The sequence below is a fragment of the Aeromicrobium sp. CF3.5 genome (genome assembly GCF_051262695.1).
Taxonomy (GTDB): Bacteria; Actinomycetota; Actinomycetes; order Propionibacteriales; family Nocardioidaceae; genus Aeromicrobium.
Window position 1 is genome coordinate 1 of sequence record NZ_JBIMEZ010000008.1, and the last position, 110949, is coordinate 110949.

The 110949-nt window shown below is 68.2% G+C and carries 114 protein-coding genes, 1 other RNA gene and 1 pseudogene (1 of these 116 only partly in view); 63 read left to right on the forward strand and 53 right to left on the reverse strand.

Annotated features, from left to right (window positions below; all coding sequences use genetic code 11):
* The first annotated feature begins 19 nt into the window (after positions 1–19).
* The gene (locus tag ACHAA3_RS13895) at positions 20–205 is read left to right on the forward strand and encodes a sigma factor-like helix-turn-helix DNA-binding protein (RefSeq protein ID WP_435709771.1); all 186 of its coding nucleotides are present in this window, start codon (positions 20–22) and stop codon (positions 203–205) included.
* Positions 206–268: 63 nt separating this feature from the next.
* Here ACHAA3_RS13895 and ACHAA3_RS13900 read toward each other — a convergent pair whose 3' ends face one another.
* Positions 269–898, reverse strand: coding sequence for a TetR/AcrR family transcriptional regulator (locus ACHAA3_RS13900; RefSeq protein ID WP_435709631.1), 630 nt, complete (start codon positions 896–898; stop codon positions 269–271).
* 266 nt (positions 899–1164) lie between these two features.
* On the opposite strand from ACHAA3_RS13900, the gene ACHAA3_RS13905 reads away from it, so the two are divergent.
* The 5 genes from ACHAA3_RS13905 (at position 1165) to ACHAA3_RS13925 (ending at position 5574) form a co-directional block, all read left to right on the forward strand.
* Positions 1165–1959: a DUF1003 domain-containing protein gene (locus ACHAA3_RS13905; RefSeq protein WP_435709632.1), complete on the forward strand. Its 795-nt coding sequence runs from the start codon at positions 1165–1167 to the stop codon at positions 1957–1959.
* Positions 1960–2166: 207 nt separating this feature from the next.
* Positions 2167–2766: a molybdopterin-dependent oxidoreductase gene (locus ACHAA3_RS13910; protein ID WP_435709633.1), complete on the forward strand. Its 600-nt coding sequence runs from the start codon at positions 2167–2169 to the stop codon at positions 2764–2766.
* Positions 2767–2859: 93 nt separating this feature from the next.
* Positions 2860–3648 (forward strand): ferredoxin reductase, encoded by a 789-nt coding sequence (locus ACHAA3_RS13915; RefSeq protein ID WP_435709772.1) that lies wholly within the window; start codon positions 2860–2862, stop codon positions 3646–3648.
* Positions 3649–3650: 2 nt separating this feature from the next.
* The gene (locus ACHAA3_RS13920; RefSeq protein ID WP_435709634.1) at positions 3651–3932 is read left to right on the forward strand and encodes a DUF6510 family protein; all 282 of its coding nucleotides are present in this window, start codon (positions 3651–3653) and stop codon (positions 3930–3932) included.
* Between the two features lie 223 nt (positions 3933–4155).
* On the forward strand, positions 4156–5574 hold the full coding sequence (locus tag ACHAA3_RS13925) for a dihydrolipoyl dehydrogenase family protein (protein ID WP_435709635.1): 1419 nt from the start codon (positions 4156–4158) through the stop codon (positions 5572–5574).
* 1064 nt (positions 5575–6638) lie between these two features.
* Here the strand turns inward: ACHAA3_RS13925 and ACHAA3_RS13930 are convergent.
* Together ACHAA3_RS13930 and ACHAA3_RS13935 are read right to left on the reverse strand one after the other, a co-directional pair.
* Positions 6639–7673, reverse strand: coding sequence for a CNNM domain-containing protein (locus tag ACHAA3_RS13930; RefSeq protein ID WP_435709636.1), 1035 nt, complete (start codon positions 7671–7673; stop codon positions 6639–6641).
* A complete protein-coding gene (locus ACHAA3_RS13935; protein ID WP_435709637.1) occupies positions 7670–9067 on the reverse strand; it encodes a hemolysin family protein in 1398 nt (465 codons plus the stop codon). Before ACHAA3_RS13935 ends, ACHAA3_RS13930 begins: the two co-directional genes overlap by 4 nt.
* A 175-nt stretch (positions 9068–9242) precedes the next feature.
* On the opposite strand from ACHAA3_RS13935, the gene ACHAA3_RS13940 reads away from it, so the two are divergent.
* The 5 genes from ACHAA3_RS13940 to ACHAA3_RS13960 all read left to right on the forward strand — a co-directional run bounded on the left by ACHAA3_RS13940 (position 9243) and on the right by ACHAA3_RS13960 (position 14083).
* On the forward strand, positions 9243–11378 hold the full coding sequence (locus tag ACHAA3_RS13940; RefSeq protein ID WP_435709638.1) for a RecQ family ATP-dependent DNA helicase: 2136 nt from the start codon (positions 9243–9245) through the stop codon (positions 11376–11378).
* Between the two features lie 73 nt (positions 11379–11451).
* A complete protein-coding gene (locus ACHAA3_RS13945) occupies positions 11452–11652 on the forward strand; it encodes a DUF6458 family protein (protein ID WP_435709639.1) in 201 nt (66 codons plus the stop codon).
* Positions 11653–11682: 30 nt separating this feature from the next.
* On the forward strand, positions 11683–12171 hold the full coding sequence (locus tag ACHAA3_RS13950; protein ID WP_435709640.1) for a hypothetical protein: 489 nt from the start codon (positions 11683–11685) through the stop codon (positions 12169–12171).
* A 35-nt stretch (positions 12172–12206) separates the two neighbouring features.
* Positions 12207–13343 (forward strand): Nif3-like dinuclear metal center hexameric protein, encoded by a 1137-nt coding sequence (locus tag ACHAA3_RS13955; RefSeq protein ID WP_435709641.1) that lies wholly within the window; start codon positions 12207–12209, stop codon positions 13341–13343.
* Positions 13340–14083, forward strand: a complete 744-nt coding sequence (locus ACHAA3_RS13960) for a zinc ribbon domain-containing protein (RefSeq protein WP_435709642.1) — start codon at positions 13340–13342, stop codon at positions 14081–14083. Before ACHAA3_RS13955 ends, ACHAA3_RS13960 begins: the two co-directional genes overlap by 4 nt.
* Before the next feature lie 26 nt (positions 14084–14109).
* Here ACHAA3_RS13960 and ACHAA3_RS13965 read toward each other — a convergent pair whose 3' ends face one another.
* Together ACHAA3_RS13965 and ACHAA3_RS13970 are read right to left on the reverse strand one after the other, a co-directional pair.
* Positions 14110–14874 (reverse strand): YaaA family protein, encoded by a 765-nt coding sequence (locus ACHAA3_RS13965; RefSeq protein WP_435709643.1) that lies wholly within the window; start codon positions 14872–14874, stop codon positions 14110–14112.
* Between the two features lie 62 nt (positions 14875–14936).
* Complete coding sequence (locus tag ACHAA3_RS13970; RefSeq protein WP_435709644.1) at positions 14937–15995, reverse strand: SLC13 family permease; 1059 nt, start codon at positions 15993–15995, stop codon at positions 14937–14939.
* Between the two features lie 72 nt (positions 15996–16067).
* Here ACHAA3_RS13970 and rnpB point away from each other — a divergent pair.
* An RNA gene (rnpB, locus tag ACHAA3_RS13975) (RNase P RNA component class A) lies at positions 16068–16464 on the forward strand.
* A 41-nt stretch (positions 16465–16505) separates the two neighbouring features.
* On the forward strand, positions 16506–17342 hold the full coding sequence (locus tag ACHAA3_RS13980) for an aldo/keto reductase (RefSeq protein WP_435709645.1): 837 nt from the start codon (positions 16506–16508) through the stop codon (positions 17340–17342).
* A gap of 29 nt (positions 17343–17371) precedes the next feature.
* Here ACHAA3_RS13980 and map read toward each other — a convergent pair whose 3' ends face one another.
* Positions 17372–18238: a type I methionyl aminopeptidase gene (gene map / locus ACHAA3_RS13985; RefSeq protein WP_435709646.1), complete on the reverse strand. Its 867-nt coding sequence runs from the start codon at positions 18236–18238 to the stop codon at positions 17372–17374.
* A 60-nt stretch (positions 18239–18298) separates the two neighbouring features.
* Between map and ACHAA3_RS13990 the strand changes: the two genes are divergently transcribed.
* Positions 18299–18499 carry a hypothetical protein gene (locus ACHAA3_RS13990; RefSeq protein WP_435709647.1) on the forward strand — a complete coding sequence of 67 codons (201 nt, stop codon included), beginning with the start codon at positions 18299–18301 and terminating at the stop codon, positions 18497–18499.
* Positions 18496–18810, forward strand: a complete 315-nt coding sequence (locus ACHAA3_RS13995) for a hypothetical protein (RefSeq protein ID WP_435709648.1) — start codon at positions 18496–18498, stop codon at positions 18808–18810. The genes ACHAA3_RS13990 and ACHAA3_RS13995 overlap by 4 nt, the downstream gene beginning before the upstream one ends.
* 23 nt (positions 18811–18833) lie before the next feature.
* Here ACHAA3_RS13995 and panB read toward each other — a convergent pair whose 3' ends face one another.
* Positions 18834–19700 carry a 3-methyl-2-oxobutanoate hydroxymethyltransferase gene (gene panB, locus ACHAA3_RS14000; RefSeq protein ID WP_435709649.1) on the reverse strand — a complete coding sequence of 289 codons (867 nt, stop codon included), beginning with the start codon at positions 19698–19700 and terminating at the stop codon, positions 18834–18836.
* A gap of 106 nt (positions 19701–19806) precedes the next feature.
* Positions 19807–20664, reverse strand: a complete 858-nt coding sequence (locus ACHAA3_RS14005) for a class I SAM-dependent methyltransferase (RefSeq protein ID WP_435709650.1) — start codon at positions 20662–20664, stop codon at positions 19807–19809.
* Between the two features lie 46 nt (positions 20665–20710).
* Here ACHAA3_RS14005 and ACHAA3_RS14010 point away from each other — a divergent pair, with 46 nt between their 5' ends.
* Together ACHAA3_RS14010 and ACHAA3_RS14015 are read left to right on the forward strand one after the other, a co-directional pair.
* Entirely contained in the window at positions 20711–21283 is a 573-nt protein-coding gene (locus ACHAA3_RS14010) for a helix-turn-helix domain-containing protein (RefSeq protein ID WP_435709651.1), read from the forward strand.
* 28 nt (positions 21284–21311) lie between these two features.
* The gene (locus ACHAA3_RS14015; RefSeq protein WP_435709652.1) at positions 21312–21791 is read left to right on the forward strand and encodes a GNAT family N-acetyltransferase; all 480 of its coding nucleotides are present in this window, start codon (positions 21312–21314) and stop codon (positions 21789–21791) included.
* A gap of 81 nt (positions 21792–21872) precedes the next feature.
* Here the strand turns inward: ACHAA3_RS14015 and ACHAA3_RS14020 are convergent, their stop codons facing one another.
* The gene (locus ACHAA3_RS14020) at positions 21873–23129 is read right to left on the reverse strand and encodes a DUF222 domain-containing protein (protein ID WP_435709653.1); all 1257 of its coding nucleotides are present in this window, start codon (positions 23127–23129) and stop codon (positions 21873–21875) included.
* A 119-nt stretch (positions 23130–23248) separates the two neighbouring features.
* Positions 23249–25000: an NAD+ synthase gene (locus tag ACHAA3_RS14025; protein ID WP_435709654.1), complete on the reverse strand. Its 1752-nt coding sequence runs from the start codon at positions 24998–25000 to the stop codon at positions 23249–23251.
* Between the two features lie 141 nt (positions 25001–25141).
* Between ACHAA3_RS14025 and ACHAA3_RS14030 the strand changes: the two genes are divergently transcribed.
* Genes ACHAA3_RS14030 through ACHAA3_RS14040 form a run of 3 tightly spaced genes read left to right on the forward strand, consistent with a single transcriptional unit; the run spans position 25142 to position 30416 of the window.
* Positions 25142–26479 carry a glutamine synthetase family protein gene (locus ACHAA3_RS14030; protein ID WP_435709655.1) on the forward strand — a complete coding sequence of 446 codons (1338 nt, stop codon included), beginning with the start codon at positions 25142–25144 and terminating at the stop codon, positions 26477–26479.
* A 45-nt stretch (positions 26480–26524) separates the two neighbouring features.
* Positions 26525–29440: a bifunctional [glutamine synthetase] adenylyltransferase/[glutamine synthetase]-adenylyl-L-tyrosine phosphorylase gene (locus tag ACHAA3_RS14035; protein ID WP_435709656.1), complete on the forward strand. Its 2916-nt coding sequence runs from the start codon at positions 26525–26527 to the stop codon at positions 29438–29440.
* Between the two features lie 46 nt (positions 29441–29486).
* Positions 29487–30416 carry a DUF3152 domain-containing protein gene (locus ACHAA3_RS14040; protein ID WP_435709657.1) on the forward strand — a complete coding sequence of 310 codons (930 nt, stop codon included), beginning with the start codon at positions 29487–29489 and terminating at the stop codon, positions 30414–30416.
* A gap of 18 nt (positions 30417–30434) precedes the next feature.
* Here the strand turns inward: ACHAA3_RS14040 and ACHAA3_RS14045 are convergent, their stop codons facing one another.
* From ACHAA3_RS14045 to ACHAA3_RS14075, 7 genes are all read right to left on the reverse strand, one after another.
* On the reverse strand, positions 30435–30722 hold the full coding sequence (locus ACHAA3_RS14045; protein ID WP_435709658.1) for a WhiB family transcriptional regulator: 288 nt from the start codon (positions 30720–30722) through the stop codon (positions 30435–30437).
* A 76-nt stretch (positions 30723–30798) separates the two neighbouring features.
* Positions 30799–32043, reverse strand: a complete 1245-nt coding sequence (locus ACHAA3_RS14050) for a class I SAM-dependent methyltransferase (protein WP_435709659.1) — start codon at positions 32041–32043, stop codon at positions 30799–30801.
* Positions 32040–32795 (reverse strand): DUF1365 domain-containing protein, encoded by a 756-nt coding sequence (locus tag ACHAA3_RS14055; protein ID WP_435709660.1) that lies wholly within the window; start codon positions 32793–32795, stop codon positions 32040–32042. Before ACHAA3_RS14055 ends, ACHAA3_RS14050 begins: the two co-directional genes overlap by 4 nt.
* A complete protein-coding gene (locus ACHAA3_RS14060; protein ID WP_435709661.1) occupies positions 32792–34084 on the reverse strand; it encodes an NAD(P)/FAD-dependent oxidoreductase in 1293 nt (430 codons plus the stop codon). The genes ACHAA3_RS14055 and ACHAA3_RS14060 overlap by 4 nt, the downstream gene beginning before the upstream one ends.
* A 15-nt stretch (positions 34085–34099) precedes the next feature.
* The gene (locus tag ACHAA3_RS14065; RefSeq protein ID WP_435709662.1) at positions 34100–34324 is read right to left on the reverse strand and encodes a hypothetical protein; all 225 of its coding nucleotides are present in this window, start codon (positions 34322–34324) and stop codon (positions 34100–34102) included.
* A complete protein-coding gene (locus ACHAA3_RS14070) occupies positions 34321–35613 on the reverse strand; it encodes a fatty acid desaturase family protein (RefSeq protein WP_435709663.1) in 1293 nt (430 codons plus the stop codon). Before ACHAA3_RS14070 ends, ACHAA3_RS14065 begins: the two co-directional genes overlap by 4 nt.
* Positions 35614–35639: 26 nt before the next feature.
* Positions 35640–36752, reverse strand: a complete 1113-nt coding sequence (locus ACHAA3_RS14075) for a ferredoxin reductase (protein ID WP_435709664.1) — start codon at positions 36750–36752, stop codon at positions 35640–35642.
* 149 nt (positions 36753–36901) lie between these two features.
* Here ACHAA3_RS14075 and ACHAA3_RS14080 point away from each other — a divergent pair, with 149 nt between their 5' ends.
* Positions 36902–37531 (forward strand): TetR family transcriptional regulator, encoded by a 630-nt coding sequence (locus ACHAA3_RS14080; RefSeq protein WP_435709665.1) that lies wholly within the window; start codon positions 36902–36904, stop codon positions 37529–37531.
* A 90-nt stretch (positions 37532–37621) separates the two neighbouring features.
* Here the strand turns inward: ACHAA3_RS14080 and ACHAA3_RS14085 are convergent, their stop codons facing one another.
* Positions 37622–38317, reverse strand: a complete 696-nt coding sequence (locus ACHAA3_RS14085; RefSeq protein ID WP_435709666.1) for a TetR/AcrR family transcriptional regulator — start codon at positions 38315–38317, stop codon at positions 37622–37624.
* 124 nt (positions 38318–38441) lie between these two features.
* On the opposite strand from ACHAA3_RS14085, the gene ACHAA3_RS14090 reads away from it, so the two are divergent.
* On the forward strand, positions 38442–39362 hold the full coding sequence (locus ACHAA3_RS14090) for an NAD-dependent epimerase/dehydratase family protein (protein ID WP_435709667.1): 921 nt from the start codon (positions 38442–38444) through the stop codon (positions 39360–39362).
* Positions 39363–39729: 367 nt separating this feature from the next.
* Positions 39730–40602: a universal stress protein gene (locus ACHAA3_RS14095; RefSeq protein ID WP_435709668.1), complete on the forward strand. Its 873-nt coding sequence runs from the start codon at positions 39730–39732 to the stop codon at positions 40600–40602.
* Positions 40603–40634: 32 nt separating this feature from the next.
* On the opposite strand, the gene ACHAA3_RS14100 is transcribed toward ACHAA3_RS14095, so the two are convergent.
* The 4 genes from ACHAA3_RS14100 to ACHAA3_RS14115 form a co-directional block, all read right to left on the reverse strand.
* Positions 40635–41303: a GNAT family N-acetyltransferase gene (locus tag ACHAA3_RS14100; RefSeq protein ID WP_435709669.1), complete on the reverse strand. Its 669-nt coding sequence runs from the start codon at positions 41301–41303 to the stop codon at positions 40635–40637.
* Between the two features lie 17 nt (positions 41304–41320).
* Positions 41321–42037, reverse strand: a complete 717-nt coding sequence (locus tag ACHAA3_RS14105; protein WP_435709670.1) for a flavodoxin family protein — start codon at positions 42035–42037, stop codon at positions 41321–41323.
* A 24-nt stretch (positions 42038–42061) separates the two neighbouring features.
* A complete protein-coding gene (locus ACHAA3_RS14110) occupies positions 42062–42484 on the reverse strand; it encodes an SRPBCC family protein (protein WP_435709671.1) in 423 nt (140 codons plus the stop codon).
* Positions 42485–42573: 89 nt separating this feature from the next.
* Positions 42574–44079, reverse strand: coding sequence for a fused MFS/spermidine synthase (locus ACHAA3_RS14115; RefSeq protein ID WP_435709672.1), 1506 nt, complete (start codon positions 44077–44079; stop codon positions 42574–42576).
* A gap of 72 nt (positions 44080–44151) precedes the next feature.
* Here ACHAA3_RS14115 and ACHAA3_RS14120 point away from each other — a divergent pair, with 72 nt between their 5' ends.
* Positions 44152–44784: a trimeric intracellular cation channel family protein gene (locus ACHAA3_RS14120; RefSeq protein ID WP_435709673.1), complete on the forward strand. Its 633-nt coding sequence runs from the start codon at positions 44152–44154 to the stop codon at positions 44782–44784.
* Positions 44785–44800: 16 nt separating this feature from the next.
* Here the strand turns inward: ACHAA3_RS14120 and ACHAA3_RS14125 are convergent, their stop codons facing one another.
* Both ACHAA3_RS14125 and ACHAA3_RS14130 read right to left on the reverse strand, forming a co-directional pair.
* A complete protein-coding gene (locus tag ACHAA3_RS14125; protein WP_435709674.1) occupies positions 44801–45709 on the reverse strand; it encodes a haloalkane dehalogenase in 909 nt (302 codons plus the stop codon).
* A 52-nt stretch (positions 45710–45761) separates the two neighbouring features.
* Positions 45762–46112 (reverse strand): non-heme iron oxygenase ferredoxin subunit, encoded by a 351-nt coding sequence (locus ACHAA3_RS14130; protein WP_435709675.1) that lies wholly within the window; start codon positions 46110–46112, stop codon positions 45762–45764.
* A 198-nt stretch (positions 46113–46310) separates the two neighbouring features.
* Between ACHAA3_RS14130 and ACHAA3_RS14135 the strand changes: the two genes are divergently transcribed.
* The 3 genes from ACHAA3_RS14135 (at position 46311) to ACHAA3_RS14145 (ending at position 47982) form a co-directional block, all read left to right on the forward strand.
* A complete protein-coding gene (locus tag ACHAA3_RS14135; RefSeq protein ID WP_435709676.1) occupies positions 46311–47177 on the forward strand; it encodes a universal stress protein in 867 nt (288 codons plus the stop codon).
* On the forward strand, positions 47174–47350 hold the full coding sequence (locus ACHAA3_RS14140) for a hypothetical protein (protein WP_435709677.1): 177 nt from the start codon (positions 47174–47176) through the stop codon (positions 47348–47350). The genes ACHAA3_RS14135 and ACHAA3_RS14140 overlap by 4 nt, the downstream gene beginning before the upstream one ends.
* A 212-nt stretch (positions 47351–47562) precedes the next feature.
* Positions 47563–47982: a CBS domain-containing protein gene (locus ACHAA3_RS14145; RefSeq protein WP_435709678.1), complete on the forward strand. Its 420-nt coding sequence runs from the start codon at positions 47563–47565 to the stop codon at positions 47980–47982.
* Positions 47983–47993: 11 nt separating this feature from the next.
* Here the strand turns inward: ACHAA3_RS14145 and ACHAA3_RS14150 are convergent, their stop codons facing one another.
* Positions 47994–48443: a pyridoxamine 5'-phosphate oxidase family protein gene (locus ACHAA3_RS14150; RefSeq protein WP_435709679.1), complete on the reverse strand. Its 450-nt coding sequence runs from the start codon at positions 48441–48443 to the stop codon at positions 47994–47996.
* A gap of 157 nt (positions 48444–48600) precedes the next feature.
* The gene (locus ACHAA3_RS14155; RefSeq protein ID WP_435709680.1) at positions 48601–48810 is read right to left on the reverse strand and encodes a hypothetical protein; all 210 of its coding nucleotides are present in this window, start codon (positions 48808–48810) and stop codon (positions 48601–48603) included.
* 226 nt (positions 48811–49036) lie between these two features.
* Between ACHAA3_RS14155 and ACHAA3_RS14160 the strand changes: the two genes are divergently transcribed.
* Positions 49037–49675, forward strand: a complete 639-nt coding sequence (locus ACHAA3_RS14160; protein WP_435709681.1) for a response regulator — start codon at positions 49037–49039, stop codon at positions 49673–49675.
* A 105-nt stretch (positions 49676–49780) separates the two neighbouring features.
* On the opposite strand, the gene ACHAA3_RS14165 is transcribed toward ACHAA3_RS14160, so the two are convergent.
* Complete coding sequence (locus tag ACHAA3_RS14165; protein ID WP_435709682.1) at positions 49781–51478, reverse strand: sensor histidine kinase; 1698 nt, start codon at positions 51476–51478, stop codon at positions 49781–49783.
* A 473-nt stretch (positions 51479–51951) separates the two neighbouring features.
* Here ACHAA3_RS14165 and ACHAA3_RS14170 point away from each other — a divergent pair, with 473 nt between their 5' ends.
* Both ACHAA3_RS14170 and ACHAA3_RS14175 read left to right on the forward strand, forming a co-directional pair.
* Positions 51952–52152, forward strand: a complete 201-nt coding sequence (locus ACHAA3_RS14170) for a hypothetical protein (RefSeq protein WP_435709683.1) — start codon at positions 51952–51954, stop codon at positions 52150–52152.
* The gene (locus tag ACHAA3_RS14175; protein WP_435709684.1) at positions 52149–52421 is read left to right on the forward strand and encodes a hypothetical protein; all 273 of its coding nucleotides are present in this window, start codon (positions 52149–52151) and stop codon (positions 52419–52421) included. Before ACHAA3_RS14170 ends, ACHAA3_RS14175 begins: the two co-directional genes overlap by 4 nt.
* Positions 52422–52425: 4 nt before the next feature.
* Here the strand turns inward: ACHAA3_RS14175 and ACHAA3_RS14180 are convergent, their stop codons facing one another.
* Complete coding sequence (locus tag ACHAA3_RS14180; protein ID WP_435709685.1) at positions 52426–52593, reverse strand: hypothetical protein; 168 nt, start codon at positions 52591–52593, stop codon at positions 52426–52428.
* Between the two features lie 250 nt (positions 52594–52843).
* Between ACHAA3_RS14180 and ACHAA3_RS14185 the strand changes: the two genes are divergently transcribed.
* Positions 52844–54220, forward strand: coding sequence for an NAD-dependent succinate-semialdehyde dehydrogenase (locus tag ACHAA3_RS14185; RefSeq protein WP_435709686.1), 1377 nt, complete (start codon positions 52844–52846; stop codon positions 54218–54220).
* An 80-nt stretch (positions 54221–54300) separates the two neighbouring features.
* Positions 54301–54984, forward strand: coding sequence for a haloacid dehalogenase type II (locus tag ACHAA3_RS14190; RefSeq protein WP_435709687.1), 684 nt, complete (start codon positions 54301–54303; stop codon positions 54982–54984).
* A 10-nt stretch (positions 54985–54994) separates the two neighbouring features.
* Here ACHAA3_RS14190 and ACHAA3_RS14195 read toward each other — a convergent pair whose 3' ends face one another.
* The 3 genes and pseudogenes from ACHAA3_RS14195 to ACHAA3_RS14205 form a co-directional block, all read right to left on the reverse strand.
* On the reverse strand, positions 54995–56398 hold the full coding sequence (locus ACHAA3_RS14195; RefSeq protein ID WP_435709688.1) for an LLM class flavin-dependent oxidoreductase: 1404 nt from the start codon (positions 56396–56398) through the stop codon (positions 54995–54997).
* 122 nt (positions 56399–56520) lie between these two features.
* Positions 56521–57261, reverse strand: coding sequence for a thermonuclease family protein (locus ACHAA3_RS14200; RefSeq protein ID WP_435709689.1), 741 nt, complete (start codon positions 57259–57261; stop codon positions 56521–56523).
* A 48-nt stretch (positions 57262–57309) separates the two neighbouring features.
* Positions 57310–57621, reverse strand: a pseudogene (locus tag ACHAA3_RS14205) (TetR family transcriptional regulator C-terminal domain-containing protein); the annotation flags it as partial.
* A gap of 338 nt (positions 57622–57959) precedes the next feature.
* On the opposite strand from ACHAA3_RS14205, the gene ACHAA3_RS14210 reads away from it, so the two are divergent.
* From ACHAA3_RS14210 to ACHAA3_RS14220, 3 genes are all read left to right on the forward strand, one after another.
* Positions 57960–58598 (forward strand): hypothetical protein, encoded by a 639-nt coding sequence (locus ACHAA3_RS14210; RefSeq protein ID WP_435709690.1) that lies wholly within the window; start codon positions 57960–57962, stop codon positions 58596–58598.
* Between the two features lie 224 nt (positions 58599–58822).
* Positions 58823–59518, forward strand: a complete 696-nt coding sequence (gene trhA, locus ACHAA3_RS14215) for a PAQR family membrane homeostasis protein TrhA (protein WP_435709691.1) — start codon at positions 58823–58825, stop codon at positions 59516–59518.
* Positions 59519–59633: 115 nt separating this feature from the next.
* Complete coding sequence (locus ACHAA3_RS14220; RefSeq protein ID WP_435709692.1) at positions 59634–61124, forward strand: FAD-dependent oxidoreductase; 1491 nt, start codon at positions 59634–59636, stop codon at positions 61122–61124.
* Between the two features lie 65 nt (positions 61125–61189).
* On the opposite strand, the gene ACHAA3_RS14225 is transcribed toward ACHAA3_RS14220, so the two are convergent.
* Both ACHAA3_RS14225 and ACHAA3_RS14230 read right to left on the reverse strand, forming a co-directional pair.
* Complete coding sequence (locus ACHAA3_RS14225; protein ID WP_435709693.1) at positions 61190–61843, reverse strand: hypothetical protein; 654 nt, start codon at positions 61841–61843, stop codon at positions 61190–61192.
* On the reverse strand, positions 61840–62400 hold the full coding sequence (locus tag ACHAA3_RS14230) for a hypothetical protein (protein ID WP_435709694.1): 561 nt from the start codon (positions 62398–62400) through the stop codon (positions 61840–61842). Before ACHAA3_RS14230 ends, ACHAA3_RS14225 begins: the two co-directional genes overlap by 4 nt.
* Positions 62401–62541: 141 nt before the next feature.
* Between ACHAA3_RS14230 and ACHAA3_RS14235 the strand changes: the two genes are divergently transcribed.
* Positions 62542–63663, forward strand: a complete 1122-nt coding sequence (locus ACHAA3_RS14235; RefSeq protein WP_435709695.1) for a PQQ-dependent sugar dehydrogenase — start codon at positions 62542–62544, stop codon at positions 63661–63663.
* Between the two features lie 26 nt (positions 63664–63689).
* On the opposite strand, the gene ACHAA3_RS14240 is transcribed toward ACHAA3_RS14235, so the two are convergent.
* The 3 genes from ACHAA3_RS14240 to ACHAA3_RS14250 form a co-directional block, all read right to left on the reverse strand.
* Entirely contained in the window at positions 63690–64055 is a 366-nt protein-coding gene (locus tag ACHAA3_RS14240; protein ID WP_435709696.1) for a hypothetical protein, read from the reverse strand.
* Between the two features lie 122 nt (positions 64056–64177).
* Entirely contained in the window at positions 64178–64507 is a 330-nt protein-coding gene (locus ACHAA3_RS14245; protein WP_435709697.1) for a nucleotidyltransferase family protein, read from the reverse strand.
* 122 nt (positions 64508–64629) lie between these two features.
* Complete coding sequence (locus ACHAA3_RS14250; protein WP_435709698.1) at positions 64630–66117, reverse strand: S8 family peptidase; 1488 nt, start codon at positions 66115–66117, stop codon at positions 64630–64632.
* A gap of 347 nt (positions 66118–66464) precedes the next feature.
* Here ACHAA3_RS14250 and ACHAA3_RS14255 point away from each other — a divergent pair, with 347 nt between their 5' ends.
* The 4 genes from ACHAA3_RS14255 to ACHAA3_RS14270 are packed head-to-tail and all read left to right on the forward strand — an operon-like array spanning position 66465 to position 70829.
* Complete coding sequence (locus ACHAA3_RS14255; RefSeq protein WP_435709699.1) at positions 66465–66839, forward strand: response regulator transcription factor; 375 nt, start codon at positions 66465–66467, stop codon at positions 66837–66839.
* Entirely contained in the window at positions 66836–67885 is a 1050-nt protein-coding gene (locus ACHAA3_RS14260; RefSeq protein ID WP_435709700.1) for a HEAT repeat domain-containing protein, read from the forward strand. Before ACHAA3_RS14255 ends, ACHAA3_RS14260 begins: the two co-directional genes overlap by 4 nt.
* The gene (locus tag ACHAA3_RS14265) at positions 67882–69324 is read left to right on the forward strand and encodes a glycosyltransferase family 2 protein (RefSeq protein ID WP_435709701.1); all 1443 of its coding nucleotides are present in this window, start codon (positions 67882–67884) and stop codon (positions 69322–69324) included. Before ACHAA3_RS14260 ends, ACHAA3_RS14265 begins: the two co-directional genes overlap by 4 nt.
* On the forward strand, positions 69321–70829 hold the full coding sequence (locus ACHAA3_RS14270; protein ID WP_435709702.1) for a sensor histidine kinase: 1509 nt from the start codon (positions 69321–69323) through the stop codon (positions 70827–70829). The genes ACHAA3_RS14265 and ACHAA3_RS14270 overlap by 4 nt, the downstream gene beginning before the upstream one ends.
* Before the next feature lie 251 nt (positions 70830–71080).
* Here the strand turns inward: ACHAA3_RS14270 and glnA are convergent, their stop codons facing one another.
* Entirely contained in the window at positions 71081–72502 is a 1422-nt protein-coding gene (gene glnA / locus ACHAA3_RS14275; protein ID WP_435709703.1) for a type I glutamate--ammonia ligase, read from the reverse strand.
* Between the two features lie 204 nt (positions 72503–72706).
* Here glnA and ACHAA3_RS14280 point away from each other — a divergent pair, with 204 nt between their 5' ends.
* Positions 72707–73066, forward strand: coding sequence for an RDD family protein (locus ACHAA3_RS14280; RefSeq protein ID WP_435709704.1), 360 nt, complete (start codon positions 72707–72709; stop codon positions 73064–73066).
* A gap of 25 nt (positions 73067–73091) precedes the next feature.
* On the opposite strand, the gene ACHAA3_RS14285 is transcribed toward ACHAA3_RS14280, so the two are convergent.
* Positions 73092–74771: a PHA/PHB synthase family protein gene (locus tag ACHAA3_RS14285; protein WP_435709705.1), complete on the reverse strand. Its 1680-nt coding sequence runs from the start codon at positions 74769–74771 to the stop codon at positions 73092–73094.
* A 134-nt stretch (positions 74772–74905) separates the two neighbouring features.
* Here ACHAA3_RS14285 and phaZ point away from each other — a divergent pair, with 134 nt between their 5' ends.
* Positions 74906–75709: a poly(3-hydroxyalkanoate) depolymerase gene (gene phaZ / locus ACHAA3_RS14290; RefSeq protein ID WP_435709706.1), complete on the forward strand. Its 804-nt coding sequence runs from the start codon at positions 74906–74908 to the stop codon at positions 75707–75709.
* Here the strand turns inward: phaZ and ACHAA3_RS14295 are convergent.
* Together ACHAA3_RS14295 and lipA are read right to left on the reverse strand one after the other, a co-directional pair.
* Positions 75706–76410, reverse strand: a complete 705-nt coding sequence (locus tag ACHAA3_RS14295; RefSeq protein WP_435709707.1) for a DUF4191 domain-containing protein — start codon at positions 76408–76410, stop codon at positions 75706–75708. The two genes, phaZ and ACHAA3_RS14295, sit on opposite strands and share 4 nt — an antisense overlap.
* Before the next feature lie 10 nt (positions 76411–76420).
* A complete protein-coding gene (gene lipA / locus ACHAA3_RS14300) occupies positions 76421–77356 on the reverse strand; it encodes a lipoyl synthase (protein ID WP_435709773.1) in 936 nt (311 codons plus the stop codon).
* 120 nt (positions 77357–77476) lie between these two features.
* Between lipA and ACHAA3_RS14305 the strand changes: the two genes are divergently transcribed.
* The 4 genes from ACHAA3_RS14305 to ACHAA3_RS14320 all read left to right on the forward strand — a co-directional run bounded on the left by ACHAA3_RS14305 (position 77477) and on the right by ACHAA3_RS14320 (position 81556).
* On the forward strand, positions 77477–78751 hold the full coding sequence (locus ACHAA3_RS14305; protein ID WP_435709708.1) for a sensor histidine kinase: 1275 nt from the start codon (positions 77477–77479) through the stop codon (positions 78749–78751).
* Positions 78748–79404, forward strand: coding sequence for a response regulator (locus ACHAA3_RS14310; protein ID WP_435709709.1), 657 nt, complete (start codon positions 78748–78750; stop codon positions 79402–79404). The genes ACHAA3_RS14305 and ACHAA3_RS14310 overlap by 4 nt, the downstream gene beginning before the upstream one ends.
* Before the next feature lie 77 nt (positions 79405–79481).
* Positions 79482–80360 carry an ABC transporter ATP-binding protein gene (locus ACHAA3_RS14315; RefSeq protein WP_435709710.1) on the forward strand — a complete coding sequence of 293 codons (879 nt, stop codon included), beginning with the start codon at positions 79482–79484 and terminating at the stop codon, positions 80358–80360.
* Complete coding sequence (locus ACHAA3_RS14320; RefSeq protein WP_435709711.1) at positions 80357–81556, forward strand: ABC transporter permease; 1200 nt, start codon at positions 80357–80359, stop codon at positions 81554–81556. The genes ACHAA3_RS14315 and ACHAA3_RS14320 overlap by 4 nt, the downstream gene beginning before the upstream one ends.
* On the opposite strand, the gene lipB is transcribed toward ACHAA3_RS14320, so the two are convergent.
* The gene (gene lipB, locus ACHAA3_RS14325; protein WP_435709712.1) at positions 81526–82230 is read right to left on the reverse strand and encodes a lipoyl(octanoyl) transferase LipB; all 705 of its coding nucleotides are present in this window, start codon (positions 82228–82230) and stop codon (positions 81526–81528) included. The two genes, ACHAA3_RS14320 and lipB, sit on opposite strands and share 31 nt — an antisense overlap.
* A gap of 85 nt (positions 82231–82315) precedes the next feature.
* On the opposite strand from lipB, the gene ACHAA3_RS14330 reads away from it, so the two are divergent.
* Positions 82316–82747 carry a hypothetical protein gene (locus tag ACHAA3_RS14330; RefSeq protein ID WP_435709713.1) on the forward strand — a complete coding sequence of 144 codons (432 nt, stop codon included), beginning with the start codon at positions 82316–82318 and terminating at the stop codon, positions 82745–82747.
* Here the strand turns inward: ACHAA3_RS14330 and ACHAA3_RS14335 are convergent.
* From ACHAA3_RS14335 to lpdA, 3 genes are read right to left on the reverse strand one after another with little or no spacing between them, the layout of a single operon-like run.
* Positions 82716–83603, reverse strand: coding sequence for a TIGR01777 family oxidoreductase (locus ACHAA3_RS14335; protein WP_435709714.1), 888 nt, complete (start codon positions 83601–83603; stop codon positions 82716–82718). The two genes, ACHAA3_RS14330 and ACHAA3_RS14335, sit on opposite strands and share 32 nt — an antisense overlap.
* Before the next feature lie 3 nt (positions 83604–83606).
* Positions 83607–85538: a 2-oxoglutarate dehydrogenase, E2 component, dihydrolipoamide succinyltransferase gene (gene sucB / locus ACHAA3_RS14340; RefSeq protein WP_435709715.1), complete on the reverse strand. Its 1932-nt coding sequence runs from the start codon at positions 85536–85538 to the stop codon at positions 83607–83609.
* A 28-nt stretch (positions 85539–85566) separates the two neighbouring features.
* Positions 85567–86964, reverse strand: coding sequence for a dihydrolipoyl dehydrogenase (gene lpdA / locus ACHAA3_RS14345; protein ID WP_435709716.1), 1398 nt, complete (start codon positions 86962–86964; stop codon positions 85567–85569).
* Between the two features lie 149 nt (positions 86965–87113).
* Between lpdA and ACHAA3_RS14350 the strand changes: the two genes are divergently transcribed.
* A complete protein-coding gene (locus tag ACHAA3_RS14350) occupies positions 87114–87749 on the forward strand; it encodes a hypothetical protein (protein WP_435709717.1) in 636 nt (211 codons plus the stop codon).
* A gap of 235 nt (positions 87750–87984) precedes the next feature.
* On the opposite strand, the gene ACHAA3_RS14355 is transcribed toward ACHAA3_RS14350, so the two are convergent.
* Complete coding sequence (locus ACHAA3_RS14355; protein ID WP_435709718.1) at positions 87985–89367, reverse strand: serine hydrolase domain-containing protein; 1383 nt, start codon at positions 89365–89367, stop codon at positions 87985–87987.
* Positions 89368–89378: 11 nt separating this feature from the next.
* Positions 89379–90839 (reverse strand): leucyl aminopeptidase, encoded by a 1461-nt coding sequence (locus ACHAA3_RS14360; RefSeq protein ID WP_435709719.1) that lies wholly within the window; start codon positions 90837–90839, stop codon positions 89379–89381.
* 114 nt (positions 90840–90953) lie between these two features.
* On the opposite strand from ACHAA3_RS14360, the gene gcvT reads away from it, so the two are divergent.
* Positions 90954–92054 carry a glycine cleavage system aminomethyltransferase GcvT gene (gene gcvT, locus ACHAA3_RS14365; protein WP_435709720.1) on the forward strand — a complete coding sequence of 367 codons (1101 nt, stop codon included), beginning with the start codon at positions 90954–90956 and terminating at the stop codon, positions 92052–92054.
* A gap of 1 nt (position 92055) precedes the next feature.
* Positions 92056–92250 carry a hypothetical protein gene (locus ACHAA3_RS14370; RefSeq protein ID WP_435709721.1) on the forward strand — a complete coding sequence of 65 codons (195 nt, stop codon included), beginning with the start codon at positions 92056–92058 and terminating at the stop codon, positions 92248–92250.
* A 10-nt stretch (positions 92251–92260) separates the two neighbouring features.
* Here ACHAA3_RS14370 and ACHAA3_RS14375 read toward each other — a convergent pair whose 3' ends face one another.
* The gene (locus tag ACHAA3_RS14375; RefSeq protein ID WP_435709722.1) at positions 92261–92827 is read right to left on the reverse strand and encodes a DUF3043 domain-containing protein; all 567 of its coding nucleotides are present in this window, start codon (positions 92825–92827) and stop codon (positions 92261–92263) included.
* A gap of 68 nt (positions 92828–92895) precedes the next feature.
* Here ACHAA3_RS14375 and ACHAA3_RS14380 point away from each other — a divergent pair, with 68 nt between their 5' ends.
* The 11 genes from ACHAA3_RS14380 to ACHAA3_RS14430 all read left to right on the forward strand — a co-directional run bounded on the left by ACHAA3_RS14380 (position 92896) and on the right by ACHAA3_RS14430 (position 103507).
* Positions 92896–93642: a PspA/IM30 family protein gene (locus ACHAA3_RS14380; RefSeq protein WP_435709723.1), complete on the forward strand. Its 747-nt coding sequence runs from the start codon at positions 92896–92898 to the stop codon at positions 93640–93642.
* Positions 93617–94510 (forward strand): zinc metalloprotease HtpX, encoded by an 894-nt coding sequence (gene htpX / locus ACHAA3_RS14385; protein ID WP_435709724.1) that lies wholly within the window; start codon positions 93617–93619, stop codon positions 94508–94510. Before ACHAA3_RS14380 ends, htpX begins: the two co-directional genes overlap by 26 nt.
* Before the next feature lie 20 nt (positions 94511–94530).
* A complete protein-coding gene (gene pspAB, locus ACHAA3_RS14390; protein WP_435709725.1) occupies positions 94531–95106 on the forward strand; it encodes a PspA-associated protein PspAB in 576 nt (191 codons plus the stop codon).
* A 34-nt stretch (positions 95107–95140) separates the two neighbouring features.
* Positions 95141–96412 carry an aminotransferase gene (locus ACHAA3_RS14395; RefSeq protein WP_435709726.1) on the forward strand — a complete coding sequence of 424 codons (1272 nt, stop codon included), beginning with the start codon at positions 95141–95143 and terminating at the stop codon, positions 96410–96412.
* Between the two features lie 23 nt (positions 96413–96435).
* The gene (locus ACHAA3_RS14400; RefSeq protein ID WP_435709727.1) at positions 96436–97548 is read left to right on the forward strand and encodes a glycerate kinase family protein; all 1113 of its coding nucleotides are present in this window, start codon (positions 96436–96438) and stop codon (positions 97546–97548) included.
* A gap of 117 nt (positions 97549–97665) precedes the next feature.
* Complete coding sequence (locus ACHAA3_RS14405; RefSeq protein ID WP_435709728.1) at positions 97666–98025, forward strand: HesB/IscA family protein; 360 nt, start codon at positions 97666–97668, stop codon at positions 98023–98025.
* Positions 98026–98139: 114 nt separating this feature from the next.
* Positions 98140–99123, forward strand: coding sequence for a carbohydrate kinase family protein (locus tag ACHAA3_RS14410; RefSeq protein WP_435709729.1), 984 nt, complete (start codon positions 98140–98142; stop codon positions 99121–99123).
* A 104-nt stretch (positions 99124–99227) separates the two neighbouring features.
* Positions 99228–100070 carry an aa3-type cytochrome oxidase subunit II gene (gene ctaC / locus ACHAA3_RS14415; RefSeq protein ID WP_435709730.1) on the forward strand — a complete coding sequence of 281 codons (843 nt, stop codon included), beginning with the start codon at positions 99228–99230 and terminating at the stop codon, positions 100068–100070.
* Positions 100071–100138: 68 nt separating this feature from the next.
* Positions 100139–101842: an aa3-type cytochrome oxidase subunit I gene (ctaD, locus tag ACHAA3_RS14420; protein WP_435709774.1), complete on the forward strand. Its 1704-nt coding sequence runs from the start codon at positions 100139–100141 to the stop codon at positions 101840–101842.
* A 3-nt stretch (positions 101843–101845) separates the two neighbouring features.
* The gene (locus ACHAA3_RS14425) at positions 101846–102241 is read left to right on the forward strand and encodes a cytochrome c oxidase subunit 4 (RefSeq protein WP_435709731.1); all 396 of its coding nucleotides are present in this window, start codon (positions 101846–101848) and stop codon (positions 102239–102241) included.
* A 102-nt stretch (positions 102242–102343) separates the two neighbouring features.
* Positions 102344–103507 carry an Ig-like domain-containing protein gene (locus tag ACHAA3_RS14430; RefSeq protein ID WP_435709732.1) on the forward strand — a complete coding sequence of 388 codons (1164 nt, stop codon included), beginning with the start codon at positions 102344–102346 and terminating at the stop codon, positions 103505–103507.
* A gap of 200 nt (positions 103508–103707) precedes the next feature.
* On the opposite strand, the gene qcrB is transcribed toward ACHAA3_RS14430, so the two are convergent.
* From qcrB to ctaE, 4 genes are all read right to left on the reverse strand, one after another.
* A complete protein-coding gene (gene qcrB / locus ACHAA3_RS14435; RefSeq protein WP_435709733.1) occupies positions 103708–105414 on the reverse strand; it encodes a cytochrome bc1 complex cytochrome b subunit in 1707 nt (568 codons plus the stop codon).
* Positions 105411–106463 (reverse strand): cytochrome bc1 complex Rieske iron-sulfur subunit, encoded by a 1053-nt coding sequence (gene qcrA / locus ACHAA3_RS14440; RefSeq protein WP_435709734.1) that lies wholly within the window; start codon positions 106461–106463, stop codon positions 105411–105413. The genes qcrB and qcrA overlap by 4 nt, the downstream gene beginning before the upstream one ends.
* Entirely contained in the window at positions 106460–107284 is an 825-nt protein-coding gene (qcrC, locus tag ACHAA3_RS14445) for a cytochrome bc1 complex diheme cytochrome c subunit (RefSeq protein WP_435709735.1), read from the reverse strand. Before qcrC ends, qcrA begins: the two co-directional genes overlap by 4 nt.
* Before the next feature lie 120 nt (positions 107285–107404).
* Positions 107405–108043, reverse strand: coding sequence for an aa3-type cytochrome oxidase subunit III (ctaE, locus tag ACHAA3_RS14450; RefSeq protein WP_435709736.1), 639 nt, complete (start codon positions 108041–108043; stop codon positions 107405–107407).
* A 24-nt stretch (positions 108044–108067) separates the two neighbouring features.
* Between ctaE and ACHAA3_RS14455 the strand changes: the two genes are divergently transcribed.
* Positions 108068–108484 (forward strand): hypothetical protein, encoded by a 417-nt coding sequence (locus ACHAA3_RS14455; protein ID WP_435709737.1) that lies wholly within the window; start codon positions 108068–108070, stop codon positions 108482–108484.
* Between the two features lie 20 nt (positions 108485–108504).
* Entirely contained in the window at positions 108505–109548 is a 1044-nt protein-coding gene (gene trpD / locus ACHAA3_RS14460) for an anthranilate phosphoribosyltransferase (protein ID WP_435709775.1), read from the forward strand.
* Between the two features lie 3 nt (positions 109549–109551).
* Here the strand turns inward: trpD and ACHAA3_RS14465 are convergent, their stop codons facing one another.
* A complete protein-coding gene (locus tag ACHAA3_RS14465) occupies positions 109552–109827 on the reverse strand; it encodes an Lrp/AsnC family transcriptional regulator (protein WP_435709738.1) in 276 nt (91 codons plus the stop codon).
* Between the two features lie 4 nt (positions 109828–109831).
* Positions 109832–110949: the 3' portion of a DEDD exonuclease domain-containing protein gene (locus tag ACHAA3_RS14470; protein WP_435709739.1), read on the reverse strand. Its footprint extends 646 nt past the window's final position; 1118 of the gene's 1764 nt are visible here — the last part of the coding sequence; the start codon falls outside the window, past its right edge; it ends in the stop codon at positions 109832–109834.

Consider the following 110949-nt stretch of genomic DNA (forward strand, 5'->3'; position numbering starts at 1 on the left):
GGCTGCTGTGCGCAGGATAGTGCGTGAGGAACTTACCGAAAGACAGCGGAGAGCATTCGAGGGTATAGCCCTACTGGGCCTGTCCGTCAGCCAAGTGGCGCGCGACCTTGATTCGAATCCGAACGCGATCTACAAAACCATGTTCGACGCCAGAAGGAAGGTGCGAAGTTCCCTACTTTCAGCCGGGTACCTACATTCCGCGTGAGTGATGGTCGCCGCGGCGAGATCACTGGATGGTCGTGGACACGCCATCGACACCCAGCCAGCGTCACACCTCGGCGTACGTCCGAACGTATGCGATCGCCATTTCCAGGGAAACCTTCATGGGCTCGATGCTGCGGGCAGTTTGCGCCAACAGGTACCCGCCCTGCACGGCTGCCATGAGCCCTGTAGCCAACAGGACAGGATCCGCGTCCTCTCGCAAGGTCCCGTTCGCACGCATCTGAGTGAGACCCCGGGCTAGCAGTTGTTCCCATTCAGCGAACGCACTGGCCAGCTGCCGGCGGGCGTCCTCGTTCGTGTCAGAAAGCTCCGCAGCCAAGGAGCCCAGAGGGCAACCGAACGCTCCTTGGTGCAGACCATGACAAGCAACCAGCCCCTCGGCCCACAGCTCAAGGCCTCGCATCGAATCCATTGTCTGGAGTCGTGGCAACTGTTGCTCCACAACGTAGGCTCTCCGACGCTCGATGACGTCGGATACGAGGGAGTCTTTGCTGGTGAAATGTTGGTAGAATTGCGACTTGCTCGTGCCGCTCGCAGTGATGACGTCAGCAACGCTGGTTTGCGTAACCCCTCGCTCAAACATGAGTTGATCGGCGGCAGCGATCAGGCGTGCCCTGGTCGCGGCGCCGCGCGCGGTCAGGCGCGAACGAGCCGGCCGGTCACGCGATTCAGTCACGCAGCGCAGACTACGCCGAGCTCAAGTGGCCCACCAATGAACGGCCGACTCCCCACCCGTGGGGCTCAGCGGAGCCTGGCCCGAGTCCGGGCGCCCAGCTCCGGCGCAAAGATTGGGCGAGTCGCATGCTCAACCCGCCGACGCTTCAGGTCCCACTACGTGGTGTGGCGGGGCGGATCAGCGATGCTGGCCCCATCACGCAACTTGTCAGATGGGGAGAGATCACGGTGAGAGAGCTTCATGCGAAGCCACGAACGGCTGCCGAGGTGCTGCAGCAGCTCGCAGATGTAGCCGCCACAGATGTGGCACACCTCGCACTGGGGGCCCGGCTTGAGCGACTGCTGCATGCGCGTGTGGACCACATTCACGGCCCCGAAGAAGCCGCTCCTGCGGGGGAGCGCGTCGACAGTGAGGCGCTGAATGACGCAGAACGGGCCGCCGTGGCCTACGCCGACGCTCTTCTGCGGCCAGAGGACTCGGCACCCATCGACGGCATGCTCAGGGATCTGGCGTCGCACTACGACAAGTCCGCGGTGCGTGACATGACAGCAGTTGTCCTCCGGGCAGGGATGCAACACCAACTCAGGATTGCGCAACTCGAAGGTTCCGATCCCGAACCGGCCGACCTCGGTCCCGCAGAGCATCACGCAGCCATGGATTCAGACCAGGCCCATGGCATGGGTTCCATCATCTGTCCCCAGTGTGGCCACGAGCTCAGCCTGTTCATGGAGACGCCGGAGAGTCGAGCCAACCGGTCAGCTCAACGGCTCGCGGACGCCCTGGCCTCATGGCGCTTCATCGCGCTGCTGAGCCTGGTGGCCGTCCTGTACGTCGTCATCGTGCTCGCCATCCCGCTCGGCACGGACACTGCCATTGCCATCAATTACCTCGGGATCGGCATGACCACACTGGTGGCCCTGCAAACGCCCCTGATCCTGCTCACCCAGCGCCGTGACGCGGCACGCGACAGAGCGCGAGACCAAGAGATTCTTCGTGTAGCGACGCACACCGAGTACGACCTGCATGCTCTTCGCAACGCACTCGAGGGGCCCCGCGACTAGTGCGAACGGGCGGCCACCGCTACCGGTCGAAGGGAGCGGGCACAGTCACCGCGCATGCTTCAAGGGAAAGGGGTACAGGCGACGCCGCCTCTGCTCGTGAGGATGACGGGCTCTCAAAGAGGGCGGCCCATCCACGTAAGCAGACGGGCCTGACCGCACACCAACGTGTGTACCGGTCGGCGCTTGGTCAGCAGAAGGGCATGTCAGATGAGTGTGATCAGTAGAGGTTTCGCCGGACGAAGTGACGACCGCGATCGTCAGGTGCCACCAGGGCAGTACCTGACCGACGACTTCCCCGTCCTGACCGCTGGACCGACGCCTCGGATCGACACCAAGGATTGGCGCCTCGACATCACCGAGATCGACGGCTCGAAGTCCTCGCTGGCCTGGGAACAGCTGATGGACTTGCCCAGCGAAGACGTCACAGTCGACATCCATTGCGTGACCCGCTGGAGCAAGCATCAAACCAACTGGCGAGGGGTGTCGATCGACACGGTTCTCGAGCACCTGGAAACCGAAGCCGAGTACGCCCTCATCCACTGCTACGGCGACTACAGCACGAACCTTCCGCTCGAAGACATCATCGACGGCAAGGCCTGGATCGCCTTCGAGTACGAAGGGGACGCACTTGAGCCGGAACACGGTGGTCCGGCCAGGCTGCTGGTGCCCCACCTGTACCTGTGGAAGTCCGCCAAGTGGATCAACGGAATCGAACTGCGGCTGAACGACAAGCTCGGCTTCTGGGAGAGCTTGGGGTACCACGAGTACGGCGATCCGTGGCTCGAGCAGCGTTACGTCGGCGACTGATGCACCGGCATGAAGCGACATCTGCGTCGCGGATGGCACCGGGTGGCGGTCTGGCCACGTCACGCACTTATCCGCTGAGGGGTGAGCCTTCCTGTGTCTACGTCAACTGATGCTGCGCGCTCCACTGCGACGGACGTCCTCAGACGAGGACCCATCCGGTGGTTGCGTGCACGCGTCTCTGGCACCCGCCTGGAGACCCGTGACGCCAGAACGCTGACACTTGAGGTTCCGGGGTGGCCGGGCCACGACCCAGGACAGCATGTCGACGTACGGCTCACCGCTGAAGACGGCTATATGGCCCAGAGGAGCTACTCGATCGCTTCAGTGGGAAGCCCCGGTTCCCTGGAGCTGACCATCCAGAAGGTGTCGACAGGCGAGGTGTCGCCGTACTTCGTCGAGACCATTCAGGTGGGGGACGAGTTCGAGCTCCGCGGCCCCATCGGTGGTTGGTTTCGTTGGACCGGCCAACTCGATCATCCCGTCACTCTCCTCGGCGGCGGGTCTGGCATCGTCCCGCTGATGGCGATGCTTCGGGCACGAGTGGACTCGACGTCGCGATCGCCGTTCCACCTTGTCTACTCGGCGCGGAATCCTGACGACATCTTCTACGCCGACGAGCTTCACCGCATCGCGTCCTCTTGTGAGGGGGTGACCATCAGCTACGTGTTCACTCGTTCCGGACTCCCCGGACACGACAGGGAGCCCGGGCGCCTACGGGCAGAGGATCTTCCTGTGCCTTCTTCCTCTGCAGGTATCCAACAGCCGCGCGCATACGTGTGTGGTCCGAACGGGTTCGTTGAAGCCGCGTCGCAGATATTGCTTGAACGGGGCTACCCCGCATCCGCCATCCGTACCGAGCGATTCGGCCCGACAGGAGCATGACCATGGATTATCACCGCACAGATCGGTCCGTCGACGGGAACGCGCTGGCCGGGGACCTCTCGGAGATCTTCGCTGTCGACATGACGGCGGCCCGTCTCACCTGCCGCAGCTGCAGCGCCACGGAACCACTTGCGCGAGGGAGGGCGTTTGGTGGCGGTCCCGGGTGGGTGTTGCGCTGCGACAGCTGTCAGTCCGTCCTGGCGCGGCTCGTGAAATCGCGCGATTCCGTCTGGCTTGACCTGCAGGGCGCCTCCTCGGTCCGAATGGAGATCGCGACACCGTAAAGCGCAACCGCACTTTCTGAACCCAGCGAGGTCACGGTCGAAAGAAGTACCTGCCCCGAAGCACACAGACACGTGTGCCCTACCTTGCCTTAGCCCCGACTGCGCCCACGCAGCCATCCGCTCGTGGTTTTCTTCATGAGACGGGCCGGAGTCGGCCCTGCTCAGCTTCGTTGGCCGGTTCGAGCTCGGCCTGCGGATTCGCTGCGGATAGAGCCGATGATCGATGAGCGCGTCAGAGATTGAGCTTGCCTACGACGTCGTCGTGCTGGGCGCCGGACCGGGCGGCGAGGACGCCACGAATGCTCTGCTTGCTGCTGGGCTCACCGTCGCTCTGGTCGAACCCGAGCTTCTTGGCGGTGAGTGCTTCAACTGGGGCTGCGTCCCTAGCAAGGCGATGCTGCGACCGGGACACGCCGCACGCTCGGCCACGCGCGCCCCTGGGGCTCGAGAGGGACAGAACGGCACGGCCATCGACGCACAAGCGGCACTGGCCCATCGAGATGAGGTAGTGCTCCACCACGACGACCGAGAGGTCGTGGCTGGGTTCGAGGCCGCAGGTGCTTCCTTCTGGCGCGGACGAGGGCGCCTCGACGGAATCCGACGTGTCGTTGTAGAGACAGATGCTGGAGACGTGCAGCTCACGGCCCGGCAGGCGGTCATCATCGCCACCGGATCGAGCCCTGCTGTCCCGTCCATACCCGGCCTTCGAGAGGCACAGCCCTGGACGAACCGCGAAGCTACGTCCGCGCCGCGCGCACCAGAGCGACTGACGGTCATCGGCAGCGGCCCGCTCGGCTTGGAAATGGCTCAAGCGTGGAAATGGTTGGGCAGCCGACAAGTGGTCGTCCTCAGTCGCCGAGAGGCGCTGTTGCCAGAGCTCGAGCCTTACGCGGGCGAACTAGTACTTGCGGGGTTGCGTGAAAGCGGTGTGGATGTGCGCTTCGACGTGGAAGTTGAACGGGTGTTGCGTCCGACGCCGGGCGGTGAGGTGACCGTCGATCTGAACGATGGAACATCCGTCGTGGCCGACGAGCTACTCGTGGCCACCGGCAAGGTCGCAGACACCGGCGACCTCGGTCTCCATACAGTAGGTATCGAAGGTGATGGATTCATTCCCATCGACGGGTACGTCACCGCCGGAGAGACGGACTGGCTTTACGCCATTGGTGACGTTGCTGGCCGCAGCCTGATGACTCATGAGGCGAGTTATCACGCCCGCGTCGCGGCGGCGGCAATTAGTGCTCGCAGCCGGGGTCTTGACCCGCCCATGGCTACCGACGCGGACGGACAGTTCATCCCTCAGGTCGTGTTCACCGATCCGGAGGTCGCCGCGGTCGGCATGACGCGCGCGGTAGCTGAGCGGGACGGTATTGCGGCTCGGTACGTGGAGACAGACCTCGGCGCCGTGTTAGGTGCGCAACTGCACGCCAAGGACTACAAGGGACGCGCAAGCGTGCTCATCGACGATGAAGCCGAGGTCATGATCGGAGCGGCCTTCGTTGGGCAGGACGTCGCAGACATGGTTCACGCCGCCACCGTCGCCATCGCCGGCCGCGTTCCACTGTCGGCCCTGCGACATGCAGTTCCCAGCTTCCCTACGATGAGCGAGGTGTGGGTTGATCTACTCGGACCACCTCAGTAGCGAATCCGAATTGCCGCGGATGGCGTGCGACCGCACGTTCGACGATGGCCGTTTGGCGTTGCTGCTCAACCGTTCCACCGCACCTGCGGCCCGTCACAGCCCTGCACCGGGCCGCCGAAGGGCGCGACGCTCATGCCTGCCGTGGGTGTAGTCCCGGGGGAGCCGATGGGCGTGATCACAGCGATGCTCGCGGCGGGGCAAGGGTTTGCTACGGCGCGAGCGGTGTTCTTGCAGCAATGGTGGTCCGCAAGTACACGGCCTCATCAGTGGCCTTGGTTGTGCAAGCGACAGGACTTCTCCTGATGATCGTTGGCACGCTTTTGACTCGGCCCGAGATGTTGCTGGTCCCCATGTTGTGGGGACTTGGTGCCGGTGGTCTAGGGCTACAGGCGTCCTAGCCTTCTACGTCGCGCTGCAGAACGGTCCCGCCTATGCGGTGACGTCCGTGGCGTCAACGGGGTAGTAATTCCCGTCTTCGGCGTCATGGTGATCGCGTTTTCCCACCGAGGTGCACAGCCAGATGACGTCCACCTCCTGTCAGTCGGAACCCCGGAGCGGGCGCAGGCTAGTGCTGTCCACGACGGCGACTTCGGCCGCGTCTTACATCGGCGAGGGCGACAGTCGTATCGGCCAAACCTTCATGGTGTCGCTCGTGTACTCGTGTGGGGTCGATCAACCCGTCGCCGCCGAGCCCCGCATCAAGTGGATCGCTGCGATCGCGGGAAGTAGGAGGCCTCGGCCGCCTCGAGGCGCGATGACAGATCGGAGACGGGCTGTGCGGCCGACGAGGAAGAGGCCATCCTGGAATTCTGCGCCCACATGATCGACTGCTCGGGCCTCTAGTTCCAACGCTGACACGTTCATGACACGGAAATGGACCGAGAAGTCGTGGAGCGGCGTGAGCGCGTCTCATCTAGAGGCCTGCAGAGTCAAGGTTCAGTGCGGGCGGCGTTTGAATGACGTGAACCCCGAGCCCAACCCGGAAGGTCGGGGGTGGGAACCCCACTTCGCCCACGGACCCCACGCGCCAGGCGCACGTCGCGCACGGCCCAGGTGCTCGTCGATCACGGGGCCGTGGATGTTCCTGCGGGTGCGTCCTCGGGCTGCTGAAGGAGCCCGCGCACGAGATCGGCCATGGTGAGCACGCCCACCAACCGTCCGTCGTCGAGCACCACGCTGAACTGCGTGCTGGTGGACCGCATCTGGTGGAGGGCGTCGGGCACGCGGGTGTCGGCGTCGAGCTGCAGGGGCTGGCGCTGCAGCTCGCGGACCGGGCGGTCCGACGGCTCGAGCAGCGCGTCGCGCACGTGCACCACGTGAGGCAGCCCTGGCCCGTCGGCGTCGACGAGGATCCGCAGGTGACCGGACCGCTGGGCGGCGTCCTTGACGTCGGCGACGGTGGCGGTCGGTGGCACCGAGGTCGGGGTCCCGGGTCGCACGAGCGTGCCGACCTGCAGGTCCTGCAGCTCGAGCGCCCGCAGGAGCTGGGGGCTGAACTTCGGGTCGAGCGCGCCGGAGCGAGCCGAGTGCTCCACCAGCTGACGGATGGTCTCGGCGTCCTGTCCGCCGACAGCGGCCTGGTCGAGCGGTTCCACCCCGGTCCGCGCCACCAGGCGATTGGCGATCGCGTTGACCCACAGCAGCAGGGGCCGTACCACCCACGTGAAGGAGCGGGCCGGGATGCCGATGAGCCGAGCGGCCCGCTCGGGGTGGGCGATCGCCCACGACTTCGGCGCCATCTCGCCCACGACCAGGTGGAGGAACGTGACGAGCAGCAGCGAGAGCGCGAACGCCAGGGCGCCGGCTGACCACGTGGGCAACCCGAGGTCGTCGAGCACGGGCGACAGCGCCGAGTCGATCGCCGGCTTGGTGACCGCGCCGAGTGCGAGCGTGCATGCCGTGATGCCCAGCTGGGCTCCGGCCAGCATGATGGTCAGCTCGTTCATGCCCCGCAGCGCCGCCCGGGCAGTGGCGCTCGTGGGGGCGATCTCCTCGAGGCGGTGACGGCGTGCGCCGAGCAGGGCGAACTCGATGATGACGAAGAAGGCACTGAGCACGATCAGCGCGATCGTCACGAGGGTCACGATGAAGGGGTTCACGGGCGGACCTGTTCGTCGGTGGCCTGATCGGGGTCGGCGTCGGCCGGTCGCTCCTGCAGCGTGACCCTGACCCGGTGGGGGACGAAGCGCTCGATCTCGAGCACGTGGAGCAGCAGGCTGCGGTCCAGGCGGTCGTCCGCGACCAGTTCGGCGGGGTCCTCGACGAGGTCGACCTGCACCTCGTCGCCGATGTCGGGCAACGAGCCGACCGCCTCGATCACGAGACCGGAGACGGTCTCCACGTCGGTGGGCGGGAGCCGGTGGCCCACGACGCGCTCGACCTCGTCGAGGTGGGCGTCGCCGGACATGACCCACACGCCGTTGCCGTGGGGCACAACGACGTCGGCCTCGTGGGTGTCGTGCTCGTCGGTGAGTTCACCGACGAGCTCCTCAGCGATGTCCTCGACCGTGAGCACGCCGGTGAAGCCCCCGTACTCGTCGACCACGCAGGCGAGCTCGGTCTGCGAGCGGCTGAGTTCGGCCAGGGCGTCGGGCAGGGACATCAGGGTGGGGACGACGAGGGGCTCGGTGAGCAGCGACTCGACCAGGGTGTCGTCGGCCACGGTGTAGTCGAGCACCTGCTTGAGGTCGATGACCCCCACCACGCGGTCGTCGGCGTCGAGCACCGGGTAGCGGGTGTGCTCGCCGGCCATGCGGCGGCGCACCTCGCCAACCGTGGCCTCCGTCGAGACGGTCCCCACGCGGGAGCGGGGGATCATGGCGTGCTCGACGTCATGGTCGGGCAGGTCGAGGATGCGGTCGATGAGCAGGGACAGGCCCGGGGGCAGGTCGCCGGTCGAGCTGGACTCGGCGACGATGCGCTCCAGCTCGGGGGCATTCGCGGTCGAGTCGAGGTCGTGCACCGGCTCGATGCGCAGGAGCCGCAGCAGGGCGTTGGCCGCGTGGTCGAAGATCGTGATGAGCCACCCGAAGGTGGCCATGTACAGCAGCGTCGACCCGGCCAGGCGGCGCGCGAGCGGCTCGGGGCTCGCGATCGCGAGATTCTTGGGGAACAGCTCGCCGAAGATCATCTGGAACACCGTCGACGCGACGAGGGCCACGATGGTGCCTACTGCGATGCCGACGGCCGTGGGCACGCCCACTCCGCCCATCAGCGTGCCCAGTGACTCGCCCACGAGTGGCTCGGCCACGTAGCCGACGAGCAGACCGGTCACCGTGATACCCAGCTGGGCGCCCGACAGCATGAAGGAGGTGCGTTCGGTGACCGCCAGCGCCCGCTCTGCGCCGGTGTCGCCCTCGGCTGCGCGCGCCCGCAGTCGGGAGCGGTCGACGCTCATGTACGCGAACTCCTGCGCCACGAAGTAGCCGTTCGCGGCGATGATCACGACGATCACGACGATGCCGACCAGCAGCAGCAGGACCGCAGTCAGCACGGGATCAGCCCCTGGGGGCGGGGGTAGGGACCGTCCACAGGTGGTGCTTCTCCTCGGGTCGCGACGTCGGACCGATCGGCCCGACGTCAGTCTAACGACTGCACCGAATCCAGTGCTCCATGGCCGACCAGGCCGACCGGCGGGCGGTGTCGGTGCCGGGTGCCACGATGACGTCATGCCCGCCGAAACCGAAACCACCCACGCCGACACCGCTGCCGCTGCCGCCGATGCCCTGCATCACCTCACCGGGGTCGAGGGCGCGGCGTTCCACGATGGACAGCTTGAGGCGATCACGGCACTGGTGGACGACCGGCGCCGCGCCCTGGTGGTGCAGCGGACCGGGTGGGGCAAGTCGGCGGTGTACTTCATCGCGACATCGCTGCTGCGCAGCCGAGGCGCTGGACCCACGTTGCTGGTCTCGCCGCTGCTGGCGCTGATGCGCGACCAGGTCGAGGCCGCTGGGCGAGCCGGCGTGCGGGCGGTGGCGATCAACTCCACCAATCCACACGAGTGGGAGCAGACCCGCGCGGCGCTCGAGGCCGACGAGGTCGACATCCTCCTGGTCTCGCCCGAGCGTCTCAACAATCCACGGTTCCGCGACGAGCAGCTGCCCACGCTGCTGGAGCGGATGGGGTTGCTCGTGGTCGACGAGGCGCACTGCATATCGGACTGGGGTCACGACTTCCGCCCCGACTACCGGCGCCTCGCCGAGCTGATCGATCAGCTTCCGACCGATCTCCCGGTGCTGGCCACCACCGCCACCGCCAACGAGCGGGTCGTCACAGACGTGGTCGAACAGCTCGGCGCCGGCGACGTCCTCACCATCCGCGGCTCCCTGGCTCGCGACTCGTTGCGGCTCGGGGTGCTCGAGCTGCCCAGCACGCGTGCTCGACTCGGCTGGCTGGTGGCGCACCTTGCGGACCTGCCCGGCAGTGGAATCATCTACGCGCTCACCGTGTCGGCGGCCGAGGACACGGCCCGCCTGCTGCTCGAGGCCGGTCTCGCCGTCCGCGCCTACACCGGACGCACCGACACCGAAGAGCGAGCCGAGCTGGAGCGACAGCTCAAGAACAACGAGGTCAAGGCGCTGGTGGCGACCAGCGCGTTGGGCATGGGGTTCGACAAGCCCGACCTCGGATTCGTGGTCCACCTCGGCGCGCCGTCGTCGCCGGTGGCGTACTACCAGCAGGTCGGCCGCGCAGGCCGCGCCACCGATCACGCCGACGTGCTCCTGCTTCCGGGCCGCGAGGACCAGGACATCTGGACCTATTTCGCCACCGCCTCCATGCCGAGCGAGGAGCGAGCCGCAGCCGTGATCGGCGAGCTCAGCGCCGGACTCGGGCGCGATGGGCAGGCCGATCCGATCTCCACACCCGCGCTGGAGGCCCGCGTCAACATCCGTCGCACACCGCTCGAGCTGCTGCTCAAGGTGCTGGACGTCGACGGTGCGGTCCGCCGGGTGCAGGGCGGCTGGGTCGCGACCGGCCAGCCGTGGACCTACGACCGCGAGCGCTACGAGCGCATCGCCCAGGCCCGCAGCCTCGAGCAGCAGGCGATGATCGACTACGAGCGCACCACCGGGTGCCGGATGGCGCTGCTGCAAAGAGACCTCGACGACGACTCGGCCCGGCCCTGTGGTCGGTGCGACACGTGCACGGAGCCCTGGTACCCCACGGACGTGCCCCAGACGGCCGACTCAGCCGCCACGGCCACCCTCGGGCAGGTGGGTGTGGCGATCGATCCCCGGGCGCAGTGGCCCACCGGCTCGAAGGTCGCCAAGGGCAAGATCGCCGTCGACGAGAGAGCCGAAGAGGGGCGCGCCGTCGCCCGCCTCACCGACCTGGGGTGGGGCGGCACGCTGCGCGAGCTCTTCGCAGCCGCAGCGCCTGATGCGCCCGTCCCCGATGCGCTTCTGGGTGCCTGCGTCCAGGTGCTCAAGGACTGGGCCTGGGCCGAGCGTCCCGTGGCGGTGGTGAACATGCCCTCTCGATCCCGACCCCAGCTGGTCGACTCCCTGGCCCGGGGGTTGGCGCGCATCGGGCAGCTGCAGGACCTTGGATCCCTCGATCCCCTGGGCGAGGGGCCACGACACGGCTCGGGCGGCAACAGCGTCTATCGACTCGCAGACGTGTGGGGCACGGTCGGCGTCGGACCTGATCTGGCGCAGCGGATTGCTGCTGTCGGGGCGAGGCCGATCCTTCTGGTTGACGACTGTGTCGACAGCCGGTGGACGATCACGGTGGCGGCCCGCGAGCTGCGCCGCAACGGAGCCGGCCCGGTCCTGCCGTTCGCACTCGCCGTGGTCGGTTGAGAGCGCGGCGTACTGCACTGCACCACCCGACCCAGTAACGTCAGGCCTGAAACATCACGACGAGAGGCATCACATGTACATCGGCGGATCCATCTTCCTGCTCGCGGTGGGAGCGATCCTCGGCTTCGCGGTGACTGAGACGATTCCGGGGATCGACCTGCCCGCAGTCGGCTTCATCCTGATGGCAGCGGGCGCACTCGGCCTCATCCTGACCCTGTTCCTCAACGCCCAGCAGAACGACGGCGGGCGTCGCCGCGACGACTACCAGCAGTGACCCCAGCCCTTCATCGGTGAGGTTCGGGGCATGGTGCGTGCGGCGCTGGCGTCGGCTGCTGCGCTGCTCTTCGTGCTGACCCTGGCCGGGGCCGCCGTTGCTCTGGAGCAACCGGCCCCGCCTGTGCTGTTCCCGGACGATCCGGAGCTGCAGCAGGCCTACGAGGACGGCTTCGGCACCGGCTACTCCGTCGGATCCGACGACGGATTCTCCACGGGTCGCCGCGAGGCGCGCGAGCAGGCCAGTCTGCGCGACGACGTGACCGGTGAGGTGCGCGACGATCCTGTCGAAGGCGGCCGGGACCTCGGCGCGGAGATCGAGCCGACGCCTGCACCCTCACCGACCACGACGGTCCAGCAGACCGACGATCCCGACCCCACCGGATCAGCCGCTGCACCCACGGTGATCGACCGCACCGCGGACGACGACGGCATCGACATCCCGTGGTGGCCGATCGCGTTCGCTGTTGCGGCGACGGCATGGTTCGTGACCCGCCGCGCCCGACCCGACGACGACTGACCGTCGTGCGCCGTCGGCCCGAGTAAGGTGCGGGGATGCCGACGCTGAGCGAGGTCGTGGCAGTGCTCGACGACCTGTACGACCCTGCCCACGCCGACGACTGGGACGCCGTGGGCATCGTCGTGGGCGATCCCGACGCCCCCGTGCGCAAGATCTTGTTCGCCGTCGATCCGGTGCAGGCCGTGGTCGACGAAGCAGTCGAGTGGGGCGCTGACCTGGTCGTGACGCACCATCCCCTGTGGTTGAAGGGAGTCACCTCGGTCTCCGCGTCCACGCCCAAGGGGCGTGTCGCACACACCCTCATCAGCCACCAGATCGCGCTGCACACGTGCCACACCAACGCCGACAGCCCACGCCTGGGCGTGTCGGAGTCCATGGCACTCGCGCTCGGTCTGGAGAACCTCCGGCCGCTCGACCCCGACCCGAACGAAGCCGTCGACGCCTGGGTTGTCTTCGTGCCGGTCAGTCACGCGGATGCCGTCATCACCGCGATGCATGCCGTAGGAGCGGGAGCGATCGGCAACTATGAGCGGGTCTTCTTCCGCTCCGAGGGACTGGGGTCTTTCCGTCCTGTCGCGGGTGCGAACCCGACCATCGGCGAGATCGGCCACATCGAGGAGGTCGACGAAGCCCGCCTGGAGCTCATCGCCCCACCGCACCTGCGCGAGAAGGTCAGGGCCGCGATGGTCCAAGCCCACCCTTACGAGGAGGTGGCCCACCAGGTGGTCGAGATCTGCTGCGAGCCGTCGCTCGACCGGGGGAGCGGCCGGATCGGGACCCTGGCGATGCCGACCACCGTCGGCGAGTTCTCTCGCACGGTCGCCGCAGCCCTCCCCGGTCACCTCAGCGTGGCACGCGTGGCAGGCGATCAGGACGCATCCGTGCGCACGGTGGCTCTGTGCGGCGGTTCCGGCGATTTCCTGCTCGGTGCAGCGACCGCTGCGGGCGCAGACGTCTATGTGACCTCAGACCTGCGGCACCATCCGGTCAGTGAGCATCTCGAGTCAGGAGGGTGCCCGGTGATCGATGTTCCACACTGGGCGGCGGAGTGGACCTGGCTGCCGGTGGTGGCTCGGGAGATCAGCGAGCGGGTGCCTGAGATTGAGACGCGCGTCTCTGAGATCGTCACCGACCCGTGGTCGGGCCACGTCGCAGGTACGGTGTCCAGATGAGAGCCGACGATGTAGCCCAATCCGCCCTGCTCGACGTGCAGGCGCAGGACACGTCGATCGCGCAGCTGATCCACCGCCGCGACTCGCTTCCCGAGCTGGCCAACATCGCCGAGCTGGAGCAGCGACGCAAGGACCTCGACGGCCAGCGCATCGAGGCTGACACCGCAGTGTCCGACCTGACCCGCGAGCAGAAGAAGGCCGACGCCGAGGTCGAGACCGTCAAGACGCGCCGCGAGCGCGACGAGAACCGACTCAACTCCGGGGAGATCACCAATCCCAAGGATCTGGAGAGCCTGCAGCACGAGCTGGTGGCCCTCGAACGACGCATCTCGACCCTCGAGGACGAGGAGCTCGAGGTCATGGAACGTCTCGAAGAGGCCCAGTCGTCGTTGTCTGGTGTCATGGCCGATCTTCATGCCCTCGACACGGACCTGAAGCACGCCACCGATGCGCGAGACGCCGCGGTGGTGCAGATCGACGGACAGCTCGACGCCGCCCGTACCGATCGTCAGCAGGTCGTCAGCCAGGTCCCCGACGACCTGCTCGCGCTGTACGAGAAGGTGCGCACGGCCAAGGGCGGCATGGGCGCGGCCGCGCTGCGGGCGCGCAGCTGCGAAGGCTGCCGACTCGAGATCAACAGCGCCGACCTACGGGAGATCGCCGCTGCTGACGAGGGCGAGGTCCTGCGCTGCCCCGAGTGCGACCGCATTCTGGTGCTCACGGCCGAGTCCGGTCTCTGATCGACTGATGAGCACCATGTGGGGCTCTAGACCTCGGTGACGATGATGTCGAGCGCGGTGTCGTGGCGCTCGACGGTCCAGCCGAGGTCGTGCAGGGTCGAGGCCAGCGCGTCGACGTTGCGCGGATCGGCGTCCGCCTCGAGCAGATCGCGCACGATGCGGCCCTTCGTGGCCTTGTTGAAGTGGCTGACGATCTTGCGCTTCCCGCCGTGCTCGTGCAGCACGCGCAACGTGGCGGTGCGGTCCGCGTGGGTCGCCGGTGGCTTGCCGAGCGCGACGTAGGTGCCCGATCGCAGATCGACGATCAGGCCGTCGCCGATGGTCTCGCCGATCACCCGGGGCAGCACCGGCCTCCACCGGCCCGCGACCGGCCCCAGCCGAGGCAGGGAGACGGTGCCGGACAGTCGGTAGGCCGGAATGAGGTCCGAGGGCCGCAGGAGCCCGAACAGCCCGCTGGCGATCGCGATGCCCTGATCGGCCCGCGCCCGGGCAGCTGGGGCCAGAGACGGCAGGTCGAGGGCGGAGAACAGCACGCCGGTGTAGACCTCGTCGGCGCGAGCGGTCGGCTCGTCGGCCAGTCCGGCGTTGACGTCGAGGGAGTCGGCCTGGGTCGGACCCAGACCCAGGATGTCGGCAGCCCGCTTCGGGTGGCCACCGCTGACCTTGATCAGCGAACGCAGCAGCTGCGTGCGTACCGCTGTGAGGCGAGGGAAGCTCAGCTGATCCAGATCAAGAGGTGCGCCGGCAGTGGGTCGGGTCTTGCCCTCCGAGGGAGGCAGCAGCACGAGCACGCGCCGACCCTATCGCTCAGCGGATGAGTGCTCGACGGATGAGTGCTCGACGGAGAGAGTGCTCACCAGATGAGGCTGGTCCACGCCCACAAGGTCGCCGTGGTGATCACGACCAGCGGTGGTGTGGTCCACAGGCCCAGACGGTGGAATTCGCGCAATGTGGTCACCTCGCGCGCCGACGTGCGGCGCCACAGGAGATTGGCCAGGGACCCGATCACGGTCAGATTGGCGCCGACGTTGACCCCGATCAGCAGTGCGAGGAGCCCCTCAGGTCCGGCGAGCGTCGCAGCAGGAAGCAGCAGCAGGGTGGCCGGCAGGTTGTTGATGAGGTTGGCTGCGACCATCGCCAGCAGCGCGATGACGATCAGCGCCAGCAGCCCCGTGCCGCGGGGGAGGAGGTCACCGATCCCCGCGCCCACGTCGGTGCGCGCGACCCAGGCCACGAACGAGCCCCACACCAGGACCAGCGCGGCCAGCGGAAGGTTGGCGGCGATCACCAGGTCCCGCGGTCGGGACCATCCGCGCGACACGCTCCACCCCGCGACGAGCACGGCACCGGCGGTGGCGGGGATCCACGGCGCCGCTCCGCCGGACAGGGCCAGCAGCACGACGATCAGGACAGCCGCCGGGAACAGCGGAACCGAGGGCACCTCGGTGATCGTCGGTGGGTGGGAGACGTCGTGGCCATATCGGCGCCGCAGCACCACGTACTCGCCCGTCACAGCCACCAACCAGACCGGCAGCATTGCCCAGGCGAAGCCGAAGAACGTCAGGCCCGTGGCGGGGAAGACCAGCAGGTTGGTCAGGTTCGACACGGGCAGCAGCACGGACCCGGAGTTGGCGAGCCGCACGGTCGCGTAGGCATGGTCGCGACGGTGCGCCGACGCCACCATCAGGATGGGTGTCAGCAGGACGACCGTGGCGTCGAGGCTCAGCACGACGGTGACGGCCGCAGATCCGACGACGGCCCATGCCAGGGCGCGCCCGGAGTCCCGCCTGAGCCCGGCGACCCGCGCACCAAGGGCGTCGAAGAGGCCTGCGTCGGCGCTCGCGGTGGCCAGCACCATGATCGCGACGAGGAAGGCAACGACTTCCGCCAGCTGGGTCACGTCCTGGGTCACGCGCCGAACCTACCGAGCGGATGCGTACCCATCGAGGCACGCGTCCGCGACGCGCTAGGCTGTGGACGCGAATGAGCCGGCCGGGCGGCCGCGGCTCGCCTCCGGGCGGTCGAGGAAAGTCCGGACTCCACAGAGCGCGGTGGTGGCCAACAGCCACCCACGGTGACGTGCGGGACAGTGCCACAGAAATCAGACCGCCAACGGCTTCCTTCGGGAGGTACGGGTAAGGGTGAAACGGTGAGGTAAGAGCTCACCAGCGGGCCGGGCGACCGGTTCGGCTAGGTAAACCCCACTGGGAGCAAGACCAAGAGAGCACCTTCGGGTGCTTGCGCTGACGGGCTGCTCGTCTGATGTCAGCGGGTAGGTCGCACCGAGGTGTCCAGCAATGGGCGCCCCAGATGGATGGTCGCCCTCGCCTCCCAGCAATGGGTCGGCGGGACAGAATCCGGCTTACAGGTCGGCTCATTCGCACCATCGGTGGCCTGTGGCCGGGCGCGCTAGATTCGATGCATGACTTCTGTTCCCACGATTGACCTGAACAACGGTTCCAAGATCCCCCAGCTCGGCTTTGGCGTGTTCCAGATCCCGCCGGAGGACACGAAGGCCGCGACGCTGGAGGCGCTCGAGGTCGGCTATCGCCACATCGACACCGCGCAGATGTACCAGAACGAGGCCGGTGTGGGAGAGGCACTGGCTGCCTCGGACCTGGCCCGCGACGACATCTTCGTCACCAGCAAGCTCAACAACGGCTTCCACGCCCACGACGACGCGCTCATCGCGATCGATGGCACGCTCGAGTCGCTCGGCACCGATCACGTCGACCTGTTCCTCATCCACTGGCCGATGCCCGGCATCGACATCGACTTCGTCGAGACCTGGAAGGCGCTCGAGGAGGCCTACCGTGACGGCCGTGCCCGCGCGATCGGCGTCTCGAACTTCCAGTCCAACCACCTGCACCGCCTGATCGACGAGACCGACATCGTGCCCGCGGTCAACCAGATCGAGGTGCACCCGTACCTCGCCCAGGACGAGCTGCGTGAGGTGTGCCGCGAGCTCGGCATCGCCGTCGAGGCGTGGTCCCCGATCGCGCAGGGCGCCGTCCTGGACGACCCGGCGCTGGGCGGCGTCGCCAGCGAGGTCGACCGCTCCCCGGCCCAGGTCGCACTGCGCTGGCACATCCAGCGCGGCGACATCGTCTTCCCGAAGTCGGTCACGCGGTCCCGCATCGAGGAGAACTTCGCGCTGTTCGACTTCGAGCTCGACGACGGCCAGATGGCCGTCATCTCCGCACTCGACAAGGGGATGCGCACCGGGCCGAACCCCGATGAGTTCAACATGATCCCGTGATCGACCTCAGGTAGGACCCGGCCCCGGCCTCAGGGCAGGGTCAGGATCTCTGCGCCGTCGCGGGTGACCAGGATCGTGTGCTCGAACTGAGCAGTACGCGCATGGTCGCTCGTGACGGCGGTCCACCCGTCGTCCCACTGGTACCAATTGGTGCCGCCGCCGATCGTCAGCATCGGCTCGATCGTGAAGGTCATGCCGGGCTCCATCACCGTGGTGGCCGTCGGGTCGTCGAAGTGGGGGACCACCAGGCCGTCGTGGAACGCCGGGCCGACCCCGTGGCCGGTGAACTCACGCACGACGCCGTACCCGAAGCGGCGGGCGTAGGTCTCGATGACACGGCCGATCACGTTGATGGCACGGCCGGGCTGCACGGCACGGATGGCCCGCAGGGTCGCCTCGTGGGTCCGCTCGATCAGCAGCTGGGACTCGTCGTCGACCGTTCCGACGCCGAACGTGCGGTTCGTGTCGCCGTGCACCTCGCCGACGTAGGCCGTGATGTCGATGTTGACGATGTCGCCGTCCACGAGCGGGCGATCGTCGGGGATGCCGTGGCAGATGACCTCGTTGACGCTGCTGCACAACGACTTGGGGAAGTCGCGATATCCCAGGGTCGAGGGGTAGGCGTCGCGAGCGATCAGGAACTCGTGTGCCATGGCGTCGAGCTCGTCGGTGGTGACGCCCGGCGCGATGGCCTCGCCGACCGCCTCCAGCGCCTGAGCGGCGACCCGACTCGCGTGGCGAATGGCCTCGATCATCTCGGGCGGGCGGACGAGCGGTCCGCGATACGGCAGGGGCGCGATCTGGCCGACGTACTCGGGTTGGTCGATCGACGCGGGCACGGGTCGGCGGGCGGAGACGGCACCGGCGGCCACGGAGGGCGTGTTCAGGGCAGTCACCGGCCCAGCCTAGGTGAGCAGGACAGCGGCGAACGCTGCCGGTTCAGGCACAATGGGGCGATGGCTGATCAGAAGTTCTACTACTGCACCAAGCACGATCGCGTCGAGGGCGAGAAGGGGTGCAGGGCCGTTGATCGCCTGGGCCCCTACGACTCCAAGGCCGAGGCTGGCCGTGCACTGGAGATCGCGGCCGAGCGAACCCAGGAGTGGGACAACGATCCTGCCTGGAACGACGACGTCGAGGACGACGAGAACCCGTGAGTCGTCGACGCCGCCGAATCCGGCTGCGTCGCTCGGGGCCGTGGATCGGGGTGGCCGGGCTCTTCGTGGTGCTCTGGCTGTCCATCTCGACCGCGCTGTATGCCCCGTGGTGGGCCGTGGTGCTGATCGCCTCGCTGCTCGTGCCGCAGGCCGTGCTGGTGCGTCGGTGGGCGATCAGCCGACCGACGTGGTGCCCCTACGTCCCGGTGGGCGGTGCGGTGCTGTGGTTCCTCATCGTCGTCGCCGGCGCCTCGTGGTGGGGTTGGACCTCCGACAGCACCTTCTTGAACCCCGGCCCGGAGGGTTTGTAGAGCAGGTCCGTGAGGCCCGGCTCCTAGGAGTCGAACGAGTGCTCGGCGGCCGGGAAGGTGCCGCCCTTGACGTCGGCGACGTAGGCCTCGGCCGCCTGCAGCATGACGCCGTGCAGGTCGGCGTAGCGCTTGACGAAGCGTGGCGCCTTGCCGGTGTTGAGGCCCATCATGTCCTGCCAGACGAGCACCTGGGCGTCACACTCGACGCCCGCGCCGATGCCGACGGTGGGGATGCGTAGTGCGGCGGTGACCTCAGCGGCCACGGGGGAGGGGACCATCTCCATGACGACCGCGAAGGCGCCCGCCTCCTGCAGGGCCAGGGCTTCCTCGACCATGCGTGAGGCGCCGTCGCCGCGGCCCTGCACGCGATAGCCGCCGAGGTTGTGCTCGGCCTGCGGAGTGAAACCAATGTGGGCGCACACCGGGATGCCGGCATCGGTGAGCAGCTTGACCTGCGGCACCATCGGCAGACCGCCCTCGAGCTTGACGGCGTGGGCGTTGGCCTCCTTCATGAAGCGGACAGCGGTGTCAAAGGCCTGTTCGGGCGAACCCTGGTACGACCCGAACGGCAGGTCGGCGAGCACGAGGGAGTGCGGCGCCGAGCTGGCCACGGCACGCACCAAGGGGATCAGCTGATCGACGGTGACCGGCAGGCTCGTGGCGTTGCCGAACACGTTGTTCGAGGCCGAGTCGCCGACCAGGAGGACCTCGACGCCGGCCTCGTCGAAGGTGGCGGCGGCGTACTGGTCATAGGCCGTGAGCATCGTCCACTTCTGGCCGTCCGCCTTCATCTGCTGCAGATGGTGGGTGCGAATGCGCTTGCGTGCGGACTTCGACGCGGATGGTCCGGCACCGTAGGGCGCGGTCTCCTCCGGGGTGGCGTCAGCCATGAGATTCTCCTGTTCGTCTCGCAGCCCAAGCTGGGTCCACGGATGCGTCCAGCCTGCCAGATGCAGCGGGCGACGTGCCGAAGTGTGAAGCACCTCATAGCGCTGCTCACGCAGGTCGTCGAGCGATCCACAGCAGTCGCTCGGAGCTGATGACGTGGAGATCGGCGCGGCGCCTGACGTCGTCTGGGCCTTCGTCGAGGAGTGCGTCGAAGGCGTGGAGGTCGGCGGGGTCCAGTCGATCGACGACGGCACGCCGGATCCGGGTCAGCACTGCTGCCGCGTAGCGGTTCACTGCCGCCGGCACCGGTGACGCGAGGTCGGCGGTGATCGTGCGGTGCACGTCGACGACCAGACCTGCTCGTGTCAGGCGCGATCCCCAGTCACTGCCCATCATCGGCATGTCGACGGCGCGGTCTGCAGCGATCAGCTCGTGGGCGCGGAGCTCGGCTGCTCCGCCGGGAGTGTCGCTCGAGAGGAATCGCGGCAGTCCGTTGACCTCGGCGACAGCCAGCAGCCCGCCGGGGCGGATCGCCGACGTGATCTGTCCCAACGTGCGGTCCGGATCGGACAGGTGGTGCAGGGAGGCTGCGGCCCACGCCAGGTCGACGGGGTCGAGGACGGGCAGGGCTTCGTCGAGATCTGCACGGGCAGTGGTGATGCGATCGGTCAGGCCGCGACGTTCGGCCTCTTGCTCGAGTCCTGTGAGCATGTCAGCCGAGGAGTCGACCGCGACGGCGCGAGCGCCGGTGAAGTGCTGCAGCAGCCCGAACGTGCCGGCTCCCGTGCCTGCGCCAAGGTCGAGGATCGAGCGAACGGGGGCATCGGCAGCATTCTCGATGTCGGCGTACACCGTGCGCATCGCCGACGCGAAGATCTCAGCGTCGAGGTCGAGCATCTCGGAGAGGGCCTGGTGATCGTGGTTCTGGTGGCCATGGTCTTGGTGGTCGCTGTGGTCGTGAGTCATGGGGCCAGTCTAGGAAGATCTGCGCCCGAGGCATAGCATCTTGCGTATGACGCAAGATCATTCGACTGAAGATTTGGTGCGCCAGCGGGTCCGTGCCTTGCGGATCGCTCGGGGCTGGTCGCTCGACGAGCTGGCCGAGCGCTGCTGGTTCAGTGCTTCCACGCTGAGCCGCATGGAGACCGGGCACCGCCGCATCGGCCTGGACCAGCTGACCGCGATCGCACGGGCGCTCGGGACGTCGCTCGATCATCTCGTGGCGCCCGAAGACGACGAGGACGTGGTGATCCGCCCCCATCAGGACGAGGCGCGCGGAATGACGACGTGGGTCCTGTCCCGTGCCGAGGGCACGCGCGGCATGAAGGTCGCCAAGATCCGCCTGACCCAGCCGCCGCTCCGACCCAGCCGTGGCGATCTGCCGGTCCACCCGGGACGCGACTGGTTCACGGTGCTGTCCGGGACGGTCCTGCTGCTGCTGGGGGAGCGGACGATCCGTGTCGAGACCGGTCAAGCCGCTGAGTTCTCCACGATGGTGCCGCACGCCTTCGGCGCAGAGGGCGGTCCCGCCGAGATCATCGTCATGCTCGATCCGGACGGAGAGCGCTACCACCTGCACGGGTGAGCGGGGTCCAGCGACCTAGGCTGGCGCGGTGGACCCTGTCGTGATCGAGCCGGCAACGACTCCCGCTGCGCAGGTGGAAGCCGCGAGCATCTGGGCTCGGGCCACTGACGTTCGAGACTCCTGCACGGTGCCGTCCGATCCCGCCGCCAAGCTCGAAGGCATTCAGGAGCGGCTCCGCAGCCCCTGCGCGACGCTGCACATGGCCCGCCGCGGAGACGCTGCTCAGGGTTTCGCGCTGCTGGTGCCGCACGGCTCGGAGCTGGAGCTGGTCTACCTGGCCGTCGATCCTGCGGCCTGGGGGCGTCAGACGGCATCGGCGCTCCTCGCCCACGTCGCCTCGTATGCCCGAGAGTGCCAGTTCGACTCGGTCGACCTCTGGGTCTTGGCGGACAACGAACGCGCGATCGAGACCTACGCACGAGCGGGTTGGCAGCTGACCGCGCAGGAGAAGTGCGAGGGCAACAGGCGGGAGCTGCAGATGATGCGCCCCTTCGCTCGCTGGGGGTGATGGGTGAGAGCGGCTGGTAAGCCTGCCTGTGTTGTCCCTGAACGGATGGGGGCGTGCCGGTGGGCCGCCGGACTGGGGTGGTCAGGCGGCTCGGGTGAAGCGGGTTCTTCGTCGTCGGCGCAGTGGTCGGCCGGTGCGGTTGGTGAAGCGGAATCCATCGGTGGCGTTGCCAGTGATGTGGAGTCGGCCTCGGTGCAAGAGGTGGTGGCAGCGGGTGCACAGCCCGACGAGCTGGTCGAGGTCGGTGCGGCCGCCGAGAGACCACCAGATCACGTGGTGGATCTCTAGATGGGTGTGCTTGCACCCCGGAGCCGCACACACGCCTTCTTGTCGGGCGATGACGGAGCGGCGTTGCAGCTGGTTGGGCTGATACCGGTCACGTCCGGCGTTGAGGACCTGCGCCTGGCGGTCGCCGTCGCCTTCTTTCATGAGGAATGCGGTGAAGTCGGAGATGCACAGGAAGTACATCAGCAGGTTCGGTCCGATCGCGCCGTGACCGGCGAGCCGGGCGGGTTCAACCGGCGGCATCGGTTCGGGGACGAAGCCGGGATTCTCAGTCGCGTCCTTGACGTGCTCGGCAGCCGCTTGGAGCGTCTCGGCGTCGACGAAGACCGACATGTGGGGCTTGACGCCCTTGTCCGAGGGGAGACCGTTGCCCAGGATCGAGGACAACAGGTCGTGGAGGCCTTGCACCCGGCGCTGCGCGCCGGTGCGGGTGTCGTCTGCATCTCGGGGCGCGGAGACTGACTCGATGACCTTCTTCAACATCGCCCCGGTCGTGGTGCCCAGGAACCCGTTCACATGCCACCCGTCGGGAACGGCGTTGACTTGGAAGTCTTCCTTGTCCATGCCCTTCTCCCACGCATCATCAAGATCCTCGGGATGCACGACATCCTTCAAGTGCTTGACGGCCTCGAACAGATCGGCCGGGTCGCTTTCGAGCGCTACCGCGAGGAACACGTCCTCGAACTCACGCATCTTCTCAAGACCGACATGGCGGATGCCGTAGACGAACGCCCGCACATGGCCGGCACTGATCCGACCCGCCACCGCCGCCTCAGCAACTCCAGGCAGCTCGTCCAACGCCGTCACGTTGCGGACCAGGGAGGTCGCCTGACCGGCGTTGAGTCGCAGCTCGTTACGGACCCACGCATTCAGAGTCGAAGCGCCGTCGAGCTCGTGATCACGACTGATCTCCAGCTCGCCGAGCGCGATGGCCTTGGCCGCGTCAAGAGCATCCGTCGCGGCCTGGATCGCACGCGCACGTTCACGAGCATCACCAGAACGCAGCGCGTGCGCGGCCTGGCGCATCGCGTCGATGGTGGGCTCCGGATTCATGCCTCCAACGTACTCGAACAGGAGTTCGATAGCAAGGGTTATTTACTGATATTCCAGTACATTCTTTAGCCACAGCCCATGTCTGACCCATCTGCAACACTGGCCACAGAGCTCCGTCTTCAGAGCTTCTCGCGCCACCGATGCGTGATGGGAACACGGCGATCGCGACCGAAGTTGCGGCGCGACACCTTGGGTCCCGGCGGGTACTGCCGGCGCTTGTACTCAGCGCGGTCGACCAGGCCGATGACCCGCTCGACCAGCGCCGGGTCGTGCCCCTCGGCGATCACGGCTGCCGATCCGAGGTCACGCTCCACGTAGGCGTCGAGCACCGCGTCGAGCAGCTCGTACGGCGGCAGGGAATCGGTGTCCAGCTGACCGGGCCGCAGCTCGGCCGACGGCGGCTTGTCGATCGCGTTCTCGGGAATCGGGGGAGTTTCGCCCCGCTCGACCGCGACCGCGTTGCGCCAGCGCGAGAGCTCCCACACCAGCGTCTTGGGCACGTCCTTGATGGGGGCGTACCCGCCGACGGCATCGCCGTAGATGGTCGAGTAGCCGGTTGCGAGCTCGGACTTGTTGCCGCACGCCAGCACCAGGTGGCCGTGCTGGTTGGACAGTCCCATCCAGATGACGGCGCGCACCCGGGCCTGCAAGTTCTCCTCGGCCAGACCGTCGAGGTGCAGGGCCTCCTGGTACGCGTCGAAGATCGGCGCGATCGGCACGGTCTGCAGCGTCAACCCCGTGCGCCGTGCCTGCTCGGCCGCGTCGGACCGGCTGTGCTCGCTGGACCACGCGCTGGGGTTGGAGACGCCGAAGACGTTCTCCGGGCCGAGCGCGTCGACCGCGATCTGGGCGACGAGCGTGGAGTCGATGCCGCCCGACATCCCGAACAGCACCGACGAGAACCCGTTCTTGGCCACGTAGTCACGCAGGCCGGTGACGAGCGCCGTGTAGATCTCCTCGTGGCGTTCCAGCCGCTCAGCCTCGACGACCGGACGCGGCTCGTAGGCGACGAACGGTTCGCTCGAGACGACGGTGCGCCGGATGCGCACGCCCTCGAAGCGCTCGTCGGGGTCGGGCATCCGCTCGGTCGCTGCGGGCAGGTCGAGATCGACGACCAGCAGCTCGGGCTCGAACTGTCCGGACCGGCCCAGCAGCTGCCCAGCGGCGTCGACCACGATCGAGTCGCCGTCGAAGACCAGCTCGTCCTGGCCGCCGACGAGATTGACGTAGGCCAGCGCGCAGTCACCGTCACGGGCGCGCTCGCGGCACAGGTCGAAGCGAACATCGTCCTTGTCGGCCTCGTACGGCGATCCGTTGGGCACCACCAGCAGGCCCGCCTCGGCGGCCCGGGCGGCAGCGGTCGGCCCCTCGCGCCACAGGTCCTCGCAGATGGCCAGAGCGACGTCGATCCCGCCGATCTGCACCACGTTGACCGTGTCGCCGGGCACGAAGTTGCGGATCTCGTCGCCGACGCCGTAGTTCCACAGGTGCAGCTTGGCCTGCGTGGCCACGACCCGACCCCCATGGATCACCGCCACCGCGTTCTGGGGCGCGTTCTTGGGGATACCGGGCGCGTCGGTGATGTCCTCGGCCTGGTCGAGGAACCCGACCACGGCCACCAGGTCGCCACACCCCTCGTCGTCCAGGCGTCGCGCGAGATCGCCCATTCCGGCCCGCGACGCCGCGATGAACGACGCGCGCATCGCGAGGTCCTCGATGGGGTACCCGGTCAGCACCATCTCGGGGAACACGACCAGGTGGACGTCGTCGGCCGCCGCCCGGCGGCAGTACTCGACCACCACGTCGGCATTCCCGGCGAGATCGCCGACCGTGGTGTTGACCTGGGCAAGAGCGAGACGCAGCTGGGGCACGCGACGAGCCTAGCGATCGGCGACGTCAGCCGTGCAACGCCAATCAGGACCCGGCGTCGAACACCAGCCCGCGACGAGGAATGCCAGAACCGTCTCGGCTCGGTGACATGTCTGAAACACCACGCGTGGGAGACTGCCCGCATGGGAAAGCAGGAAGACTTTGTGCTGCGGGCACTCGAGGAGCGCGATGTCCGATTCGTGCGGTTGTGGTTCACCGACGTGCTGGGCTCGTTGAAGTCGGTGGCGATCGCCCCGGCCGAGCTCGAGGGAGCCTTCGCCGAGGGCATCGGATTCGACGGATCGGCGATCGAGGGGTTCGCACGCGTGCACGAGTCCGACATGCTCGCGATGCCCGACGCCTCGACGTTCCAGATCCTGCCGTGGCGCGGCGAGCAGCCGGCCACGGCCCGCATGTTCTGCGACATCACGATGCCCGACGGAACGCCGTCCTACGCCGATCCGCGCTACGTGCTCAAGCGCACCCTCAGCAAGGCCAAGGACGCAGGGTTCACCTTCTACACGCATCCTGAGATCGAGTTCTACCTGTTCAAGGGCAAGCCCGCCCCCGGCGATCGGCCGGTCCCGGTCGACGACAGCGGCTACTTCGACCACACGGCACAGGGCGGCGGGCAGGACTTCCGTCGTGAGGTCATCACGATGCTCGAGAACATGGGGATCTCGGTGGAGTTCAGCCACCACGAGGGCGGCCCGGGTCAGCAGGAGATCGACCTGCGCTACGCCGACGCGTTGTCGACGGCGGACAACATCATGACGTTCCGCACCATCGTGCGCGAGGTCGCGCTGGCCCAGGGCAAGTGGGCCTCGTTCATGCCCAAGCCGTTCACCGAGCACCCCGGATCGGGCATGCACACGCACGTGTCGTTGTTCGAGGGTGACGAGAACGCCTTCTTCGAGGCCGGCGCGCAGTACCAGCTGTCCGCCACGGGTCGCGCCTTCGTCGCCGGCGTCCTGCAGCACACCCCCGAGATCACCGCAGTCACCAACCAGTGGGTCAACTCCTACAAGCGCTTGGCGTGGGGCGGCGAGGCTCCCAACTACGTCTGCTGGGGACACAACAACCGCTCGGCGCTGGTGCGGGTGCCGATGTACAAGCCGCACAAGGGCAACTCGGCACGCATCGAGAACCGCGCGATCGACGCCGCCTGCAACCCGTACCTGGCGTTCGCCCTGGTGCTGGCCGCCGGCATGAAGGGCATCCAGGAGAAGTACGAGCTCCCCCCGGAGGCCGAGGACGACGTGTGGTCGCTCAACGAGTACGAGCGCCGCGCCATGGGGATCGCTCCGCTGCCGCGCAATCTCGACGAGGCGATCCGCACGATGGAGAACAGCGAGCTGGTCGCCGAGACCCTCGGCGAGCACGTGTTCGACTTCTTCCTGCGCAACAAGCGCTCGGAGTGGCAGGACTACCGATCGCAGGTCACGCAGTTCGAGATCGACCGACTCATGCCCATGGTCTGAGGCCTCACCCGCTGGTGTGCCTGCAGTGATCGGTACTCTGCCCACGTGCCTTCCGACATCTCCGACATCGCTCGACGGGGCTTTCGTGATGTGGCCGCCGCCACTCGCCTGATCGAGCAGATCGACGCAGATGCGGCCCTGATCGAGCAGGTGTCGTCGGTCGCCGATCCCGACGGGGCGCTGAGCGCCCTGGCGCACATCGTCGAGCAGATCGGCACCGACCGGTTGCACGAGCTGCTCGCCGATGACGAGCTGCGTCAGCGCCTGCTGATCGTGCTCGGCACCAGCCAGGCGTTGGGCGAGCTGCTGGGACGACGTCCGGAGATCATCGAGGACCTCGCCGCGCACGAGCTGTCGCGCTCGCCGCTGTCGGTGCAGCAGATGCGTGAACAGATGGGCCGCGCCACCGATGCGGACTCGCTGCGGATCGCGTATCACCGCACCCTGCTGCAGGTGGCCGCCCGTGACCTCACCGCACTGACCACCTTCGAGCAGTCGTCGGCCGAGCTGTCCGACCTTGCCGTGGCGACACTCGGTGCCGCGCTGGACATCGCGCGCGCCGACGAGTCCGATCCCGACGCCTGCCGTCTGACCATCATGGCGATGGGAAAGACCGGCGGGCGCGAGCTGAACTACGTGTCCGACGTCGACGTCATCTTCGTGCACGCCACTCCCGAGGGAGCCAGCGACGACGCCAGTGACCATCGCGCCACGACGGTCGCCACGCGTCTCGCATCGGCGGTGATCCGTCTGTGCGGCCAGCACACGGGCGAGGGCACCATCTGGGAGGTCGATCCCAACCTGCGTCCGGAAGGGCGCGACGGCCCCTTGGTGCGGTCGCTCGCCAGCCACCTGGCCTATTACGAGCGCTGGGCCAGCACGTGGGAGTTCCAGGCCCTGTTGAAGGCCCGGTTCGCCGCCGGTGACGAAGAGCTGGCCGAGGAGTACCTCGCGGCGCTGTCGCCGCAGATCTGGACCTCGAGCCAACGCGACAACTTCGTGCCCGAGGTCCGCGCGATGCGGCGGCGCGTGATCGAGAACATCCCGGCGCACCACCGCGATCGCGAGCTGAAGCTCGGTGCCGGCGGCCTGCGGGACGTGGAGTTCGCGGTCCAGCTGCTGCAGCTGGTGCACGGCCGGGTCGACGAGGGCCTGCGCAGCCCGACCACGATGGTGGCTCTGGAGGCACTGATCGACGGCGGGTACGTGGGTCGTCGTGACGGTGCGGCGCTCGCCGAGGCGTACGAGTTCCTGCGCACGCTCGAGCACCGCATCCAGCTGCACCGACTGCGCCGCACCCACCTGGTGCCCGAGGACGACGAGGACCTGCGTCGCATCGGTCGCAGCATGGGATTTCGGACCAAACCTGCCGAGTTCCTGGTCAAGGACTGGCAGGGTCACCGCCGCGTCGTGCGGCGGCTGCACGAGAAGCTGTTCTACCAGCCGTTGCTCGAAGCGGTGTCCTCGTTGCCCAGCGATCAGCTGCGACTCACCCCGGCGGCAGCCGAGCAGCGACTGACCGCCCTGGGTTTCAGCGACCCGCGCGGCGCGCTGACCCACATCCAGTCGCTGACCACCGGGGTGTCCAGACGTGCCTCGATCCAGAGGTCGTTGCTGCCCGCCATGCTGGCGTGGTTCGCCGAGTCCACCGACCCCGACGCCGGACTGCTGGCGTTCCGGCGCATCTCCGAAGAGCTGGGGGAGTCCCACTGGTATCTGCGCAAGCTGCGCGACGAGGGAGAGAGCGCTGAGCAGCTGGCTCACGTCCTGTCGTCGAGCCGCTGGGTCACCGACCTGATCCTGCGCGCACCAGACTCCGTGGCGCTGCTCGGCGACGACGCCGAGCTGGTGCCGCGTGACCGCGAGCGGCTCTTCACCGAGGTAGACCTGGCGGTGTCCCGTCAGTCCGACGGAGCCGCTGCGATCCGCACGGTGCGGCGCATCCGTCGCCGCGAGCTGTCGCGGGTCGGCATCGCCGACGTGCAGGGGCGCCTCGACATCCTCGAGGTGGGCACCGCGCTGACCGACATCGGCACCGCGACCCTGCGCGGTGCTCTGGCCGCGTCGATCACTGCGGTCGAAGCCGACCGGGGACCGATGCCGACGCGGATGGCGGTCATCCTGATGGGCCGTCTCGGCGGGTACGAGGCCGCCTACGGCTCGGACGCCGATGTCATGTTCGTGCACGATCCGCTCGAGGGAGCAGAGCCTGAGAAGGCCGCTGCCGCAGCGCTCGCCGTGGCCCAGAACATGCGCAAGACCCTGGCCGCGGCGGGCGACGACCCGCCGCTGGAGCTCGACGCAGAACTGCGGCCCGAGGGGAAGAACGGATCCTTGGTGCGCTCCTTCGAGTCGTACCGTTCCTACTACGACAAGTGGTCGGCGGTGTGGGAGGCGCAGGCGCTCCTGCGGGCACGCGCCACGATCGGCGACTCTGCCCTGTGCGAGCGATTCACCGATCTGATCAATCCGCTGCGCTGGCCCGATGGTGGAGCGACCGCCCCGGAAGTGCGCGAGATCCGGCGCATCAAGGCGCGGGTCGACGCCGAGCGACTGCCACGGGGCGCCAACCCGAACACCCACCTGAAGCTGGGTCGAGGCGGGCTGGCCGATGTCGAGTGGACCGTGCAGCTGCTGCAGATGCAGCACGCGTACGCCGTGCCCGACATGCGCACCACCGGCACGATCGCTGCGCTGCGCGGCGCGGTCGATGCGGATCTGATGGCCACCGACGACGCCGACTCCCTGGAGGCGGCGTGGCGCATGGTCAGTCGAATCCGCAACGCGGTCGTCCTGATGCGGGCCAAGCCCGCCGAGTCGATGGTCGAGGACGCCGCGGAGCGAGCCGGCGTCGCGCACCTGCTCGGCTACGGGGCCGACGGCTCCGAGGAGCTGGTCGACGACTACCTGCGGATCACGCGGCAGGCGCGGCGCGTCGTCGAGCAGACCTTCTACGCCTAGAGCGATGAAGTCGTTCGCGTGACGTGGCTGGCACTACGTTGCTAGCGTGACCAGTGTGGCGGCCGTGCGATCGTGGCGCCGGGCTCTTCCGGCGATGCTTGTCCTGGTGACGAGCCTGCTGGTCGTGCCCGGACCCGCGCTGGGCGCCAGAGCCGAACCCACCCCGACCCAGGGGCCGGTACCGAGCGGTCCGGTCGTCAAGGATCCTCTGCCGAACGAGCAGGCCCCCGAGCTGCGCGGTACGGCCGAGGTGGGGTCGACCATGTTGGTGACCAAGGGCGAATGGTCGGTCAGCGGGCTGCAGTACCAGTACCAGTGGTTCAGCGACGGAGCTGCGGTGCCGGGCGCCACGATGATGTTCCTCCAGCTGGACCCACGCAGCGTGGGCAGCACCGTGCACGCCGAGGTCACGGCCTCACGCGCCGGACACGCGACCGTGACCCGTCCGACTGAGCCCGTCGACGTGAAGCGCGACCTTCCTGCCGTGCGCGAGACGGTCCGCTACGAGATCGCGTTCGTGGGCAGCACCACCGGCGAGGATGAGTTCGCCGAACAGGTGCAGCAGACGCTTGACGATCCGCGGGGGTGGCGTGCGGACGGCATCGCGTTCGAGCGGGTGGACAGCGGCGGCGAGCTCGAGATCGTGCTGAGCGAAGCGTCGCGGATCCCCGGCTACTCACCGGTGTGCAGCAGCGACTTCAGCTGCCGGGTCGGGCGGTTCGTGCTGCTCAACCAGGACAACTGGACCAGTGCCACCCGTGCCTGGCGCGCGGCCGAGGAGTCCGTGCGGGACTACCGCCACATGCTCGTCAATCACGAGGTCGGTCACTGGCTCGAACGGGACCACGTGACGTGCGACGGCGGGGCCGAGCAACTCGCTCCGGTGATGCAGCAGCAGTCCAAGACGTTGGCCGGCTGCGCTGCCAACCCGTGGCCGCTGGCCGATGAGCTCGACGTGCCCCGCTTCGACTCCTGAGCGGACGTGAGTGAAGGGTCAGCCAGCTCGACGGCTGGTCGAGATGATCTCGGCCCGCTCGTTGATGGTCAGCCCGCCCCACACGCCGTACGGTTCCTGCACGCGAAGGGCGTGCTGACGGCACTGCGCGAGCACCGGACACACGTTGCACAACGCCTTGGCGGCAGCTTCACGGTTGCGGCGTCGTGGCCCGCGCTCGGCGTCGGGGGAGAAGAACGTCTCCGGGTCGACCGTGCGGCACGTGCCTTGGTACTGCCATTCGTACGCTTCTTGGATCGGCGATGGAAGTCGCGAAATCTCAGCCATGGTCAGCCCTCCCTCGGGGTGTCGGTTTCAGTCATTCGGACCCGAGCGGCCACCGGATGGGTGGAGGAATGATTTTTCAGGCAGCGCGTTCCATCCGCAACTGGTAGACGTCGATGTAGCCGGTGGAGAAGCCGGCCTCGCAGTAGGCCAGGTAGAACTCCCACATGCGACGGAAGGTCTCGTCGAAGCCGTGCTCCTGCACGCCGCTCCAGCTGGCGTTGAAGCGGTCGCGCCACATGCGCAGCGTGCGGGCGTAGTCCTGACCCAGTGAGTGGCTGCCGGTGACCTTCAGACCACGTGTGTGCTCCGCGAGGTTCTCATCGATCGCCTCGAGCGACGGGATGAGCCCGCCCGGGAAGATGTACTTCTGGATCCAGCCGTAGGAGTTGCGGGTCGTGAGGTAGCGGTGGTGGGCCATCGTGATGGCCTGGATCGCGACGGCGCCACCAGGGGCGAGCAGCTCGTCGATCTTCGCGAAGTAGGTCGGCCAGTACTCCTCGCCGACCGCCTCGATCATCTCGACGCTGACGATCGCGTCGTACTCGCCGGTGGCGTCGCGGTAGTCGACCAGCTGCAGGTCGATGCGGTCGGCGATCTCTGGTCCGGCCGCGGCGAAGCGTTCGCGGGCCAGCGCGGCCTGCTCGGTGGAGATGGTGATGGTGGTGACCTGGGCGCCTCGCTCGGCGGCGCGAACGGCCAGTGCGCCCCAGCCGCTGCCGATCTCGAGGACGCGGGTGCCTTCGGTGACGTTGGCTGCGTCGAGGATGCCGTCGATCTTGCGCAGCTGCGCGGTCTCGAGGCTCTCGTCGGGGGTGCTGTCGTCGAACCAGGCCGCCGAGTACGACATGGTCGGGTCGAGGAAGGTCGCGAACATGTCGTTGGACAGGTTGTAGTGCGCCTCGATGTTCTTGCGGGAGCCGGCCACGGAGTTGCGAGTCGCGTGCGGCAGTCGCTTGTCGACCAGCACGCGAGCGCGCTGCAGGGTGGGCGGCACCAGCTGGGTGATGCGTTCGGCGAAGGGCGTCAGCAGCTCGGCGAGATCCGTGTCGTCACCGGTGGTCCAGTCGCCGGCCATGTAGGCCTCGCCGAAGCCAATCTTGGTGTCCGCGCCGAGCCGGGCGAAGAACGACTGGGGGCGCACCAGCTTCATCTCGGGGGCGTCGGGACCTCCCGATCCCCAGGAATCACCGTCGGGGAAGGTCAGCCGGACGGCGATCCGGTTCACCGCTGGTCGCAGGATCCACGACGCCAACCGCGCCTTGAGGGGCGTCTTGGGGGTGCGGACGATGCCGGGCCAGCGGTCGGCGGCGATCTGCGTCATGTCGTGCCTTTCTGGGGATGGTGGGTCGGGCGGGTGACCACGGGCAGGCGCCGCAACCACAACCAGACACCGTGCATTCGGATCAGAAGGCTGGTGCGATGGGTCATGAGCGGCATGAGCACCAGGAGACGCAGGAGGCGGCGAGGTGTCGCAGCGTACGGGCGGCCGCCGAACGTGGCCGAGAAGACACTCTGCGCGTCGTGCTTGAGCACGACCGTGGACGAGACGTGCTCGGGCGAGAGGGTGAAGCTCAGGTCGTAGCGTCCCTCGACGTCGTAGAAAGGCGACACGTAGAAGGCTTTCTCGACGTCGGTGCGGCCGTGGTCGTCCAGGTCGAGCAGGTAGGCGTGACGCTCGCCGTAGGTGTTGTGCACCTCGGCGACCACGCAGGTCAACGAGCGGTCGGGTGCGATGGCCCAGAACACGCTCAGCGGGTCGAAGGTGTGTCCCAGGATCCGGGCGTTGGCCAGCATGATGATCTGGTGGCCGGAGACGTCGACGTCGTGGGCGGAGCAGAAGGTCTCGATGTTCTCGCGGATGGAGCGGTGCGGATCGCCGATGTGATCCGCGGCCACGAACGTGGAGAACGGCCGTAACCAGCGCGACATGCGTGGCAGGTCGTCGAGGTCGACCAGCCACTGGTAGATGCGGTTCTTGAAACGGTGCTCGATGGGGCCGCGGCGGTTGTGCTGCACCGCTCCCTCCACCAGAGCCGGCAACGGGGGGAGGGGGCGCTCGGTCGGTGCGGTCACCACGTGGCGCCCAACGCGGCGGCCGCGTCGACGCCGGACCGGCAGCCGTCCTCGTGGAATCCCCAGCCGTGATAGGCGCCGGCGTAGACCGTGGTGTCGGTGAAGAGCGCGCCGAGATCGGCCTGCGCGGCCACTGACGTGGGGGTGTAGATGGGGTGCGTGTACTGCATCGTGGCGTGCACCGTGTCCGGATCGATGCGATCGGTCGCGTTGAGCGTGACCAGGAACGGGCGGTCGCTCTCGATGCCCTGCAGGCGGTTCATCCAGTAGGTCACGGCGGTCACGTCGCTGCGTCCTGCACACGTGTCCATCCGGTAGTTCCAGGCAGACCGGGCCGCTTCCGCCGCGGGCAGCAGGGAGCCGTCACGGTGCAGGACCGTCTCGTTCTGGGAGTACTCGAACGCGCTCAGAACGCGCTTCTCGTCCGGGGTGGGATCGGCCAGCAGCGCGAGTGCGTCGTCGGCGTGCGTCGCGATGACGACCGCGTCGGCGTGATGGATGCTGCCGGAGTCGTCGAGGAGCTCGACGCCGTGCGTGCCGTCGGTGTTCTCGGTGCGGGTGATCTGGCGGATCGGGGTGCTGGCACGCACGTCGCCGATCGCGGCGGTGACCTTGTCGATGTAGGAGTGCGAGCCACCCACGACCGTGTACCACTGCGGCGAGCCCTTGATGGACAGGAAGCCGTGGTGCTTGAGGAAGGTGAACAGGTAGCGGGCCGGGTACTGCAGGGCCGTCTCGTGACCCGAGGACCACACGCACGACACGACCGGCACCGCGTAGTGCGAGAGGAAGTACTCGTCGAAGCCGTGCTGGTCGAGGAAGTCGCCGTAGGTCTGCGGTTCGTCGGCGGACTCCGGCGACTCCAGCAGCTCGTTGGCCAGACGCCCGAAGCGCTTGACGCCCAGCAACATGCGCAGGTACTGCACATCGAGCAGGCGGCGCTTCTGGGCGAAGATTCCCTTGCCGCCCCGGCCACCGGCGAACTCCAGCCCGCATCCCTCGCAGGAGATGCTCATCGACATCTCGGTGGCGTGGACGTCGACGTCGAGCTCGGCGAACAGGCGACGCAGGTGCGGGTAGGTGCGGTCGTTGTGGACGATGAACCCCGAGTCGACCCGGTGCTGGGCGTGCGGGTCGTCGATGGTGTGCGTGTGGGCGTGCCCGCCGAATCGGTCATCGGACTCGAAGACGGTGACGTCGTGCCCGGCCCGGCGCAGCAGGTAGGCGGCCGTCAGTCCGGAGACACCCGATCCGACGACGGCGACCGAACGCACTGGTGAGGAGCTCATGTCTGTCATTCGGCGCTAGCCCCGGGTCGGCTTGCTGCGGGCGGTGTGATCGATGTCCGACCCCGCGCGCCGACTCGCCTCCGCGATCTCGAAGATCTCGGTCGCGAAGGCGCCCAGCTCGTGCGTGATCTTTCGTGCGGACTCGAACACGATGGCCGCGACGTGCCCGGCGCTGGTGATGGCGGCCTCGGCGGACTGCTGGAGGACGTCCTTCGTGATCTCGGGCCGGTTCAGACTCATGCTGTCAAGTGTGGCGTACCCGATGTCTCGTCGCTCTGTGCGGCCTCGGCCTCACGCTTGGCCCGGCGCAGCGCCTTGGACTCCGGGCTCTTGCCCTGCTTGTAGGGGTCCTGGGGCTTGACGCCGTAGGCGCCGAGCTGGCGGGCCACGCTCCACAGCTGACGAGACAGGCGGCCGGAGTTGTACTGCAGACCGTACTTCTCGACCAGGGGCCGGACCTCGCGTGCGACCGCGGGGTAGCGGCGCGCCGGGATGTCGGGGAAGAGGTGGTGCTCGATCTGGTGGCTGAGGTTGCCCGACAGGATGTGGAACGGGCGGCTTCCGCTGATGTTGGCCGAACCGAGCAGCTGACGCAGGTACCACTGGCCACGGGTCTCGTTCTGGGCGTCCTCCTCGGCGAAGGTCGCGACCTCGGCCGGGAAGTGGCCGCAGAAGATGATCAGGAAGGTCCAGATGTTGCGGATCAGGTTGGCCACGAGGTTCGCGCCCATGACGGCCAGCGGGGCCCACCAGCCGGCGAACGGGATCAGCGCGAGGGCGATGGCGGGGTAGGCGATGAAGTCCTTGGTCAGCTGGCGACGTGCCTTCTGGGCCGCGCGGCTCTTGCGATCGGCGAACTCCTTCTTGGTCATCTTGCCGCCGAGATAGTCGTCGAGCTCGATGCCGTGGTACGCCACGCCCCACTCGAAGAACAGCATGAGGGTGAACGCCAACGGCAGGTTGAAGCGGTGGTTGGGGTACCAGGGCTGCTCGTCGTCGATGCGCAGCAGCCCGTAGCCGATGTCGCGATCGAGGCCGTGAATGTTGGTGTACGTGTGGTGGATGTAGTTGTGCCCGTGCTTCCAGTCCTGCGCGTTGGCGGCGTTGTCCCACTCGTAGTTCTTGGCGTCGACGACCGGGTCGTTCATCCAGTCGTACTGGCCGTGCATGACGTTGTGCCCGATCTCCATGTTGTCGAGGATCTTGGACAGGCCGAGCAGGAGCACGCCCGCGACGATCGCCCAGATGGAGAAGACTCCGCCGAAGATGGTGATGCGTCCGAGGATCTCGGCGGACTGCTGCACGCGGATGACGCGGCGGATGTAGTTGGCGTCGGCCTGACCCAGGTCGTCCAGCACGCGCTGGCGCACGGCGTCGAGCTCGTCGCCGAACTCCTCGAGCTGCTCGTAGGTGAGCATGTCGGTACCGATGGTGGCGCGCTTGGTGGCATCGGCGCCGACCAGGGGCTGGGGTGCCTGGTTGTGATTGGTCGCGCTCAGGGGCGCAATGGGTGCGAGCTTGTGGGACATGGCTTCCTCCTACTGAGAGGTGCTGGCTAGAGGGCGACGGAGACGTCGCCGACGGGAACGTGGACGCAGATCTTGACGGTTTCGTCGGTGCTGGCCTTGATTTCGCCACTGACGACGTGGCGGACGGCTCCGCCGAGCTTCTTGACGGCGCAGGTGTTGCACACGCCCATGCGGCAGCCGTAGGCCGGAGTCAGTCCGGCCACCTCGGCCTGCTCGAGGATGGTGCCGCCGGTGTTCGCGATCCGGGTGCCGGACACGTCGAACTCCAGCGTTCCGGTCGCCTCGGCGGCGTTCTGCTCCAGCAGGGCTGGATCGACGGTGGGCACCTTGAAGTACTCCATGCGCAGCTGGTCTGTTGCGCCGAGGTCGGCGTAGGTGTCGCGCACCGTGGCGATCAGTCCGGCGGGGCCACAGGCGTAGGTGAGCGTGTCGACCGGGTCGATGCCCAGGCGCTTGAGGTGATCGATCGTGAAACGACCGGTCAGCTGGGCATCGGACTCGCTCTCACGCGTGTACACCCGCACGGTCTCGACCCCGGAGGCCTCGAGCTCGTCGAGCTCCGCGGTGAACATCTCGTCGGCGCGGGTGCGCGCGTAGTGCACGAAGGTGATGCGTCCGGAGTGCTGGCGGTCGTGCAGGGTGCGAACCATCGACATGACCGGCGTGATGCCTGAGCCGCCGCTGAGCAGCAGGACCCGATCGGGGACCTGGGCCGGAAGGACGAACTCACCCTCGGCCTGGGACAGGTAGACCGTGGTGCCGGGCTTCAGCTCGTGGTGCAGGAACTGCGACACGTAGCCGTCGGGGTGCGCCTTGACCGAGACGCTGAAGATGCGCCGGCCGCGCCGGGACGTGGCGACGGCGCTGCTGGCGACGGAGAACACGCGCACCCGACGAGTGCCGTCGACCTCGACGCCGAACTGCACGTGCTGGCCCGGCTCGAAGCCCTTCCAGGCGCCATTGGCTCGCAGCACCACGGTGCTGGCGTCGCCGGTCTCGCGACGGACCTCGAGCACGCGGGCCCGCACGGCCGCGGCAGTCGCACGAGGGTGGACGCGCTCGAGGTAGTCATCGATGTGGTGCGGGGAGGTCAGGGCAGCCACGGGGCGCGATGTGAGCGTCGAGCGGATGATGCCCATGGCGTGCCTCCCTCTTTCAGTGAACGTCCGTACACCCAAAGCATGTCGTGCTTGATCGCATCATGCAAGGTGACGCGCTGGTGACCTCGACCACGCGGGCTCGGCGGGGGTACGGGTGTGCACTGAGAACCTCTCACTAGGATGGGGCCATGACCGAGGTGGCCGGAGAGTCGCGGCAGGCGCAGAAGGGACGCACGCGCCAGGCGATCATGGACGCTGCGCTCCAGCTGGCGAGCCAGCACGGATTCGCCCAGATCAGTCTGCGACAGGTGGCTCGCCAGGCCGGTGTGGTGCCCACGGCCTTCTACCGACACTTCGAGTCGATGGACCAGCTCGGTCTCGCTCTGGTGGAGCAGTCCTTCTCGACGTTGCGACGGATGATCCGTGAGGCGCAGCGGGACCCCAAGGTGCTCGACAACATCATCGACGCGGCGGCGGAGGTGCTGGTCGAGTCGGTCAAGGTGTCCAGGACGCACTTCGCCTTCGTGTCGCGCGAGCGGGTCAGCGGCTCAGTGGTGGTGCGTCAGGCGATTCGCCACGAGCTGGACCTGTTCGTCAGTGAGCTCGCGGTGGTGCTGGCGCGCCTGCCCAACATCGAGACCTGGTCGACCGAGGACGTGCAGATGGTCTCGCGACTGTTCGTGCGCAACATGGTCTCCAACGCCGAGGAGGTCGTGGAGACCCCCGAGGGCCGAACTGATCTCGAGGAGCAGATCAAGGACGGCGCCCGCCGGCAGATGCGCCTGATCGTCCTCGGCTTCCGCGCGTGGGAGTCCTGACCTCCTGATTCCCAGGAGAACCCCGAAAGTTGTCGCTTCGCCCTTGTTGCAACAGGGGTGAAGCGTTGCGATCCGGGGTTCTCCTGGGAATCATGTGACACCAGCGTCGGCAGCGAGGCGAAGGGCGACCTGGTCGAAGTAGGTGTCGTGGTGGGTGATCGAGCCGACGAGGTGGCCCCACAGCTCGAATGAGATGACTCCGAACAGGCCCGACCACGCCATCAGCGTGCGGCCCACGACCTCCGGCGGGGCGTCGGCCGCGCCCTCGAGGTTGATGACGAACTCGGCGGCGCCCTGCACCGACCGGCCGAAGCCCGATCCGATGGGACTGCTGGGGGTCCCTCCGGCCACGTGTGCCGCCACGACGATCTCGACCAGTCGCACGACCACGCGGGTGGCCGGCGCGACGGTGGCCTGCGGGGCGGCGTACCCGAGCACGGGGGAGCCGTAGAGCAGTGCGTACTCGTGGCGGTGCGTGAGTGCCCAGGTGCGGGTGGCGCGGCAGACCGCCAACCAGCGGTCGAGCGGCGCCCCTCCGGTGTCGGCGGACTCGGCGGCGTCGCCCAGCTCGTCGTAGGCCTGCACGAGAAGTGCGGTCAGCAGATGGTCGCGGCTGGGGAAGTAGCGGTACACCGCGGACGACACCATGCCGACGTCGCGTGCCACCGACCGCAGCGACAGCTCGCCGGGGCCGACCTCGGCCAGGCGAGCGCGTGCGGCGGTAAGGATCTCGGCGGTGATCTCCTCGCGGGCGCGCTGACGAGCGGTCTTCGACGGGGTGTCCATGGCCTCACCGTGCCAGACGGCGAGAGCAGGTGCAACAACCGAGAGCAATGCTCTTGCTTTATCTGCCGAAGGGTGCGAGGGTTATGGCGAGAGCGGTGCTCTCCCCGCTCGAAAGGTACGCACCATGACTGATCGTCACCTCGTCGTTGGAGCCGGTCCCGTCGGCCGGCACGTCGCCCAACTGCTCGCAGCCCGCGGATCGGAGATCACCGTCGCGACCCGCTCGGGCACCGACACCGGCATCGACGGCGTGCAGCACGTCGCGCTCGACGCCTCGGACGCCGATGCGCTCAGCGCCGCCTCGGACGGTGTCTCGGTGTTGTACAACTGCGCCAACCCGGGCGACTACACGACGTGGGACGAAGTCTGGCCCCCGCTCGCAGCGGCATTCCTCGCCGCGGCCGAGCGCTCGGGCGCCGTGTACGCGATCACCGGCAACCTCTACCCGTACGGCCCGGTCGGGGTGCCGATGGTCGAGTCGCTGCCCGACGCCGCCACCGACCACAAGGGCGTGCTGCGGGCCCGCATGTGGGCCGACGCCGTGGCCCTCCACGACGCGGGTCGCATCCGCGCGGTGGAGGTCCGGGGCTCGGACTACATGGGCACCGGAGTCGGCCAGAATGGCCACATCTCGCGCCAGATTCCCGGTGCGTTGCAGGGCAAGCGTGCCTGGGTGATCGGCCGGACCGACGTGCCCCACACCTTCACCGACGTGCTCGACGTGGCACGACTGCTGGTCGCGGCGGCCGAGGACCCGTCGGCGCACGGACGGATCTGGAACGTGCCGAGCAATCGGGCTGTGTCGCAGGAGGCTGCGCTCACCGCCGTGCTGGCCAGCGTCGATCACGAACCGGTGAAGGTCTCGAACATTCCCATGCTGGCGCTTGGTGCGATGGCTCGACTGATGCCGATGATGCGCGAGATCAGCGAGCTGTCCTACCAGTGGACCAAGCCGCACGTGCTCGACGACTCTGCGGCTCGTGCGCACTTCGCCATGGAGCCGACGCCGTGGCACGAGGTCTGCCGACGCACGGCGGTGGTCTAGGGACTCCTCAGCGCTGGGTCGCGTAGAAGTCGGCCGCGTCGGCGACGTCGTTGTTGTACTCCACCGAGTCGTTGTAGGCCGAGATCGCACTGATCCAGCTCTGGGGCCGAGTCATGGTTCCGCCGATGTCGCACAGGTGGATGCCGGCAGCGAGGGCCGCGTCGTCGATGTTGTTGACGTCTGCGGGCGCGGAAGGCCGCGCGACTCGCTGCCGACGCCTGACGGCGCTGGTCGAGGGGTGGGTCGAACGCCCGATCGGAGTCCAGGCAGAGACGCACGGACGATGGTCCTGCGGATCCTGGCCCTAAGCCGGTGGGCGCCCGCAGTGTCCGGGTGCATCGTGGAGGTACCCCACCCAGGAGACCCCATGAGCAGCACGCCCCACCCTGTCGTCGTCGGCCTCGCCACCGACCAGCCCACCGTGGTCCAGTACGCCGTCGCCGAAGCGCGACGTCTGGGGAGGGCCCTGCGGGTCGTTCACTGCTGGGCGCTGCCGACCGTCGGTGCCGAGTACGCGGTCGCCGCCGGCACGACTGCGGTGCTGAAGGCCGACTCCGACGAGCTGCTCGATCGCACCGGCCGCCTCGTCTCCAAGATCGACGCCGGCCTCGAGCTCGAGCTGATCGCGATCAACGCGGTAACCGCCGGCGCCTTGGCCGTCGAGGCGCGCACCGCGGCCGTGATAATCCTCGGGTCGGACGACGTGCCGTGGTTCGAGCGCGTCCGCGGCGGCGGGTTGTCGTCGCACCTGGCGCGGGTCGCGACCTGCCCGGTGGTGTTCGTCCCCGAGCGTGGCGAGCTCGCCGGCACCGACCGTGCGACCTGGGGAGTGGTGGTGACGATCAACGGGGAGACCTCAGCGGCCGGACCGCTGCGGTACGCCTTCGAGCAGGCCGACGTGCGCGGTGAGCCCCTGCACGTGCTGCACGCGGCACCCGCCACCACGTTCGGCCCGGGGCTGACGGCGCACCGGGCCAGCGTGGCCGAAGTCGTCGCCGGCTGGCAGGAGCAGTTCCCGAGCGTCGAGGTGGTGAGATCGACCAGTGACGGGTCCGCGTCGGACGCCAGCATCCGCGCCACCTTCAACGCCTCGCTGCTCGTCATGGGTCAGCACCACGGACACGACACCCCGCTCACGATGCTGTGGCCCGTCGCGCGCACCGTGCTGCAGGGTGCGCACTGTCCGGTGGTGGTGGTGCCGCTCGACTTCGGGGCGGACCGTCCGGTCGTTGTCGTGTGACCGAGGCAGGGGACGACCTGCGCGGCCGAGGGTCACTGGGACGTGGTGTGTTCGCTCTCGCCCACCAACGAGATCAGTTCACGCTCGACCGTCCAGCCCAGCGACTCGTACAGGGCGCGCCCGTCGGCTGTCGCCGCCAGGATGCCTTGAGTCGCTCCAGCCTCGACGGCCCGAGCGGACAGCACGGTCATGACGTGGCGGCCGAGGCCGCGCCGACGATGTGACGGCAGTGTCTCGATCTCGTCGAACGTGGCCCAGCCGTCGTCGATCCCGAGAGTGCCCTCGGCCGCGACACGGTCGGAGTCGATGACGCGATAGATCAAGCGGGATCCCACGATCTCGATGTCGGTGTGCAGTCCCGGCGGCACTGCGGCAGTGGCCCGATCGGTGCTCAGGTGGGTGGTCATCAGCGTCTCGTCGTCCCGCGCGACGCGCACCCCTGCGCCCCACGCTGCCGCACGGCAGGCGGAGAGATCAGCTCCCACCACGGTGAGCATCGCCTCGGGATCGTCGGCGACGTGGGGGAGGAGCTCACGAACCACGTCGAGGGAGGGATCGGCGCAGATCAGCTCGGTGCGCCGGGAGAGCGAGTTGACGTGCACCAGCGGCCAGCCGTCAAGCGTCTCGACCCGCAGGCCCCGCAACCGGACCCATCCGGTGAGCCAGCGGTCCGCGACGAAGTCGCTGACCCGGTGAGCCACCGGATCACCCGTCGGGCTCAGCGGTACTCCGGGTTCTCGAAGTCGTACCGGGCGCCGTCCTCCCAGGCGGGCCGCACGTTGCCGTGGGCGGGGATGCCGCCGGCCCGCTGGAGCATCGCCGCCAGGTGCATGAGGTTCCACGTCATGAACGTGGTGTTCTTGTTGGTGAAGTCGTTCTCGGGGCCACCGGAGTCCTCGTCGAGGTACGACGGACCGGGGCCGACCTCGCCGATCCAGCCGGCGTCGGCCTGCGGCGGGATCGTGCACCCGAGGTGCTGGAGGCTGTACAGGATGTTCATGGTGCAGTGCTTGAGGCCGTCCTCGTTTCCGGTGATCAGCGACCCGCCGGCCGTGCCGTAGTACGAGGACTGTCCGTCGTCGTTGAGCTCGCCGGAGTTGCCGTAGAGGCGCTCGATGATCTTCTTGGTCATGCTGGAGTTGTCGCCGAGCCAGATCGGACCGCAGATGACGAGGATGTCGGCCGCCTTGACCCGCTCGTAGATGGCCGGCCACGCGTCGGACGACCACCCGTGCTCGGTCATGTCGGGGTAGATCCCCGTCGCGATGTCCTCGTCGATCGTGCGGATCACCTCGACATCGACTCCGTTGGTGCGCATGATGTGCGCGCTCGCCTCGATCAGACCATCGGTGTGGCTGCGCCCGGGGGAGCGCGTCAACGTGCCGTTGAAGTAGATCGCGGAGATGCCGGAGAAATCGAGAAAGGGATCGCTCATGCAGCGATCCTCACACGAGTTCGGTCAGGCGGCGGAGGTACCGGTGCCGAGAACGGCCGCGGCCTGCTGCTCGTGGGCCGCGGTGGCCAGCTTGTCGAGGGCGTGGGAGAAGACGTCGTCGCCCAGCTGGTCCTCCAGCATGTGCATGATGCCCGGATCGGACTCGAACTCTGCGGACCACTCGACGTAGCAGGTGGTGTCGCGGTCGACCGTGACCGAGATGGTGGCGCGGTGATCGGTGATCGGGAACGGCGGCTCGGGCATCGAGTACGTGAGGGTGTACGTCGCGTCATCGCGCTCGAGGACGGTGACGACGATGTCGGGGTCCGACTCCGGACCGCCTGCGTAGATGTTCAGGCGCGGGTGCCAACGGTCGAACTCCTGGATGAGGGTCCAGACCATGTCGGCGGGGGCGGCGACGAACGTACGACGAGCGATGCGAGGCAACGGAACTCCTTTGTGAGGGTGGTGCTCTCACCATCCAACCTGTTCGCCTGCTCAGATCCCGCATCTGAGAGGTGAGGTATTTGTCACGTTCAGCGGGTGCGGTTGGCTGACGGGAACGGCTGCAGCAGCTGGTCGACCGGCGCGAGGTCGTCGGTCAGGATCTGCGCATCGCCGACCCAGGCGTCGAGAGCCGCACCGTCCGCGACCGCCCAGGCGAGGTCCCGACCGTCGAAGGACTCCTGCACACGGGCGGCGTCGAGCGGGGCGTCCGACGCGACGACGACGAGATTTCCGCCATCTCCACGAGAATTGGCTCCACGGTCACTGTCGACGAGCCCGATGTCGGCCGGCTCGCCGGTGATGGCCACGTGGGCGAATCGCGACTGCAGGGTGGCGACCTCGGCGCGGGCGAAGTTCAGGTCGCCGTGGTCGATCAGGTTGGCCACGTACAGTCCGTCGTCGGTGAGCACGCGTCGGATGTCGTCGATCGCCTCGGTGGTCGTGAGGTGCCACGGGACGCTGACCCCACCGAAGGCATCGCCGATGACCAGGTTGCGACTGTCGGTGTCGAGGCGACGCAGGCCCAGGCGGCCGTCCTCGACGCGGACGTCGACGCCGGGTGTGTCATCGAGGCCCAGCTCGCGGCGGTCGATCCGGACCACGCCGGGGTCGATCTCCGAGACCAGGCTGCTGGTGCCGGGACGGTCCTCGGCGAGGTAGCGCGGGAAGGTCAGCCCCCCGCCGCCGAGGTGATAGGCCTGTAGCGGTTCGGAGCTGGGGTACGCGGTGTCCACCACGGAGGCGATGGCTTGCACGTACTCGAACTCAAGGTGGGTGGGGTCGGCCAGGTCGACGTACGAGTGGCGGAGGTTGTCCAGCACGAGGACGCGCGCGTCGGCGTTCTCGGCGTCGGTCTCGACGACCGCGCAGTGGTATCGCGTCTCGACGTCGCATGCGCCGGGAGCAGTCTGCGCGGCCAGCGTCGAGGCGAGGGTCACCGCCACGAGGGCGGCGGAGGCGCCGCGGCGTCGGGCCCCTGCGACGAGGAGCACGGCGGTGATCATGAGCACGATGCCCAGGCCGATCAGGATGGCGCTGACTGGGACCCGCGACACCAGGATGAACCCGGTCACGATGGTGCCGACGATCGCTCCGGCCGTGCTGATGCCGGACAGACGTCCCACCACCGCGCCGGTCTCGTCGAGCGTGGTGAGGCGCAGCTTGGTCACGATCGGTGTGACGGCCGACAGCAGCGCGCCGGGCACCAGGATGGTCGCGCCGGCGACCAGGATCAGCAGCGGCAGGGCCCACTCGCCGGTGCTGCGCACGATCGACGGAGTCACGGCGACGACGGCTCCGGAGATGCCGAGCAGGGGAGAGAGCAGGCGTTCGGGTGCGATCCGGTCGGCGACGATGCCGCCGTACCAGGAGCCGAAGGCGATGGCGGTCAGCGCGATGCCGATGACCAGGGTGCTGGTCTCCAGCGTCAGGCCTAGATACGGAGCGAGCAGCCGCAGAGCCACCAGCTCGACGACGAGGACCGCCGCCGACGATCCGAACACGAGTGCGGCGGCTGTTCTCTGACCCGGTTCCACCTCGACAGCGTACGGGCAGGCCCGGAAGGCTGGGACGTGTTGCTCGGAGACGTGGCCCAGTACCGTTGGCTGGTGCCCTCCCCGCCTCTTCTGCTGGTCGTGTTCGACCTCGCTGGAATCTTCGTGTTCGCCACGGCGGGCGCGCTGGTGGGCGTGCGCAAGGGCTTCGACTTGTTCGGGGTGCTGGTGCTGGCCGGCACGACCGGGCTGGGCGGAGGTTTCCTGCGCGACGTGCTGATCGACGCCGTGCCCCCGGCAGCCCTGGCGGACTGGCGCTACCTGGTGGTCCCCACCGCCGCAGGACTGATCACGTTCTGGTTCCACCCGTCGCTGGGGCGGCGCGAACGGGCCATCAAGATTCTCGACGCGTTCGGCCTGGCACTGTTCTGCGTGACCGGTGCGGTCAAGGCCACCGACTACGGGCTGGGCCCCATTCCGGCCGCGCTGATGGGCATGGTCACCGGAATCGGTGGCGGCATGGTGCGCGACCTGCTGACGCACCGGCCACCTGAGGTCTTCCATGCCGAGCTGTACGCGACTCCGGCGCTCGTCGGGGCGCTGATCGCGGCCCTGCTGCACATGAACGAGCAGCCGTTGTGGCTGACCGGTGTGGCCGGCGGAGGCGTGTGCCTGGCCTGGCGCCTGCTGGCCATCCGCCGCAACTGGCACGCACCTGTGCCGCGCAAGCGCGGGGACGCCGTCTGAGCTCGTCGTCTGGGCGTCAGGTGGTTGCGATGAAGTTCGCGACGGCTTGGCCGAGGTCGGTGCCTGCGTCTTCTTGCAGGAAGTGTCCGGCGCGCTCGATCGTCGGGTGATCGAGTCCCGCAGCACCGGGCACGAGCTTGCGCAGGATCGGGGCCATGGCGCCGGTGATGGGATCGCTGTCGCCGAAGGCGGTCAGGAAGGGCTTGTCCCACTGCTGCAGCACCTCCCACGCGGCCCGGTTGGCCTCGGTGGCCGGGTCGTCGGTCGTGTTGGGCACCAGGCCGGGCATCGCGCGCGGTCCGGCCTTGGACTCCTCGGTGGGGAACGGCGCGTCGTAGGCGGCGCGGACGTCGGCATCCATGCTGCGAGCACACCCCGAGGCCACCAGACGTCCCACGTCGAGCACCTGGGCGGTCTCGACAGCCTCGCGAAAGCTCCACCACACATCGGGCATGCGGAAGTCTCCGGTGGGCAGGCCGGTGTTGGCTGCGACCACGCGGGCGAATCGGTCGGGGTGCTCGGCCACGAGCCGCAGGCCGATCAGGCCGCCCCAGTCCTGACCGACCATCGTCACGTCGCGCAGGTCGAGGTGGTCGAAGGCCAGCTCACGCACCCATTCCACGTGGCGCGCGTAGCTGTGGTCCGCGATGGCCAGCGGTTTGTCCGAGCGCCCGAAACCGATCAGGTCCGGCGCGAGGCATCGCACCCCCGAGTCGACCAGCTCGCCGATGACGTCGCGGTACAGGAACGACCAGCTGGGCTCGCCGTGCAGGAGCAGCGCGACCGGGCCGTCGGCGGGCCCGGCGTCGAGGTAGGCCATGCGCACCTGGCCACCGTCCGGATCGGCCACCTCGGCGTAGGAGGGCTGCCAGACGAAGTCCGGCAGATCGGCGAAGCGCTCGTCGGGGGTGCGGTACAGATCCATGGTGGTTCCTTCGCTCGAGTGCGGGCAGACCTCGAAGGTATCCGGACCCGGCTCACCGAGGCAGCGAGATCTCGATGACGGAGTGCACGATGCGCACGGGGTACACCGACACCGGCGAGGTGGCCGGGGGACCTGTCGGAGCACCGGTGGTGAGATCGAAGCACGATCCATGCTGCCAGCACTCGATCAAACCATCGGCGACGTCGCCCGCGGACAACCGCACCTGCCCATGGCTGCACTCGTCCCGCAGTGCATGGACCGCATCGCCGGCGCGGACCAGGCAGACCGAGTGACCCGCCACATCGACATGGAGCGGTGCGTCGTGGACGAGGTCCTGGGTGGCAGCAGCCGCTCGCCAGATTCGGCGGTCGTCCGGGAGAGGCTGGTGCGCGGGTTCGGTCATGTTCGATGAGCCTCTCGCGTGCCGTCGCCCGGCACCACGGTCAGAGGACCCCAGGTCACGGGACCTCTGGCGGACCGGGGCCGATGGCGGTCCGCGGACGAGGTGAGAGCCGATGGTCCCGGTGATCGTGGGCCTTGGACCGTGTGCGGGGGCGCGCGCCGAGGTCATGATCGGAGTCAAACCTCTTGAGGAGACCTCATGTCCAAGCAGTCACGCCCCGTCGTCGTCGGTGTCGCCGACGACCAACCAGCGGTGCTCCAGTACGCCGCCATCGAGGCGGAGCGTCGTGGTCGGCCCTTGCGGATCGTGCACTGCTGGTCACTGCCAGCGCTGGGCGCCGAGTTCGTGGTGGCGCCCGACGCCTCCACGGCGATGCGGACCGATGCCGAACGGGTTCTCGACCAGGCCCGAACCGTCGTGACGCAGGCGGCGCCGACCGTGGAGTCCACCTACGTGGTCGAGTACGGGGGAGTGACAGCGATCCTGGCTGAAGAGGCACGAACCGGCTCGGAGCTGGTGATCGGTGCGGACGACATTCCGTGGTTCGAGCGGTTCCTCGACGGCGAGCTGTCCTCGCACCTCGCCCGAGTCGCGGCGTGTCCGGTCGCGGTTGTGCCGGAGGAGGTCTCGTCGGGCAGCGGCGACGGCGGGGTCGTCGTGGCGATCGACGGCAAGACGTCGGCCGTCGGTCCCCTGCGGTACGCCTTCGAGCAGGCCGACCTGCGCGAGGTAGAGCTGCACGTGATCTACGCGGCCCCCGCCGGAACCCTCGATGCCGACCTGGAGATGTACCGGGCCACCCAGGCCGAGGTCGTGGCCGGGTGGCAGGAGCAGTTTCCGGGCGTGCAGGTGTTGCGGTCCACGTCGTCGGGCGGAGCGACCGAAGCATGCATCGAGGCCACGGCGAGCGCCGCCGTCCTGATCCTGGGCCGCCCGCAGAGCCATTCACCCCTCGCGCTGATCCGCCCGGTTGCTCGTGCGGTGCTGCGCCGCGCGGAGTGCCCGGTCGTCGTCGTGCCGCTCGACTACGGCACTGCCGAGTACACCTCCGCCGAGCAGACATGACCTGGCGACCAGGGAAGGTGCGCGCACTGATGATGACGATTCCCGAGAGCGACGATCTCGACCTCCTGCAGGTCCAGCGACGAGCGAGGGCGGTATCTCGCTGGGAGAACGAGGGCGGCGGACTGACCGCCGTCCACCCCGAGGAGGAGGACACGTGTCGAACACATCGCTGACCGCGCTGGCGCACTGCATACCCTCGAGGCCCTCGAGGACACGGTCGTCCTGCTGACCGCTGTCACGCGGCGCCGCCCGACCACCCATGGGAAGACCTCAGGGACACCGGTGACGTCGTCGCGGTGAGACATGGTTGGGCGACCGGCACCCGAACGACCCTGGCTGAGTGATGCTGTGTGCGGCGAGCAAGCAGGTGAGACACAATTCCCTGATGAGCTCGCACAGCACCGCCGGGGACGTCATGATGCGTCGCCCGAGAACGCTGTCAGCCAACGCGTCGATCGGCGAGGCGCGCACCGTGCTGCGCGACGACCATCTGCACATGGTTCTGCTGACCGATGGCACGAAGCTCGTCGGGACCGTCACGCGATCGGACCTGCCAGAGCCTGCGGCGGTCGGGCTGGCGCTGCGGTGGGCGACGCTGGAGGGCCGGACCGTCGGGCCCGGCACATCGGTCGCCTCGATCGAGCAGATGCTCGTCGATCAGGGACGCCGCCGCCTGGCGGTGGTCGACGCTGACGGAGCGCTGCTCGGCCTGATGTGTCTCAAGCGCCGCGGCCGAGGATTCTGCTCCGACGACGACGTCGAGTCGCGACTGCGGGACTGTGTCGACGCGGAGCGCGGTCGGTGACGAGCTGACGTCTACGTACGACGCACCCGTCGACCGCCCAGGGAGCTGCGGCTGAGGTGAATTACCTCACCGCGCGGACCTCCGGCCCACGGTCGCAGCGCAGGTGTGACGATCACGTGATCGCGGAGGTCCGGGTCGGAAACTCGCTTCGTGCTGCCCTTGACCGTGACGTTCCACCCGGAGGGGGACACCTCGCTGTGGTGGTCGATCTCGAACGCCACCGCGCACCCTTCGCCCAAGGCGTGCAGGACGCTGGACGGGTCGGTCCGGAAGTAGATCTCGCCATCGACGACTGCAAAGTTCAGCGGCAGGAGCTGCAGGCCCTCGTCGTCGACGAAGGCGATGCGGCCCACGGTCGTGGTGGTCAGCAGGTCGAGGCACTCGTCCTCGGTGAGCACCGTGAAGTGACTGTTCGTCGTGACTGTGGTCGGCGTGGGAGAGGTCGGAACATGCTCGGTCATGGGACTCCTTCACGCAGGCGAGGGCCGAGTTGGCATCGGCCGCCTGCACCTGCAGACATCCAGTCTGGGGGTCGGAGCGTTGACACACCACGGCCAGAAGCCCTCGAAGGTGTGGACCTCTGCACCTGCTGGCGGGTGTCGGGCCCGGCGTCAGCGACTAGCCCACGACAGTGCCGAACGCTCGACCGATCGCGTAGGTCAGTCCGAGCCCGGCGGTTCCGCCGATCACGATGCGCGTGACCGCCACGCGCACGCTGCTGGCGCCGATCCGTGCGCTCAGCCATCCTGCGAGAGCCAGGCGGCGAGCACGATCATCACCGTCACGATGACGCTGGTCCGATGGCGCGAGGAGGATCGCAGCGCTCACGAAGGGTCCTCTGGTCTGCGGTGGGTGCGGACCGATGAGGCGACGTGCTCGATCCTGCAGCATGGTGGCCACCAGACGCAGGCCACGCCGGTCCGCGCGTGCGCCACGATCGAGCCAGGAGGACGGCAGGACCTTCAGCGCGGATCGAGGACTTTCGTCGTCATGAAACGATCGAGAACGGGTACACACTGGAGTGTTGGCATGAGGTGTCGACGAGGAGATCTTGATGACAATTCGCGTGTTCCTGCTCGACGATCACGAGATGGTCCGCATGGGCCTGCGCAAGCTGTTGGAGAGTGCCGGGGACATCGAGGTGGTGGGTGAGGCCGGAACGGCCGCATCGGCCATCGCCCGCATCCCGGCGCTGCGCCCCGACGTCGCGATGCTTGACGCCCGACTACCCGACGGCAGTGGTGTCGAGGTGTGCCGCCAGATCCGCTCGTCCGAGCCGTCCGTGCAGGCCATCATCCTGACGTCCTACGACGACGACGAGGCGCTGTTCGCCGCCATCATGGCGGGCGCCGCCGGCTACATCCTCAAGCAGGTGACGAGTCAGGACCTGCTGAGCGCCGTGCGGCACGTCGCTGCGGGCGGTTCTCTTCTCGATCCCGGTGTCACGGCCCGGGTCATGGAGCGACTGCGCGAGGGCGCGCCGGGGGAGCCGGAGGAGCTCAAGACCCTCACGCCCCAGGAGCGCCGCATCCTGGAGCTGGTGGCCGAGGGCATGACCAACAAGCAGATCGGCGAGAAGCTCTTCCTCGCCGAGAAGACGGTCAAGAACTACATGTCGAACGTGCTGGCCAAGCTGGGCCTGGTGAGCCGCACGCAAGCGGCCGTGTTCGCCACTCGTCTCCACTCCACCTGAGGTGACCAACGGCCCGCTCCTTCGGGTATGCGGACCGTTCCACCTCGGGTTCCTGATTGCTTTTCCGGCTGTCCTTTCCGACTGCTCCGCCCCGCTCAGTCTGGGTCAGGCCGGGACGGACCAGATCATCTGCGTGCCGCCGCCCGACGCGGGCAGCAGCTCGAACGAACCGCCGTGACCCTCGGCGCGGGCGCGCAGGTTGGCGAGTCCGCTGAGCCTGGGGCTTGCGCCCGGGCCGGTGCCGTCGTCGGTGACCTCGACCGTGACCTGCCCTGCGGCGGCCGAGATGACGAGATCCACCTTCTGGGCGTCGGCGTGTCGCTGCACGTTCGCGAGAGCTTCGGTCACGACTGCTGCCACGTCGTCGGTCAAGGTGGCGTCAGCCATGAGGTCGACAGGACCCAGGAATGTCACCCGGGGCCGTAGTCCGGTGGCTTCCTGGGTCTCGACGCGGTCGACGATCTCGAGCACGCGTGCCCGCAGGTTGACTGTCGTGACCTGGGAGTCGCGGTTGAGGGCGAAGATGCTCTGGCGGATCTGGGCGATCGACGCATCGATCTCTCGGATCTGACCGGTGACGTCCTCGGCTGCCTCGGCCGGAAGCTTCATCGCCACGGCCTGCAGGCTGAGACCCGTGGCGTAGAGACGCTGGATGACGTGGTCGTGCAGGTCGCGGGCGATGCGGCTGCGTTCCTCCAGGAGGGCCACGCGCTGACGAACCATGCGTGACTCGGCACGCTCGATCGACACGCTGACGTGGCTGGCGAACGAAGTGCCCATGTCGAGGTCTCGGACGCCGAAGACGGGGCTGCCGTGCAGCCGGGCCACGATGAGGACACCGCCGACACCGGACCCCATCGCAACCGGAATGGTCATGGCCGGCCCGAGCTCGGACCGCTGCGCGAAGCCGAAGTCCTGGGCGCACGTATCCGGGATCAGCACGGGTTGGCGGGTGCGGACCGCTTCGCCGGAAGCCGACCCGTCCACGGGAAAGGACATCGCGCCCATCTCCTCGGCACCCGCGCCGACGGCACGGTCGATGATGAGGTCCTCACCGCTGGAGCTGACACGGGCGATGGCCACGAGGGCGGCGTCGGCGAGATCCTTGACCCGGCCCATCAGGAAGCCGAGGTGCTCCTCGTCGTCGTCCTGGATCAGCAGACGGGCGGTCTCGGCGAGGGCTGAGGCCCAGTTCTCGCGGTACAGCGAGTCCTCGAACAGTCGGGCGTTGGCGATGGCGATGCCGGCCGTGGCGGCCAGGGACTGCGCGAGCTCTTCGTCGTCGGCGGTGAACTCGCCGTTGCGGCTGTCGGTCAGGTACAGGTTGCCGTACACCTGCTCGCGCACCCGGATGGGCACACCGAGGAAGCTGCGCATGGGCGGGTGGTCGGCCGGAAACCCGCTCGAACGTGCGTCGTCGGAGATCTCGGCCAGCCGGACCGGGCTCGGGTCGTCGATGAGGGCACCGAGCAGGCCCTTGCCCTGTGGCATCTCACCGACGAGGGCGATGGTGGCGTCGTCCATGCCCACGGTGATGAGCTGCTCCAAGGTGTTGTCGTCGGCGATGACGCCCATGGCGCCGTACTCGGCGTGCACGAGCTCGACGCCGATCTCGACGATCTTGCGCAGCACCGTCTCGAGGTCGAGGTTGCTCGTGAGGTCGTTGTTGACGCGGATCAGGTCGCGCAGCCGGTGGTGTGAGCGCTGCATGTGGTCGGCGCGCTCGACGAGCTGGGCGAGCACCTGGTCGAACTCGAAGTCTGGCCCCAGTGCAGAGGCCTGGGCTGGTGCGTGGTGTGGCATGTCACTCCCCGGCGGTGCCTAGAGCCGTCACACTACGCGCAGCGGGGGAGTTCGTTCGCAGTTAACCATCAGGCTGGAGTCGATCTCGAGACGGGACGTCCGGGCTCGCTCGTCAACGGGCCGCTGCGACAGGGCCAGACGGCACCGGGGCGCTGGACCGTGGACCGTGTTCATCGCGGTCGTGTGCGGACGACAGTGGAGGGAGCCCCGTACGCCACTCCAGGAGTCACCATGCAGTCATCCAACGTTCCGGTCGTCGGGGTCGAGAACTGGGCACCGTCGCCGTCGCCCCGCCGCCGGGGCGGTCGAATCGTGAGCGGTCCGACGAGCACGATCGACACGTTCACGCTGGCCGACGGCGCTGCGGCCACGGTGCGCCCCGTGGTGTCATCGGACAGGCCGGCGATGCAGGGCTGTTCGACTCGACCAGCGAGGAGCACCTGTACACCCGGTTCTTCACGCTCGGCCGGGGCATGGTGACCGGGCACCTCGATCACGTCTTCTCCGGGAGCTCCGACGTCACGGGCTACCTGCTGCAGGTCGGCGGTCGGGTGGCTGGCGCCTGGGACCTCGGGCTCGACGTGCTGCTGACGCCCGATCACGGTGACGTCTCCATCCGCATCAGCACCCAGCCGACCGCCGGCTGGGACGCAGCTCGAAAGGACAGGCAATGAGTCTTCTCAAGGTCCAGCAGTGGGTCCTGACCGCCGGCATCACCGCGGTGGTCCTCTTCCCGATCGGTGCGTTGATCGTGACCGCCGGGGGTCAGGACCGCAGCGGCGACCCCGGCAACGCCATCGCGCTCAGCGTGATGGCAGGAGTGATCGGCCTGCTGGCGTTCGCCGCGTGCCGACTCGTCCACCGGGCTCCGCCGATGTCGCCGTACCTCGCGCTGGGAGCGATCCCAGGGGCGGCTGCGGTCGTCTGGCTGCTGGTCCGCTGACGGGTCAGCGGTCCTGCATCATCCTTCCGTGGCTGGAGGAGTCCATCCAGTCCGGCATGGCGCCTGGACCGTCGAGGGCTGGGGTCGCCGAGGGCTCGATCGGCTCGTCGTCCGCGGTCAGCGTGACGAAGGTCGCGCCGATGGCGACACCCGCCGCGAACGCCAGCAGCACGAGGAGGCGCGTGCAATGGGGTGGGTCGTGGCGCGTTCGACCAGGAAGGAGGTCGTGCCTCGACTTTCCTCGGTTCACGGAGGTCCTACCAGGACCAGAAGGGCATGACGTGTGGGCCGGCCGGGTCGCCCTCAGGTGTTCTCCTGCGATCGCGGCTCGTTCTCGTCGGCCGTCGGCATGGTTGGCCTGCGCGTGCCACGGTGGACGTGACACAACAGAGCCCCCAACGATCTATCGAAGAGGAGTGCTCATGTCCACGATCACGACCCGCAACCCCGCCACGGGCGAGGACCTGAAGACCTACCAGCTGCACACCGATGCGGAGGCCCGGCAGGTCGTCGAGACCGCCGACGCCGCCTTCTACGACTGGCGACGCCTCCTCATCGAGGATCGGGCCGCTGCCGTGCGCCGCCTCGGGCAGGTGCTGCGCGACAACGAGCGCGAGCTCTGCGAGCTGATGACGGCCGAGATGGGCAAGCCGATCGCCCAGGGCGCGCCCGAGGTCCAGCTGTGCGCCGCCATCTGCGACTGGACCGCAGATCACGGGCCAGACCTCCTGCGCGATGAAGAGGTGCCCATGGAGGGTGGCCGCGCGGTGATCAGCCATCAGCCGATCGGTGTCGTCTACGGCATCCAGCCGTGGAACTTCCCCATGTACCAAGTCATTCGATTCAGCGTCTCGCAGCTGGTCGCCGGCAACACCGTGCTGCTCAAGCACGCCGAGTCGGTGTTCGGGATGGCGCTGCGGCTCGAGGAGCTCTATCAGGAGGCCGGCATCCCGGCCGACGCGTTCAAGGTCCTGCTGATCGACCACGACCAGTCCGACGACATCATCGCGATGCCTCAGGTGCGCGGCGTGACGCTCACGGGGTCCGACGGTGCTGGTCGGCACGTGGCCTCGAAGGCCAGCGAGCACCTCAAGAAGTCCGTCGTCGAGCTGGGGAGCAACGACTCCTACCTCGTCCTCTCGGACGCCGACGTGGAGCTGGCGGTGCAGACCAGCGTCCAGGGCCGCATCGCCAACAACGGCCAGACCTGCGTGGCGGCGAAGCGGTTCGTCGTCGCCAACGAGGTCTACGACCAGTTCAGGGATGCCTACGTCGAGGCGATGGGCGCCGTCGAGATGGGCGATCCCATGCAGGAGGGGTGCGCGCTCGGGCCGATGTCGCGCGTGCAGCTGCGTGATGAGCTGCACGATCAGGTCATCGCCTCGGTCGAGAAGGGCGCGAAGGTGTCGGTGGGCGGAGAGAAGCCGGACCGTGCTGGCGCCTGGTACCCCGCGACCGTGCTGGAGAACGTCGTGCCCGGCCAGCCGGCGTATGACGACGAGCTGTTCGGTCCTGTTGCCGCCCTGATCCGCGCGGACGACGACGACGATGCCAAGCGCATCGCCAACGACTCACGCTACGGACTCGGCGGCGGCATCTTCTCCCGCGACGTCGAGGCCGCGACGCAGTGGGCACTCACCGAGTTCGACACCGGCATGGTCAACGTCAACGGGTTCAGCCTGGCGCAGCCGCACCTGCCGTTCGGTGGCGTCAAGGACTCCGGATTCGGCCGTGAGCACGGCGAGCCCGGCATGAAGGAGTTCGTCAACATCAAGTCCGTGATGATCGCCGACGCCTGATCGCCGGCAGCTCATCCACGGAGAAGGCCCGGTCTGCACGCGCGGACCGGGCCTTCGCACGTGCGTCTACCGTGGCGCGCATGGTGCAAGAGCTCGCAGAACGTCCCCGTGTCATCGTCTTCGACGTCAACGAGACGTTGTCCGACATGTCCCCGCTGGCGGCGCGTCTCGAGGACGTGGGAGCTCCGCCTCACCTGGCGGCCACCTGGTTCGCCGGCGTCCTGCGCGACGGGTTCGCGCTGGCCGCTGCCGGGGCCGACCACCCGTTCGCCGAGATCGCCAGCGATGCGTTGTCCTCGCACCTGGGTGACCTCGACCTGTCGGTGGACACGCCATCGGCCGTCCGACACGTGATGGACGGCTTCGCTGGTCTCGACGTGCACCCCGACGTGCCCGAGGCGATTCGTGCGCTCGACGACCTCGGCATCCGTTTGGTCACGCTGAGCAACGGCGCGGCCTCGGTCGCTGCCGCCCTGCTGGATCGGGCCGGCGTCCGAGACCGCTTCGAGCAGCTGCTGAGCGTCGAGGACGCCGGCCGGTGGAAGCCGGCACGTGCCGCCTACTCGTACGCCCTGACCGTGTGCGAGGTCGAGGCGCACGAAGCCATGCTGGTGGCCGTCCACCCGTGGGACATCGACGGCGCGGCGAGGGCCGGGCTCTCGACCGCGTGGATCAACCGGACCGGACATCCCTACGCGGGCCACTTCACCGAGCCCGGGGCCACCGTGACCTCCTTGCATCAGCTGGTCGATCAGCTGAGGTAGACCCGCGCCCTCACCGTGCGCGGGCGTCGGCCCGTGCCTGGAGACGGCGGCGGTACTCGGCGGCAGGATGATCGTCGCGGACATGCTTCTGGCCCGGTCCGTACAGGCCCTCCCGCACCGTCGTGCCCTCGTCGTAGTCGTCCCAGTAGCGCCCACGGCGCTGCAGCTCGGGCACGACGTGCTCGATGAAGTCCTCGAACGTGCCTGGCGTGATGGCGTACGCCAGGTTGAACCCATCGATGTCGGCCTCGTCGATCCAGCGCTCCAGCTCGTCGGCGACCGTGGTGGGGGAGCCGACGATGGCCGGGCCCATGGCGCCGATCGTCAGGAACCGCACGACCTCGTTGGGTGTCCACGTCCGACTCGGGTCGGCCTTGGAGAAGATCTCCAGCGCGAACCGGGCGGAGTCGGTCTCGACATACTGCAACGGCTCGTCGGGGTCGAGGTTCGACAGGTCGATACCGGTGATGCCGGCGTAGAACGCCAGGGCGCCCTCGTAGTCGGAGTACTGCAGGTACTCCTCGTGCTTGGCGTTCGCCTCCTCGTCCGTGGCGGCGACGATGATGCAGATCTCGGTGAAGATCTTGACGCTCCGTGGATCGCGCCCGCTGTGCTCGGCGACCTTGCGGATGTCGTCCACGAAGCCGCGCAGCACCGACGTGGTCGGTGCTGCGGTGAACACCGCCTCGGCGTTCTTGGCGGCGAACTCACGGCCCTTGCTCGACGTGCCGGCCTGCCAGATCACCGGGGTGCGCTGCGGCGACGGTTCGTTCAGCCCCACGCCGGGCACGGAGAAGTACTCGCCCTCGTGCTCGATGGGGTGCACCTTGGCCGGATCGGCGTAGACCTGGTTCGCGCGGTCCTCGACGACGGCGTCCTCCTCCCACGATCCTTCCCATAGCTGGTAGCAGACGTCGATCGCCTCGGCGGCCCGGTCGTAGCGCTCGTCGTGGGACATCTGCCGGTCCATGCCCAGGTTGCGTGCCGCACCGTCGAGGTAGGACGTGACGATGTTCCAGGCGACACGGCCCTTGGTCAGGTGGTCCAGCGAGCTGAAGCGGCGCGCGAGGCTGTAGGGCTGCTCGTACGTGGTCGAGACGGTGATGCCGAACCCGAGGTTGTCAGTGGCCGCCGCCATGGCGCTGACCTGCATGGTCGGGTCCATGACCGGCACCTGCATCGCTCTGCGGACCGACGCGTCCGCGGACCCCTGGTAGGTGTCGTACACCCCCAGGACGTCGGCGATGAAGAGGTTGTCGAACTTGCCGCGCTCCAGCAGCGTCGCGAGGTCGACCCAGTAGTCGAGGTCCTTGTAGCGCGTGGACTGGTCGTCCGGATGCGTCCACAGGCCGGGCGACTGGTGCGTCACGCAGGTCATGTCGAAGGCATTGAAGCGGATACGTGAGTCAGGCACTGCGATCTCCTTGTGAGGTGGCGTACTCACCAGCCTCACACCCGGGCCGGTCGGCTTGGGCATCGTCCGACTCCTGAGACGATCGTGGATCGCGTGTCCCGTCCGGCGGGCGCCCGAGCGACTCAGTCGCAGCCGATCCCGTCACCGTCGCGGTCGAGGCGGAATGGATCGCCACCGGTGACCGTGACGGGCCCCGCGATGTCGGGGCAGCCCAGGTCGGGCCCGGCGGGCACGCAGGGTGAGTACTGGGCCATGCAGCCGCTGTCGGTTTCGGTGGCTGGTTCCGGTGCTGCCGCGAAAGGGACCGGAGCGGCGGTCTGGCCGCAGCCGGGCGTGGAGGCTGCAGCCAGCGCCTTGTCGAGTCGGGCCGCCAGGTCAGGGTTCTCAGAGCGGAACTGCTCGAGGTACCTCGCATCGCCCAGGCCGCTGCGTGCCAGCGCCACGTTCAGCGACTCGCCGTCGGCGTCGAGCACCTCGGCGACGCTGCGACCGTAGGTGTCGCTGGAGTACACGTCGGCGGTGAAGCCCGAGTCGAGGAAGGAGCGGCTGAACTGCGCCGCCTCAGGGCCGCACGGCTCGCTCAGTTCAGGCGCGTTGACCTGACCGAGCCGGTACTCGACGCCGTCCGAGGCCACCCAGGAGTCGCCGTCCTTCTGTTCGGCGATGAACAGCAGGTCAGCAGCCTCGCGCTCGGTCGGGGTCGGCGTGGGGGAAGTCGTCTCCGGCTCGGTCGTCGAGGCCGGAGCGGGATCCGCCACCGGCGTCATCTCGGCCGCGGTCGGCTCCTCGGGGTCGTCGACGGCCGTGCTGATGGCGCCGCCGACGAGAACGACCCCGAGCACCCAGCCCAGCATGCGCTTCATGGAGTGAGGGTGACATCTCGGCGGCCCTTGCGCAGCAGAATCGTTCGATCAGTCGTGACGTCGGCACCGACCGGTGAAGACGGTGTCGAGCACCGGCCGGAGCACGGCTTTGACGTCGTGGGCGTGGCCGTCACTCACCGACATCTCGAGACCGAGGCCGATCGTGACCGCCAGCAGCCGGACGGCCGCGGCGGCCTCGTCGACCTCGGGGGAGACCTCACCGCAGGCCTTCGCGTTGTGGATTCCTCTCGCGATCCGGTCACGCAGACGCGCGGACACGGCCTGCGCCACCTGGGCGAGGGTGGTGTCGTGCGGCGCCTCTGACAGCAGGCTGCGATGGACCGCTGCCTCGTGTCGCCGACGGTCGCGGTCGTCGCGGGGTGCTGCCTGGGGCCTGGGTGGGACGCTCGTCCTCGCTGGAGCAGCGGTCTACCTGCTGGCTGTCATGCTGCCGGGTCTGGCCGGACTGCCTCTCCGACGGCTGCCGCTGTGGGCTCCCGACGTGGGGTGGCTGGCCATTGCCGGCGTGACGACGGCCGTCGTCGCGGCACTGCTTCGGGTGGTGGTCGCGATCCGTGAGAGGCGGCCGGCTGCGGGGAGCTGACGGCAAGTGCGGGGTCGTCGTTTGAACAGCGACCCGGCGGGTACGAGATGTCGACCGAGGCCGACCGGCCTGAGGCGGCACCAAGGAGCACATCATGGCGAAGCACACCGAGCACTCGAGCGATTCGACGCCAGTCGAACCCACCGCGGGAACAGATCAGCGCCACCCGAACGACCGCCATGATGGCGTGGTGGGCGCGCACGACACCCGCGCACGGGACAAGTTCGGCGGCCTGAACATCGGAGCTGCGTTCTTCGGCTGGATCGTCGCGATCGGTGTGACTGCGCTGCTGGTCGGCATCGTGGGCGCGATCCTGGCCGGGGTGGGGTCCTCGATCGAGGTCACCCAGTCCGACGCCGAGCGCCAAGCGGGAACCATCGGCGTCGCCACGGCCATCGTGTTCCTCGTGATCCTCGCACTCGCCTACCTTGCCGGTGGTTACGTCGCGGGCCGCATGTCCCGGTTCGACGGCGCGCGCCAAGGCCTCGGGGTGTGGATCATCGGTCTCGTCGTGACGATCATCGCCATCGCGCTCGGCGCGATCTTCGGCTCGAAGTACAACGTGCTGGACCGGGTCAACCTCCCACGGATCCCGATCTCGACCGACCAGCTGAGCTGGGGCGCTGTGATCGCTGCTGTCGTCGTCCTCGCGGCAACGCTGCTGTTCGCCATCCTCGGGGGGATCCTCGGCCACCGTTACCACAACCGGGTGGACCGGGCTGTCCGCCGCTGACCCGATCGGGCGGGCGACGCGTGGTCCAGTTCCCGTGAAGATGCATGTCGCAGACACCATGGCATGCTGGGACGACAGCGTCGCCCGGTCCCCGCGGCTCCAGAAGCGAGTGTGCGAGGGAGACCGATGAGATCACAACCGATCCGTGCGCGAGATGTCGAGCACGGCAGCTTCCGTGCGGTGTGGTGGCGAGCCGGGGCTCCGCGCGATCTGGTGAGGGCCCGATGACGACCGACGAACGACCGGCCGAGATCCTGCACGATCGTGTCGCGGACACGATCGATGACATCAAGCCGCATCTGCGTGGATGGTTGCATGCCGGGGCGGCGCCGGTGGCCTTCATGTCCCTGCTGGTGATGCTGGTGCTGGCCGGTGACACCCGCAGCCGCATCGCCGTCGCCGTCTTCATGAGCAGCGCGGTACTGCTGTTCTCGATCAGTGCGACCTACCACCTCGGCACGTGGTCGCCACAGCGCGCACAGATGTTGCGACGCATGGACCACGCCACGATCTTCGTGCTGATCGCCGGGTCGAGCACTCCGTTCGCGATGCTGCTCCTCACCGACCGCAACGCCGCCATCCTGCTCACGATCATGTGGATCGGGGCGCTGGCGGGCGTCGTCTCCAAGGTGATCTTGCCGTTCTCGCCACGCTGGCTCCAGGTCCCGCTCTACTTCCTGCTGGGGTGGGCCCCGGTTGCCTTCGCCGAGGACTTCATCGGGCCGGGCGTGTCGGCTCCCTTGGTCCTGCTGGCCGTCGGCGGAGTCCTGTACTCGATCGGCGCGGTCGTCTACGCGATGAGGAGACCGGATCCGTCGCCGGTCTACTTCGGTTTTCACGAGGTGTTCCACGGGCTGACCGTCGCAGCATTCCTCGTCCACTACGTGGGTATCAGCCTGCTGGTCTATTCGCAGGTGTGAGCGGCCGGTCGTGCCCGGCAACGCCGGTCCCGCTGATGTGTCGAACCCGTTCAGGCGGGTACATCTCAGCCACGGCACCGTCCGGTGTCACCGCACGCCGACGAACGGAGCCCTCATGACCTCCTTGTGGCGAGATGACGCCGCCCCCATCTCCACCGACTCCCTGGACGGGGTCCTGGCCTACGACGACATCGTGGTCGGGGCCGGACTGACCGGTCTGACGACGGCCCTGATGCTGGCACGTGCCGGACGTGCCGTGCTCGTCCTCGAAGCCAAGACCGTCGGAGCGGTCGCCACCGGCAACACGACGGCGAAGCTCAGCATGCTGCAGGGCACCCAGCTCTCCACCCTGCGCCGACACCACTCGCGCAGCGTCGCGCAGGCCTACGTCGATGGCAACAGCGAGGGCCAGCAGTGGCTCTTGCGGTACTGCGCCGAGCACGAGGTCGTCGTGCAACGGCGTGACGCCGTGACCTACGCCAACGGACGCACCGGTATCGCGCTGGCGCGGGCCGAGCTGAAGGCGCTGCGAGCCGCCGGTCTCGCAGCAGAGTGGGTCGACGACCTCGACGAGCTTCCCTTCGAGACCCAGGGCGGGGTCCGACTCGCCGATCAGGCCCAGTTCGACCCCATGGACGTCCTCGCTGCCCTCGCACGCGATCTGCGCGCCCACGGCGGCGTGATCCACGAGGGTCTGCGCGTGACGGGGGTCTCCGCAGGCTCGCCGTGCGAGGTCCAGACCGAGTTCTCGACGTTTCAGGCCGACCGAGTCGTGATCGCCACCGGTTCGCCCATCCTCGACCGCGGCCTCGCCTTCGCCAAGACGACCCCGAAGCGGTCCTACTGCGTGGCCTTCGAGGGTGTCGATCCCATGCCCGAGGCCATGTATCTCGCGGCCGATCCGCCGAGCCGTTCCCTGCGCACCGCGCCGCGTCCCGACGGCACGTCGCTGTTCATCGTGGGCGGCGCCGGTCACGGCGTGGGCCGCGCCCGATCACCGCGTCAGCACGTCGACCAGCTGCGGGAGTGGACTGCCGAACACTTTTCGACCGCCCACGAGACGCACTGGTGGTCGGCCCAGGACTACTCACCGATCGACCACCTGCCGTTGGTGGGAGCCATGCCGCGAGGTGGTCAGAAGATCTTCGTGGCGACGGGCTTCGACAAGTGGGGCATGACCAACGCGGTCGCCGCCGCGCTCACCCTGTCCGCCACGCTGCTGGGAGGCAGCATGCCGTGGGCAGCGCGGCTCGCCCGACGGAAGTTCGACCCGCTCGCCCTGGCCAAGGGAGCGCAGGCGAACGCCGAGGTCGGATCCCTGATGGGCGCTGGCCAGATCGGCGCCCAGCTGCGCTCCGCGACAGGCATCGTCCCGTCCGAGGGGCAGGGTCAGGTGGGCCGGGGCCGCGGCGTGAAGCCGACGGCGGTCTCGACGGTCGACGGCACCACGTGCGCCGTGAGCGCCTTGTGCAGCCACCTGGGAGGGGTCGTGACGTGGAACGACGCCGAGAAGTCGTGGGACTGCCCCCTGCACGGGTCACGCTTCGCCCCAGACGGCACGGTGCTCGAGGGCCCGGCAACGGCGCCGCTGGCTCCCCGCGCCTGAGCGGGGGCTGGTCACGGTCCGGCGGCATCACGGCCGCCGGACCGTGACGCACTCGGCCGCAGAGGTCAGTCCTGGGTGCGCTCGGCCTTCTTGGCCTCGGTGAGATCTTCGAGCACCTCGGCATCGGCTCGAGCCTCGGCTGCCGCCTCCTTGGTCTCGCGGGCGGCAGCGAGGTCGGTCGTCGCCTCGTCGCGAGCGGCCTTCTTCTTCGCCTCGGCCTGGTCGGCCACCGCCTTCTTGCGTCGCTCGACCGTCTTGGTGCGGTCCTCGGCGGCGTCGGCTGCGGCCTTCTTCTTGGCGGCCGCAGTCTTCTTGGCGTTCGTGGTCGCCTGCTTCTTGCCCGTGGCCTCGGCCTTCTTCGCCTCGGCGGCGCGCTTCGTGGCCCGCTCGGAGGCGGCCCGACGCTTCTCGGCCGCCTCGCGACGGCCGGCTTCGGCTTCCTCCTTGGCAGCCTGACGCTTGGCCTCGGCCTCCGCCTCCAGGAGGGCAGCCTCGGCCAGCGCCGCAGCGCGGCCGATCCGCTCCGTGCCACGTTCGGCGATCGAGCCGTTGCGCAGCAGCGTCCCGGCCACCTGGTCGACGGTCCCGACGGCGCGGTCGAGGGCCGCGCGGGCCAGCGAGGTGTCGGAGAGACGTCGGGACAACCCGCGATCAACGGCGGTGAGCGGCAGCCTGGCTGCTTCGTAGGGGAGGGCGATCAGGGTGCTGAGGGTGCTCATGCGTCGTGCTCCTTGTCGTGGGCGGCGGTCTGGTTCCGCAGGTGCGTGGCTCGTTGCTCGGCGGTCGCGGCCTCGCGCGCGAGGCGCGTGGCGTCGGCAGCAGCGTCCTTCTCGGTGGTGGCGGCGTCCTCGGTCAGGGCCTCGGCCTCCTCGCGCCCGGACTCGGCGACGTCGTCGGCTCGCTGCTCGGCGGCTCGGCGCTCGACGGCCTCCTGCTGGGCGGCGTCCCGCTCGGCGTCCTCGTACTGCTCGGCGCGTTGCTGGTCCACCGCACGCTGGGCCATGTCGGCCTTGTCGTCGGCGGACTCCTTCTCGGCGGCAGCCTCCTGGTTGGTCTCGCGCAGGTCACGGGCGGCTTCGGCTTTCTTGGCGTCAGCGACGGCCTCGTCGGTGGCCGCGGACTTGCGGGCCTGGGCCTCTGCCTGCTGGAGCTGTCCCTCCTTGGCGAGGTCGTCGTTGCCGGTGACGGCACTGGCGACTTCCTTCGCCTTGCCGGCGACGTTGTCCAGCAGTCCCTTGCGGGCCTGTGCTGCGGTGTCTTCGCTGTCATGGGTCATGTCCGCTATGTGCCCGTTCGCCGGCGAAGCAATCCTCCAGGTGGTGTGAAATCGGTCTCCGGCGTGGCGGGCCACCCAGCTCAAGTGCACGGGGCAGCGTCATCCGTTGCTCGACTTGGGGTGATCGGCGAGGCTGGAGTCATGAACGCTCGAGCCGCAACGCCCGCGTCCCTGGTCCTGAGTGCCGTCGTCGTCCTGGCGGCGGGCTGCTCGGGCGACGGCGTCCGAGAGGTCTCGGCGACCACGTCGTCCTCAGACTCCGCTCCGGCGTCGTTCCAGGTCGAGGAGATGGGTCAGTTCGACGATCCGTGGGCGATGGCCTTCCTCCCGGGAGGCGACCTGCTCGTGACCGAACGCACCGGCACGCTGAACCTGCGCGACGCGGACACCGGCGACAGCGTCGAGGTCGGCGGCGTCCCGGACGTGGCCGCCGAGGGACAGGGTGGCCTCGGCGATGTGGTGCTCGCCCCGACCTTCGCCGAGGATCAGATGGTCTATCTCAGCTGGGTCGAGGAGGGCGAGGGCGGCTCGGGAGCGGTGGTCGGGCGTGCGACGCTCGAGACCGGCGACGAGCCCACGCTGGAGGGCCTCGAGGTGATCTGGCGTCAGGCACCCAAGGTGTCGGGCACGGGCCACTTCAGCCACCGCATCGCCTTCGATCCCGAGGGTGAGCACCTGTTCGTGTCCTCGGGCGACCGGCAGAAGAAGACTCCCGCGCAGGACACCTCGAACTCGCTCGGCACCATCATGCGGATGGGGCTGGACGGGTCCTCGCCGCAGATCTGGAGCTACGGGCATCGCAACCCGCTCGGTCTGGAGTTCGCTCCGGACGGCAACCTCTGGTCCAGCGAGATGGGCCCCGAGGGCGGTGACGAGCTCAACCTGATCGAGCAGGACGCCAACTACGGCTGGCCCGAGGTCTCCAACGGCAGCGACTACGGCGGAGGAGAGATCCCCGACCACGCCCCGGGCGACGGTTTCGTCGCTCCCGAGGCGTTCTGGACGCCGAGCATCTCCCCGGGCAGCCTGCTGATCTACTCCGGCGACCTGTTCCCCGAGTGGGAGGGCGACGCTCTCATCGGCGCCCTGTCGGGTGAGGCCCTGGTGCACGTCGACCTCGACGGCACGACCGCGGGGGAGACCCAGACCTTCGAGATGGGCGAGCGCATCCGCGCCGTCGAGCAGGGGCCTGATGGCGCGATCTGGCTGCTCGAGGACGGCGGCAGCGGCCAGCTGCTGAAGCTGACGCCTGAAGCCTCCTGACGTCGAAGGTCTGTGCTGAACGGCGGTCAGCGCGAGACGCCCGTGCGCCAGGCGCTGTAAGAAGTGAGGCGCTGGACGTGGGACGGTCCAGCCACGGCCACGGGTGGAGCGCAGCGATCGTCAGGTCCGCCGTGCGGCGGGCGAAGATCGGCACGGGGGGCGAAGGTCACCGCGAGCGGTGTGTCGCCCAGCTCCCGTGAGGTCTCGCCCAGGCGGACCTCGACGTCGCGGCGCTGCACCAGGTCGGCCAGGCACTCGGTGAGGACCACCAGGCGCTTTCCCGACAGGCGCAGCGACTGCAGGTGCGGTTCGTCGAACGCGAACACCACAGGCAGGTCGGGGTGCGCCTCGAGAGCGGGTCGGCGTTGCCGAGCGACTCCGCGGTGAGCCAAAGGGCCGACGGCTCATTGTCAACGACCGGGGCGTCGGGTCCGGGGCCGGGCGCACCGTCGGCCCAGCCCTCGCGGACCGGACTGTGCAGCGATGTCATCGAGAGCGTCCACATCAGAGCGTTTCACAGAGGAAGCAAGTCTTTCTCTGCGCGAGCTCGCACCCGGTCCTTGAGGTCGTTGCGGGAAACCAGGTCAACCGGCAGGCCGAGCAGGTCTTCCAGCTCGTGCTGGATGCCGATGATGTCGATGATGCTGGTGCCGGCGGCGAAGTCAACCAGGATGTCGACGTCACTGCCATCGTGGTCGTCGCCACGTGCGGCGCTCCCGAAGATCTCCGGGTTCGTCACTCCATGGCGCCGCAGCACGTCCATCAGCTCGCCGCGTCGGGCATCCACTCGACGGCCCGTGGGACCGCTGAGCGGCCCGCGCGCTGCTGGTGTCGTTTCACCCATGGTCCCAGTCTATCCGCCGCGCGCCGCGGACCTTCCGATCCAGGCCGCGCCCTCCATCCACGCTTCAACCGCACGAGGCGGTCCCGAGCCGGTGGCTCGGGACCGCCTGATGGGGGTGAGAGCTACTTCACGGCGTCGAGGGCGTCGACCATGCCCTCACCGGCGTAGCTGTTGTTGCGGGCCGATCCCTCGCACGGTGCACCGCCCGAGCCGATCGGCTGCTCGGCCGCACACGGCCGGTCGTCGGCCTGCGCCTTCAGCTGCTTCATGATCTTCGCGGGCTTCCACCCGGGGTGCTGTGACTTCATCAGTGCCGCGACACCCGCGACGTGCGGCGACGCCATGGACGTGCCGCTCTTGAGCCCGTAGCCGTTGCCGGCCACGATCGTCGACAGGATCGACGAGCCGGGAGCCGCGACGTCAATGACGCCCAGACCGCGGTTCGAGAAGTACGACAGCTGCGTCTCGTTCGACGTGCCGATGCGCGCGTACGACGACACGGTGGCGACGCCGGGCAGCTCGGTCGGGATGTCGAGGCATCCGGAGTTGATGGTGCGCTCGATCGGCGTGCTGTCGTTGGGGCTGGTGTCGTTGGTCGTGTTGTTCGTCAGGTCGGTGGCCGAGTTGCCGGCCGCCGCGACGTGGAACGAGCCCTTCTTGGTCGACCACTCGACCGCACGGCTCACGGCCTCGAGAGCGGCGGCCTGGTCGCCCTGGTCCTTGCACCAGTACTCGAACGGATCGATGTAGTAGCTGTTGTTGGTGACGTCCATGCCCTGCATGCCGGCCCACATGAATCCGCAGATCGCGTACTCGGGGTAGATGAAGCCGTCGTCGTTGACGACCTTGACCGAGGCCATGCGCACGTTCGGCGCGACGCCGGTGATGCCGACGCCGTTGCGGTCCGCGCCGATGGTGCCGGCGACGTGCGTGCCGTGATCACTGGTCGTCGGCTGCCAGCCTGTGGCGGAGCGGTCGATCGTGCCGGCGTCGGTGCAGTTGACCGATCGTCGGGTGTCGATGTTGGCCGCGAGGTCGGGGTGATCGGCGTCGATGCCACTGTCGAGCACGCCCACGAGCGTGTCGCGGGAGCCGTCGGTGATCTCGTGGGCATGGTCGGCCTTGATGTGGGCCATGTCCCACTGCTCGCCCTCGCGGGGATCCGGCTTCACGAACTCCTCGGCGGTGTTCGCGAACTCGTCCTTCACGACGCCCTGCGCCTTGCGCAGCGTCCGGGGTGCATCCGTGCGCTCGCTGACGGCGACGGTGCGGGTGGCGCCCACGGACTCGATGTTCTTGCCGCCCAGCCGGTAGACGTCGGTGCGGAAGTCGGCGTGCGTCGAGTGCGCCACGACCACCCCGATCTGCGGCCACTGCTGCACGACCGTGCCGCCGGCCTTCCTGACCACGGCTCGTGCGTCGGCGGTGCTCTTGGCCGTCGCCTTCTTCGCATTGACCACGTAGCTGCTGACCTGGCCCTCGGGCGTCGAGATCGGCACGGGCGTGGACTTCTCGGATGTCGCCGCGTTGGCGCTGGTGAGCGTGCTGGCGATGACACCAAGGGTCAGTGTGGCGACCCCGATGGTGAGCCCGCGTCGGGCTCGAGACATACCTGTGTTCACGTGCGTCCCCCCTAGGAACTGCCGTCGGCCGCGAAGACGCGGCACAGATACCGGCTCCTCACCTCACCACGCCGCGGGCACCACGTCCAGAGGTCGGAGTGCGTCGATGCACGAAGTCAACACCGAGACAGGTCTGGAGCGGCTTCACGGCAACGTTCGGTCGAGAGGCCCGCTCGCCGACCGTGGGCTGAACGCATGTGAGGTCCGAGCGACGGGCCATGGTGCCTCAGGAGCCGTGCGTGTCGGCGACTTCGCCGACCTCCTCATCCCGGGGCGGCGCAGGACGCCGAGCGGATTCGCGGTGACCGAGACCGGCCGTCCACTACGATTCGTGCATGGCGCGAATCGTGGTGGCGGAGGACGACGCCGATATTCGTGAACTGGTCACCTTCAAGCTGGAGACGTCCGGCCACGAGGTCACGGCGGTCGGTGACGGTGCGTCGGCCGTGGACGCATGTCGCGAGGTGTGTCCCGACGTCGTCGTGCTGGACCTGATGATGCCGGGCATGGGTGGTCTCGACGCCTGCCGGGCGATCCGGAAGGATCCAGAACTCGCTGATGTCCGCGTCATCTTGCTGACTGCGCGGGCGCAGGAGTCCGACATCGAACAGGGATTCGCGGCAGGCGCGGACGACTACCTGGCGAAGCCGTTCAGCCCCCGCGAGCTCAGTTCACGCGTGCAGGCGTTGTTGGCACGGTCTCGTCGGTGAGAGCAGCAGCCGAGGTGGCCCTCCTCACTCTGGGGGGCGTCGCCGTCGTCCTGCTCGGTGCGCTCCTCGCCGCCCGCGTCGGGCGCGACCTGGTGGAGACCCGGAGGCAACGACGCAGCACGGAGATCCGCCGGATGTTGCTGCGTTGGTTGCTCGATACCGAGGGCATGCCGGGAGACCGGGCTCAGCTGGTCGAGGCGGGCCGCGGTCGGTCCGGCCGCGTGCTGGAGGAGCATGCCTTCCGCCTGCTCGCCAAGGTGGACGGCGAGGTGCGCGCCCAGCTCGTCACGCTGTTGACCGTGCGTCACGCGGACAGGCGGGCGATGGCGCTCGCCCGCTCCGTCTGGTCGGTCCGCCGGTGTCGCGGAGCCCACCGCCTCGGCCTCATCGGCCACGCGGAAGCGGCGCCTATCCTCAGGTCGTTACTCGCAGACGGCGACCCGCTGGTCCGTCGGGTGGCAGTGCGGTCGCTCGGGCAGGTCCGCGACGAGGGATCGGTGCCGGCACTCGTGGCCCTGGTGGTCGGGGAAGTCGCACTGGCGCGCGACGCGCTCGCCGCAGTCGTCGCCGTGGGACCCGACGCGACGCCGTCGCTCGAGCAGGTCCTCGGAGACTGGCTAGAGGGTCGTATGCCGGCCAGCGCCGGGGCGTTCTCGGCTCGAGCCCTGGGCGCGCTCGGATCAGTGCGATCAGTGCCGCTGCTCGTCCGCGCGGTCGGGTCCGGAGACCAGGACGTCGTACCGGCAGCGGCCGCTGCGCTCGGTCGGATCGGGTCCCGAGAAGCGGTCACGGCCTTGCAAGCGACCTTGTCGTCACGGAGCGAGGCTGTCCGGACGGCGGCGGCGACCGCCCTGGGAGACATCGGCGATCCTGGGGCGTCGGCGGCGCTCGGCGCCGCCCTCGACGGCAGGAGTGGGACCTCCGACCGCGCCGTCGCCGCGGCGCTGCTCCGCCTCGGCCGTCCCGGCCGCTCGGTGCTGGGCGAGCACCTGTCGCCCTACGCCCGGGAGGCACTAGCGGTCGCGGAGATCCGGGCGGCCGCATGAGCCTGGTCATCGGCGCCATCGTGTGGACGTTCATCGGCTACTCGGCGCTGATCAACACCAGCTTCCTGCTCCTCACGCTCGCCGCGGCGCGGGACTTCGTCCGCCACGTGCGCCGTGTGGAGTTCTCCGGGTACGACATCACCTTCGCCGGCGCGGTGGCGCCCTCGGTGTCGGTCCTGGTGCCCGCCTACGACGAGTCCGCGTCGATCGTGGAGTCGGTGCGAGCGCTCGCCTCGTTGCGATACCCGCAGTACGAGGTGGTGGTCATCGACGACGGTTCGAGCGACGGCACCTCGGATCGGCTGATCGAGGCGTTCGACATGGTGCCGGCGCCGATCGTCGTCTCGAGCGGAATCCCCACCAACGGCGCAGTGGTCGGGACGTACCTGAGTCGGCAGGGAAGTCACAACGTCCTGCTGGTGCGCAAGGAGAACGGTGGGAAGGCAGACGCCCTGAACGTCGGCGTGAACGCGGCCCGCATGGAGCTCGTGTGCATGGTGGACGCCGACTCCATCCTCGACCAGGACGCCCTGCTCCACGTGGCTCGCCCGTTCGTGGAGGACCCCGAGCATGTGATGGCGAGCGGCGGCATGGTCCGTGTCGCGAACGGCAGCACGGTGCGCGACGGCCGCGTCACCGACGTCCGTATGCCGCGTCGGTGGGTCGAGCGTGCTCAGGTCGTCGAGTACCTCCGGGCGTTCACGATCGGTCGCGCCGGATGGTCGGCGGTACGCGGGCTGCTGATCATCTCCGGTGCGTTCGGGCTGTTCCGACGCGACGTCGTGCAGGAGATCGGCGGTCTCGACCCGACCTGCATCGGCGAGGACGCCGAGCTGGTCGTCCGCCTCCACCGGTGGCTGTACGACCACGACGTCCCCGGCCGAGTGGTGTTCGTCCCGGAGCCTGTCGCCTGGACCGAGGCACCGGGAAGCCGTGCGGTTCTGCGCAAGCAGCGACGCCGCTGGCACCGGGGCCTCACCGAGATCCTGACCCGACACCGAGGGATGATCGGGCGCAAGCGGTACGGAGTTGTCGGCATGTTGGCCATGCCCTGGTTCGTGCTCTTCGAGCTGCTTGCCCCGCTCGTCGAGGTCGCAGGATTCGTGGCGTTCGTGGTCATCGCCGGTCTGTGGGGCGCTCAAGAGCTGGGTTGGGTCGACCCGACGTACGTCGACGGACCGACCGTGGTTCTGCTGCTGGCAGTCTCGGTCCTCTACGCCACCGTGCTCACCTGGTTCGCGCTCCTCATCGAAGAGTTGTCGTTCCGTCGACACCGCGGGCTGGGAGACTTGCTCCGTGCCGTCCGCGCAGGCGTCGAGGAGAGCTTCGGCTACCGGCAGCTCAACGCCGTATGGCGAATCGGCGGGGCCGTGGAAGCCGTCCGCAAGACCCGCCACGACTGGGGAGACATGAAGCGTCAAGGATTCGGACCACCATGAACGCGCGTTCGCTGTCACGACAGCTGGCCGCGCCGCTTGTTGTCCTCGTGGTGCTGGTCGCGCTGGTCGGGATCCTCGGCGGCGCCGGTGTCTGGTTCGCCACCCGCTCGATCGACGACATCATCAACCGTGTGGCCCCCACGGATCGTGCCAACAGTGCAGTGCTGCAGGACCTGACTGATGCCGAGACCGGCGTACGCGGCTTGGCCCTGAGTGGGGAGCGCCGCGTCCTGGCGCCCTACCAGGCCGCGCTGCGGCGCCTGCCCGAGGACCAGCGGAGATTGCGGGAGCTGACCGCCGGTGACGCACAGCTGCGCCGACTGGTGCTCGAGCAGGAGCAGCGGGTACAGGCGTGGCTGGACGACTACGCGCGGGTGCGGGTGGCTCGTACGGGAGGTGAGGGCAGCTTCGACCAGGAGCTCTTCGACCTCGGCAAGACGCGGTTCGACGCGATTCGCGTGGTGAACGGCCAGGTTGCCGATCGGATCGCCAGCGACCAGCGTCGCGCGAACCGGGATGCAGGCAACCGACTGCGGGGCACGCTCGGGCTCATCGCCGCGGTGACCACGCTCGGGCTGCTCGCCGGGTGGGCGCTGCATCGCCGCTTGCGGAGACACACGTTGCCTCCGCTGGAAGACCTGGCCTCGGTGGCGCGCCAGCTCGCGCACGGCGAAGTCGATGCCCGCGCCCGGGTGGCCGGCCCACGCGAGGTCCAGCAGGTCGCGGTCGCCCTGAACGCCCTGGCGGAGGAGAACCAGCGCGCGCGAGAGGCGGAGGATGCGATCCAGTCCGAGCTCCGCACGCTCGACGCGGCCCGGGGAGACTTCGTCGCGAATGTATCCCACGAGCTCCGAACTCCGCTGACGTCGATCACCGGGTACCTGGAGATCCTGGAGGACGAGTCCGAGCTCGACGACCGCCATCGACGGATGATCGACGCGATCAACAGGAACCTGACTCGGCTGCGCACCCTCGTGGAGGATCTGCTGACCCTCTCCCAAGCGGAGAACCGGTCGACCGATCTCGAGCAGGTCGATCTGCGTCCACTGGTCAAGGATGCTGTCGCCGACCTGGGAGGCGCGGCCGACCAGCGTGCGGTCCTGCTGGACGTCTCGGTTCCGGGCGAGCTCGTGCCGGTGCTGGCTGACCGAGGCCAGCTGCACCGGGTCTTCCTGAACCTGGTCAGCAACGCGGTGAAGTTCAGTCATGAGGGAGGAACGGTCCGCATCGCGGTCGTCGTCGCCGACGGCGAGGCGGTGACGGAGATCGCGGACGAGGGGATCGGCATTCCCGCCGGTGAGCAGCACCAGCTCGGCAGCCGCTTCTTCCGGGCGAGCAATGCTGTCGAGCAGCAGCGGCCCGGCACCGGACTCGGCCTTCGCATCACCCGCATGATCGTCGACAACCACGGTGGCCAGCTCACCATCGAGTCCGAGGAAGGCCGTGGCACCCGGGTGCGGGTCGCCCTCCCGCTCTCGGCGGGCGAGGTCGACGCGGTCCAGTGACGCGGCCGGTCGCCTGCGGATCCGCATAGTGCAGACCATCGGGCGAGCTTCGGGATCGGTCGGTCCGTCAGGTCGGGGATCTGCTGGTCGATCCTGAGGTGGTTCTGGCGGCCGATGGACAGGACGGAGTCCGCGACGCTCTGGTGCGCACCAAACACGAGCGGCGGCCGACCCTGGAAGACATCGTATGGTGTCTTCCAGGGTCAGCCGCCGCTCTCGACCACTACTGCCAGAAGCTGAAAGCTCCTGAATCAGATGTCGTAGTACAGCTCGAACTCGTGCGGGTGCGGCCGCAGCTGCACCGGGAGGATCTCCTCCTGGCGCTTGTACTCGATCCACGTCTCGATCAGGTCGGGCGTGAACACGTCACCGGCGGTGAGGAACTCGTGATCGGCCTCGAGCGCGTCGAGGACCGACTCCAGCGAGGTCGGCACCATGTCGATGGCGTCGTACTCCTCCGGCGGCAGCTCGTAGATGTTCTTGTCGATCGGGGCCGGCGGCTCGATCTTGTTCTTGATGCCGTCGAGCCCGGCCAGCAGCAGGGCCGAGAAGGCCAGGTACGGGTTGGCCGACGGGTCGGGGCAACGGAACTCGATGCGCTTGGCCTTGGGGTTCGAACCCGTGATCGGGATGCGCACGCACGCCGAACGGTTGCGGGCCGAGTACACCAGCGCGATGGGGGCCTCGAAGCCCGGCACCAGGCGACGGAAGGAGTTGACCGACGGGTTGGTGAACGCCAGCAGCGACGGGGCGTGCTTCAGGATGCCGCCGATGTAGTAGCGGGCCAGGTCCGACAGTCCGCCGTAGCCGGACTCGTCGTAGAACAGCGGCTTGCCGTCGTTCCAGATGGACTGGTGCACGTGCATGCCCGAACCGTTGTCGCCGAAGATCGGCTTGGGCATGAAGGTGACCGTCTTGTCGTTGGCCCACGCCGTGTTGCGCACGATGTACTTGAACTTCATGACGTCGTCGGCGGCCTTGAGTAGCGTGTCGAACCGGTAGTTGATCTCGCCCTGGCCCGACGTGCCGACCTCGTGGTGACCGCGCTCGAGGACGAGTCCGGCATCGGTGAGGTTGCTCATCATGTCGTTGCGCAGGTCGGCGGTCTTGTCGGTCGGTGCGACGGGGAAGTAGCCGCCCTTGTAGCGAACCTTGTAGCCCCGGTTGTCGTCGATGTCGTCGCCGGTGGACCAGGCGGCCTCGGCGGACTTGATCTCGTAGAACGACTTGTTCGCGCTGGTGCCGTAGTTGACCCGGTCGAAGATGTAGAACTCGGCCTCGGGGGCGAAGAACGCGGTGTCGCCGATGCCGGTGGTGGCCAGGTACGCCTCGGCCTTGCGGGCGATGTTGCGCGGATCGCGCGAGTAGGCCTCGCCGGTGATCGGGTCGTGGACGAAGAACTCCATGGCGATCGTCTTGCGTGCCTTGAACGGATCGAGGTACGCCGTTCCGACGTCGGGGAACAGCACCATGTCGGACTGATCGATCGTCTGGAAGCCGCGGATCGACGAACCGTCGAAGGCCACGCCGCTCTCGACCATGTCAGCGTCGAACGTCGATGCGGGCAACGTCACCTGCTGCTGGATTCCGGGGAGATCGGTGAATCGAACGTCGAGGTACTCGACACCCTCGTCCTTGATGTACTTGAACAGCTCGTCGGCGTTGCCGAACATGTGTGGCCTTCCTCGACCGCGTCGCGGCCTTGATTCGATCGTCTGTGGCACGAGGTGCGTCGCCGCACCCTGGTCATCACGGTAGGCCGGTGCAGTTTCCCGACCGTCACTTGATTGTTTCAGGCATGTTACAAGTCCGAGACGGCGGCCGCCGCAGTCCAGCGCCGCCGGGGCACCGCAGGTGGGGCGCACTAGGGTCACCCCATGGAGTCAGCGCCTTTCGGACGTCGCCTCGTGGCGCTGGTGATCGACTGGATCATCGCTTCCCTGACCGCGGTCGCGATCACGCCGGTGTCCTACCCGCCGGACAACATCACGCAGAACCTCATCATCACCGGCTTCTTCATCGTCGAGGTCGGGGTCCTGGTCGGGCTGCTCGGCGCCTCGATCGGCAAGCGCATCATGCGCCTGGGCGTCATCAACCCCGATGGCCAGGCCATCGGCATCCCGCAGGGACTTTTGCGCACGGCCCTCATCTGTCTGGTGATCCCGCCGGTCGTGACCAACGCCGACGGCCGCGGACTGCACGACATCGTCACCGGATCGCGCGAATACAAGGCGTGACGGGCCGGGCCTGACGAGCTGGGCCTCAGGAGTCCAGCACGTACCGGCCCGGAGCATCGCCCAGCGGGGCATGCTCGGCGCTGCCCAGCTCGGTCGGCGCCGGCTTGGACTCGCCCGACCGCTCGGCCAACCACTCGGCGTAGTCCGGCCACCACGAACCCTGCACTGTGGTGGCCGCCTCGCGCCACGCCTCCGGCTCGAGGGAGTTGTCCTCGGAGATCTGGTAGCTGGCCTTGGGGTTGCCCGGGGGATTGACGAGAGCGGCGATGTGGCCGCTGGTCGACAGCACGAACCGCGTCTTGCCGCCCAGCAGCTGACCACTGCGATAGCAGTTCGCCCACGGGCAGATGTGGTCACCGGAGCCGGCGACCACATAGGAGTCGACCGTGACCTTCTTGAGGTCGACCTCCGTGCCCAGGACGCTGATCGCTCCGGGCTGGGCCAGCTTGTTGGTCAGGGCTGCGTCGATGAAGTCGCGGTGCAGCTTGGCCGGCATGCGGGTGCTGTCGGCGTTCCAGTAGAGGATGTCGAACTTGGGCGGCTTCTTGCCCTCCAGGTAGTTGTTGACCCAGTAGTTCCAGATCAGGTCGCCGGGGCGCAGCCAGGCGAACACCTCGGCGAGGCTGCTGCCATCCAGATAGCCCTTGCGACGGGACTTGGCCACGGCGCGCGCTGCGACGTCCTCGTCCATCACCGCCGTGGTCAGGCCGGACTTGCTCTGGTCGATCATCGTGACCAGCAGGCTGAGACTGGCCAGGTTGTCGGACTTGCCGATGGCGCTGCGATGAGCCGCAGTCAGACAGGCCAGCAGACCTCCGGAACAAGCGGCCACGACGTGCGCCTTCTTCGACGCAGCGATGGAGGTCACGGCGTCGAAGGCGTCGAGAATGCCTTGGGCGTAGGCATCGATGCCCCACTTGCTGTGTCGCGAGTCCGGGTTGCGCCACGAGATCACGAACACCTGCTGGCCCTGGCCGACCAGATACTCGATGAGACTGCGATCCGGTGCGAGATCGAGGATGTAGTACTTGTTGATCGTCGGCGGCACGATCAGCAGGGGCACCTCACGCACCTCGCCCGTCGTGGGCGTGTACTGGATCACCTCGAGCATCGCGGTGCGCAGCACCACCGAACCGGGGGTCGCCGCAAGGTCGCGACCGACCCGAAAGGCCCGTGGGTCCACCATCGACGGAACGCGGGGCGAGGTCGCGAGGTCCTGGATCAGGTTGCGCGGGCCCTTGATCATGTTGGCGCCGCCGGAGTCGATCGCGGCCTTCCAGGCGACCGGGCTGAGCAACGGATTGTTGCTCGGCGACGCAGCCGCCACGAGGTTCGTCGCGGCGAACGAGACCTGCTCGGCGTCGGCCCACTCCATGGGCACGTCCTGCACGAGGCCCTCGATCGTCTCGCTGGCCGCCAGGTAGGACTGCACGACACGACGCAGCAACGGGTTGTGTGTCCACGCGGGGTCGGTGAAACGTCGATCGCCGCGGGCCGGCGCCACGGAGGAGGCTCCGATGGCGATCTTGCCCAGCTCGGAGACCAGGCCACCGGCCCGGGTCGCGACGCGTTCGGGTCGCCGCGCGGCCGCCGTCAGGAAGCGGACGGCCGGCCCTCCGGGAAACATGCGGCGCACCGCTCCGGTGGTGGCCTGGGTCAACAGCTGGTCCAGAGGGCCTGAGGTCTCGAGCACGTCGTCTGTCATGCCAACTCTTCTCGAAGATCGACTTCACGCATGGGAATCCGCGCCTGGGACCATGGTGGAGGCCCGGTGAGCCACATCACATCACGGTACGCGCACGCTCGGTGATCCGCCCGGAGATGCCCTAGCCTTCACAGATGACCGAGACCATCCACGACGTCCGGATCGGCGGCCACAAGATTCGCGTGGCGCACCGCGAGGGCACCGGCCGACCGCTGCTCATGTGCAACGGGATCGGCGCCAGCCTCGGGCTCCTCCAGCCGTTCGTCGATGCGCTCGACCCGAGCATCCCCGTGGTGCGGTTCGACGCTCCCGGCGTCGGCGGATCCCGGCTGTCGCGCTACCCCTACACCTTTGCCTCCCTGGCCCGCCTGATCGGCCGTGTGCTCGACCATCTCGAGATCGGTGAGGTCGACGTGCTCGGCATCTCCTGGGGTGGCGGGCTGGCGCAGCAGTTCGCGTTCCAGAATCCGCGCCGCTGCAAGCGCCTGGTGCTGGTGAGCACGGCCACGGGCTGGATGATGGTGCCCGCTGGCCTGGACGTCCTCGCCAAGATGGCGACTCCGCGACGCCACCGCGATCCGCAGTACGCCGCATCGATCGCCGGGACCATCTATGGCGGGCGGATGCGAGCCGAACCCGGGCTCGCGCGCACGCTGCTGCACGATCACACGCCGTTGACGTCACGTCGGGCGTACCTGATGCAGCTGGGCGCCGGCACGGGGTGGACCAGCCTGCCGTTCCTGCCGCTGATCCGCCAACCCACCCTGATCCTTGCCGGTGACGACGACCCCATCATCCCGCTCGCGAACGCCCGGATGATGCACCGTCTGCTTCCGCACTCCGAGCTGCACGTCTACGAGGACGGGCACCTGGGGCTGGTCACCGCGGCCGACGAGCTGGCGCCGCGGGTGGCCAAGTTCCTACGAGGCGTCGACTAACCCCGCATGGCCTTGCGCTGGCCCTTCATGGAGGTGGGGACCGGTCCACGCGGCATGGGCGCGACCGGGCGCATCGCGTCGAGTGCCTTGAGCTTGTACAGCAGCGACGTCATCTGCGCGGGCTTGATCGACTTGGGCAGCTTGCGCAGGTGCTTGACGAGCTTGGGCAACGGCACCTGGCCCTCGTCGCGGCCGATGATCACGTCGAGGATCGGCACTTCCTCGCCGGCGATGCGGGCATGCTTCTTCTTCTCGCTGGTGATCAGGTTGCGCACCCGTGTCGGGTTGCCCTCGCCGACCAGGATGACGCCCGGACGACCGATCACGCGGTGGACGACGTCCTGGTTCTTGGTGAACGCCACGGCGGGCTTGACCTCCCAGCCACGCTTGAGCATCTGCAGAGCCCCGGCGCCGGCGCCGACCTGCCCTTCGACCTGCGTGTAGGCGGCCTTCTCGGCGCGACGTCCGAACACGATCAGGACGCCGAGGATGCCGGTGAGCACCGCGAACACGATCGACAGGATCAGACCCAGCAACGAGCTGCCGAACGCCCACCAGCCGATGACACCGAGCACCCCACCGACCAGGAGGAAGGTCAGCAGCAGCAGCAACCCGATGTTGCGATCTTCGCGCTTGGTGATCGTGTAGGCCTGGCGCAGCTGGCGCAGTCGACCCCGGGGAGGTTCGGTGACGTTGGACATGCGGCCCAGTCTACGACGAGGCGCCGTGGCTGGCGGCTGCGGCGCTGGGGACCGCCCGGCGATCCATCGCCTGCTTGTACAACGTTCCGGCGCGGTAGGACGAACGCACCAACGGCCCGGACATGACTCCGGCGAAGCCGATCTCGTCGGCCTCGTGCTTGAGCTCGACGAACTCCTCGGGCTTGACCCACCGCTCGACGGGGTGGTGGCGCTTGGAGGGGCGCAGGTACTGGGTGATCGTGATGAGGTCGCAACCGGCCTCGTGCAAGTCGTTCAGCGCTTGCGAGACCTCCTCGCGGGTCTCGCCCATGCCCAGGATCAGGTTGCTCTTGGTGATCAGCCCGAAGTCGCGGGCGTCGGTGATGACGCCCAGAGAGCGGTCGTACCGGAAGGCGGGACGGATCCGCTTGAAGATGCGCGGAACCGTCTCGATGTTGTGCGCCAGCACCTCAGGACGCGACTCGAACACCTCGGCCAGCTGGTCGGGATTGCGGTTGAAGTCCGGGATGAGGTTCTCGACACCCGTGTCGGGGTTCAGCTCGTGGATCTTGCGGACGGTCTCGGCGTACAGCCAGGCGCCGCCATCGGGCTGGTCGTCGCGTGCGACTCCGGTGATGGTGGCGTAGCGCAGCTCCATCTTCTGCACGCTCTCGGCGACACGGCGGGGTTCGTCACGATCGATCGGTTCGGGCTTGCCGGTGTCGATCTGGCAGAAGTCGCAGCGTCGGGTGCACTGCTCGCCGCCGATGAGGAAGGTGGCCTCGCGGTCCTCCCAGCACTCGAAGATGTTGGGACAGCCGGCTTCCTGGCAGACGGTGTGCAGGCCCTCGCCCTTCACCATGGCCATGAGCTCGTTGTACTGCGGCCCCATCTTGGCGCGGGTCTTGATCCACTCGGGCTTCTTCTCGATCGGCGTCTCCGCGTTGCGGACCTCGAGGCGCAGCATCTTGCGGCCGCCCGGGCCGACGGAGTCAGAACTGGTGACGGGTGTAGTGCTCACACGTCGAGCCTACGCCGCACCAAAATCATCGTGGGGTGGCGGTCGCATCGCCGATAGGCTCGGTTCGTGCTCGATCTCGACCGCCCCTGGAAGCGACCCGTTCCCACCTCCGCGCAGCTGCGCCACGACCTCTGGACCGCGCTGGCAGCAATCGTCGTGGCGGTCGCGTCGGTCGAGCTGTGGCACAGCGCGAACGGGGCGTCGCTGGGCTGGATGGGGGTGGAGGCCTATCTGTGGTTCGCCCTCGCCGGGGCACTGCTGGCAGGTCGCCGACGTTTCCCCCTCACGGCCTTGCTGCTCGTGTCCGCGGTGTTCATCACGATCGGTGAGCGTCTGACCGAGTTCGGCGTCATCTTCTCGATCCAGATCATCTTGTTCGTGGCTCTGTACTCCGCCTGGGCGTGGTCGCGACACCCACGACGCCTGCAGGTCACCAGCGCGATCGTGCTCGTGGCCATGTTCGGTTGGCTCATCTGGCAGTTTCTCCGAGCAGCCCCACCGGCACTTCCGCAGGTGGGGCTGGTGCCGGCCCCCGTGGCCATCGTCATCTACTCGCTGCTGATCAACATCGTGTACTTCTTCGGCGCGATGGCCTGGGGTCAGGGCGCGTGGCGCAGCGCCCGGCAACGGGCCGAGATCGACGAACGAGCCGAGCGCGAGCGTGCGCTCCAGGTCGGCGAGCGCGAGCGCGCCGTGCAGGACGAACGGGTGCGCATCGCCCGCGACCTGCACGATGTGGTGGCCCACCACGTCAGCAGCATCGGGGTGCAGGCGGCTGGCGCCGGCCGGGTCCTCGACACCCGTCCTGACGACGCACGCCGCGCGCTCGAGACCATCGAGCGCTCGTCGCGGCAAGCGGTGTCGCAGATGCACGAGCTCGTCGGGCTTCTGCGCTCGGCCGACGAGACGACGGGTCCAGGACCCGACGACCGTGAGCCGCAGCCGGGCCTCGGTGCACTGCACGCCCTGGCGACGCAAGGGCGAGGACGGCCGATCATCACGTTCACGCAGGTGGGGGCACCGTTCGACGTGCCCTCCACGGTGGAGGCGTCGTTGTACCGCGTCGCGCAGGAGGCCGTGACCAACGTCCGACGCCACGCGCGAGCCCAGCACGCGGGCGTCACGCTGCGATACATCGGCGGCTGCGACGAACGACCCGCGACGGTGGAGATCGAGATCGTCGACGACGGAGCGGCGATGCCCGAGGCGTCGGACGGTTCCGGCGGGTACGGACTGGCCGGAATCCGCGAACGCACCTCGATGCACGGTGGCCAGTGCGACATCGGACCGCGCCCGCAGGGCGGATTTCGCGTCCGTGTCCAGGTGCCGGTGACTTCATGACGATCACGGTCCTGCTGGTCGACGACCAGGAACTGATCCGTAGTGGATTCGCGATGATCCTCGGCGCCGAGGATGATCTGAGCATCGTCGGTGAGGCTGCCAACGGGATCGAGGCCGTGCAACGCGTGGCCGAGCTGGCGCCCGACGTCATCTGCATGGACGTGCAGATGCCCCAGATGGACGGCATCGAGGCCACGCGCCGCATCGTGGCGGCCGATCCCGACGCGCGCGTGCTGATCCTGACCACCTTCGACGACGACGCCTACCTGTTCGAGGCCCTGCAGGCAGGTGCCGGTGGCTTCATGCTCAAGAACTGTCCGCCCGACGATCTCGTCGCGGCCATCCGCACCGTGGCGGCAGGTCATGCGCTGCTCGCTCCCGAGGTCACCCAGCGGGTCATCGCACGCTCGACGGAACGCTCCCGTGTGGTGCACCCGGGCCTCGCCGAGCTGACCGAGCGGGAGATGGCCGTCCTGCAGGCCATGGCGCGGGGGAGCAGCAATGCGGAGATCGCCGGTGCGATGTACGTCAGCGAGGCCACGGTCAAGTCCCACGTCTCGCACATCCTGTCCAAGCTGCAGGTGCGCGACCGGGTCCAGGCGGTCATCGCGGCGCACGAGTCCGGCGTGATGGACGACACCGACATCACCTGACCTCCGCCGCGCGGATGAGTCGGGAGTAGTCGTTGGGGTGATGCCAGCGTGTCCCGATCCGCCCTAGCGTGGGGAACATGTTGCAGATCGAGAAACTCAGTCGCCGATTTGGCGACGTCCAGGCCGTAGATGACGTGTCATTCACCGTGACTCCGGGGCGTGTGACCGGATTCGTGGGCGGCAATGGTGCCGGCAAGACGACCACGATGCGCATGATCCTGGGGGTGTTGGCGCCGTCCGGGGGCCAGGTCCTCTGGAACGATGCACCGATCACCGCGGAGCAACGCCGCCGCATCGGGTACATGCCCGAGGAGCGCGGCCTGTACCCGCGGATGAAGATCGCCGAGCAGCTCATCTTCCTCGGCCGTCTCTACGGTGCCGACGCCACCGCAGCCGAACGTCGCGCCGACGAGTTGCTCGACCACTTTGACCTGGGGGAGCGACGCGACGACCTGCTCGACTCGCTGTCGCTGGGCAACCAGCAGCGTGTGCAGATCGCCGCTGCGCTGATCCACCGCCCTGACGCCCTGGTGCTCGACGAGCCGTTCAGCGGCCTCGACCCGGTGGCGGTCGACCAGATGGTCGACCTGCTGGCCCGGGAGGGTGGCGACGTGCCGTTGCTGTTCAGCAGCCATCAGCTCGACCTCGTCGAACGGCTGTGCGACGACCTGGTGATCCTGTCGGGCGGCCGAGTGGTCGCTGCCGGCAGCGTCGACAGCTTGCGCACCACGGCCGCCGAGCGCGTCACGGTCACCTTCGAGGACACCGACGCGGCCTGGTTGCGAGACGTGCGAGGACTCGACGTGCTCGACGTCGACGGCCCCTCAGCCCTGGTCGAGCTCGACGGCATCACACGTGCCGAGCTGCTCGCCACCGCGATGAACCGCTCGCCGGTCGTCGAGTTCGCAACCACGCACCAACCCCTGTCCGACATCTACCGGGAAGCCATCCGATGAGCGCCTCATCCACACCCACTGGCACCTCGACACCGGCCTGGCGCATCGTCGCCGGTCGAGAGATCTCCACCACGCTGCGGGCCAAGTCCTTTCGCTACAGCCTGCTGATCATGGTCCTGGGCACCGTGGCGGCCATCGTCGCCTTCTCGATCCTGGGAGGACGACCCAGCGACGACACCGTCGCCGTGGTCGACGACACGGCCACGGCAGCGGTCGAGAGCGCCTCACAGATCGCCGGCACCGCCCAAGAGGGTTCGACCGTCACCGCGGAGACGTTCGATGACATGGAGTCCGCCGAGCAGGCGGTGCGCGACGGCGACGTCGACGCGGCACTGCTGCCCACCGGAGACGGAGGGCTGGAGGTGGTCGGCGACAGCTCCGTCGACACGAGCCTGTCGCAGAACCTGACGGTGGCCGCCTCTGGCGCGACGCTGCAGGCCAACGCGGCGGCCGAGGGCGTCAACCTCGAGGACCTCCAGGCCGGTACCGACGTCGGCGAGCGTCTGCTGGACCCCGATGCGGACCGCTCCGGCGAGCGTCAGGTCGCCGGCATCGTCTTCGTGATCCTGTTCTACATCACGGCGGTCACGTTCGGCATGACGATCGCGCAGAGCGTCGTGCAGGAGAAGGAGAGTCGCGTCGTGGAGATCCTCGCGGCGGCCATCCCGGTCCGAGCGCTCCTGTGGGGCAAGGTCGTCGGCAACACCATCCTCGCGATGGGGCAGATCATCGTCGTCGTGGCGGTCTCGGTGATCGGCCTCGCGGTCACCGGCCAGACCGGGCTGCTCGAGCTGATCGCACCGGCGGCCGGGTGGGGCGTGGTGTTCTTCTCCCTGGGATTCATCGCGCTGGCGGGTCTGTGGGCCGTCGCCGGCAGCCTGGCGTCGCGCACCGAGGACCTGCAGTCGACGACTGCTCCGGGTCAGATCATCTTGTTCGTGCCGTACATCCTGGCCGTCAGCGGGGGAGTGGCGATCAAGACCATCGTGTCGATGGTGCCGATCGCCTCGGCCATGGTCATGCCGGTTCGCCTGGCCGAGGGAAGCGTGCCGGGGTGGCAGCTCGCCGTCGCGGTGGTCGGCAACCTCGTCGCGATCATCCTGCTGGTGCGATTCGCGGCCCGGGTCTACGAGCGCGCCCTGATGCGGACCGAGCGCAAGATCTCCTACAAGGAGGCGCTCAGCCTGAAGGAGTGAGTCGCCTCGAGATCGGGCGCGGGCACGTAGCGCTCCCAGGTCAGCAGATCGCGCAGATGCGGCGCGAAGGCGGCCGCGGTGTCTTGGACCGAGACGCCGCGGCCGACTTCTGCGGTCAGCGAGGTGACACCGGCGTCGGGAATCCCGCAGGCCATGAAGTTCTCGTAGACGTCCAGGTCGACGTCAGCGTTGATCGAGATGCCGTGCATCGTGACGCCGCGAGAGACGCGGATGCCGATGGCCGCGATCTTGCGCTCGGATCGACCGGGAGCGGCCGACAGCCAGACCCCTGATCGGCCCGGTACACGCCCCGTGGCCACCCCCAGGTCGGCCATCGTGCGGATCATGGCCTCCTCCAAGCGGCGGACGTAGTCCACGACCAGCACGTGATCGGGCAGCTTCACGATCGGATAGGCCACCAGCTGACCGGGACCGTGCCAGGTGATCTTGCCGCCGCGATCGACATCGACCACCGGCGAGCCGTCGATCGGGCGCTCGTGCGGCTGGGTGCGGCGGCCCGCCGTGAAGACGGCGTGATGCTCCAGCAACAGTGCGGTGTCGTCGATCTGATCGGCCACCCGCCGTGCGTGCAGGTCGCGTTGCAGCTCCCACGCGTCGGTGTAGTCCAGGGCGTCGTCGCCGTACCAGTGCTCGAGGATGGTCAGGTCGCTCACGGCTTCACTGTAGTTCGCGTCTGCCAGCACGCGACCTGTGGATGACGGCGAGCTGATCGGGGAGCAGGCGCGACACAGTGGACCGATGACGTGGTGGTGGGTGCTCGTGCTGTCGCTGCAGGTGCAGGTCCCCGGCGCCTGCGAAGGACAGCTGGTGACCCTCGATCGGCACCGTGCGGCTGCGTTCGCCACGGCGGACGTGACGCGACTCGAGGAGGTCTACACCGTCGACAGTCCGTCCCGGGAGCGCGACACCGAGGTGATCGAGCAGTACCGCGAACGCGGCGCGACCGTGATCGGGGCTCTGCCGCGCATCTCCGAGTGCACCGTGCTCGATCGGTCGTCGACCAGGCTCGACCTCGAGGTCGTGGACACCCTGGGAGCGGCCCACGTCTGGTGGGACGACGGCACCCGGACCAGGCTTCCGCGTGATCAACCGACGCGCAGGCACCTGGTGCTACGCCTGACCGAGAACGGCTGGCGGATCAGTGAATCGCGTGAGCCAGCGCGGAGCTGAGGTCGTCGGCCTCGAACGTGAAACCGGAACCGGTCAGCGCCGCAGGGACGACCTGCAGCGAACCGAGCAGGTCGTCGGACAGTCCGCCGAGCACGGCGCGCACGGCGAAGGCGGGCGCCACGAGGAACGTCGGCCGGTTCACGGCGTCGCCCAGGGCGTCGGTGTACTGCGCATTGGTGACCGCCGCGGGCATCGCGAGGTTGACCGGACCGGAGATGTCGGCGTCCAGCAGGTGGGTGACGCCGCGGATCCAGTCGGCGCGGGTGATCAGCGACATGTACTGATCGCCCGAGCCGAGCCGGGCGCCGCCGCCGAGCTTCCACGCGGGCAGCATCAGGGAGAGCACGCCGCCGTCGCTGTCCAGGACCAGAGAGGTGCGCAGGAAGCAGGTGCGCGCGCCAGCGTCGACGGCTGGCTGCGCGGCCGCCTCCCACTCCTGGGACACGTCCGCGAGAAATCCCTCGCCGGGGCCGTCGGCCTCGGTGAGCGCCTCGGTCCCACGATCGACGCCGTACCAGGACATTCCGGAGCCGGACAGGAAGATCGTGGGAGTCGACGACCGCGCGATCGCAGCCGCCAGCGTGCTGGTGCACTCCAGCCGCGAGGACCGGATCACGCGCTTTCGCTTGGGGGTTCGGGGCCACTGCGAGATGGGCGAGCCCGACAAGTTGATGACCGCATCAGCGCGATCGATCAGCACCTGGTCGATGCGACCTGCCGCGGGGTTCCACAGTGATGCGTCGTCGCCGGGCTCACCGCTGCGGATCAGCCGAGTGACCTGGTGTCCCTGGGTGCGCAGGTGCGCCACCAGCGGCTGCCCGAGGAACCCTGAGGCTCCTCCGACGACGACGTGCACGGGTCAGGACCCCAGCTCGGCCTCGAAGGCGCCACCTTGCAACCGCTCCTTGACCGCGGTCAGGAACCGGCCGGCGTCGGCGCCGTCGACGATGCGGTGGTCGTAGGTCAGCGCCAGGTAGACCATCGAGCGAACGGCGATGGACTCTCCGACGTGCGGATCGGAGATCACGACCGGGCGCTTGACGACCGAGCCGACACCGAGGATCGCGACCTGCGGCTGGTTGATGATCGGAGTGTCGAACAGTGCTCCGTTGCTGCCCAGGTTGGTGATCGAGAAGGTGCCGCCGGACAGCTCGTCGGGCTTGATCTTGTTCGCCCGGGTGCGCTCGGCGATGTCGGCGATCTTGCGGGCGAGGCCGGCGATCGACAGGTCGCCTGCATCACGAATGGTCGGTGCCAGCAGTCCGCGCTCGGTGTCGACCGCGATCGAGAGGTGCTCGCCTTCGGGGTAGGTGACCGTGCCCTCGTCGAGGTGCAACGCCGCGTTCAGCTGCGGGTACGCCTTGAGCGCCTCGACGGCGGCCTTGGCGAAGAACGGCAGGAACGTCAGCTTGACGCCCTCGCGCTCCAGGAACTTGTCCTTGTGCTTGGTGCGCAGACGAGCCACCTCGGTGACGTCGACCTCGTGCACCTGTGTCAGCTGCGCGGAGACCTGGAGGGACTCGACCATGCGCGACGCGATGGTCTTGCGCAGACGGCTGAGCTTCTCGGTGTTGCCGCGCAGCGGGGACGGTTCGCCGGCCGGTTCGGCCGAGGACCCGGCACGGGGCGCGGGCGACTGGCTGGCGGCCGGAGCCGCCGGGGAGGTCTCGGCAGGTGCCGGGGTCTTGGGTGCGGCCTCTGCGGCGTCGAGGACGTCCTGCTTGCGGATGCGCCCGCCCACGCCTGTCCCGGAGACCGACTCGAGGTCGATGCCGTGCTGCTTGGCCAGCTTGCGAACGATCGGGGTGACGTAGGTGTCGCCGCCGCCCGACGGTGCGTCGGACGAGGAGTCCTGCGTGGCCGGAGTCGAGGTCGGGGCCGGAGCCGGGTCCGAGGGGCTGGGTGCTGAAGCCTCCTCGGGTTCAGGCGTCTCGCCCTCCTTGGCCTCGGCCTCGGGCTCCTTCTCCAGTGCGGGCTCTGATGCGGAATCAGGCTTGGCCTCGGGTTCGGGCTCTGCTTCCGGCTCAGGCTCAGGCTCAGCTTCGGCCTCGGCTTCCGGCTCGGGCTTGGCGGAGCCGCCCGATCCGCCGATGATGGCGAGCTCGGCGCCGACCTCGACGGTCTCGTCCTCGGAGACGAGGATCTTGGTGAGCGTCCCGGCGACGGGGGAGGGGATCTCGGTGTCGACCTTGTCGGTGGAGATCTCCAGGAGCGGCTCGTCGACAGCGACCTCGTCGCCCTCGGCCTTCAGCCACTGGGTGACGGTGCCCTCGGTGACGCTCTCACCCAGCTCGGGCAGCGTGACCGCCGTGCCGGAGTCGTCTCCGGCGTCCTTCGTGCCGGCATCGGGCGTGGGGGCGTCCTCGTCCGGCTCAGCGGCCGGTGCGGGGTCGCTGGTCTCCGACCCGGAGTCCGCGCCGGCGTCCGGTGCGGGGTCGGGCTCGTTGTTCGACTGGGTGGCGGTGGAGTCGGCCTTCTCCTCGGGCTCTGCCTCCGCCTCAGCGTCGACCTCGGGCTCGGCGGAGTCGTCGCTGGACCCGGAGCCGGACTCGTCCGAGCTGCCGATGATCGCCAGGATGGCGCCGACCTCGACGGTCTCGTCCTCGTCGGCCTTGATCTCCAGCAGAGTGCCGGCGACGGGTGAGGGGATCTCGGTGTCGACCTTGTCGGTGGAGATCTCCAGGAGTGGTTCGTCGACGGCGACCTCGTCGCCCACCGACTTCAGCCACTGGGTGACGGTGCCCTCGGTGACGCTCTCACCGAGCTCTGGAAGGGTGACTTCGGTTGCCATGTGTGCGGTCCTCTGCGTTCGGCGAGTGTCAGGCGTGCGAGTGGAGGGGCTTGCCGGCGAGGGCAAGAGCCGCCTCACCGAGTGCCTCGTTCTGGGTGGGGTGCGCGTGGATGAACTGCGCGACGTCGTCGGGGTACGCCTCCCAGTTCACGATCAGCGATGCCTCGCCGACCTGCTCGCCGTAGCGAGCGCCGATCATGTGGACGCCCACGATGGGGCCGTCCTTCTCCCGGACCAGCTTGATGGAACCAGCGGTACCGAGGATCTGGCTCTTGCCGTTGCCGCCGAGGTTGTACTCGAGGGTCTCGATGCCGTCCTCGCCGAACTGCTCCTTGGCCTGGGGCTCGGTGATGCCGACCGAGGCGATCTCTGGATCGCAGTACGTGACACGTGGGATGCCAGAATCGACGACCGGCATCGGCTTGAGGCCAGCGATCTCCTCGGCGACGAAGATGCCGTGCGCGAAGCCGCGATGAGCCAGCTGGAGGCCGGGCACCAGGTCGCCCACGGCGAAGACGCCGTCGACGTTGGTGTGCAGGCGTTCGTCGGTGGTGACCCAGCCGCGGTCGACAGTGACGCCGGCCTCTTCGTACCCCATGCCCTCGGAGTTCGGGCCGCGTCCGACAGCGACGAGCACCAGGTCGGTCTCGATGGTGTCGCCGTTCTCGAGCGTGACGGTGACGCCATCGTCGGTCTGCTTGACCGAGTCGAACTTGACACCGGTCTTGAAGGCGATCTTGCGCTTGCGGAAGGCTCGCTCGAGCTGCTTGGACAGCGACGGGTCCTCCAGCGGGACCAGCGTGGGCAGTCCTTCGATGATGGTGACCTCGGCGCCGAAGGATCGCCAGACGCTGGCGAACTCCACACCGATGACCGATCCGCCGATGATGACGACCTTGTCGGGGACCTCGGTCATCGTCAGCGCTTCGCTGCTGGTGACGACGCGGCCGCCGATCTCCAGTCCCAGCGTGCGCGCGACCGAACCGGTGGCGAGGACGACGTTCTTGCCGGTGTAGCGCTCACCGTCGACCTCGACGGTTCCGCCGCCGTCGGCCGAGGTCTCGACAAGCTTGCCCTCACCCTCGATCACCGTGATGCCACCGGACTTGATCAGGCCCTGCAGGCCCCTGTAGAGACGATCGACGACGCCGTCCTTGTAGGAGTTGACTCCCGCCATGTCGATGCCCTCGAAGGTGGCCTTGATGCCAAACCCCTCGCTCTCGCGGGTCGCGTCGGCGACCTCCGCGGAGTGCAGGAGCGCCTTGGTGGGGATGCAGCCGGTGTGCAGGCAGGTGCCGCCGAGCTTGCCCTTCTCGATCAGGGCGACCGACTGGCCGAGCTGCACCGCTCGCAGCGCACAGGCATAACCGCCGCTTCCGCCGCCGAGAATCACAATGTCGAAGGTGTTGCCGGCGTCATCCGCCACGATGTTCCTCCCAAGAACGTGTGTCGGGCCCATCTTGTCACTTCGGTGACACCGGCGGGCACCGGGGCAGTGACCGGCGAGTAGGTCCGGTCAGGCGGGTCGGGCAGGTCTGGCGAGTCGCCTGAACCATCGTCGGGCAGAATGTGCGCATGGGACTGTTCAGCCGTAGATCACGCACCGCCGGTGGGTCGGTGGTCTCCGATCGCGCAGCTGGTAAGGCCGACCTGGCTGCTCTGCGTGAGTTCGCCGAGTCCCGCTCCGGTGTGGAGGGCTACATCGAGCCACGCACCTCGGTCACGCAGACCACGCTGTTGCTCGTGGCGAGCACGGGTGAGTCGATGCGTCGTCGCGTGCCGTCGCCGCAGGCAGCGGAGGACTTCGTGCGCAAGAAGCTCAAGATCCCGGTCTATGACGTCAACCTGGTCGGCCTGCCGCAACGCAAGCGCGAGTGGGACCTGCGGCAGGCGGGGGCAACCTCGTCGAAGTCGTCGAGGTCCAGTTCGTCGACCCGTCGGCCGTCGGATGCAAGCCAGCGTCGGACCCCGCCATCGGCTCCGACCTCCGCGTCGTCGGTGCCTGGTCGCTCTCCCCGTGAGAAGGCCGCGATCATGACCCTCGAGTCGGCCGCAGGCGTCGAGCCGTTGTCGTCGGACCCGACCTTCGAACAGTTGATGAAGGTCTACCGCCAGGCACGTTCCAGGGCCCATCCCGACCGCACCGGCGGCGACCGCACCCTGTGGGACAAGGTCGAGGAGTCGGCCCGCGCCCTCGACCTCCCCGACTGACCGCTGACGAGTCACGTCGACCCGCTCGCGAGTCACGTAGACCCGGTGACGAGTCACGTAGGCCAGCCTGGCGGGCCAACACGACCGCATGGCGAGATGTGATCGAACACGAGGTGACGCCCCGGCCGCATCTCGTTGACGTGTCAGCGGGCGTACGTGACTCGCGAGCGGGTCTCGGTGACTCGTCACCGGGGTTCCGTGACTCGTCACCGGGTCTACGTGACTCCTCGGCGGGCTAGTGCCAGGTGCCGTCGAGGCCGCCGGGAACGTCGACGGCGGGGTCGTAGGGAGTGCGGGTGAAGATGAACGACGCGACGTCCAGGCCGACGGGGCGTCCGTCGGCATCGCGCGCGATCGTGAGGATCTCGCCGCGGTAGCAGCCGTCGAGGCCGATCCACTCTCTCTGATCGGATCCAGCACCGACTCTCTGATCGGATTCAGCACTGAGCCGGAAGCGCGAACCGCGGCCCGTGCCCGGCTCGCCGAGCACCAGGTCATCGCCGCGCAGGGTTGCGGTGAAGGATGCCGTGCCCCAGAACCAGGACCCCGTCAGGTCGAGCAGGTCGAGCTGGTCGGTCTCTGCGCTCCACGGCGTGGCGATGGCGGGTTCGCGTTCGGCCAGCAGAGCCAGCAGGTCGGCGCCGGCCGTGCCGAGTCCGCTGGTGGCATTGGTCATCAGCACGAGTCCGTCGCCGGTCTCGAGGTCGACCCGCAGCTGGGCGAGGAACCCCGGCATCGATCCGCCGTGTCCGGCGTACCGGCGACCATCGATGTTCCACACCTGCCATCCCAGCCCGTGCGCGACGCCCCACGGCATGCCGGGCACATCGCTGACCGCCGCAGGATGCAGCATCTCGTGCAGCGTCGCCGGAGCAAGGACGTCCCGGGTCTCGCCCGCGACGAAGGCGCTCCACGCCACCATGTCCTCGACGGTCGACCACAGCTGTCCGGCCGGACCGAGGGCTCCGGCGTCGTGCTCGGGCTCGATGTGCACCAGGTCGGCGAAGGGATGCACCGCCCACCCCGGCGCGGCGGGAGGCGCGGGCCGTGTCGTGGTGCGCGTCATGCCCAGTGGCTCGAGGATTCCGGTACGCACCGCCTCGGTCCACGGGGTCTGACGGAGCCGGGCCACGAGCTCGCCCAGGACCGCGTACCCGACGTTGGAGTAGTGGTGGGTGGTCCCGGGGGTGAAGCGCAACGTCAGTCCGGCGTCGAGCAGGTCCTCCCAGGTACCCCCGGCCGAGCGCTCCCACCAGGCACCGTTGGTCTCGGCCTGCAACCCGGACGTGTGGGTCAGCAGCTGCGCGACGGTGATCTGGCCGATTCCGATCTCGGGCAGATGGGTGTCGATGCGGTCGCCCAGGTCGAGAGCCCCGGCATCGCGCAGACGCAGAACCTCCACGGCGACGAACGTCTTGCTGATCGACCCCAGGCGGTACTGCGTGTCCGACGACGGAACCGATCCACCGGCGCGTCCATCCGGCGAGCCGGCGCCGCCCGACCAGACCAGCTGGCCGTCGCGCACGAGACCAGCGACCACCGAGGGAAGCCGGCACCGGGCCTGCTCGGTCGCGAGCCTCGCCGTCAGAGCGCTGACGGTCGATGGATCCAGCGCCACGAGCTCAGCCGCTACGCGGACGCGAGGTCCGAGGCGACCTGCACCAGAGTTCGCACGCTGACGCCGGTACCGCCCACCGTCGTGTGACCGTGCGCGGAGCCCTCGTTGAACGAGGGGCCGGCGATGTCGAGGTGGGCCCAGGACAGCTCGCCGACGAACTCGCGAAGGAATGCAGCAGCGAACAGGGTGCCGCCGGCGGGCTTCGGGTTGTGCTGGCGCAGGTCGGCGATCGTGGACGACTGGACGAGGTCGCGCATCTCCTCGGTGATCGGGAGACGCCACATCGACTCGCCGGTCGTGCGCGACGCCGTCATCACCGACTCGCTGAACGTGTCGTCGTTGCTCAGCACTCCGGTGGTGTTGTTGCCGAGCGCGACGATGCAGGCACCGGTGAGCGTGGCGACGTCGATCACGTGGTCGGGCTTCGCCTCGGCGGCCAGCGTGAGTCCGTCGGCCAGGACGAGACGTCCCTCGGCGTCGGTGTTGTGGACCTCGACCGTGGTGCCGCCCCGCATGCGCAGGACGTCGCCGGGACGGGTCGCCGTGCCGCTGGGCATGTTCTCGGCCAGGCAGGCGAACGCCGTGATCTGGATCGGCAGTCCGAGCCGCGCGATCGCGACGGTCGCTGCCGCCACTGCGGCTGCGCCGGCCATGTCGAGCTTCATGGTCTGCATGGAGGCGCCGGGCTTGATAGAGAGGCCGCCGGAGTCGAAGGTGATGCCCTTGCCGACCAGCGCAAGATGTGGCGTCTTCTTGGTCGTGCCTGCCGGGCGGTACGTCATCTTGACCAAACGAGGTGGACTGTCGGAGCCACGACCGACTCCAAGGATTCCGCCGCACGACTCCTTCTCGAGACGCTTGTCGTCCCAGATCGTGACCTTGACGTTCGATCCGGCGTGCTCGGAGATCGCCTCGGCGAATCCGGCCGGGCGAAGGTCGCCCGGAGGAGTGTTGACCCAGTCGCGGGCCACGTTGACGGCCTCGGACACCGTCTGCGCGCGCTCGACAGCCGCAGTTGCTGCACTCTGACGCGCGAACGCGGTCAAGATGGTGACGTCGTCGACGGTCGCAGCCGCGTCCTTCGAGGCGTCATCGGCCGCGGACTTGAAGGCCGTGAACGCATAGCTGCCCAGGTGGACACCCTCCGCGATCGCAGCGACCTCCTCGACACTGGCCGGATGCAGGTCGAGGGCGACCGATGAGACGTTGTTGAGGGAGCGCAGTGCGGTGGCTGCGGCGCGGCGAAGATCCTCCGCGCTCGGCTCGGGCGGCAGTCCGACGGCCGCGACGATCGGGGCCTTGACCGCCCCGTGGGACGGAAACACCATGACCTGGCTCTTCTGACCGGTGAATCCCAGCAGATCCAAGGAGGCGGCCAGGTCGCCCTTGTCCTCGTCGGTGCGGATGCCGACGATGACGGCGTCGGCGGTGAAGGTGGTCGACTTGGCGGTGCTCAGGCTCACAGACGGCATGTCCTTCACTGTAGTCATCTCGAACCATGGCTCCGGCACACGGCACGATCACCCGCCAGGCCTGGGCAGCGATGCCTGCCCCATCTCGAGAAGGCGCCCCGATAGGTTGGTCGCATGGATCTGCTGCACTCACCGCTGCACGACCGTCACCTCGACCTCGGCGCGAAGCTCGCCGAGTTCGGCGGGTGGCAGATGCCCTTGGAGTACGCCGGCGGTGGAGTCCTGGCCGAGCACGCCGCAGTGCGGGACGCGGCCGGCATCTTCGACGTGAGTCACCTGGGCAAGGCGGTGGTGCGCGGATCGGGCGCGGCCGCCTTCGTCAACCGGTGCTTCACCAACGATCTGGACCGCATCGCGCCGGGGCAGGCTCAGTACACGCTGTGCTGTGACGAGGACGGCGGCACGGTCGACGACCTCATCGCCTACCTGCGCAGCGACTTCGAGGTGTTCTTGATCCCGAATGCCGCCAACACCGCGGAGGTCGTTCGCCGGCTGCAGTCCCAGGCGCCGGACGGGGTCGAGGTGATCGATCTGCATCGTGAGCACGCCGTGCTGGCCGTGCAGGGGCCACTCAGCGATGAGGTCCTGCGCGCCGCGCAGCTGCCGACCTCCCATGGCTACATGTCGTTCGTGGAGGCGCAGATCGCCGGTCACGAGGTGACCGTGTGCCGGACCGGGTACACCGGGGAGCGGGGCTACGAGCTGGTCGTGCCCACCGCAGGCGCCGTCGAGGTGTGGGACGCGGTGGTGGCCGCCGGCGAACCGTACGGGCTTCGAGCCTGTGGCTTGGGCGCCCGCGACACGCTGCGCACCGAGATGGGGTACCCGCTGCACGGACACGAGCTGTCTGCAGAGATCAGCCCCGTGATGGCTCGCACGGGATGGGCGGTCGGGTGGTCCAAGGAACAGTTCTGGGGCAAGGAGGTGCTGACTCGGCAACGCGCCGAGAAGAGCGTGCGCACCCTGCGCGGACTGCGCGCGGTGGGTCGAGGTATCCCGCGACCCGGTATGTCGGTGGCCGACGAGGCCGGACGTCCGCTCGGCGAGATCACCTCGGGCACCTTCTCGCCGAGCCTGCGGCAGGGCATCGCACTGGCGCTGCTCGAGCCCGACGTGGCCGACGGCGCCACGGTCAGCGTGGACGTCCGTGGACGGTCCGAGTCCTTCGTCGTCACCAAGCCGCCATTCGTCCAACCATCGACCAAGGGGAACTGACATGACCTGGACCTGGAGCTATGAGACCACCGACGGATCGGTCACCGGTCGATCCGAGGAGTTCGACAGCCGCGGAGATGCCGAGTCCTGGGTCGGCGAGGCGTTCACCGAGCTCCTCGGCCAGGGCGTTGATCAGGTGCGACTGTTCGAGGGCGACACCGAGATCTACGGTCCGATGTCCCTGCACGCCGAGTAGCGCAGGTCGATCAGCGGTACGTGTCGGGCAGCGCCTCGCCACGGGTGACCTGCGGCTTCGGCAGCCGGAACCGGCGTAGCTGCGTGCTGCGCAGCAGTGCGTAGAACCGGGCTCCGCGCGCATCGGCGGGATCGAATCCCCGTGCCGCGAGCTGCTTCTTGACTCCGCGCAGCAGCAGGAGCGTGTCGATCACGACGGCGACGATCGTGAAGGCCCACAGCGTGCTGACGGCCGTGACGGCCCAGGTCTCGCCCAGCAGGGACAGCAGCAGGATCAGCACGAGGATGGGCAGCAGGAACTCGGCGATGTTCCATCGGCGATCGACGTAGTCGCGCAGAAAGCGCCGCACGGGCCCGCGCTCGCGAGCGGGGAGGAACTTCTCGTCGCCGGTGCGCATGGCCTGCTGCTGCTTGGAACGCAGATCGCCTCGAGCCTTGCGATCCCGCTTGGCCAGCTCCTTGCGGGTCAGTGCTGTCTTCATCTGCTTCTTGCGAGCCAGTTCGGCCTCGCGACGGCTGGGGGTCGCTCGTCCCTTGCTCGTCGGGTTGCCGCTGGGTGCATCCATGTCGTCCGCCACGCCGTCACTGTACAAGTGACTCCTGACACGAGCGTCTCCAGGCGATGTGGCCCACGTACGATGGGCCCATGGGAATCTGGAAGCGGTTGGTGGGCCTCGTGCGCTCGTTGTTCCACCGTGAGGAATCCATGGACCAGCTCGCCTCACGCATGGACGAGACCTACCGCGAGCAGACTCGTCTGCTGCAGCAGGTGCGCCGCGGCGTGGCCGATGTGGCGACGAGCCGCAAGCGGGTCGAGGTCCAGCTGGCCGCCCTTCGCCAGACCGAGGCGCAGCTCGACGACGAGGCGCGACAGGCCGTGGCCCGAAGCGATGATGCCGCAGCGCGATCCGCACTGGGACGCAAGGTCGAGCTGGAGAAGGCCGAGGCCGATCTCACCGAGCGGCACGCATCCTTGAAGGCCCAGGAGGACAAGCTGCAGGTCTCTGCGCAGCAGGTCGAGTCCGGGGTCGAGCAGTTCCGCATGCGGCGTGACACGCTCACCGCCCGCCACGCCGCAGCATCGGCCCGTTCAGAGATCAACAGTGCCACCACGGGCATCGCCGCAGCCAGCGGCGAGATGGGGCAGGCGATGGCTGACGCGGAGCGCGACGCGCGCCAGCTCGAGGCAACGGCCGATGCCGTCGACGAGCTCGTGGCCGGTGGTGTGGTGGGCCGCGTCGGCGACGATCCGCGTGACGCGGAGATGCGTCGCTTCGAGGCCGAGGAGGCCGAGATCGAGCGCCAGCTCGCCGAGCTCTCGTCCACGACGGATGCCACAGCGCACCCCACTTCGAGAGAGGCAACCGATGGCCCGGACCAGATTCAGAAGTGATCGCGGCCTGACGCTGCGCATGGGCGGCGTCGGCTTCGGCCTGGGCCTCCTCTACGTGGCGTTCGGCGCCTTCTTGATCTCCCAGACGAACTTCGCCTTCGGCGTCGTCGTCGTGGTGGGGATGTCGTGGGGTCAGTGGTACTTCTCCGACACCCTCGCCCTGCGATCCATGAGCGCGAAGGTGGTCAGCCCCCAGCAGGCACCCGAGCTGCACGCCATGATCGACCGCCTCTGCGCCTTGGCCGACATGCCCAAGCCACGCGTCGCGGTGTCCGTCACCGACATGCCGAACGCCTTCGCGACGGGTCGGTCTCCCAAGCACTCTGCCGTCTGTGTCACCACGGGCATCATGCAGCGGCTCGACGCCGACGAGCTCGAAGGAGTGCTCGCGCACGAGCTGTCCCACGTGGCCAATCGCGACGTCACCGTCATGACGGTCGCCTCGTCGCTTGGTCTGCTGGCCGGTTTCCTGACGCGCTGGGGGATGTACTTCGGCGGCGGTCGGAGCAGCAACAAGAACGGTGCCCCGGCGTTCATCATCGTGCTGCTGGTGAGCGCCGTCGTGTACGCCATCAGCTTCATCTTGACCCGGTCGTTGTCGCGCTACCGCGAGCTCAGCGCTGACCGCAGCGGGGCCTACCTGACCGGTCGGCCGTCCAAGCTGTCATCGGCCCTGGTCAAGATCTCCGGCGACATGGCGCGTATCCCCAACAAGGACCTGCGTGAGGGCCAGGCGATCAGCGCCTTCTTCTTCGCTCCGGCGATCAACCGCGAGTCGGTCTCCGCTCTCTTCTCCACCCACCCCCCGCTCGAGCAGCGCATGGAGCAGCTGGCCAAGGTCAGCGCCGAGCTGTCCGAGCCGGTCTGATTGCACGGGAGCTGACCTCGATGGGACTGTGGGATTCGTTGATGGGCCGCACCAAGCCGCCCCGCGCCGACCTGGACGCGCTGTTCGCCGTGCCTCAGGCCGCCCTGTCGCTGCAGGCGGCGGGTTTCACCCTGACCGGTCAGGGTGCGGTCTGCTATCGCACTGCCGAAGGCGGAGCGTTCGCCACCACCGAGAAGAACATCGAGCAGTTGGTGGCCACCAGCGGTTCGACCGTCGAGCGCGTCGACGACAGCTACGGCTTCCGCTGGCTGAGCGTGCAGCAGACCGCCCCGGACGCCTCGGGTCTCGTCACCGATGTGCATGCGGTCAACACGTCCCTGGCCGGGGCCGGGTTCGACCAGGCACTGCTGTGCTCCACGATCGGTTTCACCGGCCCGCAGGGTGCGACGATGGCGCTGGTCTACCTGTACAAGCGGGGCACGTTCTACCCGTTCGCCCCTGCTTCATCGCAGCCCAGCGACCAGAAGCGCGACAACGCGTTGGAGCTGCAGGTGCGCGGGATCGTCGCGGCCGACATCACGATCGAGCCCGATCTGCAGCGCTGGCTCGCCATCTGGGGCGCGCCCGGCCTGTAGGGGCTGCCGCGCGCGGCGCGTTAGATTGGTCGGTGTGAGCTTCGAGAACCAGACCCGTGACCAGATCCAGACCCTGCTCGCCGAGCAGCGGGCGCACCTGGAGGACCTGAAAGGTCGCGGTCTGAGCCTCGACCTCACGCGCGGCAAGCCCTCCGCGGAGCAGCTCGACCTGTCGATGGCGCTGCTGGACCTGCCGGGGGAGGACTACCGCGCCGCAGACGGCACCGACACCCGCAACTACGGCGGACTGCTCGGCCTGAAGGAGCTGCGGGAGATCTTCGCGCCGATCCTGCGGGCTCCGGTCGAGCAGGTCGTCGCGGGCGACAACGCGAGTCTGGCGATGATGCACGACAACCTCGTGTTCGCCCTGCTGCACGGGACGGTCGACTCGCCCCGCCCGTGGGGCGAGGAGGAGACCGTCAAGTTCATCTGTCCCGTGCCGGGCTACGACCGACACTTCGCGCTCACCGAGGCCTACGGCATCGAGATGATCCCGGTCGACCTGCACGACGACGGCCCCGACGTCGCTGCGGTGCGCGAGCTGGTCAAGGACCCCCAGGTCAAGGGCATGTGGCTCGTCCCCACCCACGGCAACCCCACCGGTGTGGTGGTCAGCGAGGCCGTGGCGGCCGACCTCGCGGCGCTCGAGACGGCCGCGCCGGACTTCCGGATCTTCTGGGACAACGCCTACGCAGTGCACCACCTCGACCAGGAGGAGACGAAGAGCGCCGACATCCTGGGGCTCTGCGCCGCCTCGGGGCACCCCGACCGACCCATCTGCTTCGCGTCGACGTCCAAGATCACCTTCGCCGGGTCGGGCGTGTGCTTCCTGGCCTCGTCCCCGGCCAACGTTGCGTGGTACCTCAAGCACCTGGGCAAGCGCACGATCGGACCGGACAAGGTCAATCAGCTGCGACACGCGCGCTTCCTGCGGGACACCGAGGGCGTGCACCAGCTGATGGCGCGGCACCGTGAGATCCTCGCCCCCAAGTTCGCCCAGGTCATCTCGATTCTGGCCGATCGGCTCGGCGGCCACGGCGTGGCGCAGTGGACCGAGCCGCGCGGCGGGTACTTCGTCAGTCTCGACGTCGTCGACGGCACGGCGTCTCGCGTCATCGAGCTCACCCGCGATGCGGGGGTGGCGATGACTCCGGCTGGAGCGGCCTTCCCACACGGCAACGACCCGCGCAATCGCAACATCCGCATCGCGCCGTCGTATCCGACCCGAGCCGACCTCGAGATCGCGATCGACGTGCTCGCGACCTGTGTCCTCATCGCGGCCGCCGAACAGTCCCTGGCCAGCTAGATGGTCAGTGTCAGCGGGTCCGCATGAGGGTGCTGGTCGCGCCGGACTCGTTCGGTGACACGTTGACGGCGCCCGAAGCGGCTCGCGCCATCGAGGAGGGCTGGCGCCGGCACGCTCCCGAGGACGTCCTCACGGCGGCCCCGATGGCCGACGGTGGTCCGGGCTTCGTCGACGTCCTGCACGAGGCGCTGGGCGGTCAGCTGCAGGTCGAGACCGTGGTGGGCCCCTATGGCGATCAGGTGCCGGTCACCTGGCTGCTGCACGAGGGCTCGGGGTACATCGAGAGCGCCCAGGCGTGCGGACTGCAGCTGTCTGACCGTCGCGCCCCCACGGTCGCCAGCTCAGTCGGCGTGGGCCAGGTGGTCGGGGCCGCGCTCGATGCAGGTGTTCGCCGAGTCGTGATCGGACTGGGTGGCAGCGCCACGAACGACGGGGGAGCGGGGTTGCTGTCCGCGCTCGGTGCCACGGCGAACGTGCCGCTGGACCGCGGCCCGATCGCCCTCGAGGGCATCACCTCGCTCGACCTGGAGCCGGCGCGGGACCGGTGTGCAGGACGCGAGATCGTCATCGCCTCGGACGTCGACTCCTCCCTCCTGGGCATGTTCGGAGCGACCAAGACGTTCGGCCCGCAGAAAGGTCTGGACGACGAGCAGATCATCGCGGTCGATCGCCTGCTCGACGACCTCGTGGTCGCAGCGTGTGGCAGCACGCCTGCCGAGCGCCGCATCGCCGATGCGAAGGGTGCCGGTGCGGCCGGCGGACTGGGGTTCGCCCTCATGCTGCTCGGCGGACCCGGCGCCGTCACCTCCGGCATCAACCTCGTCGCCTCGGCCGTCGGGCTCTCCCAGCAGGCCACGCAGCACGACCTTGTCGTCAGCGGCGAGGGTCGCTACGACTTCTCCTCACGTGCCGGCAAGGTGGTCTTCGGGGTGGCCGCGGCTGCGGCGCAGGCGGCGCGGCCGTGCATCGTGCTCGCTGGACAGGTCGAGGTCGGGGCTCGCGAGATGCGGGCGATGGGTGTGGAGAGTGCCTACGCCGCAGCTGATCTGGTCGGTCTGGAGCGTTCGATGAGCGACCCGTACGGTGCGCTGGTCGAGCTGGCTGCCCGGGTGGCGCGCACCTGGTCCACGACCTGAGGGCGTACCGGTCTTGCGAGGGAACGGGGCGTAGGATGGGAATGGTCATCGGCGTTCGCGCGTTGACCACAAGACCAGCTGGTTGTACCAGCCTCCGCTCGCCACCAGGGAGACCGCATGACTGCCTCGACCGAAGAAACCACCACCGCCCCCGACGGCGTCACGCTCAGCAGCGGCGCCGCAGCCAAGGTCAAGAGCCTGCTTGAGCAGGAGGGGCGCGATGACCTCTCGCTGCGTATCGCGGTGCAGCCTGGCGGGTGCTCCGGCCTGCGCTACCAGCTGTTCTTCGACGAGCGTCAGCTCGACGGCGACCAGACCTTCATGTTCGACGGCGTCGGCGTCGTCGTGGACCGCATGAGCCTGCCGTACCTCGGCGGCGCGTCGATCGACTTCGTCGACACCATCGAGAAGCAGGGCTTCACGATCGACAATCCTGCGGCCACCGGATCGTGCGCCTGCGGTGACAGCTTCCACTGATCCTCGCCGGACCTGAACCGCTCCTCGCCCATCGGGCGGGGAGCGGTTCGTCGTGTGGGCACCTTCGAGCGGTCCGGCGCACCGCTCGACGTCCGGCCGGTTAGACTGCCGCACGTGCATCTCGCTATTGCCGGCTCGGTCGCGGCTGACCATCTTCAGACGTTCTCAGGAAAGTTCTCGGACTCCCTGGTACCCGATCAGCTCGCCAAGTTGTCGGTCTCGTTCCTCGTCGAGGATCTGGACATCCGGCGAGGCGGTTGTGCTGCCAACATCACGTTCGCTCTCGGACGTCTGGGCATCTCGCCGCTGCTGGTCGCCGCCGTGGGGCGCGACTTCGCTGACCAGGGCTACCGGGAGTGGTTGGAGTCCGCCGGCGTCGACTGCAGCCACGTGCGGGTGTCTCCGGACCTCCACACGGCACTGTGCACCATCACGACCGACGACGCGCACGCCCAGATCGTCACCTTCTACCCGGGAGCCATGGCCGAAGCCCGCGAGATCGACATCGCCGCGCTCCATGCGGAGCAGCCGATCGACCTGCTGCTCGTCGGCCCTGACGACCCCGAGGCCATGCAGCGGCACACCAGCACGGCCCGTGACGCCGGGATCGCGTTCGCAGCCGACCCGTCGCAGCAGCTGGCATGGGCCGGGGGAGACCTGATCCGAGAGCTGGTCGAGGGCGCCACCTATCTGTTCACCAACGACTACGAAGCCGCTCTGATCGAGAAGAAGACCGGGTGGTCCGCCGACGAGGTCCGCACCAAGGTCGGCACGCAGATCATCACCCGCGGCAAGGACGGCGTGACGGTCTACCCCGACGGCGGCGAACCGGTCGAGGTCGCCGCGATCCGGGGCGTCGAGGCGGTCGATCCCACCGGTGTCGGCGACAGCTTCCGTGGCGGGTTCCTCGCGGGCGTTGCCGCTGGTCTGAGCTTCGAGCGCGCCGCTCAGATCGGGTGCACCATCGCGGCCAGCGTCGTGGAGACGACCGGCACGCAGGAGTACGTGCTCGAGCGCGAATCCTTCCTCGATCGGGTCGAGGCGACCTATGGCGTCGCGGCCCGCGACGACATCGGCGCTGCCCTCTCCCTGGCGTGACAGAACACGTGCAGCGGGCCCGGACCTCGCCGTTCGCTCATGCTGCTGCTGGGTTACGATGCCGTGTAGTACTAGGTGGTCGCTCACGTCGAGAAAGGCGTTCCGTGGAACGGTTGAAACTGGCGTTCGTCGCCATCGCACTCGTGGTCCTGAGTGGCTGCTCGCCGATCGATGAGTCACAGATCAAGCGCCTCGCGCTGCCTGTGGGCTCCACCGATCGCACCGACTTCGTCTGGGACCTGTGGCTCGGTGCCTGGATCGCCGTGCTCGTCATCTTCCTGCTCGTGTTCGGCCTGATCATCTACGCGATGATCCGCTACCGTCGCCGTTCGGCCGACGAGGTGCCGTCCCAGGTGCGCTACAACCTGCCGATCGAGGCGCTGTACACCTTCGCGCCGGTCGTCATCGTGGCGGTGTTCTTCTACCACACGGTCACCGCGCAGAACGCGATCACCGAGAAGGTCGACAACCCCGACCACACCATCGAGGTCGTCGGCAGCAAGTGGCAGTGGGCCTTCAACTACCTCGACGAAGATGCGGTCGACGGCGTCAACGTCTTCGATCAGGGCACGCCGCGCGACATCGCCGACCTGTACCTCCCGGTCGACGAGTCGGTGCGCTTCAACCTCATCTCGCCCGATGTCATCCACTCGTTCTGGATCCCGGAGTTCTACTTCAAGATGGACGTCATCCCGGGTCGGGGGCCGCAGGAGAACTCCTTCGACCTGACCCCCACGCGCGAAGGCGTCTTCACCGGCCGCTGCGCCGAGCTGTGCGGCATGTACCACTCGCGCATGCTGTTCACGGTGCACGTGGTCAGTCGCGCCGAGTACGACCAGCACCTCGTCGAGCAGCAAGAGCGGGGAATGATCGGGGCTCCGGCCGGTTCGGACGAGGCCAAGACCATCGCTGGTCTGGACGAAGAGACCTCCGAGGAGGAGAACTGATGGTCGCCGAAGCCACCACCGCCACGTTCGACGCCCGCACCGACCGCGCCGCTGCACGGCGCGAGTCGATGGGCCGTCAGGCCGTCAAGATCATGACGACCACCGATCACAAGGTGATCGGCAACCTGTACCTGGTCACGTCGTTCGGCTTCTTCATCATCGGCGGACTCATGGCGCTGGTGATCCGCGCCGAGCTGGCGCAGCCGGGCACCAACTTCGTCGACGACGAGACCTACAACCAGCTGTTCACGATGCACGGCACGATCATGCTGCTGCTGTTCGCGACGCCGCTGTTCTTCGGTTTCGCCAATGCGATCATGCCGCTGCAGATCGGTGCACCCGACGTCGCGTTCCCGCGCCTGAACATGTTCAGCTACTGGCTGTTCCTGTTCGGCGGTCTGGTGGTCGTCTCCGGCTTCCTGACCCCCGGTGGAGCCGCCAGCTTCGGGTGGTTCGCCTACGCACCGCTCAGTGATGGCATCAACTCACCCGGCATCGGCGGTGACCTGTGGGTCATGGGCCTGTGGATGGCCGGTCTGGGCACGATCCTGGGTGGCGTCAACTTCATCACCACCATCTTCACGATGCGCGCACCCGGCATGACCATGTTCCGCATGCCGATCTTCGTGTGGAACACGCTGGTCACCTCGATGCTGGTGCTGATCGCCTTCCCGATCTTCGGTGCCGCGCTGCTCGCGCTGGCGGCCGACCGCCTGCTGGGCGCCCACGTCTTCGACGCCGCCAACGGTGGTCCGATCCTCTGGCAGCACCTGTTCTGGTTCTTCGGACACCCGGAGGTCTACATCATCGCGCTGCCGTTCTTCGGCATCGTCACCGAGATCCTGCCGGTCTTCAGCCGCAAGCCGATCTTCGGCTACGTCGGGCTGGTCGCCGCCACCTTGATGATCGCCGCGCTGTCGGTCGCGGTCTGGGCCCACCACATGTTCGTGACGGGTGCGGTCGACCTGGCGTTCTTCAGCTTCATGACGTTCCTGATCGCCGTGCCGACAGGTGTCAAGTTCTTCAACTGGATCGGCACCATATGGGGGGGAAGTCTGTCCTTCGACACCCCCATGATCTTCTCCCTCGGCTTCCTGGTCACCTTCCTGTTCGGTGGACTGACCGGTGTCATCCTCGCCTCGCCCGCACTCGACTTCGCTCTGTCGGACTCCTACTTCGTCGTGGCGCACTTCCACTACGTGGTGTTCGGCACGGTGGTGTTCGCGATGTTCGCCGGCTTCTACTTCTGGTGGCCCAAGCTGACGGGCCGCATGCTCGACGAGAAGCTCGGCAAGATCCACTTCTGGCTGCTGTTCGTCGGCTTCCACCTCACCTTCCTGGTCCAGCACTGGCTCGGCGTCGAGGGCATGCCCCGCCGCTACTCCGACTACGGTCCGCAGGACGGCTTCACGGTCCTGAACGAGATCAGCTCGGTCGGCGCGTTCGTGCTCGGGGCCTCCACGCTGCCGTTCCTGTACAACGTGTGGAAGTCCCGCCGGGGTCCCCTGGTCGGACTCGACGACCCCTGGGGATGGGGCCGCTCGCTGGAGTGGGCCACCTCATCGCCCCCGCCGCGGCACAACTTCCTGTCGTTGCCGCGGATCCGCTCCGAAAGCCCGGCGTTCGATCTGCACCACCCGGAGATCGCGGCACTGGAGCTGGCTCACAACCCGAGCGAGGGTGGCGTGTTCGCCGACGCTCCCGATGTGCAGGGCAAGTCCGAAGCGATCGACGATGCGAAGAACTCCGATCCGAAAGACGAGGGCCGCTGAGTCATGAAGGCTGAAACCTGGACCATCGTCGGCGTGGGCGTCTTCTTCGCCCTCATCGCGCCGATCTACTGGCTGCTCACCGAGGACTGGACCGGTTCGACCGCCCTGGTGATGACGTGCCTGCTGTGCGTCCTGCTGGGGTTCTACCTCGGCGTGGTGGCCAAGCAGATCCCCGCCCGGCCCGAGGACCGCAGCGACGGTGAGATCTCTGACGGCGCGGGCGAGCTGGGCTTCTTCCCGCCGTACAGCTGGTGGCCGCTGTTCGCCGCCCTCGCGCTCACGGTCGTGGTGCTGGGGGTCGTGATCGGGTGGTGGCTGTTCATCATCGGTGCAGGTCTGATCTCGCTGACGATCGCTGGCTGGATGTTCGAGTACTACCGCGGCATCCACGCGCACTGATCTTTCTCGGCCGAACAGGTCTTTCGACTGGCCCCGTCAGGGTGTGACACCTAGACTCACCTGGTGATCCGTTCTGCTGCAGCGCGCCCTCGCCTAGTTCTCGTGAGCTTGTCGACACTTGCCGTTCTGGCCTCGGGCTGCAGCGCCTCGGAGTCGGCTCGAGAAGCCGTGCCGGCCGACGATGCAACGCCCGACGTGGCGCTGACGTCCAATGTTGCGGACCAGGCGGCAGACATCGGTGTCGACACCTTGGTCACGGTCGAGGCGAGCGATGGCACGGTCACCTCTGCCGAGCTCTCCACGGGCGATGACGAGGGCACGATCGACGGCAAGGTCGCAGACGGCGTCTGGACCGCCGAGGAGCGCCTCGAGCCGGCTACGGAGTACACCCTGACGGCCGAGGGCGAGAACGCTGACGGCACCGCCAAGACGATGACCTCCAGCTTCGCCACGCAGGCGCTCACGCTCGAGCAGCAGACCTATCCCGCCGTGGCGCCGCTGGCCGGCGAGACCGTCGGGGTGGGCATGCCCGTGATCGTCACCTTCGACATCCCGGTCCAGGACAAGGCGCTGTTCGAGGAGAACATGCACGTCACGACGTCCAAGGACGTCGAGGGATCCTGGTCCTGGCTCAGCGACCGGGAGGTGCACTACCGCCCGAAGGAGTACTGGCCGGCCAACACCGACGTGACGGTCGATGTCGATGTCAACGGGCTCCCGGCCGGCGACGGGATCTTCGGTCAGCAGGATCAGGAGATCGACTTCACGGTGGGCCGCGCAGCGATCAGCACGGTCGACGTGGACAGTTACACCCTCACCTACACGCGTGACGGTGAGACGATCAGGACCATGCCTGTCACATCGGGCGATGCCACCCACCAGACGCGTCAGGGCACCAAGGTCGTGATGGAGAAGTTCGAGTCGGTCGACATGGATGCCGCGTCGACCGGTGTGGACGCCGACGCTCCCGACTACTACAACATCGAGGGCGTCAAGTGGGCGATGCGCCTCACCAACTCCGGTGAGTTCGTGCACGCCGCTCCGTGGTCGGTCGGATCGCAGGGCTCGGCCAACGTCAGCCATGGGTGCACCGGCATGAGCACCGAGAACGCCGGCTGGTTGTACCAGAACTCGATGCGCGGTGATGTCATCACGTACGTGGACAGCCCGCGTGGCCTCGAGGATCGCAACGGGTGGACCGACTGGAACGTCGACTGGGACACCTGGAAGCAAGGATCGGCCCTGGCCGACGGCAGCTCTGCCTGAGCGCTTCCAGACCATCTCTGAACGCGGTGGCCGAGGCCCGTGTCGTCCGGCGACGGGACGCTGTCGGGCCCGGGCGCGTGCGAAGGAAGAACCGACCAGCGCATCCCTGTGAGAACCCGAGTGGGCGTGCACGGACACGCACGAAGGGCCCCGACAGCAGCAGCTGTCGAGGCCCTCGTGACGTGCGAGGCCGCAGGAAACTAGTGCACGCGGGGGACACCGGTCTCGGAGACACCTTGGAAGTCGTCTCCGAGTGCCACGGGGTGGCCATCGTGATCGGACAGGTGCTCCTCGGCGTGCTGGACGTCCTCGGTGGTGGGCTTGTCCAGAGCCCCGTCGTAGTAGAACGAGCGAGCCCAGGCCCTGGCCTTGGCGGCGCGACCGTGCGGTGCAGGCACGCCGTTCTCGTCGGTCTCCGCCGGAGCCTCGAGGGCTGGCAGCCGATCGTGCGCGGTGAGCGTGTACTGGTGTGCCTGGGGGAGGGGCGCGTGACGCTCGGCGTAACCGCCGTCGGGCGAGCGCTCCAGCACGCCGGTCTCGTAGCCGTGCAGGATCGAGTTGGCGTCGGCGCGCTGCAGGCTGATGCAGATGCGCTTGGTCACCATGAATGCGATCACCGGAAGCACGAAGACTCCGATGCGGCAGAACCACGTGATCGCGTAGATGTCCATGCTGAACTGCGTCGCGATGATGTCGTTGCCGCCGGCGATCCAGAACACGCCGTACATCGTCATGCCGGCCACACCGAATGCGGTACGCACCGGTGCATTGCGCGGGCGCTCCAGCAGGTGGTGCTCACGGTTGTCCCCGGTGATCCACTTCTCCACGAACGGCCATGCAGCCAGCACACCGAACAGCAGTCCCATCAGGCCGGCGCCCGGGATGAAGACGTTCCAGCTCCACGTGTAGTTGAAGAAGGTGCTCTCCCAGGCCGGCATGATGCGCACGGCACCCTCGACGAAGCCCATGTACCAGTCGGGCTGGGAGCCCGCCGTGACCTCGCTGGGGTTGTACGGGCCGTAGACCCACACCGGGTTGATGGTCAAGAACGCGCCCATCAGCGAGGTGAAGCCGAAGACCACGAAGAAGAATCCGCCGGCCTTGGCCGCGTAGACCGGGAGCATCGGGTAACCGACGACGTTCCCCTCGGTGCGTCCGGGCCCAGGCCATTGCGTGTGCTTGTGGTAGACGAGCAGCAGCATGTGGGCGCCGATGAGCCCGAGCAGCAGGGCCGGGATCAACAAGATGTGCGCCATGTAGAGGCGGGGGATGATCTCGTCTCCGGGGAACTCGCCACCGAAGATGAAGAACTCCAGGTAGGAACCGACGATCGGGATCGACCGGATCAGCCCGTCGACGAATCGCAGGCCGGTGCCGGACAGGAGATCGTCGGGCAGCGAGTAACCGGTGAAGCCGTTGATCACGCCCAGTGCGAACAGGCCGACGCCGATCAGCCAGTTGATCTCACGCGGCTTGCGGTACGCGCCGGTGAAGAACACGCGCAGCATGTGCACGATCATCGCGGCGATGAACAGAGCGGCCGCCCAGTGGTGGATTTGACGGATCAGCAGGCCACCGCGGATCTCGAAGGAGATCTTCAGGGTCGACTCGAACGCTTGGCTCATCTCGAGGCCGTTGAGAGGCACGTAGGGTCCCGCGTACTCGACCTCGGCCATGCTCGGCTGATACCAGAACGTAAGGAACACGCCGGTGATCAGCAAGATCACGAAGCTCCACAGGGCGATCTCGCCGAGCATGAACGACCAGTGCTCGGGGAAGACCTTGCGCAGGTTCTTCTTGGCAACGCCGGCCAGGCCGAGACGCTCGTCGAGCCAGCCGACGGGGCCGGCGGCCTTCTTGCCGCCGGCGGTCTGCTCGATGGGGACGTACTCAGGTGTCGTTGTCATGATTTCTCATCCAACTTCTTCTGGTCCCGTGCCAGCTCGGGATAGCTTGGCGCGACAATATCGGGGAAATCGCTCACGGCGATCAGGTATCCCTCGTCGTCGAGCGCGAGCGGCAGCTGCGGCAAGGGGCGGTAGGCCGGTCCGAAGATGACCTTGCCGTTGTCGGCGAGGTCGAAGGTGGACTGGTGGCAGGGGCACAACAGGTGGTGCGTCTGCTGCTCCCACAGGCTGATGGGGCAGCCGACGTGCGTGCAGATCTTGGAGTAGCACAAGATGCCGTCGATGCCCCAGTTCTCCCGGCCAGCGGCGGGGCGCACGGCCTCGGGGCGCATGCGCACCACGATCACGGCGGCCTTGGACTTGGCGGCCAGGAGCTCGGCACCGTGGAACAGACGCTCGCCCTCCTCGTCCTCCTCGAAGAACACGGCAGGCTCGGCGTTGACGAGCTGCCCGACCTGGAGATCGGCCGGACGGATGGGGCGAGCGGTGACGTCGTTGACGACGCGCATGCCCGGCTCCCAGACCGTGACGCGCTGGCCACTGGGCAAGGGGCCGAGGTCGCGCAGCAGGAACACGGTGGGCAGGCTCAGCGCGCCCATGGCCGTGATGAGGGAGTTGCGGATCATCGGACGACGTCCGATGCCGGACTCCTCGATGCCTGCGTTGATGTCCTTCATGACCGCTTCGCGGTCCTCGACCGAGGACTGCGCGGGGTGGCGCATCTCGACGATCTCGTGATCGCCCATGAGCTTCTTGGCCCACTGGATGATGCCCACGCCGATCAGCAGCAGGGCAGTGCCCAACGTCGCGCCGAATCCGAAGTTCTGGGCTGACCAGCCCAGGAAGGTCTGGTCGGCGTCGACCGTGACGTAGATGACGCAGAATCCCACGAACAGGGCCGCTGCGGTCAGGAACATCGCGGAGATCTGGCGCTCGGTCCGCCGAGCCTGTTTCTCGTCGACGTCCTGGGGACGGAACAGGTGCTCGGCCAGGCCCGGGTCGCCGACCGGTTCGCGGACGACCTCGATCTCGTCGTTGTGCTCGCTCATCGCTTCTTCACCCGAGCTCCGTGTGCTCCGATCCAGATGGCGAAACCGACCAGGCCGCCGATGCCGATGACGAAGGTGAACATTCCGTCGACCACGGGTCCGAGGCTGCCGCCTCCGAAGCCGCCGTACTCGGGCTGGCTGTTCAGCTGATCGACGTAGGCGATGATGTTGCGCTTCTCCTCGGGGGAGATCACTTCGTCGGAGAAGACCGGCATCTGCTGCGGGCCGGTGATCATGGCCTCGGCCATGTGCACCGGTGTGACGTCACGGATGTCGGGGGCATACTTGCCGCCCGGCATGGCGCCACCGGCGCCGACGGAGTTGTGACACGCCGTGCAGTTGGTCCGGAAGAGCTCGCCACCCTCACGGATGTCGTCGACGTCCGCGTCGTCGATGTCGGTGTACTCCTCGCCGGGAATGGCAGGACCGGGCGCCAGCGACGCCACGTAGGCGGCCAGCTGGCGCGTCTCCTCCTCGGAGTACGCGAGGCGCTTGTCCGGTGCCTGGACCCCGGCCTGCGCGAGCGGCATGCGCCCGGTGCCGACCTGGAAGTCCACCGATGCGGCTCCGACACCGATCAGGGACGGTCCGTAGACGTTGCCGCGCTGCGTCTCGATGCCCTCGGCGTTGGTGCCGTGGCAGCTCGCGCAGCCGATGATGAACAGATCGCGGCCCGCCTCGATGTCGCGTGAGGTGACGGCCTCGGCCTCGGCCGGTTTGGGCGCGAAGGCTGCATACAGCCCTCCGGCAACGACGAGCCCCGTCAGGAGCACCAAAAGCCCGGCAAGTGGATGCCTGCGCCTGGTCGAAAGTTTCCGCACCAGTTCCTCGTTTCCTGCGTAGAACTCAGAAGATGTCTTCAGCGTACCCTCAAGTACGACGACGTGTAGTGGTCAGGGATGCCTGTGCGGGTCGAGTGTCGGTCGGACACAGGCAGATCGTCACTGGATCAGGTAGATCGTGGCGAACAACCCGACCCACACGATGTCCACGAAGTGCCAGTAGTACGACACGACGATGGCGCTGATGGCCTGTTCGTGGGTGAATTTTCGTGCCAGGAAGGTGCGGGCGATCACGATCAGGAAGGCGAGGAGCCCGCCGACCACGTGCAGGCCGTGGAAGCCGGTGGCGAGGTAGAACAAGCTGCCGTAGGCCGAGCTCGGGATCGTGACGTTCTCGCGGACCAGCTCGGCGTACTCGTAGGCCTGACCGCCGATGAAGATGGCGCCCATCACGTAGGTGAGGATGAACCACTCGCGCATGCCCCACAGGCCGAACTGCCAGACCTTGCCCGTGCGTCCGGCCTTGCCGCGCTCGGCGGCGAAGACGCCGAACTGGCAGGTGACCGACGAGGCCACCAGGATCGCGGTGTTGGCCGTCGCGAACGGGACGTTGAGCTTCTCGGTCTCCAACGCCCACAGCTCGGGGTTGATGGCACGGATCGTGAAGTACGCCGCGAACAGGCCGGCGAAGAACATCAGCTCGCTGGACAACCACACGATGGTGCCGACGGTGACCATCGAGGGTCGCCCCTCGGTGCCGTGCAGCCTGGACGCAGGTATCGAAGAAGTAGTCGCCACGCGATCATTATGTACGATCGGTCCGTGAGTGAGCATCAGCCCCTTCGAGTCCTGCTCTACAGCGACGATCGCGATGTCCGAGCCGCCGTCATCGCAGCCCTGGGCACCCGGGTACATCCAGATCTGCCGCTGCTGGAGTTCGTCGAGTGCGCGACCGAGCCCGTCGTGTGGCAGCACCTCGACGTGCGATCTGGCAGTCATCGGATCGATCTGGCGATCCTCGACGGGGAGGCCGCGCCGGTCGGTGGCATGGGCATCGCCAAGCAGATGAAGGATGAGATCTTCCAGGCGCCGCCCGCCCTGCTGCTGACCGGGCGTCCTCAGGACGCATGGCTCGCCACGTGGTCGCGCGCCGATGCCGTCCTGTCGCACCCGATCGAGCCGATTCGTCTGGCCGAGACGGTCATCTCGCTGGCGCGCGGCATCCTGCAGTCCACGTGACTGCGGAGACCTCAGCTCAGATGAACGTGCACAACACGTGGCCCCGGGTGCTGACCGATCTGGTGCAGCACCGCGATCTCGACACCGCCACCACGCGGTGGGCGATGGACACGATCCTCGCCGGCGGAGCGACGTCAGCACAGATTGCCGGATTCGCCGTCGCGCTCCGGGCCAAGGGAGAGACCCGCGACGAACTACAGGGCCTGGCCGACGCCATGCTCGATCGGGCGCACCGACTCGACGTGGCCGATCGGGTCGTCGACATCGTCGGCACCGGGGGAGACCTGGCCAAGACGGTCAACATCTCCTCGATGGCCGCCGTGGTCACGGCCGGTGCCGGTGTCGGTGTGGTCAAGCACGGCAATCGGGCCGCCTCGAGCTCCAGCGGGGCCGCTGACGTCTTCCAGGTGCTCGGCATCGCCCTGGACGTTCCGGCCGATCGGGTGCTCGAGGTGTATCGCGACGCGGGCATCACCTTCTGCTTCGCGCCGGTCTTCCATCCGTCGCTGCGGCACGCTGGTCCCACCCGAGGTGAGCTGGGTATAGCCACGTCGTTCAACTTCCTCGGCCCCCTGACGAACCCCGCCCAGCCGGCGGCTTCCGCGGTCGGCTGTGCCGATCTCGCGGTGGCACCGTTCATGGCCGAGGTGTTCGCCGGACGCGGCGCCGACGCGTTCGTCTTCCGCGGTGACGACGGCCTCGACGAGCTGACCACCACCACGACCTCACAGGTCTGGGTGGTGTCGGGCGGCGAGGTGAGGCAGGAGGTGCTCGATCCGCGTGACCTGGGGCTTGCGCAGGGGACCGCCGCGGACCTGCGCGGAGGCGAGCCGGCGTTCAACGCCGACGTCTTCCGACGGGTGATCGACGGCGAGATCTCACCGGTGCGCGATGCGGTGCTGCTCAACGCCGCCGCTGGTATCGCGGCTCACGCGGGTGGTGACGGTGACCTGCTCGATCGCTTGGGTGAAGGCCTGCGACGTGCTGTCGAGTCGATCGACTCCGGTGGTGCGGCCGCGGCTCTGGGTCGGTGGGCCGCCGCGACGCAGGCTGCCCGCTCCTGACCTTCACAGGCCGATGCTGAAGGCGTCCTCAAGATCGTGGCGACTGTAGGCGCGATAGGCGATCTGGGTCTGGGTGGACACGACGCCCTCGACTCGATTGACGCGGTCCGCCACGACGGTGGCGACGTCGTCGATCTCGGTGACCCGCACCATGGCGATGAGGTCGTGCTCGCCGGTGACGGAGTAGACCTCGCTGACACCTTCGAGGTCGGCGATGGCAGCGGCGGTGTCGGTCAGGTGGGCAACGGCGGCCTCGATGAAGACGATCGCGGTGATCATGAGCTCAGCCTAGCCGTGTGGCGAGCAGGTCGCGGCGACTCGACTCTGCCTCGATCAGGGGCTCGAGATGGCGGGCGCTGCCTGACAGCGGTGCTTGCCACGCGCCCCGAACCAGCCGTAGACCGGGGGTGGCCAGCCAGCGCAGCACCAGCTCGGTCTCCTCGTGGGTGGCCGCGGGTGCAGGACCGAATCCGGGGGAGACGGTCTCGGCCGTGGCCAGCAGGGCATCGACCCACCCGATCGGGTGAGTCCCGTGAGGCATGACTCCGGCTGCCGCGAGACGACCGAGGCGCAGCACGTGGATCTCCCATCCTTCGGGGTGGGGAGCAGCTGCGACGAGCTCGGGCACGGCGGTGAGCTCGCGCAGTCGCTGGGTGCGCGAGGCGGCTCGCAGGAAGGAGGTCAGTCGATCTCGCCAGTGCGCCGCGTCCTCGTAGCGTTCCTGTCCGGCCAGATCGGCCATGCGGGCGCGGACGGTGTCGACGAGCTCGACAGGATCGGCGGTCAGGGCTCGCCGCACGCGATCGACCTCGGTGGCGTACTCGTCGGCATCAGCCGAGCCGTCGCACGGCGACAGGCAGCGCCCCATCTGGGCCAGGACGCACGGCGTGCCGCGAGGTCTGCGACCCATGCGCGCCGTGCACTGACGGATGCGAAAGGTGTCGTGCAGGGCGGTCAGAGCGTCTTCGGCGCCTTCGCGGCGTCGAAACGGTCCGATGTAGTCGGCATCGTCGTCGAGGACGGCGCGCACGATCGACAGACGCGGCCAGGGTTCGCGGGTGAGCTTGATCCACGTGACCCGCTCAGGGAACTTGGAGCGTCGGTTGTACGGGGGGCGGTGGTGCGCGATGAGGCGCAGCTCGCGCACCTGGGCCTCCAGGGCCGTGGCACACACGATCGCCTCCACCCGGCTGGCCAGGGACACCATCTCGCCCATGCGCGTGCGCGTCTCGGCTCGGGTGAAGTAGGTGCGAACCCGTGAGCGCAACCGCCTCGAGGTCCCGACGTAGAGGACGTCATCGCGTGGGCCGCGGAACAGATAGACCCCCGGGGCATCGGGCACGTGGTCGGCGAGGTGGCGCTTGCGTCGCTGCGCCGGGGTGACCTTCGAGGTGTAGGTCG

Coding starts and splice junctions, on each gene's coding strand:
- ACHAA3_RS13910 (WP_435709633.1), top strand. CDS start 2,167: ATGAGTGTGATCAGTAGAGGTTTCGCCGGACGAAGTGACGACCGCGAT.
- ACHAA3_RS13920 (WP_435709634.1), top strand. CDS start 3,651: ATGGATTATCACCGCACAGATCGGTCCGTCGACGGGAACGCGCTGGCC.
- ACHAA3_RS13925 (WP_435709635.1), top strand. CDS start 4,156: ATGAGCGCGTCAGAGATTGAGCTTGCCTACGACGTCGTCGTGCTGGGC.
- ACHAA3_RS13940 (WP_435709638.1), top strand. CDS start 9,243: ATGCCCGCCGAAACCGAAACCACCCACGCCGACACCGCTGCCGCTGCC.
- ACHAA3_RS13945 (WP_435709639.1), top strand. CDS start 11,452: ATGTACATCGGCGGATCCATCTTCCTGCTCGCGGTGGGAGCGATCCTC.
- ACHAA3_RS13950 (WP_435709640.1), top strand. CDS start 11,683: ATGGTGCGTGCGGCGCTGGCGTCGGCTGCTGCGCTGCTCTTCGTGCTG.
- ACHAA3_RS13955 (WP_435709641.1), top strand. CDS start 12,207: ATGCCGACGCTGAGCGAGGTCGTGGCAGTGCTCGACGACCTGTACGAC.
- ACHAA3_RS13960 (WP_435709642.1), top strand. CDS start 13,340: ATGAGAGCCGACGATGTAGCCCAATCCGCCCTGCTCGACGTGCAGGCG.
- ACHAA3_RS13980 (WP_435709645.1), top strand. CDS start 16,506: ATGACTTCTGTTCCCACGATTGACCTGAACAACGGTTCCAAGATCCCC.
- ACHAA3_RS13990 (WP_435709647.1), top strand. CDS start 18,299: ATGGCTGATCAGAAGTTCTACTACTGCACCAAGCACGATCGCGTCGAG.
- panB (WP_435709649.1), bottom strand. CDS start 19,700: ATGGCTGACGCCACCCCGGAGGAGACCGCGCCCTACGGTGCCGGACCA.
- ACHAA3_RS14005 (WP_435709650.1), bottom strand. CDS start 20,664: ATGACTCACGACCACAGCGACCACCAAGACCATGGCCACCAGAACCAC.
- ACHAA3_RS14010 (WP_435709651.1), top strand. CDS start 20,711: ATGACGCAAGATCATTCGACTGAAGATTTGGTGCGCCAGCGGGTCCGT.
- ACHAA3_RS14020 (WP_435709653.1), bottom strand. CDS start 23,129: ATGAATCCGGAGCCCACCATCGACGCGATGCGCCAGGCCGCGCACGCG.
- ACHAA3_RS14030 (WP_435709655.1), top strand. CDS start 25,142: ATGGGAAAGCAGGAAGACTTTGTGCTGCGGGCACTCGAGGAGCGCGAT.
- ACHAA3_RS14045 (WP_435709658.1), bottom strand. CDS start 30,722: ATGGCTGAGATTTCGCGACTTCCATCGCCGATCCAAGAAGCGTACGAA.
- ACHAA3_RS14050 (WP_435709659.1), bottom strand. CDS start 32,043: ATGACGCAGATCGCCGCCGACCGCTGGCCCGGCATCGTCCGCACCCCC.
- ACHAA3_RS14060 (WP_435709661.1), bottom strand. CDS start 34,084: ATGAGCTCCTCACCAGTGCGTTCGGTCGCCGTCGTCGGATCGGGTGTC.
- ACHAA3_RS14065 (WP_435709662.1), bottom strand. CDS start 34,324: ATGAGTCTGAACCGGCCCGAGATCACGAAGGACGTCCTCCAGCAGTCC.
- ACHAA3_RS14070 (WP_435709663.1), bottom strand. CDS start 35,613: ATGTCCCACAAGCTCGCACCCATTGCGCCCCTGAGCGCGACCAATCAC.
- ACHAA3_RS14075 (WP_435709664.1), bottom strand. CDS start 36,752: ATGGGCATCATCCGCTCGACGCTCACATCGCGCCCCGTGGCTGCCCTG.
- ACHAA3_RS14080 (WP_435709665.1), top strand. CDS start 36,902: ATGACCGAGGTGGCCGGAGAGTCGCGGCAGGCGCAGAAGGGACGCACG.
- ACHAA3_RS14085 (WP_435709666.1), bottom strand. CDS start 38,317: ATGGACACCCCGTCGAAGACCGCTCGTCAGCGCGCCCGCGAGGAGATC.
- ACHAA3_RS14090 (WP_435709667.1), top strand. CDS start 38,442: ATGACTGATCGTCACCTCGTCGTTGGAGCCGGTCCCGTCGGCCGGCAC.
- ACHAA3_RS14095 (WP_435709668.1), top strand. CDS start 39,730: ATGAGCAGCACGCCCCACCCTGTCGTCGTCGGCCTCGCCACCGACCAG.
- ACHAA3_RS14105 (WP_435709670.1), bottom strand. CDS start 42,037: ATGAGCGATCCCTTTCTCGATTTCTCCGGCATCTCCGCGATCTACTTC.
- ACHAA3_RS14125 (WP_435709674.1), bottom strand. CDS start 45,709: ATGGATCTGTACCGCACCCCCGACGAGCGCTTCGCCGATCTGCCGGAC.
- ACHAA3_RS14130 (WP_435709675.1), bottom strand. CDS start 46,112: ATGACCGAACCCGCGCACCAGCCTCTCCCGGACGACCGCCGAATCTGG.
- ACHAA3_RS14135 (WP_435709676.1), top strand. CDS start 46,311: ATGTCCAAGCAGTCACGCCCCGTCGTCGTCGGTGTCGCCGACGACCAA.
- ACHAA3_RS14140 (WP_435709677.1), top strand. CDS start 47,174: ATGACCTGGCGACCAGGGAAGGTGCGCGCACTGATGATGACGATTCCC.
- ACHAA3_RS14145 (WP_435709678.1), top strand. CDS start 47,563: ATGAGCTCGCACAGCACCGCCGGGGACGTCATGATGCGTCGCCCGAGA.
- ACHAA3_RS14150 (WP_435709679.1), bottom strand. CDS start 48,443: ATGACCGAGCATGTTCCGACCTCTCCCACGCCGACCACAGTCACGACG.
- ACHAA3_RS14160 (WP_435709681.1), top strand. CDS start 49,037: ATGACAATTCGCGTGTTCCTGCTCGACGATCACGAGATGGTCCGCATG.
- ACHAA3_RS14165 (WP_435709682.1), bottom strand. CDS start 51,478: ATGCCACACCACGCACCAGCCCAGGCCTCTGCACTGGGGCCAGACTTC.
- ACHAA3_RS14170 (WP_435709683.1), top strand. CDS start 51,952: ATGGTGACCGGGCACCTCGATCACGTCTTCTCCGGGAGCTCCGACGTC.
- ACHAA3_RS14175 (WP_435709684.1), top strand. CDS start 52,149: ATGAGTCTTCTCAAGGTCCAGCAGTGGGTCCTGACCGCCGGCATCACC.
- ACHAA3_RS14185 (WP_435709686.1), top strand. CDS start 52,844: ATGTCCACGATCACGACCCGCAACCCCGCCACGGGCGAGGACCTGAAG.
- ACHAA3_RS14190 (WP_435709687.1), top strand. CDS start 54,301: ATGGTGCAAGAGCTCGCAGAACGTCCCCGTGTCATCGTCTTCGACGTC.
- ACHAA3_RS14200 (WP_435709689.1), bottom strand. CDS start 57,261: ATGAAGCGCATGCTGGGCTGGGTGCTCGGGGTCGTTCTCGTCGGCGGC.
- ACHAA3_RS14210 (WP_435709690.1), top strand. CDS start 57,960: ATGGCGAAGCACACCGAGCACTCGAGCGATTCGACGCCAGTCGAACCC.
- trhA (WP_435709691.1), top strand. CDS start 58,823: ATGACGACCGACGAACGACCGGCCGAGATCCTGCACGATCGTGTCGCG.
- ACHAA3_RS14220 (WP_435709692.1), top strand. CDS start 59,634: ATGACCTCCTTGTGGCGAGATGACGCCGCCCCCATCTCCACCGACTCC.
- ACHAA3_RS14225 (WP_435709693.1), bottom strand. CDS start 61,843: ATGAGCACCCTCAGCACCCTGATCGCCCTCCCCTACGAAGCAGCCAGG.
- ACHAA3_RS14230 (WP_435709694.1), bottom strand. CDS start 62,400: ATGACCCATGACAGCGAAGACACCGCAGCACAGGCCCGCAAGGGACTG.
- ACHAA3_RS14235 (WP_435709695.1), top strand. CDS start 62,542: ATGAACGCTCGAGCCGCAACGCCCGCGTCCCTGGTCCTGAGTGCCGTC.
- ACHAA3_RS14245 (WP_435709697.1), bottom strand. CDS start 64,507: ATGGGTGAAACGACACCAGCAGCGCGCGGGCCGCTCAGCGGTCCCACG.
- ACHAA3_RS14250 (WP_435709698.1), bottom strand. CDS start 66,117: ATGTCTCGAGCCCGACGCGGGCTCACCATCGGGGTCGCCACACTGACC.
- ACHAA3_RS14255 (WP_435709699.1), top strand. CDS start 66,465: ATGGCGCGAATCGTGGTGGCGGAGGACGACGCCGATATTCGTGAACTG.
- ACHAA3_RS14265 (WP_435709701.1), top strand. CDS start 67,882: ATGAGCCTGGTCATCGGCGCCATCGTGTGGACGTTCATCGGCTACTCG.
- ACHAA3_RS14270 (WP_435709702.1), top strand. CDS start 69,321: ATGAACGCGCGTTCGCTGTCACGACAGCTGGCCGCGCCGCTTGTTGTC.
- glnA (WP_435709703.1), bottom strand. CDS start 72,502: ATGTTCGGCAACGCCGACGAGCTGTTCAAGTACATCAAGGACGAGGGT.
- ACHAA3_RS14280 (WP_435709704.1), top strand. CDS start 72,707: ATGGAGTCAGCGCCTTTCGGACGTCGCCTCGTGGCGCTGGTGATCGAC.
- ACHAA3_RS14285 (WP_435709705.1), bottom strand. CDS start 74,771: ATGACAGACGACGTGCTCGAGACCTCAGGCCCTCTGGACCAGCTGTTG.
- phaZ (WP_435709706.1), top strand. CDS start 74,906: ATGACCGAGACCATCCACGACGTCCGGATCGGCGGCCACAAGATTCGC.
- ACHAA3_RS14295 (WP_435709707.1), bottom strand. CDS start 76,410: ATGTCCAACGTCACCGAACCTCCCCGGGGTCGACTGCGCCAGCTGCGC.
- lipA (WP_435709773.1), bottom strand. CDS start 77,356: ATGCTGCGCCTCGAGGTCCGCAACGCGGAGACGCCGATCGAGAAGAAG.
- ACHAA3_RS14310 (WP_435709709.1), top strand. CDS start 78,748: ATGACGATCACGGTCCTGCTGGTCGACGACCAGGAACTGATCCGTAGT.
- ACHAA3_RS14315 (WP_435709710.1), top strand. CDS start 79,482: ATGTTGCAGATCGAGAAACTCAGTCGCCGATTTGGCGACGTCCAGGCC.
- ACHAA3_RS14320 (WP_435709711.1), top strand. CDS start 80,357: ATGAGCGCCTCATCCACACCCACTGGCACCTCGACACCGGCCTGGCGC.
- ACHAA3_RS14330 (WP_435709713.1), top strand. CDS start 82,316: ATGACGTGGTGGTGGGTGCTCGTGCTGTCGCTGCAGGTGCAGGTCCCC.
- sucB (WP_435709715.1), bottom strand. CDS start 85,538: ATGGCAACCGAAGTCACCCTTCCAGAGCTCGGTGAGAGCGTCACCGAG.
- ACHAA3_RS14350 (WP_435709717.1), top strand. CDS start 87,114: ATGGGACTGTTCAGCCGTAGATCACGCACCGCCGGTGGGTCGGTGGTC.
- ACHAA3_RS14360 (WP_435709719.1), bottom strand. CDS start 90,839: ATGCCGTCTGTGAGCCTGAGCACCGCCAAGTCGACCACCTTCACCGCC.
- gcvT (WP_435709720.1), top strand. CDS start 90,954: ATGGATCTGCTGCACTCACCGCTGCACGACCGTCACCTCGACCTCGGC.
- ACHAA3_RS14370 (WP_435709721.1), top strand. CDS start 92,056: ATGACCTGGACCTGGAGCTATGAGACCACCGACGGATCGGTCACCGGT.
- ACHAA3_RS14380 (WP_435709723.1), top strand. CDS start 92,896: ATGGGAATCTGGAAGCGGTTGGTGGGCCTCGTGCGCTCGTTGTTCCAC.
- htpX (WP_435709724.1), top strand. CDS start 93,617: ATGGCCCGGACCAGATTCAGAAGTGATCGCGGCCTGACGCTGCGCATG.
- pspAB (WP_435709725.1), top strand. CDS start 94,531: ATGGGACTGTGGGATTCGTTGATGGGCCGCACCAAGCCGCCCCGCGCC.
- ACHAA3_RS14400 (WP_435709727.1), top strand. CDS start 96,436: ATGAGGGTGCTGGTCGCGCCGGACTCGTTCGGTGACACGTTGACGGCG.
- ACHAA3_RS14405 (WP_435709728.1), top strand. CDS start 97,666: ATGACTGCCTCGACCGAAGAAACCACCACCGCCCCCGACGGCGTCACG.
- ctaD (WP_435709774.1), top strand. CDS start 100,139: ATGGGCCGTCAGGCCGTCAAGATCATGACGACCACCGATCACAAGGTG.
- ACHAA3_RS14425 (WP_435709731.1), top strand. CDS start 101,846: ATGAAGGCTGAAACCTGGACCATCGTCGGCGTGGGCGTCTTCTTCGCC.
- qcrB (WP_435709733.1), bottom strand. CDS start 105,414: ATGACAACGACACCTGAGTACGTCCCCATCGAGCAGACCGCCGGCGGC.
- qcrA (WP_435709734.1), bottom strand. CDS start 106,463: ATGAGCGAGCACAACGACGAGATCGAGGTCGTCCGCGAACCGGTCGGC.
- trpD (WP_435709775.1), top strand. CDS start 108,505: ATGAACGTGCACAACACGTGGCCCCGGGTGCTGACCGATCTGGTGCAG.
- ACHAA3_RS14465 (WP_435709738.1), bottom strand. CDS start 109,827: ATGATCACCGCGATCGTCTTCATCGAGGCCGCCGTTGCCCACCTGACC.